The sequence below is a fragment of the Pseudomonas ficuserectae genome, assembly GCF_024584585.1.
Taxonomy (GTDB): domain Bacteria; phylum Pseudomonadota; class Gammaproteobacteria; order Pseudomonadales; family Pseudomonadaceae; genus Aquipseudomonas; species Aquipseudomonas amygdali.
This window is the reverse complement of record NZ_CP085684.1, coordinates 3830001-3945343: the sequence shown is the minus strand read 5'-3', so window position 1 is coordinate 3945343 and position 115343 is coordinate 3830001. Positions and strand designations below refer to the sequence as shown.

97 protein-coding genes and 3 pseudogenes (2 of these 100 cut by a window edge) are annotated in these 115343 nt (G+C 58.9%); 49 read left to right on the top strand and 51 right to left on the bottom strand.

Annotated elements, in window-relative coordinates; genetic code table 11:
• From LJU29_RS17280 to LJU29_RS17265, 4 genes and pseudogenes are all read right to left on the bottom strand, one after another.
• Positions 1 to 768: the 5' portion of an aldose 1-epimerase family protein gene (locus tag LJU29_RS17280; protein WP_057423434.1), read on the bottom strand. 450 nt of this gene lie to the left of the window's left edge; the window shows 768 of its 1218 coding nt (coding positions 1-768); the start codon lies at positions 766 to 768; its stop codon lies off the left edge, out of view.
• An 875-nt stretch (positions 769 to 1643) separates the two neighbouring features.
• Positions 1644 to 1970: a DUF7693 family protein gene (locus LJU29_RS17275; RefSeq protein WP_005754515.1), complete on the bottom strand. Its 327-nt coding sequence runs from the start codon at positions 1968 to 1970 to the stop codon at positions 1644 to 1646.
• 82 nt (positions 1971 to 2052) lie between these two features.
• The gene (locus LJU29_RS17270; protein WP_257110982.1) at positions 2053 to 2964 is read right to left on the bottom strand and encodes a hypothetical protein; all 912 of its coding nucleotides are present in this window, start codon (positions 2962 to 2964) and stop codon (positions 2053 to 2055) included.
• Positions 2965 to 3029: 65 nt separating this feature from the next.
• Positions 3030 to 4190 (bottom strand): annotated as a pseudogene (locus LJU29_RS17265) (TDT family transporter).
• 128 nt (positions 4191 to 4318) lie between these two features.
• On the opposite strand from LJU29_RS17265, the gene LJU29_RS17260 reads away from it, so the two are divergent.
• Positions 4319 to 5272 carry a LysR family transcriptional regulator gene (locus LJU29_RS17260; RefSeq protein ID WP_122322062.1) on the top strand — a complete coding sequence of 318 codons (954 nt, stop codon included), beginning with the start codon at positions 4319 to 4321 and terminating at the stop codon, positions 5270 to 5272.
• Here LJU29_RS17260 and LJU29_RS17255 read toward each other — a convergent pair.
• The 11 genes from LJU29_RS17255 to LJU29_RS17205 all read right to left on the bottom strand — a co-directional run bounded on the left by LJU29_RS17255 (position 5206) and on the right by LJU29_RS17205 (position 19475).
• Positions 5206 to 6621 carry a lipid II flippase MurJ gene (locus LJU29_RS17255; RefSeq protein ID WP_257110981.1) on the bottom strand — a complete coding sequence of 472 codons (1416 nt, stop codon included), beginning with the start codon at positions 6619 to 6621 and terminating at the stop codon, positions 5206 to 5208. The two genes, LJU29_RS17260 and LJU29_RS17255, sit on opposite strands and share 67 nt — an antisense overlap.
• Before the next feature lie 15 nt (positions 6622 to 6636).
• On the bottom strand, positions 6637 to 7458 hold the full coding sequence (locus LJU29_RS17250; protein WP_004665762.1) for an acyltransferase: 822 nt from the start codon (positions 7456 to 7458) through the stop codon (positions 6637 to 6639).
• Positions 7455 to 8870 (bottom strand): O-antigen ligase family protein, encoded by a 1416-nt coding sequence (locus LJU29_RS17245; RefSeq protein ID WP_054996146.1) that lies wholly within the window; start codon positions 8868 to 8870, stop codon positions 7455 to 7457. Before LJU29_RS17245 ends, LJU29_RS17250 begins: the two co-directional genes overlap by 4 nt.
• Positions 8870 to 9970 (bottom strand): glycosyltransferase family 4 protein, encoded by a 1101-nt coding sequence (locus LJU29_RS17240; RefSeq protein ID WP_257110980.1) that lies wholly within the window; start codon positions 9968 to 9970, stop codon positions 8870 to 8872. The genes LJU29_RS17245 and LJU29_RS17240 overlap by 1 nt, the downstream gene beginning before the upstream one ends.
• The gene (locus tag LJU29_RS17235; RefSeq protein ID WP_005780622.1) at positions 9961 to 11178 is read right to left on the bottom strand and encodes a glycosyltransferase family 4 protein; all 1218 of its coding nucleotides are present in this window, start codon (positions 11176 to 11178) and stop codon (positions 9961 to 9963) included. The genes LJU29_RS17240 and LJU29_RS17235 overlap by 10 nt, the downstream gene beginning before the upstream one ends.
• A 2-nt stretch (positions 11179 to 11180) precedes the next feature.
• Entirely contained in the window at positions 11181 to 12494 is a 1314-nt protein-coding gene (locus LJU29_RS17230; RefSeq protein WP_005780624.1) for a cellulase family glycosylhydrolase, read from the bottom strand.
• A 1-nt stretch (position 12495) separates the two neighbouring features.
• Entirely contained in the window at positions 12496 to 13674 is a 1179-nt protein-coding gene (locus tag LJU29_RS17225) for a glycosyltransferase (protein ID WP_004656925.1), read from the bottom strand.
• Positions 13674 to 15653: a GumC family protein gene (locus LJU29_RS17220; protein ID WP_257110979.1), complete on the bottom strand. Its 1980-nt coding sequence runs from the start codon at positions 15651 to 15653 to the stop codon at positions 13674 to 13676. The genes LJU29_RS17225 and LJU29_RS17220 overlap by 1 nt, the downstream gene beginning before the upstream one ends.
• A gap of 17 nt (positions 15654 to 15670) precedes the next feature.
• Positions 15671 to 16450 (bottom strand): polysaccharide biosynthesis/export family protein, encoded by a 780-nt coding sequence (locus tag LJU29_RS17215; RefSeq protein ID WP_004656922.1) that lies wholly within the window; start codon positions 16448 to 16450, stop codon positions 15671 to 15673.
• A 131-nt stretch (positions 16451 to 16581) separates the two neighbouring features.
• A complete protein-coding gene (locus LJU29_RS17210) occupies positions 16582 to 18039 on the bottom strand; it encodes a mannose-1-phosphate guanylyltransferase/mannose-6-phosphate isomerase (RefSeq protein WP_257110978.1) in 1458 nt (485 codons plus the stop codon).
• On the bottom strand, positions 18039 to 19475 hold the full coding sequence (locus LJU29_RS17205) for an undecaprenyl-phosphate glucose phosphotransferase (RefSeq protein ID WP_004665755.1): 1437 nt from the start codon (positions 19473 to 19475) through the stop codon (positions 18039 to 18041). Before LJU29_RS17205 ends, LJU29_RS17210 begins: the two co-directional genes overlap by 1 nt.
• 522 nt (positions 19476 to 19997) lie before the next feature.
• On the opposite strand from LJU29_RS17205, the gene yegS reads away from it, so the two are divergent.
• Entirely contained in the window at positions 19998 to 20915 is a 918-nt protein-coding gene (gene yegS, locus LJU29_RS17200; protein WP_002554118.1) for a lipid kinase YegS, read from the top strand.
• Here yegS and LJU29_RS17195 read toward each other — a convergent pair.
• Together LJU29_RS17195 and LJU29_RS17190 are read right to left on the bottom strand one after the other, a co-directional pair.
• Entirely contained in the window at positions 20899 to 21561 is a 663-nt protein-coding gene (locus LJU29_RS17195; protein WP_054996499.1) for a response regulator, read from the bottom strand. The two genes, yegS and LJU29_RS17195, sit on opposite strands and share 17 nt — an antisense overlap.
• A gap of 157 nt (positions 21562 to 21718) precedes the next feature.
• Entirely contained in the window at positions 21719 to 22150 is a 432-nt protein-coding gene (locus tag LJU29_RS17190) for a hypothetical protein (protein ID WP_002554116.1), read from the bottom strand.
• Positions 22151 to 22600: 450 nt separating this feature from the next.
• On the opposite strand from LJU29_RS17190, the gene LJU29_RS17185 reads away from it, so the two are divergent.
• Together LJU29_RS17185 and LJU29_RS17180 are read left to right on the top strand one after the other, a co-directional pair.
• The gene (locus LJU29_RS17185; protein WP_002554114.1) at positions 22601 to 23527 is read left to right on the top strand and encodes a chemotaxis protein CheV; all 927 of its coding nucleotides are present in this window, start codon (positions 22601 to 22603) and stop codon (positions 23525 to 23527) included.
• A 102-nt stretch (positions 23528 to 23629) separates the two neighbouring features.
• Complete coding sequence (locus LJU29_RS17180) at positions 23630 to 24439, top strand: MOSC domain-containing protein (RefSeq protein ID WP_054996500.1); 810 nt, start codon at positions 23630 to 23632, stop codon at positions 24437 to 24439.
• Positions 24440 to 24487: 48 nt separating this feature from the next.
• Here the strand turns inward: LJU29_RS17180 and LJU29_RS17175 are convergent, their stop codons facing one another.
• The gene (locus tag LJU29_RS17175) at positions 24488 to 26416 is read right to left on the bottom strand and encodes a transglycosylase SLT domain-containing protein (RefSeq protein ID WP_057424064.1); all 1929 of its coding nucleotides are present in this window, start codon (positions 26414 to 26416) and stop codon (positions 24488 to 24490) included.
• Positions 26417 to 26620: 204 nt separating this feature from the next.
• Between LJU29_RS17175 and LJU29_RS17170 the strand changes: the two genes are divergently transcribed.
• The gene (locus LJU29_RS17170) at positions 26621 to 28531 is read left to right on the top strand and encodes an ATP-binding cassette domain-containing protein (protein WP_002554111.1); all 1911 of its coding nucleotides are present in this window, start codon (positions 26621 to 26623) and stop codon (positions 28529 to 28531) included.
• A 66-nt stretch (positions 28532 to 28597) separates the two neighbouring features.
• Here the strand turns inward: LJU29_RS17170 and LJU29_RS17165 are convergent, their stop codons facing one another.
• Positions 28598 to 29038 carry a universal stress protein gene (locus LJU29_RS17165; protein ID WP_004665751.1) on the bottom strand — a complete coding sequence of 147 codons (441 nt, stop codon included), beginning with the start codon at positions 29036 to 29038 and terminating at the stop codon, positions 28598 to 28600.
• A gap of 131 nt (positions 29039 to 29169) precedes the next feature.
• Between LJU29_RS17165 and LJU29_RS17160 the strand changes: the two genes are divergently transcribed.
• The 7 genes from LJU29_RS17160 (at position 29170) to LJU29_RS17130 (ending at position 37611) form a co-directional block, all read left to right on the top strand.
• A complete protein-coding gene (locus LJU29_RS17160) occupies positions 29170 to 29607 on the top strand; it encodes a hypothetical protein (protein ID WP_004656900.1) in 438 nt (145 codons plus the stop codon).
• Between the two features lie 651 nt (positions 29608 to 30258).
• On the top strand, positions 30259 to 32424 hold the full coding sequence (fadB, locus tag LJU29_RS17155) for a fatty acid oxidation complex subunit alpha FadB (RefSeq protein ID WP_004665750.1): 2166 nt from the start codon (positions 30259 to 30261) through the stop codon (positions 32422 to 32424).
• 4 nt (positions 32425 to 32428) lie between these two features.
• Positions 32429 to 33604, top strand: coding sequence for an acetyl-CoA C-acyltransferase FadA (gene fadA / locus LJU29_RS17150; RefSeq protein WP_004656895.1), 1176 nt, complete (start codon positions 32429 to 32431; stop codon positions 33602 to 33604).
• 104 nt (positions 33605 to 33708) lie between these two features.
• The gene (locus LJU29_RS17145; protein ID WP_004656893.1) at positions 33709 to 33945 is read left to right on the top strand and encodes a DUF1653 domain-containing protein; all 237 of its coding nucleotides are present in this window, start codon (positions 33709 to 33711) and stop codon (positions 33943 to 33945) included.
• A 114-nt stretch (positions 33946 to 34059) separates the two neighbouring features.
• The gene (topA, locus tag LJU29_RS17140; RefSeq protein ID WP_058401590.1) at positions 34060 to 36672 is read left to right on the top strand and encodes a type I DNA topoisomerase; all 2613 of its coding nucleotides are present in this window, start codon (positions 34060 to 34062) and stop codon (positions 36670 to 36672) included.
• 122 nt (positions 36673 to 36794) lie between these two features.
• The gene (locus tag LJU29_RS17135; RefSeq protein ID WP_004665748.1) at positions 36795 to 37316 is read left to right on the top strand and encodes a DUF6586 family protein; all 522 of its coding nucleotides are present in this window, start codon (positions 36795 to 36797) and stop codon (positions 37314 to 37316) included.
• Between the two features lie 61 nt (positions 37317 to 37377).
• Positions 37378 to 37611 (top strand): hypothetical protein, encoded by a 234-nt coding sequence (locus tag LJU29_RS17130; protein ID WP_002554102.1) that lies wholly within the window; start codon positions 37378 to 37380, stop codon positions 37609 to 37611.
• A gap of 16 nt (positions 37612 to 37627) precedes the next feature.
• Here LJU29_RS17130 and sulA read toward each other — a convergent pair whose 3' ends face one another.
• A complete protein-coding gene (gene sulA / locus LJU29_RS17125) occupies positions 37628 to 38098 on the bottom strand; it encodes an SOS-induced cell division inhibitor SulA (protein WP_004656886.1) in 471 nt (156 codons plus the stop codon).
• Between the two features lie 9 nt (positions 38099 to 38107).
• The gene (lexA, locus tag LJU29_RS17120) at positions 38108 to 38716 is read right to left on the bottom strand and encodes a transcriptional repressor LexA (protein ID WP_002554100.1); all 609 of its coding nucleotides are present in this window, start codon (positions 38714 to 38716) and stop codon (positions 38108 to 38110) included.
• Positions 38717 to 38974: 258 nt separating this feature from the next.
• Between lexA and psrA the strand changes: the two genes are divergently transcribed.
• The 3 genes from psrA (at position 38975) to LJU29_RS17105 (ending at position 41555) form a co-directional block, all read left to right on the top strand.
• Entirely contained in the window at positions 38975 to 39691 is a 717-nt protein-coding gene (gene psrA, locus LJU29_RS17115) for a transcriptional regulator PsrA (RefSeq protein WP_005754461.1), read from the top strand.
• Between the two features lie 103 nt (positions 39692 to 39794).
• Entirely contained in the window at positions 39795 to 40805 is a 1011-nt protein-coding gene (gene nagZ, locus LJU29_RS17110) for a beta-N-acetylhexosaminidase (protein ID WP_257110977.1), read from the top strand.
• Between the two features lie 9 nt (positions 40806 to 40814).
• On the top strand, positions 40815 to 41555 hold the full coding sequence (locus LJU29_RS17105) for an S-methyl-5'-thioinosine phosphorylase (RefSeq protein WP_257110976.1): 741 nt from the start codon (positions 40815 to 40817) through the stop codon (positions 41553 to 41555).
• A gap of 1 nt (position 41556) precedes the next feature.
• Here LJU29_RS17105 and LJU29_RS17100 read toward each other — a convergent pair whose 3' ends face one another.
• Positions 41557 to 42096, bottom strand: a complete 540-nt coding sequence (locus LJU29_RS17100; protein WP_005754458.1) for a cytochrome b — start codon at positions 42094 to 42096, stop codon at positions 41557 to 41559.
• Between the two features lie 215 nt (positions 42097 to 42311).
• On the opposite strand from LJU29_RS17100, the gene LJU29_RS17095 reads away from it, so the two are divergent.
• From LJU29_RS17095 to LJU29_RS17085, 3 genes are read left to right on the top strand one after another with little or no spacing between them, the layout of a single operon-like run.
• Positions 42312 to 43097 (top strand): endonuclease/exonuclease/phosphatase family protein, encoded by a 786-nt coding sequence (locus LJU29_RS17095; RefSeq protein ID WP_005754456.1) that lies wholly within the window; start codon positions 42312 to 42314, stop codon positions 43095 to 43097.
• Positions 43094 to 44344 carry a cardiolipin synthase ClsB gene (gene clsB, locus LJU29_RS17090; RefSeq protein ID WP_057452956.1) on the top strand — a complete coding sequence of 417 codons (1251 nt, stop codon included), beginning with the start codon at positions 43094 to 43096 and terminating at the stop codon, positions 44342 to 44344. Before LJU29_RS17095 ends, clsB begins: the two co-directional genes overlap by 4 nt.
• The gene (locus LJU29_RS17085; protein ID WP_005744453.1) at positions 44341 to 45339 is read left to right on the top strand and encodes a lysylphosphatidylglycerol synthase domain-containing protein; all 999 of its coding nucleotides are present in this window, start codon (positions 44341 to 44343) and stop codon (positions 45337 to 45339) included. Before clsB ends, LJU29_RS17085 begins: the two co-directional genes overlap by 4 nt.
• 19 nt (positions 45340 to 45358) lie before the next feature.
• Here the strand turns inward: LJU29_RS17085 and LJU29_RS17080 are convergent, their stop codons facing one another.
• Positions 45359 to 46267: a MurR/RpiR family transcriptional regulator gene (locus tag LJU29_RS17080; RefSeq protein WP_002554092.1), complete on the bottom strand. Its 909-nt coding sequence runs from the start codon at positions 46265 to 46267 to the stop codon at positions 45359 to 45361.
• Between the two features lie 292 nt (positions 46268 to 46559).
• On the opposite strand from LJU29_RS17080, the gene LJU29_RS17075 reads away from it, so the two are divergent.
• The 17 genes from LJU29_RS17075 (at position 46560) to LJU29_RS16995 (ending at position 67318) form a co-directional block, all read left to right on the top strand.
• A complete protein-coding gene (locus tag LJU29_RS17075; RefSeq protein ID WP_257110975.1) occupies positions 46560 to 48497 on the top strand; it encodes a bifunctional 5-dehydro-2-deoxygluconokinase/5-dehydro-2-deoxyphosphogluconate aldolase in 1938 nt (645 codons plus the stop codon).
• Between the two features lie 46 nt (positions 48498 to 48543).
• Positions 48544 to 49449 (top strand): myo-inosose-2 dehydratase, encoded by a 906-nt coding sequence (iolE, locus tag LJU29_RS17070; RefSeq protein ID WP_005754445.1) that lies wholly within the window; start codon positions 48544 to 48546, stop codon positions 49447 to 49449.
• 13 nt (positions 49450 to 49462) lie between these two features.
• Complete coding sequence (gene iolB, locus LJU29_RS17065; RefSeq protein WP_057423557.1) at positions 49463 to 50272, top strand: 5-deoxy-glucuronate isomerase; 810 nt, start codon at positions 49463 to 49465, stop codon at positions 50270 to 50272.
• 28 nt (positions 50273 to 50300) lie between these two features.
• Complete coding sequence (locus LJU29_RS17060) at positions 50301 to 51803, top strand: CoA-acylating methylmalonate-semialdehyde dehydrogenase (RefSeq protein ID WP_257110974.1); 1503 nt, start codon at positions 50301 to 50303, stop codon at positions 51801 to 51803.
• Positions 51804 to 51838: 35 nt separating this feature from the next.
• On the top strand, positions 51839 to 52669 hold the full coding sequence (locus LJU29_RS17055) for a TIM barrel protein (RefSeq protein ID WP_005754442.1): 831 nt from the start codon (positions 51839 to 51841) through the stop codon (positions 52667 to 52669).
• Between the two features lie 58 nt (positions 52670 to 52727).
• Complete coding sequence (iolD, locus tag LJU29_RS17050) at positions 52728 to 54665, top strand: 3D-(3,5/4)-trihydroxycyclohexane-1,2-dione acylhydrolase (decyclizing) (RefSeq protein ID WP_257110973.1); 1938 nt, start codon at positions 52728 to 52730, stop codon at positions 54663 to 54665.
• Between the two features lie 67 nt (positions 54666 to 54732).
• Entirely contained in the window at positions 54733 to 55743 is a 1011-nt protein-coding gene (gene iolG, locus LJU29_RS17045) for a bifunctional inositol 2-dehydrogenase/D-chiro-inositol 1-dehydrogenase (RefSeq protein ID WP_257110972.1), read from the top strand.
• Positions 55744 to 55794: 51 nt separating this feature from the next.
• Positions 55795 to 56655, top strand: a complete 861-nt coding sequence (locus tag LJU29_RS17040) for a sugar phosphate isomerase/epimerase family protein (protein ID WP_257110971.1) — start codon at positions 55795 to 55797, stop codon at positions 56653 to 56655.
• Positions 56656 to 56721: 66 nt separating this feature from the next.
• A complete protein-coding gene (locus tag LJU29_RS17035) occupies positions 56722 to 57741 on the top strand; it encodes a Gfo/Idh/MocA family protein (RefSeq protein ID WP_005754438.1) in 1020 nt (339 codons plus the stop codon).
• Between the two features lie 252 nt (positions 57742 to 57993).
• Positions 57994 to 58164, top strand: a complete 171-nt coding sequence (locus tag LJU29_RS17030) for a hypothetical protein (protein ID WP_154618444.1) — start codon at positions 57994 to 57996, stop codon at positions 58162 to 58164.
• A 41-nt stretch (positions 58165 to 58205) separates the two neighbouring features.
• A complete protein-coding gene (locus LJU29_RS17025) occupies positions 58206 to 59147 on the top strand; it encodes a sugar ABC transporter substrate-binding protein (protein ID WP_005754436.1) in 942 nt (313 codons plus the stop codon).
• A gap of 63 nt (positions 59148 to 59210) precedes the next feature.
• Complete coding sequence (locus LJU29_RS17020; RefSeq protein ID WP_005754434.1) at positions 59211 to 60788, top strand: sugar ABC transporter ATP-binding protein; 1578 nt, start codon at positions 59211 to 59213, stop codon at positions 60786 to 60788.
• Between the two features lie 47 nt (positions 60789 to 60835).
• Positions 60836 to 61861 carry an ABC transporter permease gene (locus LJU29_RS17015; protein WP_002554079.1) on the top strand — a complete coding sequence of 342 codons (1026 nt, stop codon included), beginning with the start codon at positions 60836 to 60838 and terminating at the stop codon, positions 61859 to 61861.
• A 304-nt stretch (positions 61862 to 62165) separates the two neighbouring features.
• Entirely contained in the window at positions 62166 to 62570 is a 405-nt protein-coding gene (locus LJU29_RS17010; protein ID WP_002554078.1) for a TraR/DksA family transcriptional regulator, read from the top strand.
• 177 nt (positions 62571 to 62747) lie between these two features.
• A complete protein-coding gene (locus LJU29_RS17005) occupies positions 62748 to 64352 on the top strand; it encodes a methyl-accepting chemotaxis protein (protein WP_257110970.1) in 1605 nt (534 codons plus the stop codon).
• 94 nt (positions 64353 to 64446) lie between these two features.
• Positions 64447 to 65427 carry an IS5-like element ISPsy2 family transposase gene (locus tag LJU29_RS17000; RefSeq protein WP_054078085.1) on the top strand — a complete coding sequence of 327 codons (981 nt, stop codon included), beginning with the start codon at positions 64447 to 64449 and terminating at the stop codon, positions 65425 to 65427.
• 406 nt (positions 65428 to 65833) lie between these two features.
• Entirely contained in the window at positions 65834 to 67318 is a 1485-nt protein-coding gene (locus tag LJU29_RS16995; protein WP_005754426.1) for a T6SS phospholipase effector Tle1-like catalytic domain-containing protein, read from the top strand.
• Between the two features lie 28 nt (positions 67319 to 67346).
• Here LJU29_RS16995 and LJU29_RS16990 read toward each other — a convergent pair whose 3' ends face one another.
• Positions 67347 to 67577 (bottom strand): DUF2789 domain-containing protein, encoded by a 231-nt coding sequence (locus tag LJU29_RS16990; protein ID WP_004656835.1) that lies wholly within the window; start codon positions 67575 to 67577, stop codon positions 67347 to 67349.
• Between the two features lie 445 nt (positions 67578 to 68022).
• On the opposite strand from LJU29_RS16990, the gene LJU29_RS16985 reads away from it, so the two are divergent.
• On the top strand, positions 68023 to 68490 hold the full coding sequence (locus LJU29_RS16985; protein ID WP_002554073.1) for a hypothetical protein: 468 nt from the start codon (positions 68023 to 68025) through the stop codon (positions 68488 to 68490).
• A gap of 19 nt (positions 68491 to 68509) precedes the next feature.
• Here LJU29_RS16985 and LJU29_RS16980 read toward each other — a convergent pair whose 3' ends face one another.
• The 7 genes from LJU29_RS16980 to LJU29_RS16950 all read right to left on the bottom strand — a co-directional run bounded on the left by LJU29_RS16980 (position 68510) and on the right by LJU29_RS16950 (position 75675).
• Positions 68510 to 68890 carry a Na+/H+ antiporter subunit G gene (locus LJU29_RS16980; RefSeq protein ID WP_002554072.1) on the bottom strand — a complete coding sequence of 127 codons (381 nt, stop codon included), beginning with the start codon at positions 68888 to 68890 and terminating at the stop codon, positions 68510 to 68512.
• Positions 68887 to 69165: a K+/H+ antiporter subunit F gene (locus LJU29_RS16975; protein WP_002554071.1), complete on the bottom strand. Its 279-nt coding sequence runs from the start codon at positions 69163 to 69165 to the stop codon at positions 68887 to 68889. Before LJU29_RS16975 ends, LJU29_RS16980 begins: the two co-directional genes overlap by 4 nt.
• Complete coding sequence (locus tag LJU29_RS16970; protein ID WP_005732668.1) at positions 69162 to 69650, bottom strand: Na+/H+ antiporter subunit E; 489 nt, start codon at positions 69648 to 69650, stop codon at positions 69162 to 69164. Before LJU29_RS16970 ends, LJU29_RS16975 begins: the two co-directional genes overlap by 4 nt.
• A complete protein-coding gene (locus LJU29_RS16965) occupies positions 69647 to 71332 on the bottom strand; it encodes a monovalent cation/H+ antiporter subunit D (RefSeq protein ID WP_257110969.1) in 1686 nt (561 codons plus the stop codon). The genes LJU29_RS16970 and LJU29_RS16965 overlap by 4 nt, the downstream gene beginning before the upstream one ends.
• Positions 71329 to 71673, bottom strand: a complete 345-nt coding sequence (locus tag LJU29_RS16960) for a Na+/H+ antiporter subunit C (RefSeq protein WP_002554068.1) — start codon at positions 71671 to 71673, stop codon at positions 71329 to 71331. The genes LJU29_RS16965 and LJU29_RS16960 overlap by 4 nt, the downstream gene beginning before the upstream one ends.
• Entirely contained in the window at positions 71673 to 74591 is a 2919-nt protein-coding gene (locus tag LJU29_RS16955) for a monovalent cation/H+ antiporter subunit A (RefSeq protein ID WP_257110968.1), read from the bottom strand. The genes LJU29_RS16960 and LJU29_RS16955 overlap by 1 nt, the downstream gene beginning before the upstream one ends.
• A gap of 160 nt (positions 74592 to 74751) precedes the next feature.
• Positions 74752 to 75675 (bottom strand): DMT family transporter, encoded by a 924-nt coding sequence (locus LJU29_RS16950; protein WP_005754419.1) that lies wholly within the window; start codon positions 75673 to 75675, stop codon positions 74752 to 74754.
• Between the two features lie 121 nt (positions 75676 to 75796).
• Between LJU29_RS16950 and LJU29_RS16945 the strand changes: the two genes are divergently transcribed.
• Positions 75797 to 76366 (top strand): helix-turn-helix domain-containing protein, encoded by a 570-nt coding sequence (locus tag LJU29_RS16945; RefSeq protein ID WP_004665725.1) that lies wholly within the window; start codon positions 75797 to 75799, stop codon positions 76364 to 76366.
• A 41-nt stretch (positions 76367 to 76407) separates the two neighbouring features.
• Positions 76408 to 77811 (top strand): FAD/NAD(P)-binding protein, encoded by a 1404-nt coding sequence (locus LJU29_RS16940; RefSeq protein WP_054994793.1) that lies wholly within the window; start codon positions 76408 to 76410, stop codon positions 77809 to 77811.
• A 152-nt stretch (positions 77812 to 77963) separates the two neighbouring features.
• On the opposite strand, the gene LJU29_RS16935 is transcribed toward LJU29_RS16940, so the two are convergent.
• Positions 77964 to 79070, bottom strand: coding sequence for a sigma-54 interaction domain-containing protein (locus tag LJU29_RS16935; protein WP_005744433.1), 1107 nt, complete (start codon positions 79068 to 79070; stop codon positions 77964 to 77966).
• Complete coding sequence (ssuD, locus tag LJU29_RS16930) at positions 79070 to 80209, bottom strand: FMNH2-dependent alkanesulfonate monooxygenase (protein WP_002554062.1); 1140 nt, start codon at positions 80207 to 80209, stop codon at positions 79070 to 79072. The genes LJU29_RS16935 and ssuD overlap by 1 nt, the downstream gene beginning before the upstream one ends.
• A 389-nt stretch (positions 80210 to 80598) precedes the next feature.
• Here ssuD and ku point away from each other — a divergent pair, with 389 nt between their 5' ends.
• A complete protein-coding gene (ku, locus tag LJU29_RS16925) occupies positions 80599 to 81504 on the top strand; it encodes a non-homologous end joining protein Ku (RefSeq protein ID WP_005744432.1) in 906 nt (301 codons plus the stop codon).
• Positions 81505 to 81524: 20 nt separating this feature from the next.
• Entirely contained in the window at positions 81525 to 84125 is a 2601-nt protein-coding gene (ligD, locus tag LJU29_RS16920) for a DNA ligase D (protein WP_257110967.1), read from the top strand.
• Positions 84126 to 84187: 62 nt separating this feature from the next.
• Here ligD and pssA read toward each other — a convergent pair whose 3' ends face one another.
• Positions 84188 to 85531: a CDP-diacylglycerol--serine O-phosphatidyltransferase gene (gene pssA / locus LJU29_RS16915; protein WP_122322046.1), complete on the bottom strand. Its 1344-nt coding sequence runs from the start codon at positions 85529 to 85531 to the stop codon at positions 84188 to 84190.
• A 248-nt stretch (positions 85532 to 85779) separates the two neighbouring features.
• Between pssA and LJU29_RS16910 the strand changes: the two are divergent.
• A pseudogene (locus LJU29_RS16910) lies at positions 85780 to 87956 on the top strand (TonB-dependent receptor).
• 44 nt (positions 87957 to 88000) lie between these two features.
• Here the strand turns inward: LJU29_RS16910 and LJU29_RS16905 are convergent.
• The gene (locus tag LJU29_RS16905) at positions 88001 to 89158 is read right to left on the bottom strand and encodes a glycerophosphodiester phosphodiesterase (protein WP_005754407.1); all 1158 of its coding nucleotides are present in this window, start codon (positions 89156 to 89158) and stop codon (positions 88001 to 88003) included.
• Positions 89159 to 89416: 258 nt separating this feature from the next.
• Between LJU29_RS16905 and LJU29_RS16900 the strand changes: the two genes are divergently transcribed.
• The 3 genes from LJU29_RS16900 to LJU29_RS16890 all read left to right on the top strand — a co-directional run bounded on the left by LJU29_RS16900 (position 89417) and on the right by LJU29_RS16890 (position 91517).
• On the top strand, positions 89417 to 90349 hold the full coding sequence (locus tag LJU29_RS16900; protein ID WP_005754406.1) for a 2-hydroxyacid dehydrogenase: 933 nt from the start codon (positions 89417 to 89419) through the stop codon (positions 90347 to 90349).
• 110 nt (positions 90350 to 90459) lie between these two features.
• Positions 90460 to 91194 (top strand): CTP synthase C-terminal region-related (seleno)protein, encoded by a 735-nt coding sequence (locus LJU29_RS16895; RefSeq protein WP_257110966.1) that lies wholly within the window; start codon positions 90460 to 90462, stop codon positions 91192 to 91194.
• Complete coding sequence (locus LJU29_RS16890; RefSeq protein ID WP_005734325.1) at positions 91191 to 91517, top strand: antibiotic biosynthesis monooxygenase family protein; 327 nt, start codon at positions 91191 to 91193, stop codon at positions 91515 to 91517. The genes LJU29_RS16895 and LJU29_RS16890 overlap by 4 nt, the downstream gene beginning before the upstream one ends.
• Positions 91518 to 91520: 3 nt before the next feature.
• Here the strand turns inward: LJU29_RS16890 and LJU29_RS16885 are convergent, their stop codons facing one another.
• The 3 genes from LJU29_RS16885 to LJU29_RS16875 form a co-directional block, all read right to left on the bottom strand.
• On the bottom strand, positions 91521 to 92945 hold the full coding sequence (locus LJU29_RS16885; RefSeq protein ID WP_257110965.1) for a short-chain fatty acid transporter: 1425 nt from the start codon (positions 92943 to 92945) through the stop codon (positions 91521 to 91523).
• Between the two features lie 282 nt (positions 92946 to 93227).
• Entirely contained in the window at positions 93228 to 93884 is a 657-nt protein-coding gene (locus LJU29_RS16880; RefSeq protein WP_005754402.1) for a CoA transferase subunit B, read from the bottom strand.
• A 41-nt stretch (positions 93885 to 93925) separates the two neighbouring features.
• Complete coding sequence (locus LJU29_RS16875) at positions 93926 to 94627, bottom strand: CoA transferase subunit A (protein WP_011168985.1); 702 nt, start codon at positions 94625 to 94627, stop codon at positions 93926 to 93928.
• Positions 94628 to 94756: 129 nt separating this feature from the next.
• On the opposite strand from LJU29_RS16875, the gene LJU29_RS16870 reads away from it, so the two are divergent.
• From LJU29_RS16870 to LJU29_RS16860, 3 genes are all read left to right on the top strand, one after another.
• Complete coding sequence (locus LJU29_RS16870) at positions 94757 to 95647, top strand: LysR family transcriptional regulator (RefSeq protein ID WP_054996883.1); 891 nt, start codon at positions 94757 to 94759, stop codon at positions 95645 to 95647.
• Positions 95648 to 95736: 89 nt separating this feature from the next.
• Positions 95737 to 96018, top strand: coding sequence for a hypothetical protein (locus LJU29_RS16865; protein WP_002554048.1), 282 nt, complete (start codon positions 95737 to 95739; stop codon positions 96016 to 96018).
• 123 nt (positions 96019 to 96141) lie between these two features.
• Positions 96142 to 96750 (top strand): LysE family translocator, encoded by a 609-nt coding sequence (locus tag LJU29_RS16860; RefSeq protein WP_004661013.1) that lies wholly within the window; start codon positions 96142 to 96144, stop codon positions 96748 to 96750.
• A 7-nt stretch (positions 96751 to 96757) separates the two neighbouring features.
• Here LJU29_RS16860 and ssuE read toward each other — a convergent pair whose 3' ends face one another.
• From ssuE to LJU29_RS16795, 13 genes and pseudogenes are all read right to left on the bottom strand, one after another.
• A complete protein-coding gene (gene ssuE / locus LJU29_RS16855) occupies positions 96758 to 97339 on the bottom strand; it encodes an NADPH-dependent FMN reductase (protein ID WP_005744418.1) in 582 nt (193 codons plus the stop codon).
• Positions 97340 to 97587: 248 nt separating this feature from the next.
• Complete coding sequence (locus tag LJU29_RS16850; RefSeq protein ID WP_057453476.1) at positions 97588 to 98676, bottom strand: polysaccharide biosynthesis/export family protein; 1089 nt, start codon at positions 98674 to 98676, stop codon at positions 97588 to 97590.
• Positions 98677 to 98757: 81 nt separating this feature from the next.
• Entirely contained in the window at positions 98758 to 100167 is a 1410-nt protein-coding gene (locus LJU29_RS16845) for an undecaprenyl-phosphate glucose phosphotransferase (protein WP_057453475.1), read from the bottom strand.
• A 13-nt stretch (positions 100168 to 100180) separates the two neighbouring features.
• The gene (locus tag LJU29_RS16840; RefSeq protein ID WP_057453474.1) at positions 100181 to 101410 is read right to left on the bottom strand and encodes a glycosyltransferase family 4 protein; all 1230 of its coding nucleotides are present in this window, start codon (positions 101408 to 101410) and stop codon (positions 100181 to 100183) included.
• Between the two features lie 73 nt (positions 101411 to 101483).
• Complete coding sequence (locus LJU29_RS16835; protein WP_257110964.1) at positions 101484 to 102599, bottom strand: glycosyltransferase family 4 protein; 1116 nt, start codon at positions 102597 to 102599, stop codon at positions 101484 to 101486.
• Positions 102600 to 102682: 83 nt separating this feature from the next.
• Positions 102683 to 103900 (bottom strand): glycosyltransferase family 4 protein, encoded by a 1218-nt coding sequence (locus tag LJU29_RS16830; RefSeq protein ID WP_257110963.1) that lies wholly within the window; start codon positions 103898 to 103900, stop codon positions 102683 to 102685.
• Entirely contained in the window at positions 103897 to 104898 is a 1002-nt protein-coding gene (locus tag LJU29_RS16825) for a glycosyltransferase (RefSeq protein ID WP_057453472.1), read from the bottom strand. The genes LJU29_RS16830 and LJU29_RS16825 overlap by 4 nt, the downstream gene beginning before the upstream one ends.
• A gap of 85 nt (positions 104899 to 104983) precedes the next feature.
• Entirely contained in the window at positions 104984 to 105496 is a 513-nt protein-coding gene (gene rfaH / locus LJU29_RS16820; RefSeq protein ID WP_005754380.1) for a transcription/translation regulatory transformer protein RfaH, read from the bottom strand.
• Between the two features lie 53 nt (positions 105497 to 105549).
• Positions 105550 to 107757, bottom strand: a complete 2208-nt coding sequence (locus LJU29_RS16815; protein ID WP_257110962.1) for a polysaccharide biosynthesis tyrosine autokinase — start codon at positions 107755 to 107757, stop codon at positions 105550 to 105552.
• Positions 107758 to 108210: a low molecular weight protein-tyrosine-phosphatase gene (locus LJU29_RS16810; RefSeq protein ID WP_002554036.1), complete on the bottom strand. Its 453-nt coding sequence runs from the start codon at positions 108208 to 108210 to the stop codon at positions 107758 to 107760. It lies immediately after the preceding gene.
• Positions 108200 to 109135, bottom strand: coding sequence for a glycosyltransferase family 2 protein (locus LJU29_RS16805; protein WP_257110961.1), 936 nt, complete (start codon positions 109133 to 109135; stop codon positions 108200 to 108202). The genes LJU29_RS16810 and LJU29_RS16805 overlap by 11 nt, the downstream gene beginning before the upstream one ends.
• 3 nt (positions 109136 to 109138) lie before the next feature.
• Positions 109139 to 110671: pseudogene (locus LJU29_RS16800) on the bottom strand (lipopolysaccharide biosynthesis protein).
• 5 nt (positions 110672 to 110676) lie between these two features.
• Entirely contained in the window at positions 110677 to 111798 is a 1122-nt protein-coding gene (locus tag LJU29_RS16795; protein WP_057422158.1) for a DegT/DnrJ/EryC1/StrS family aminotransferase, read from the bottom strand.
• Between the two features lie 585 nt (positions 111799 to 112383).
• On the opposite strand from LJU29_RS16795, the gene LJU29_RS16790 reads away from it, so the two are divergent.
• A complete protein-coding gene (locus LJU29_RS16790) occupies positions 112384 to 113577 on the top strand; it encodes a cysteine desulfurase family protein (protein ID WP_005754369.1) in 1194 nt (397 codons plus the stop codon).
• 57 nt (positions 113578 to 113634) lie between these two features.
• Positions 113635 to 115343: the 5' portion of an aminopeptidase P family protein gene (locus tag LJU29_RS16785; RefSeq protein ID WP_257110960.1), read on the top strand. Its footprint extends 100 nt past the window's final position; 1709 of the gene's 1809 nt are visible here — the first part of the coding sequence; the start codon lies at positions 113635 to 113637; the stop codon falls past the right edge of the window.

Sequence of the window (115343 nt, the reverse complement as noted above, 5' to 3'; positions counted from 1 at the left end):
GGCTTTCTCGTTGAACGGTGAAACCTGCTTGACCGGTGCTTCGAAGCGCGCCCCTTGCTCGAGGAACGGTGTGCTGAAGTTACTGTGGTACAGCGCCTGGTATTCCTTCGGATAATCGCCATTGTTGGTCAGCGTATCGTTGAGCGAAAAGCTCGTGCTGCCTGGCTCGGTGACCAGTTCGGTCTGCACCGAAAAGTCGACCTTCTTGAACGCCTGCTCCTTCAATTCACCCTTGAGGCGGATCGCGTAAGGCGGCTTTTCGTCGATCTGCAGCGTCACTTTGCTGGCCGGAATGTTGGCAGCGCGACCGTGCAGGGTCAGCAGTTCGCCATTGTCCATGCCCGGATGGCCCACCCACTCGTAGCCGCAGCGGGTCACTAACTCGTTGAAACCTTCCAGCCAGCCCAGGCCGCCGCGGCCATTGAGTTCGATAAACGCCGGATTAACCACATCCTTGACTGGCGAATCCCAACCCATGCGTACATCACCCACCGATGCCTGCAGCACGTTCATGCCGCGGGTAGGCACCACTGAAATCTTCATTGTGCCGTTATCGATATCAATGATGCTCACGCCTTCCTGACGACCGCCGTGCAGGGTTCGCATCGTGACAGTGAACGGCTTGTCGGTCTTGACGCCCAGTTGCTGACTGGTGATCTGCTGATTCTGCGCAGCCTTGTCGGTATCGAGCAGCACGTAATCCCAGGCAAACACACTGGAAGCGGCTGTGAGGGCACCGAGGCCCACGAGCAGGGGAAGGGATTTCATGGTGGTGGTCCTTCTGTAATTATTGGAATTATGGTGCTGCATATCGTTTGAACAGCTATTTAACGCCTAGTTAATCGATTCAGCAATGGGCCGAGTCCAGGCAAAGCGCTTTTCAATCACCATGGCACTGAAGACACAGAGTGCGACGTTATCGAAGTAACTCGCCGAGGGGCGAAAAGGTGACCTGAGTCGAGCCCCAATTCACCTTACACCACAGAACCGGCGTGTGACGCGGAGCGTCACGAACTGCGTGCCGACGCGGAGCGTCGGCACGATAGTCATATCTGAATTGTGCCTTTAACCGGATTGCTCTAAGCGCTTTTCAATCACGATGGCACTGACGACGCAGAGTGCGACGTTAGTGACGGCTGAGTCCTGGCGCTGATCCGGGGGTAGCCTGGCAGGACGCCAGGCTAGCCGCACCGGGCCATGGATGGCCCGTTGCGGCGACCCCCGGATCAGTGACAGGGCGAAGGAACCCGACGAAGTCGGGCCGGAAACAGGAGCGAGGGGATTTGCCTACTTTGGCCCCATCAAAGTAGGTCGCCGAGGGGCGAAAAGGTAACCTGAGCCGGACACAAACATAACTGACATAGCAGAACCGCTGTGTGACGCAGAGCGTCACGAAAGGCATTACCACGCGGAGCGTGGGAACGAGAATCTGGGCCGAATGCTAATCCACCTGAAATAACAGAACCGCCGTGTGACGCAGAGCGTCACTAACTGCGTTCCTACGCGGAGCGTGAGAAACGAGAGGTGCCTCTGCCAAACGTGTAGTGACCCAAGCGCGCATTGGCACGTAACCTGGATTGCCCGACGCCCGTTTTCGAACCTGCGGTACTCAGCCATTAATAACGGATGCGTTGCAGGAACTGTCATTGAGGCTCAGGTGACTGCCCCCGGAACTGATCGGCCGCCTCACCCAACAACCGCTCGATCTGCGAATGCTCCCAGCCACTGAGCAAACTGACCGGGTCGGTGCGCAGCCAGCTTTCGAACGAGCCCTCCCGGCCTTGCGGACAGCAGCACGCCCGACAGCGCGTCGGGCTGCCATCGGTTATTTCCAGCGTCAGCAGCCAGCCGTCGATATCGACCTTTTGCAGTCCGGAGCCGGAGGTTGTGCCGATAAGCCTCAACGACCGTGTGCCCATCGCAGCATCCCGCAGTTGCTGATACACCTCACGAGTCGTCAGAGCTTCCACAGGCGTCACCCGATTCCATTTTTTTGAGTAAAGCACGATTTCGAAGCGTGCAGGATGAGATAACTGTCAGCTCAAAAGCCCTTCAGGGCGCCGCGCCAAACAGGCGCTCGATCTCGGGCCGGGTCTGATTGATCGCACCCAGTTGGCGGATCAGCTCGGCCTGTCTGCTGCCACGTATGCCTGCGGTGGTCATGACCGCGTCGCGCACGTAGGTATAGACACCGCTGACGCCAAACGGCGTGATGTAACGCACGTGCTCGCTGATACCTTGAGTGATGGCCTTGAAGTGCTCGCTGGCGTAATAGGTTCGACGGGCCCAGGCCGATTCGAACACCAGTTCCATCATGATGATGTTCAGGCGTGGCGCCTCGACCTTGTGATCAACGTCGGGCGCAGGCGGTGCCGGCTGCGCGTTGTCGTAGGGTTGCGCGAGGTGCAGGCGCAGTTTGAGTACGGCATCGGCACCGGCCATTTCATTCGCGAGCTTTTCAATGGCCTTGCGGGCGGCGGGCAGCTCATCGCTGGCGAGATGAAAATGCAGGTGCATTTTGTCCAGCGTCGCCGTTTCGTTGGGAATCGGATCGGGCAGTCGATCCACCAGTGTGCTGGAGCCATCCGGCACGTCGTAAGCAATGGTTTGCTCAAACATGTTCTGCTCGTCGGAGAACAGCAGAGCGCTGGCGTCCTTGAATTGTCGCTGACTTTCGGCGGATAGAAAGCCGATCTCCACACCGCCATCCAGCACGTAGCCCGGCAGTGGCGTGACGCCTTCGATCAGCGGCCATAAATGACCATCCTTTTCACGCGTCAGGTGATGCTGCACATACCAGCCAAGGCCCTCAAGCCTCGCGCACAGAGGGCCGTGAACATCGCGCCAGTAGGTGGCGAACAGGTCATGGGGAACGCCGTTCCTGCGCAACACCGTGGTATACGAATTGATAACGATGTTTTCATCGCGAGCGCCGTAGTTATCGGAAAATTCTGAGATATGCATGAGTGCTCTTTGTCCTGAAGATGTTTCTCTCAGGCGCTTCGTCCGCGAGGTAAGTTCAAGGGAAATTACCGGCGGACACATTGGCTCGAAGCGATGCAGGGCGAGACGAACAGATGTCCCCGGTAGGCGCCTGCCAGAGTACGTGCCGACACCACCGACCACATCAGTGCCAGCAGCGCGACGAGCCCGGTACCAAACACGTCGAAAAAGCTCAGGTGCAGGGTAGCGCCGAGTTTGAGCGTCGCCAGCGCATACACGCCGAGCGGGAAGGTAAATGCCCACCAGCCCAGATTGAATTCGATACCCTGCTTGAAGTAACGCGCCGTGATCAATACAGCCAGCGCCAACCACCACAGCCCCAGCCCCCAGAACAGCGTACCGACCATCACACCGATGCCAGCCACCACCGTGCCGAGCGACGCCAGGCCGTGGGCGGCAAAGATGACCGGGGCCTCGTTGCCCATCACCAGCATGCCCAATGCGCCTGTGCCGATAGGGCCAAGTGCCAGCCAGCTCGACGCCGCCATGCTTTCATGAGGCAGTTTGTGCAATGCCAGACGCAACAGCAGAATCACCAGAATGCTCAATGCCACCGGTACCGAGTAGGCTCACAACACGTAGCTGGTGATCAGCACGGTGAACTGCGAATCAGCGGCTGCGAGGTGCGGGGTCAGCAGTCCGCCGCAGGCTGCTGCAACTTCTGCTGCCACCACGGGCAACAGCCAGACAGCGGTCATCTTCTCGATACTGTGTTCTTGACGGGTAAACATCATGAACGGAATCAACACGCCACACGCCAGGGCCATTGCTACATCCAGCCACCACAATGCTTCGGCCAGCGGCACGATGGCAGTGCCCCAGCGCGCCGGACCATACACCAGCAGGCCGCTGATGACAGTCGCCAGCCCCATGGGAATGGTGCCGAAGAACATCGATACGGTGGAGTGCCCGAACACCTGACGCGCCTCGTCGAAAAACAGCAGCCAGCGGCTGGCATACATGAGGCTGAAGAGGGCGAACAGGCCTATGTTCAGGAACCATAACGCTTCACCCAGCGTGCGCAATGCAGCAATGTCCCCCGGCAGTTGCGCCAGCGCCAGTGACAAAATTCCGGTGCCCATGGTCACTGCGAACCAGTTGGGGGTGAATTGTCGAACGGCCTCCAGCGGGCTCGTCAGCTCTGCAAGAGGCGCGTTGACCTTGTTGATAATAGCGAACCTGCTCACGACCGTATCCTGCTGCTGAATGGGGAACAGGTTTCAGTCTACGCAGTCACAGAAAATCTTCTAAACGGGTAATCTATCTTCTTGTTACCTGATTTTCAGGTAGGTTTGCTCGGCTACGGAGTTCAGTCTTGAGACTCAACCTGCGTCAACTACAGATTTTTTGCGCAATCACCCGCTGTGGCAGTACCACCAGCGCGGGTCATGCCTTGTCTTTGTCCCAGTCGGCTACCAGTGCGGCATTGAACGAGCTGGAAAGTGCGCTGGGCACCCGGCTGTTCGACCGAGTGGGCAAGCGGCTGGTCCTCAACGATAACGGCCAGACATTGCTGCCACGTGCCAAGAAGATGCTGGAAAACGCCCAGCAGATCGAAGACAGCTTTCTATTGCCGGGCGCGACCTTGAATGCTCGCCTGCGAATCGGCAGTAGCAGCACCATTGGCAATTACGTCGTGCCGCAGATAGTCGGCGCACTGCGCAGTTCGACGCCTCTGCTGCGAGTCGATGTGGACATCGGCAACAGCACACTGATTGCTCGCAAGGTCGCGCAGTTTGAAATCGATATGGGCCTCATCGAGGCACCGTGCCATCTGCCAGAGCTGATCGCTGAGCCGTGGCTGGTCGATGAAATGGTCATTGTTGCCGGCAGCGCTCATCCGTTGGCGCGGCAACAGCAGGTTTCACTGGGGGAGCTGCAAAACGCTGAATGGCTGTTGCGTGAGCAGGGTTCGGGGACCCGGGAGGAGGTCGAGCACTTGTTGCTCAGGCATTTGCACGATCTGCAGGACATGCGCCAGGTAGGCAGTTCTGAAGCGATAATGCGCACCCTTGCTCAAGGCATTGGCATCAGTTGTCTGTCCCGGCGTATCGTCGCCGATCTGCTGGTGAGCGGGCAGTTGCGCACACTCGCCAGCCCGCTGCCGCCGCTCAATCGTCGGTTCTTCATGATCACTCACCGCGACAAGTTCGTCTCACCGAGCCTGGAGCGGTTCAGGGAGGCCTGTCGGCAGTCTGCCGATCAGGCAGGCACGTTGCGCCATGGTTTGAGCCACAACGCCAGCCCGAGCAGCAGCAAAGCGCCGTAAACACAGCTCAGGCCCAATTGCAGCCAGGTGTCGTGAAGCGGGTGCAGGAGCAGGGCGGCGAAGATCATCAGCAGGCTGGCCAGCAGCCAGTGACTGCGCCACGGCAAAACGCCGAGCAACGCCTGACGGCGCATCAGCAGCACGCCTGTGACCATCGCGCCGCCCAGCGCCGCGATGGCGATACCGGTCAGGCCGAAGGCAAAGGGCAGCGTCGCCAGCAGCAGCGCGTTACACAGACTGCCGATCAACTCGCAGTTGAGCGGCAGGCGAGTGTCACCGGCGGCGTAGGCGTAGCGCGCCAGCAAGGCGTTCCAGGCACCAAACATCAGCGGCACAGCAAACCAGGCCAACAGCTCCGGTAGCGGACCCTCATGGCTCTGATTGGGCAGCAACAGGGTCACCAGCGCACCGGCCGCACCGATCAGCCCGGCTACGGCCGGCAAGGTCAGTAATGTGGCGCTGCCCAGCCCGCGTCTGAGTAGCGACAAACGCTGCTCGCCCGCGCTGCCGCTCATCAGTCCGAGCAGTACCTGGTTCAGGCTCATCAATGCAATGAGCGGCAGGTTGATCAGTTTGCGCGCCAGATTGACCCAGGTTACCGCGCCTTCACCGAGCAACGACGCGACCATTCGCTCAAGCAAGGCAAGGCCCTGGCTGGCCAGGTTGCTGCTCAGCAGTGGACCGATGCGTTGCAGCAGTTCGCGCACGGCACCGGCTTCTGATTGCCACTGCCAGGGTCGCCATCCCGAACGATACAGGGCAGGCAACAACACGCCCGGCATCAGCACGCTGCCCAGTACGCACGCGCTGGCTAGCCCGGTCGATGTTGCGGCGTGGCTGAACGTGGCGAGGTAGATAACGGGCGGCAGGTTGAACAGCAGCGAGCCGAGCCCGGCCAGCACGAAGCGCGAACGGGCCTGCAAAGGTATGCAAAACAGCGCGTGGAGCATGAAACCGGGCGCGCACCAGGCCAGCCAGCGCAGGCCGCTGGCTGCCTGTGCATAGCCGTCGGCGTCCAGCCCTGGGCCGATAAGACGCACCAGAAACCCTGCACCGATCGCCAGCACTGAGCTCAATGCCACCCCGGTCAATAACAAACGCGGTGCCATGCAGCCCAGCCAGCGTTGTTGCCGGTCAGCCGGACGTTGCTGATAAAGGGGCAGGGCGGCAGCGCTGAGCAGCCCCGCGGCCAGTGACATGCGCAGCGCTTCGGGCAAAAACATCGAGACCAGAAAGGCATCGCTCTGACTGCCGGCACCCCAGGCTGCCACCAACAGCCATTCACGGGCAAAACCGGCTGCCAGGCCGGTGAGGGTGGCCAGTGTCAGCCAAAGTGTCGAGCCCAGCATCGCGCGCCCTGCCGATCAGTGAAACAGGGTGAACAGGCCTTTGCCGCCCACCTTGTACTTGAGGCCGCGGGCGCGCTCACCCTTGACCTCGGCATTCGGCCCGCTGACGATCGCATATGGCGCGACAGGTTTGGATACCACACTGTTGCCGCCCACTACCGCGCCTTCGCCGATGTCTGCACCGAACGAGAGCAGCGCGCGGCTGCAGATCCATGCGTAGTCGCCGATGAACACCGGCCCGCCGACCGCCCAGAATTCGGGCTCGGCAAGGTCGTGTCCACCCGCGATAATCAGCACGTGTGAAGCGATGGTGACGTGATCGCCAATCACCAGCCCGCCACGGGCGTCAAGCTGGCAGTGCCAGCCCACAGTGGTGTCGTTGCCGATGCGCAGGCTATCGACGCCCAGCACCTCGGTATTGCGCCACACCGTCGAACCCTTGCCGATTTTCGCTCCACCGATGCGCAACCACAGCAGGCGCAGGGTATGGCTGGGGATCTTGCAGATCAGGATGTTGTAAGCCTGTTCCCAGGTCCGCAACATGCGGTCACGCAGGGTCGGCCAGTTGATTCCGTACAAAGGAATCAGCGCGCCCAGGGTTTCGCTGGACAGCAGCTTGTAGAAGCGCCGCGCCAGCGGGTTTTCGATTCTTGGTTCGATATTCAGGTAGCAGATGAACGACAGGGTTCGATCCTTGATACGTGTTTCAAAACACACTTCGTTGTCCAGCATCCACTGGTAGGCGGCTTCCAGCTCTTCGAGCGGCACCGCCATCTTGCGCGCGTAGTCGGGCAGTGCCTCTCTGAGATTATGAGAATGCATCATGCGGTGTTTCATGAGGAGGCTCCCGGCTCGTGTGAGGCGTCAGGGTGTTGAGGAGTCGTTTCGGCCTTGGCGCGCAGGCGTCTGGTTTCGTGCAGGCTGATGCCGACAAATAGCCAGAACAAGGCAACCAGCACGCTGGTGAAACTGAAGTAGTGGTCAAACAGGCCGCTGAACAAAGCAGACAGCACGCCCGTGGTGCAGCCCAGCGCAATGGCGTTTTCCCGAGTCAGCACTACCCGGTCGCTGCCTGGGCGAACTTCTTTCCACCAACTGATGGTCACGGCGATGAACAGCAACATGCCCGGCAGGCCGATCTTGTAGATGAAGTTCAGCCACAGGTTGGAAATACCGAATTTTGTATAGCCCAGTACCGGCGGGTCGACCTTGAAGCCGATGCCGAACGGGAAGGTGGCGACTGCGTCGGGAAAATGACTGTATTCCAGGAAGCGAATCGCGGTACTGGCGTCGTCGGAGGTGAACAACCCCATCAGTCGGTCCTGCAGCGGCGGGTAGAATGCCAGCAGGAAAATACCGGCGACCAGCCCGCCCATCAACAGCCGTCCCAGATGCGGAATGCGTCGCCTGGCCATCAACAGCATCACGGCGATCAGGCTCAGCAGCGCGCCGCGTGAGCCGGTCAGCAACAGACCGATGGCACCCAGTGCCGCCACAGTCAGGCCCAGCCTGCGCGCCGAGCCGGTGCGCGTCATGCCGAAGCAGAACGCCAGCGGCAGCAACATGGCCAGGGCACCGCCTGCCACGTTGGGGTGCATCCACGGTGAGCCCATGCGGCTGGCAAGCGAAAGCAGGCTCTCGCTCAAGATGTCTGCACCGCTGTAGCCCAGGCTGCCGAGGATCGGAATGATGGCAGTTGCCGAGCCTTTGGTCACATACACCGAGATCGACAGCACCAAAAGCAGCAAAGTCCCGCCGAGCAGCGCCATGACCGCCTTTTCCAGGGTCTTGAGGTCAGTCAGCAAGCGCGGTACCAGAAACAGGATAGACAGGTTGAACAGCCAGCGAACCCAGTTGATCGGACCGTTGCCGTCGGCGACGACGGTCAACTGGCCGACCAGAAACGGGAACGCACTGAACAGCATCAATGCCACCAGCAATTTTTCGGTGCTCAGCATTTTGGGCACAGTGTTGCGTTCCTGAAAGACTGCATGCAGCAGGTAGCTGGCCCAGGTCAGCATGATCAGCGCTTCGGACACCGTGGTACGAACGCCAATCTGAATTGTAGAGTAGGGCAGGAAGGTCCCGATCAGGCAGAACAGCACGAGCCCACGGACCGGGCGGCGAATGATCGTGGCCGCCGCTGCCAGACCGATTGCTGCCGCCACGACGAACGGTGCAGGCAGCATGCAGATCATCACACCGAATATCAGGCTGAACATCAGCCCCAGGGGTAAGGCCAGTGGCATCAGCGCAATTCCTCCAGCGTCGCGTGCACGCGTTCGCAAAAGGCTTTCAACTGGTAGCGCTCTGTCCATTCCCTGGCAACTGCGGGGTCCTCTTCGGGCGCATGCGACAACGTGCCCATCAGTCTGATCAGGTTGCCACTGTCGACAGGTGAAAAGCGCGGGCTGTCGGGCGGAGCGATTTCATCCAGCGAAGAGCCGGTGGCCACGGCAACCGGCGTGCCTGTGTTCAGTGCTTCGATCACCGGTAGCCCGAAGCCTTCGCTTCTGGACGGCTGCCAGAGTCGCTCGGCACTTTGGTAGACCGCGTGCAGTTCTGCATCGCTCAGGCCGCTGAGCACGTGCAGGCCCGGTAACTGGCGCTGGGCTTCGGTCAGCGGATCGTCGCCACCGACCAGTACCAGTTCCGGGGTGTCGACAAATTGCATGCGTGCGGTCTGCCAGGCATCCACGAACCACTTGATGTTCTTGCGCGGTTCGCGTGTGCCCACGCATAGCCAGTAACGCAGGGGCATTCGCAGTTGGCTGATATCAGCCGGCTCACCCTTGAAACCTTCTACCAGCAACGGCACCACGCGCAGCTTGCCTTTGACCCTGGGAAACAGGCGCGCGACTTCGTTGGCAGTGAATTGCGACGGCACCCAGATCTGGTCGGCCACTTTCAGCGACCAGGCAATCGACAGGTAGTCGGTCAGCCGGTAAATCCTGGCTTTCAGTCGTGAGCCGTGACTGTTGTGCTGAGTGATCTGAAACAGATCGTGCAGCTGTAATACGTAGCGCATGTCAGCCGGTTTGCGCCCCAGCGGCAGGCCCATGTTGATGTTGGCGAAGTAGATCTGCACCCCGGCATCACGCAGGGCGCGCGGCAGGAACATGCCTTCGAAGCGCAAGCGATCCGGCAGGCGATGAACCGAGTCCAGTGGTGCCGCCCAGCGTGGGGTGTGCATCAAACGGCGTACCGGATGATCGTAGGGGGCCACGCCGAACAGCTGCAATTGCACGTCCGGATGTTCACGAAACGCCTGTTCCAGCGCGAAATTCTGGCGACCGATGCCGCTGATGGGGTAGCCGGCTGCCGCGCGGTAGTCGAGTCCTATACGCATGAGCGCGATCCTTGCTTGGGGAGCGAAAAGCGGGTGTAGATCACTTCCAGCTGGGCGGCCGAAACGGACCAGTCGTGCCGGGCACGCACATAAACGCGGCCGGCTTCGCCAATCTGGTCGAGCCGTAACGGTTTATCGGTGTATTCAACGATCAGGGTTGCCAGCCCGGACGCGTCTTCGCTGCCCAGGTAATGTTCGCCATTGGTGACCGACAACCCGGAAACGCCTTGCGCGGTAGTGACTACCGGCAGTCCGGCGGCCATGGCTTCCAGCGTCTTGAGCTTGGAGCCGCCGCCCTGGCGCAGGGGCGCGAAGAACATTGAGGCACTGGCCTGCAAGACGCGCAGGTCAGGTACGAAACCCAGCCATTCGATACGCGGGTCAGGCCAGCGTTCACGCCAGGCTTCAGGCAGCCCGAAGCCGCCGATGGCAAAGCGCACAGCAGGTGCCTGAGCCCAGACCAGCGGCATGATTTCGTCCAGCGCCCATTCGATGGCATCGATATTGGGGCCATATTCGTAGTTGCCGATGAACAGCAGGCGATGGCTGTTTCGGTCCGCATGAACGCTGGCGTAGTAAGCGCAGTCGACGCTGTTGACGACATAAGACGTGGCCCTGCCGCTCAAGCGCGACAGCACCTTGGCGTCGTCTTCGGTGACCGCGATCAACTCGCCGGTCTGGCGAAATACCCGGGTTTCCCAACGCCGGTAGCGCCAGCGGTCATACACGGCGAAGGCATTGGCCCAGCGTGGCAGGCGGTCGTAACTGGCAGCGCCAAGGTCTGATTCAACATTATGTTCGGTCAGCACGAACGGTTTGCCCGAACGCTTGAGTACGCGTTCAAATGGCTGAAAGAAATAGGTGTGCTGCAACTGGATGATGTCCCAGTCCTCTTCAAGCAATTGCTCGAAGACTTTTTCCAGTTTCGGGGCGTAGCCGTTGACGCTGGCGAGCATCGGCGCAGGTGCAAACGCCACGGCCAGCAACGTGCGCAGGCTTAACAGCGGGCGTCGATCGATCACGATCAAGCGCTCCAGCCAGGGTTCCAGTGCCGAACGAGCGCTGTCGTCCAGCGCGTTCTTGGACTGCACCAGCAGGGTGATGCGATGGCCGCGGGCTGCCAGATTGCGCAGCAAATGGTATTCCCGGGTTTTGCCGCCGCTGGTGGTAGGCCAGGGCAGGTAAGGGAGCGTCCATAGAATTCGCATACTCAGGGCTTCCATTCCAGAATTTGCAGAGTCGGCTTCAGCAGCAGAGTGACACCCTGGCTTGCGGACAATGGAGTGCGGCTGCCGCTCAGCGGGTCATGCACGACCGCGTCGGTGATGTTCGGGAAATTCAGCGAGGTGCCGGTCGCACTCCAGAACATCAGTAGATGAGTGCCATCGTCACGGGTCCACGGCACTGCGTACAGATCGTCCGGTACACGGCTCACTGCGGGCGGCTCGGCGGGTTGCAGGCGCGGGCCGGTGATCTTGAGAAAATTCTGCAGTGCGGTGTAGACCGGCTTGGGGCTGGCTTGCAGGTCAAGCAGGCCGTAACCCTGATCGCGGGCCGAGGCGCGCTCATCCAGATCACTGAGATTGAACAGGAAGATGCGCTGAAAATCCATCGCACTCATCAGTGCCAGACGGCGCAGGGTGTAGTCGGCCTGACCTGAAGTGCCAATCAAATGTTGCATCTCCACTGGGCCTGCATAGCTTGACCAGCCCCATTCAGTGGCCCACACCTGCTTGACGCCATTGCTGTGCAGCAACTGGTTCATGGCATTGGCGCGCACCAGAAAATCGCGGTCCGGTAGCGAATCGCCTTCGGGGTACTCGGAGTACGGATGGTATGCCGCCACGATGTTCTGCTGGCCCAGGCCATTATCGAGCAGGGCCTGCATCATGTAGCCAGAGGTACTGTGCATCTGACTGTAATAAGCCATGCCCGCAGTGACGATGGTCTTGTCCGGCAGGGCGGCGCGAATCGCGCTGGCAGTGGTGGTCAGCAGGCGTCCATAGGCGGTCGGGTCCTCCTTGGGCAGCCAGACAATGTTCGGCTCGTTCCAGACCTGCCAGTTGTTCACCTGTGGATAGCGCTGGGCCAGGGCGGTCATGCGTGCGGCAAATACGTTGAAATCCGTGGGCGGATACTGATCGCGGCTTTTAGCACCGGCCGGTGCGCTGCTGGCGAAAGGTGCCGCGCCCACCAGATAAGCCACCGTGTTGTAGCTGTGCGCCTTGATTGCGGCCATGGCGGCATCCAGCTCGGTCAGTGCGTAGTGATCCTTTTGCGGCTCGATCACCGGCCAGTGAATGGTCAGGCGCACCCAGTTGAGGCCCAGTTCGTCCAGGCGGCTCATCTGTTGTTGATAGATATCAGGCGCAAAGTACTGAAACTGCACATTGACGCCCAGAAAGTCCGCCCAGACCACCTCGCGAGGTGCCTTGAGGACCGTTGCCGCGTGGGCCGCGCCAGTCATTGCTGCGCTGAGCAGTGCGCTCGCGACGATTTGCCGGAATCTGGATGGACGCTGCATGTCACTTCTCCTCGCACGCCTGGCGGAATACATCCCGAAAATGCTCTGCGGTGTGGCTCCAGACTCTGGCCTTGCCCATGTGCGAGGCGTTTTCGGCCCATTTTTTGACCAGCTCCGGATCCGCGCAAGCTTGCGTCAGAGCCTTTGCCAGTCCGTCCACATCGCCTTGCGGATAAATCATGCCGTTGCCGTGCGAGACTTCTTCGGCAAACGAGCGTGCATCAGAAGTAATCACGCCCCTGCCACACGCCACCGCCCATGACAGCGCGCCGCTGGTGCCGCGCAGTTTGCCCAGAAGCTTCAGTTTGCTCGATTCGCGATAAGGCAGGACCATCACGTGATGGGCCTGGATTACCTGCGGGATCTGCTCGGCAGGCAGGTCCAGTTGCCAGTCGATCAGATCGACAAGGCCCAGTTGGCGGATACGCAGGCGCAGTTGCTCCAGGTAGCTGCCGGACGGGCCGAAGGCCATTTCCGGCTCGCTGCCGCCTGCCAGGGTCAGGCGTACGGTCGACCTCAACGCAGGCTGCGCGGTGAAAACGCTGGCCAGCGCATCAAGCAGGTCTTCGATTCCCTTGCCGCGATAAATGAAGCCGAAATACAGCAGGCGCAATGGCTTCAGAGGTGGTAGCGGGGCGGGAGCGATGGCGACGTTGCCGTGACTGATCACCGCCATCTGTGCGGTTTTCAGCCCCATGCGCTGACGCAGGCTCTGGCTGCCCGCCTGGGTCAGTGTCACCAGACGGGTCATGTGCTGCGCCAATTGCCGTTCTTCACGCAGGCACAGCGGGTCGGCCAGCACCGTCGCCATTTCCGGCAGCGGTGAGCGCATGCCGCTGGCGATCGATAAGGGCCATGGCAGTTTTTCGCGCCGCCACACCAGCCGCTCGGGATCGTGCACTGTCGCGGTCAACGGCAGCTTCGGGAAGCGTCGACGCAAGGCACGCAGGGCCTGAAACTCTGCCAGCCGTCCGCCGCCCAGTTCGGCATGGACCAGATCGATTTCGCTCCAGTCCGTTTCGGCCACGCGCCGTTCTGCGGCACGTGGATCGTTGCCGACACCCAGCAGCGGTGTACTGACCTGCAGGCCGAGGCTTTCGAGCGCATGCCGCAGGTGACCGGCATAATCGGCGATGCCGTTCTGCTCGGGTGGCAGCGGCGCAAGCAGGGCAATGCGCATCAGCCTCGGCTCCCGATCCGTTTGAGGAAGTTAAGTACCTGCTCCGGTACCTCGAAACGACGGCGGTTGATAATGATGCCGTCGACTTTCTTGAATGCGGTGTTGAGGTTATTCAAGGTGTCTTCCAGCATCGGCACGGTGGTGTCTTCGGCACGCACCACCAACACGATCAGGTCAGCCTTGCGTAGCAGCACAAAAGCATCCTGATTGGCGGAAAGTGCCGAAGCGTTGATCAACACGATTTCGCCAGGACTGGCCGGCCCGCGGCCTTCGGTGCGGACCTGATGACCCTGTTCGATCAGCAAGGTGCTGAGCCGCTCGATCACGAACGACACGCCCGCGCCTGACTTGACCGAGGTGAAGCCGATGGTCAGGCCGCGCTCGTCTACCTGATCGAGCGGCAGAATGCCGTATACCCGGTGCAAATTGGAGGTGAAGGCTGCACTGCGCTCCTGAGCACGTTCCAGGTCGGGCAGACTGGTCCAGACCGGGACGCCGAAGCTGCTCTCGATCTTGTCGCCGTCGTGGATGCGCTGGTCCAGCAGGTAGAAGAAGTAAAGCGCCACGGCACCGACCACAATACTCAGCGGGAATGCCAGAAACAGCATCAGCAGGCTTTTCGGGAACACCCGGCTGGGGTTGAAGGTGGCGTCTTCGATGGTCGCGATATTGCTGATCTGGCTGTTGTCCAGCTCACGGTCAATACGCGATTTTTCCAGGCTGTCCTTGTACAGCGCATAGCTTTTCTCGGCCGCATCCAGTTCGTTCTGCAGGCGCGAAAGCTCCGGCTCCAGATTCAGTGCCTGCTGGCGGTCGCTTTCCAGCTGCGCGATCTGCGCATTTTGCTGAACGAGCTGGGTTTGCAGGCGCGCGTAGCTGGTCTGCTGATCGGCGTACACGTTCTGCATGCGGTTGTAGATGGGGTTGGGAGTGATGCTTTCAGAGCGCTGGACGGTGGCTTCCTGTTCCTTGAGCAGCTTCTTGAGGTTGTTGACCTCCTCATTGATCGCCCGGATTGGCGGCGCCTCTTCCTTGAACGAGCGGAGCATTTCCTGACGCTCCACTTCCTTGCCATTGATGCGGTTCTGCAAGTCCTGGCGATTGGGGTTCAACGCCAGTTCGCGACCTGCCGAGACTGTCTTGGGCTGCTCTGCCAACTGCTTTTTCAGCAGGTCCAGGCCGGTCTTGGTAGACGCAATGGAACGGGTTGTGTTGTTGCGCTCGGTACGCAGATCGTTGAGCCCCTGCGAGGTATCCGCCAGGCGCTGGGAAATGCTCACTGCGCTCAACTGGTTCAGGTAATTCTGGATTTGCTTCTTGTACTCGATGATGTTCGCGCCGGTCGTTTTCACTTCCGATTCATAGAACGCGTACAGGCTGACCCGGCCCAGTGTCTTTGTGCGTTGCAACTGGTACTCGGTGATCCAGGTCCTGAGCACGGTCTGGGCGATGTCCGGGTCGTTCCAGGTAAATCTCAGCTCCATCACCGACGAGCCCGGTTCGTGGCTGACCTTGAAGTTTTTCTCCAGATCCTCGGCCAGGCGTTCGGCCTGCGAGCGATGCTCCACCAGACCGATAAATTGCAGAACGTTGCGTACGCCGTTGACGACTGCCTTGAGGCCGTTTTTCACCGACGCCAGAACGCCGGTTTCAGGCGGCACCATAGACAGCTCGGCGAGGTATTTTTCGGACACGGCACGCATGATCGGCCGCCCGCTGAGCATGCGCTCTTCGTCGAGCAGCGGATCACGCAGGCCGCTCGGTATAACGATAGCCTGACGGTCGGACAGCTCGATAGGTACAGTGCTGCTGTCACGGCCGGGCTTGACCAGCAGCAAAGCTGTGGACTCGTAGCGGTTGGGGAGCAGAAACGCGCCCAGAAGGATGATGACGAAGGTCGCCAGCACGGTGATCCTGACTTCGCGCTTGAAAATGAACAGCAGGCGCAGCAGGTCGCGGAATGAGCGGATGTTGATCATGTCTGTTTCCCTGACAATTAATTGTTGTTGCGCAGCTCGTAGTTCATGCCCAGTCCGATCGACTTCGCGAAGGGGATCAGCTGGTTGAAATACAGGGATACGCCGTCAACCTTGTTGCCGACCGATGATTTGGGAACGAACACGATATCGCCACGTTTCAGCAGTACCGGCGCTGTAGGGCCACCCGCACCGCCCGCCCAGAGAAACTTGCTGTAATCAAAGAAATAGGTCTTGTAGAGCCCGTTTTCTTCCTGACGCAGCAGCGCGACCTGACCGGCATCGGCATCCAGCGCCACACCGCCCGCGCCGACAATCGCCTGATCGAGATTGGTGGCGACATTGACCGGCAATGTCACCGAGTTGCGAACGGCACCGCCGACAAACACGGTATTGCCCGGTGACTGGGAAATGTTGATGGTCAGTGCAGTCTCGCGGTAGACATTCTGCAGCTTGCTTTCCAGCAGGTCATTCAACTGCTGGAGTGTCAGGCCCGCAGCCTTGACAGTGCCGATGTAAGGGTAGGAAAAGGTGCCGTCGTTGAGCACCTGAAACAGGGTCAGCTCGTAGATGGAGTTGGCGGTAAACGCCGAAATCGACGGTGCCTCGCCACTGTTGCGCACGATTCGCAGGGTATCGCCAGGACGGATTCTTTCCGGCGGCAGCGGTTTGCCCGCCAGTGCGCGACCTGCCGCCTGACCGGCTTCAATTTGCGCACGGTCATCCGGCAAGCCCACCCTGGACGGGGTGTTACATGCACTCAACAGCAATAAGCTTGCGATCAGCATCATGCTTTTCATTGGTCCTGAACTCCTGTCGAGCACAAATACGGCTCCCTTGCGGGTAATAAATTCATGTTGGCGGGTACTGCCTGTTCCGGTTGCTATCAATTGAAAACCGAGTGAATCAAGCGGCGTTTGCCGCTCGTGGATCAGCTCTTCACAGTCTTGTCGGGGACACGTCCGTAAATATCGGTGAAACGCACGATATCGTCTTCGCCCAGGTACTCACCGCTCTGCACCTCGATCATCACCAGGTCGATGACACCCGGATTGACCAGCCGGTGCGTGAACCCCGGTTTGATGAACGTCGACTCGTTGGTATCAAGCATGAATTCACGCTCGCCGTTGGTGACGGTGGCCATGCCGCTGACCACGATCCAGTGCTCGCTGCGGTGATGGTGCATCTGCAATGAGAGTGATGCCTGCGGGCGAACCACAATGCGCTTGATCTTGAAACGCTTACCTTCTTCGAGCACCGTGTAGGTGCCCCACGGACGCGTGACGGTGCGGTGCAGACGGTAGGCATCATGGCCCTGGCGCTTGAGCTCCTGAGCGATGACCTTGACGTCCTGACTGCGGCGTCCGTCTGCGATCAGCAAGGCGTCGGGGGTGTCGATGATGATCAGGTTGTCGAGGCCAATAGCGCCCACCAGACGTTTGGGTGAGTCGATGTAGCAATTGCTGACGTCATGCAGCACGGCTTCGCCATTGCAGTAATTGCCTTGAGCGTCGACGGGAGACAGCTCACGCACGGCCTGCCAGGAACCGATATCACTCCAGCCGAGCTGGCAGGGCACTACGGCGACCTTTTCGGAGCGCTCCATCAGCGCGTAGTCGATGGAAATGTCCGGGGTCAGGGCAAACGATTCGCTGTCCAGCTCGACTTGCAGTTCACGATTGCCTTCCTTGCGCGGGCTCGATGCCAGGCAACTGCTGACCGCATTCAGCACGTCAGGCGCGTGATTACGCAGCTCTTGAAGCACGGCATCGGCACGCATGCAGAACATCCCGGCATTCCAGAAATGCAGACCACCGTCCACATAGCCCTGGGCGGTGACTGCATCGGGTTTTTCGACAAAACGGGCGACCTGACAGGCATCGGCGTCAAGTGCCGGGCCTTTTTCGATATAGCCAAAACCGGTTTCCGCTGCGGTCGGCACGATGCCGAACGTCACCATCCAACCCTCAGTGGCCAGCTTCTGCGCGGCCGTCACTGCTCTGGAGAATTCCTCGACATTGGTAATCAGGTGATCAGCAGGCAAAACCAGCAACTGCGCGTCATCGCCATACAGCTGGCTGACATGCAGCGCAGCGGCAGCGACCGCCGCTGCGGTATTACGCCCGAAGGGCTCTAGGATGAAATCCAGACGCGCATTGCCTTTGTTCAACTGGCGGTAGTCGTCCACTGTGCGGAAGTACACCTCCCGGTTGGTAACCGTCAGCAGGCGGTCGACTCCGGGCAGGCCGCCCGCCCGCAGGAAGGTCTTCTGCAGCAGGCTCTGGCCGTCGGGAAGGCGCATGAACGGCTTGGGCATGGCTTCTCGCGAGACCGGCCACAGACGGGTGCCGGAGCCACCGGCGATGATGCAGGGAATAAGCGTGCTCATCAGTAAGCCTCGCGAGTGAATAGCACTGCAGGCACAGTGCGCATAAGGATGTACAGGTCGAACCAGACAGACCAGTTTTCGATGTACTCGAGATCGAACTCGACGCGTTTTTCGATTTTTTCCACGGTGTCGGTTTCACCACGATAGCCGTTAATCTGCGCCAGCCCGGTGATCCCCGGTTTGACGCGATGCCGCGACGTGTATTCTTTCACCGCCTGCTCGAATAAAATCCCTGCAGCCTTGGTGGCCGTCGCATGTGGGCGTGGCCCGACCATTGACATGCTGCCTGCCGCTACATTGAACAGCTGTGGCAGTTCATCCAGGCTGGTCTTGCGAATGAAGCGCCCTACCCGTGTGATTCTGGCATCTCCACGGGTGGTCTGGCGCTCGGCCGTTGCATCGGCCTGGTGCTGATGCATGGAGCGGAACTTGAATACTTCGATCAGGCGATTGTTGTAACCGTAGCGCTTCTGGCGGAAAAACACCGGGCCAGGGGAGTCGAGCTTGATCGCCAGCGCAACCAGCAGCATTACCGGTGACAACACCAGCAAAGCGAGCGACGACAGAACGATATCTTCGGCGCGCTTGATGAATGGAGACCAGCCACTGAGCGGCAGATCCGACGCATTGAACATCGGCAGCCGGGCCACTTCGGTAATGCGGTTGTGGGTATGCCGGAAGGCAATCATGTCCGGCACCAGCAACACGTTGACCGGTAGCCTGCGCAGTTCGCGAATGATGTAATCCATGCGGTTTTCCGCCGTCCAGGGCAGGGCGACCAGCACCTGGGTCACTTTCTCTTCGCGAATCAGCCGTTCCAGGTCGCTGGTATTGCCCAGCAGAGGCAGGTTGGCCACGGTCTTGGGCATGCGACCGATCCGGTCGTCGATAAAGCCGGTGACACCCGAACGGATGTCCTGATGCTCAAGCAGGTACTCGGCCAGGCGCAGGCCATTTTCCGTCGCGCCCAGAATCACAGCGTGTTGCAGGAATACACCCTTGCGCATCTGCCGCTTGAACAGCATCAACAGCAGCAGGCGAATGATGCCGAACAGCGCCAGGCTGGTCAGGTACCAGATCAGCGATTCTTCGGGAGAGAGATAGCCGAACAGCCCCATTGCCTGTTGCATGAACAGCAATAGCCCGAAGGCTGCGGTCCAGGCAACTGCCAGCGCGCCCATGCGCAGATCGTTGCTGAACAACGCTTCGGAATAGACGCCCATGGCCTGAAACACCAACACGCCGACAAAGCCGAAAAACAGCAGCATGGTCATATAACCCTGCTGTGTTTCCGGGCCGTCATGCTTGATAAGCATCATGATTGCAAGGCCGGGCAGAATGCAGGCAATGCCATGGGCCAGCCGAATACCGAAAAGAAAGTATTCGACCAGACTGGTGCGGGTGAGCGAAAGACTGTCGACCGGCTGCAACCTCATAGAACTCCCTTACTCCCTGTATGCGTCTGGATCCTGCTGATCCCAGGCGATTTGCAATGACGCGTTTGCAGCTTCAAATAGGCATCTGTTCACAGATAGTGTCCAAGCGTAGCCAGTTACGTGTCGAGGTCATGACGAATCCGGACTGTCTTTTGTGAATATCACTTTATATATGTCGTCCTGTTCCGAATTTTATTTAAGACTTTTCAACCATTTGTAGATGAAACTTCCCTCAAGTGAGGGGCCTGCTGTCAGTAAAGCTCATGAAACAAATAGCGTCAGTACAAAAGCGTGCCAACTCTGATGTAATCGTTGCTCCAGAGCTTCTGCTTCCGGGTTTTGCCCAGTATTGGCGGGGGTTGATCTGTTCTTGATGACGTGAAAAAAATTTCTGTGACGGGTGGGCCTTTTTGACATGTGCGGGGTCACAGTCATGCGTCGTGCGAAATGTATGCGGGCGCTGATTACAGAAAGAGCGTCGCTCGCAGGCTTCAATTCGTAGGGTTCGTCAGAGGAGGTGTCATGACACAACGCAGGGCAATGCTCATTCTTCACGGTAAACAGGCGCTCAACGAAGACGTACGTGATGCCGTTGCAGACAAGCGCAAGCAGGGCTGGGAGCTGGACGTGAGGCTCACCTGGGAAGCTGGCGATGCCCAGCGCCTGGTTGGCGAAGCGCTGGCCGCCGGGCATCGGCATATCGTGGCGGGCGGTGGTGACGGTACCTTGCGAGATATCGCCGAGGCCCTGGCGCTGGCTGAAACACAAGCCAGCCTGACTATTTTGCCGCTGGGCACTGCCAACGATTTTGCCCGCGCAGCCGGGGTGCCTCTTGAGGTCTCCAAGGCTCTGCAACTGATGGACGTAGCACCGCGTGCCGTCGATCTGGGTGAAGTCGGCGGCAAACTGTTCCTCAACATGGCTACCGGCGGCTTTGGCAGTCAGGTAACGGCCAACACATCCGAAGACCTGAAAAAGGTATTGGGCGGCGCGGCCTATCTGTTTACCGGCCTGACAAGGTTCAGCGAATTGCATGCTGCCCACGGCGAACTCACCGGGCCGGATTTCCACTGGCGCGGCGATCTTCTTGCCTTGGGTATCGGTAACGGCAGGCAGGCTGGCGGTGGACACGAGCTGTGTCCGACCGCGTTGGCTGATGATGGCCTGCTCGACATCAGTATCCTGCCAGCGCCTCAGGAAGTGGTCGGCACGCTGAGAAGTCTGCTGGAAGGCGGACTGGGCATCGACAACATGTTCATCCGCGCGCGTCTGCCCTGGGTAGAACTCAAGTCGGCTCAGGGGCTGGATATCAACCTCGATGGCGAGCCGTTATCTGGCGAGGACCTGCGCTTTGAGGCACGACCGGGCGCGCTACAGGTGCATTTGCCGGCCGATTCACCGGTGCTGAGCCGTGCACCGATGCTCAATCGTCCAGACTGATAATCCGTTCTCGAACGCAAAACAGGACCAGCCCGGCGACATCGAATATCTGCAGCCGCTTCATGACCTGGGAGCGGTGGGTCTCGATAGTCTTGATGCTCAGCCCCAGGCCGTCGGCGATCTCACGCGTGGACTTGCCACGCACGATCAGGCGCAGGATTTCCAGTTGGCGAGCGGTCAGGTGATATCGCTCCTTGGCCGCCTGGGCCCTGTCCGAGCGTGTTCCGCGCAGGGCGCGCTCGATAACGGTATGAGCGATGGCCGGGCTCAGATAGCGTTCGTTGTTGCGCAGCGCTTCCAGTGCCTGTTCCAGTTCGGTAGCTGTGGTGTCCTTGAGCAGATAGCCGCGAGCCCCGATGTCGAGCGCACGCATGATCATGTCCGGGTCGGTGTGCATCGACAGGATCAATACCTTGCAATGTGGCTGTACTTTCAACAAGTGTTGGAGCGCCTCAAGGCCGTCAACGCTCTTCATCCAGATATCGAGCAGGATGATGTCGGGCTTGAGTCGCTGCGCCAGGCTCGACAACTGCGCGCCGTCCGCCGTTTCACCGATAATGGCGTAGCCCGGCATTTCTGCAACCAGCGCTCGCACGCCGGCTCTGATCAGGGAGTGGTCGTCGACCAGTAACAGATTGCAGGTCATTGTGGCTTCTTGTGTAAATGGGACCGCCGAGGCGTGCTTTCAGTCCCTGGTCAACTTTTAAGACGATTTGAAAGCAGTGAAGACAATAGGACGGAAAACCCTGACGTGACAACATCACTTCAATGACATTGCGTGTGTGATGCTCGACAGTCGAGCGTTATCGTTGGGTTGCATCCTTCACCGCTGCCGATTGCGAGGAAGCGCTGGCCAGCTTTTCCAACAGTTCCAACTGTTCGTTGTTGTCCATCGTCAACTCACCCGTTTGCGGATCGAGAAGCTCGACCTGCCAGGACATAAGCATCAGGCAGTTTTTGACGGTCAGCAGGGTTTCCTGTGAGAGTTCGTTGGCCTGGTCGCCGCTTTTCAATAATTGACACAGCTGGCGTGAAAACTCGGCAATACAAGGCACAGGCGCGGCTTCCGCCTCCTGGGCCAGCGTGCGCAGGGTGGTCAGAAGGCAGCCGGTGGCGTCCTCGTCGTTGGGGATCAACTCCAGGTGCGAAAGACATTCTTCCGACTTGTACAGAAGTGCCTGAGAGGTGCTCAGGAACTGGTCGTGCTTATGCTGCCAATCGTTGTTGCTCAGCATCCTTTGTCTCCACTGATCATGGATAGCGAACTTCCGCCCGCGGCGAATGGCTGACAGTTAATGTCGATTTCAAACAAAAGTATGTAGGGCATTTCTGAATGTTGCCAGCGCCGCTTGATTACAAGGTTTGAAAAGCGGACACGAACCTGACGCCATTCTTGTATTGAGAATGGCGTCACAATAGTGGCAATTAGATGTCGATCATATCAGGTTATCCCCGATTGACTTTTTGTGCTTCTTTGATTTTTACCTTGGGCGACTGGGTATGTTCAGGCTTTTCCAGAACGCGCTCATCGTCGTATTTGTCTGGCAGGAAAGCGACACCAGTAAATCATGATGGTAAAGTGACATCAATGCTGAGAATGGCCTTTCATCGCCATTAAGGTCCGGCTGGTTTCAGCCGATACAGGCTCAACAGACTCATCGTGACCATTGCTTCAGGAGCTAATAATGGCAGGCATTCTCGACACAGTAGATCAGCGCACACAACTGGTGGGCGAGAATCGCCTGGAAATCCTCATGTTTCGCCTTGCCGGTCGGCAATTGTTTGCGATCAACGTGTTCAAGGTCCAGGAAGTATTGCAGCTACCCAAGCTGACCCTCATGCCGCAACGTCACTCGTTCGTCTGTGGCGTGGTCAACCTGCGTGGCCAGACCCTGCCGGTGATCGACCTTTCCCAGGCTATCGGTATGCGGCCGCTGGTGCCGGGGCCTGGCAGCACGATCATCGTCACCGAGTACAATCGCTCGGTTCAGGCCTTCCTGGTCGGTGGTGTGGATCGCATCGTCAACATGAACTGGGACGCGATCATGCCGCCGCCGGCCAGCGCCGGTCGTCAGCATTACCTGACGGCGATCAGCAAGGTCGATGACCAACTGGTAGAAATCATCGACGTCGAAAAAGTACTTGCCGAGATCGTGCCGTACAACGCCAAGGTGTCCCGCGAGAAGCTCGAAGACCCGGTACTGGAAAATGCCCGTGGTCGTGAGGTGTTGCTGGTCGATGACTCCAAGGTGGCACTGGCGCAGTTGCGCGACACGCTGTCTCAATTGGGCCTCAAGCTGCACGTGGCAAGTGATGGTCTCAAGGCGTTGAACATGCTCAAGGGGTGGGCGGACGCGGGCGAGAACGTCCATGAAAAGCTGCTGATGGTATTCACCGATGCCGAAATGCCGGAAATGGACGGTTATCGCCTGACCACCGAGATTCGCAACGATCCGCGTTTGCGCAGTCTGTACATCGTTCTGCACACCTCGTTGTCCGGCAGCTTCAACGAATCGATGGTCAAGAAGGTCGGTTGCGACAACTTCCTCTCCAAATTCCAGCCCGACAAGCTGGTCGAAGTAGTGCGCGAACGTCTTTTGATGATTGGCTGATACCTTGCGCGATTGTTGATCGCGGATGCCTGCCGCTCCGGCTTCGGATAAGCTTCGATGTCTTCGTCAAAGCTTATCCCGCCATCAAAGGAACCGGCTCTCATGTTGCGTCTCAGCTCTCTCTATCGTTTCCCTCTCAAATCCTGCAAGGCGGAGACGCTGCAACGCGCGTCGTTCGACCAGTTGGGGTTGGCGGGGGACCGACGCTGGATGCTGGTCGACGAAAGCAACGGTCGGTTCTTCACCCAGCGCGCCCTGTCGCACATGTCCCAACTGACGGTGTTGTGGAATGCCCGCGGCGGTGTAACCCTTTCGGCACCCGGTTTCGAGCCTCTGGACGTCGCGGTTCCGCTGGATATCGAGTCAAACCTGCGCGGTGTGACAGTCTGGCGTGATTCGTTGCAGGTGCCGGACGCTGGCGATGTGGCTGCCGAATGGGTCAGCCGGTTTATTGGCAAGCCCACCCGCATGGTCTATCTGCCGGTGGAGCGTGCGCGCTGGCTGCCCGGGGGCTATCAGACGATTAACGACCGGGTGAGTTTTGCCGATGGCTTCCCGTTGCTGCTGATTGGTCAGGGCTCGCTCGATGACCTGTCGGCCCGCCTGGGCAGGCCATTGGAAATGCTGCGCTTCAGGCCCAATCTGGTGGTTGAAGGGGCTGAGGCCTTTGCCGAGGATGGCTGGAAGCGCATCCGTATCGGCGACATCGAATTCCAGCTGCTCAAGCCTTGCGCGCGCTGCATTCTCACCACTATCGACCCCGCTACCGGCGAGCGCAGCGCGGATCGCGAGCCCTTCGCCACGCTCAAGACCTATCGGGAGGTGGAGGGTAACGTGCTGTTTGGCCAGAACGTCGTCAACGAGGGGCTGGGCGAGCTTGAAGTGGGTATGCCGGTCGAAGTGCTGGAATAGGTGTTGCGTGGCGGCAGGAGTGCTCTGAGAAGCACTCCTGCCGACCGGTCACTGATCGTCGAAAAACCGCTCGTGCCAGTCAACCAGCGGCTGAGGCGAGTTGAGCTTCTGGCCGTAGATCACCGAATAGGACAACACGTTCTGTACGTACTGGCGGGTTTCATCGAACGGTATGCTCTCTACCCAGACATCGAAGGCCAGGTGATTGGCACCTTTCAGCCATTGGCGTACGCGGCCTGGCCCGGCGTTGTAGGCGGCTGAAGCAAGCACGCGGTTGCCGTTGAACTGGGCATGCACCGAACTCAGGTAGGCAGCGCCCAGCTGAATGTTGGTGTCCGGGTCCAGCACCTGCTGCGGCGAGGCCAGCGGGATGCTGAACTTGCGGGCAGTTTCCTTGGCGGTGGCAGGCATCAACTGCATCAGCCCGCTGGCACCGACGCCCGAGCGAGCGTCATCCATGAAGGCGCTCTCCTGGCGCGTAATGGCGAATACCCAGCTTGAGTGCAGCCCACGCACCTTGGCTTCGCGTACCAGTGTGTCGCGATGGGCCATCGGGAAGCGGATGTCCAGATCATCCCAGTATTGCGCCTGGCTGATCGTGCGAATGGCCGGGAAATACCATTTCAGGTCGTAGGCCAGTTTGGCCTGGGCAACCATTTCGTCACGGTTGAACTGGCGGCTGACGTGATACCACTCGCGTCGTCCATCGACGATTTCGCCGCGATCATGAAACTCCAGCGCACGACGCACTCCAGGGGTATTGCGTACCTTGTTGATCAGCGCCTGGCTGAGCACCAGGGGCTTGTTGTTGAGCTGATAGGGGCTTTGTGTGCGGTCGGCCGCCAGAAAACCGTAGAAGTCGCGCTCTTTGGCCACGTCCTTGTACAGAGCGGCAATCAGCGGGCTGTTGGGCTGCGCCAGTTCCAGAGAGCGGGCTTCCCAGTAACGCCAGCGATTGGTTGCAGCAAGGTCCTTGGGCAGTCGACGTGCCAGTTCGTAGGCGTCTTCCCAGCGACCCAGCCGCAGCAGCAGACGCATACGCCACTCGGTAACCGTATTGTCGCGCAGCTCCGGGTCGTACCGGGTCATGACCTCCAGGGCGCGGTCGTCGTAGCGACGTGCCAGGGTCAGGCCGATTTCCTTGGCAATTTCCACCTGCTCTTCACGGGAGAAGTGCATGGTTGCCGCGTAGCCATCGAGCATCGACAGGGCTTTCTGCGGATCCTCCTTGGCCAGTCTGCGCAGGCCAAGGCCGACCACATCGGACATGGCTTCATCCACCGGCGCGAACTGCGCGGGGTTGTTGATCATTTCCGGCTTCTGGGCGACGGCCAGCAGCAGGCGTCCTTGCGGGGCCAGGGAGTTGAGACTGTTGACCAGGGTGTTGGCCAGGCTGTAATTGCGTTCCTGAGCGGCAAGTTTGGCCCGTTGCCAGCGTTTCTGCTCTGTCAACTGGCCTGCGGCTGCCCATTGCGCGAAAAAGCCGTCACAGGCGGCTGGCAGTGTCTTGCCGGTCATCCACAGTTTTTGTGCACTGGCATAGCCTTCGGCACGCTTGTTGTTGCTCAACTGGTATTGGCCGTACAGGCAATCCAGTTCGACGAAATTCATTTTCGGGTCGTAGTACTTGACGAACGGTTGCCAGTCACCGCGTTCCGCCAGCCAGCGCAACCAGCGCAACTTCATCCAGTTGGCCTGCGGCAGGTCTCCATGCTCGGCAAGAAACTTCTCGATTTCCGCGTTGCTGGCAGTCTTCAGGCGCGCCGTCAGCTCGTCGTATTCGAGGTAGGGCTCCAGCGGATAATCGGCCAGCGCCGTGCTGTACATCTGATACGGGCCTGAATCGCCCTTGGCCAGCGCACGCTTGGCTTCGTCGTAATACTTGCGTTGTTGGTTGAGGTCTACCGCATGAGCAGTCTGGATGGCGGTGGTGGAGAGGAGCAGGCACGATAAAAAGCTGAACAAACGACTGCGCATGAGACTTCCGAGCAGATGAGTCGTGAAAAGTATTGCTAGCTTAGCCTTTTGCCAGCTCATGGTGAAAGCATTGCCGACGAGCTTGTCTCATATGGAAATAATTGTCGGTTATGAAGGGGATGTGGAAGTTGTCACGGGTGCCACGATTCCCGACATCCGCCGGTTATCTCAGGTAGAATGCGCGCCCGGTTTTTGGAGAAGCTCATGACCCTGCTCAAATTCAGCGATGTGTCCCTTGCTTTCGGCGCCATGCCGTTATTGGACAAGGTGTCCTGGCAGATCGCCCGTGGTGAGCGGGTGTGCATCATCGGCCGTAACGGCACAGGCAAATCCAGCATGTTGAAGCTTGTAAAAGGCGTTCAGAAGCCTGATGACGGGGCTGTCTGGCGTGCGCCCGGCCTCAAGATCGGCGAATTGCCCCAGGAATTGCCGGTAGCCGATGGACGGACTGTCTTCGACGTGGTGGCCGAAGGTCTGGATGGCGTCGGTGCGTTGCTGGCCGAATACCACCATCTGGCGCAGAACTGCGTCACCGAGGAAGACCTGAACAAGCTGATGCATGTTCAGCAAGACCTCGAAGCCCGTGATGGCTGGCGCCTGCAGCAACTGGTCGAGAGCACTCTCAGCCGCTTGCAGTTGCCTGCCGACAAGACCCTGGCCGAGTTGTCCGGTGGCTGGCGTCGCCGTGTTCTGCTGGCTCAGGCGCTGGTTTCCGAGCCGGATCTGCTGTTGCTCGACGAGCCGACCAACCACCTGGATATCGGCGCTATCGCCTGGCTTGAAGAAGCCCTCAAGGATTTCCAGGGTGCGGTGCTGTTCATCACGCACGACCGGGCATTCCTGCAAAACCTTGCGACCCGTATTCTTGAGCTGGACCGCGGTGGCCTGATCGACTGGGACGGCGATTACGCCAGTTTCCTGGTCCACAAGGAAGCCGCACTGGCAGCCGAAGAGACTGCCAACGCACTGTTCGACAAGCGTCTGGCTCAGGAAGAGGTCTGGATCCGGCAGGGCATCAAGGCTCGTCGTACCCGTAACGAAGGCCGCGTGCGTGCTCTGAAGGAGCTGCGTGTAGAGCGTAGCGAGCGCCGTGAGCGTACCGGCAAGGCCAATATCCAGCTCGATACTGCCGAAAAGTCCGGCAAGCAGGTCATGGTTCTCGACAACGTCAGCTTTGCCCATCCGGGTGGCCCGATGTTGATCAAGGATTTCTCCATGGTTCTGCAGCGCGAAGACCGTATCGGTCTGCTCGGCGCGAACGGCACCGGCAAGACCACATTGCTCAAGCTGATGCTCGACAACCTGCAGCCGACCGGTGGCAAGGTTGAAGTCGGTACGCGTCTCGATGTGGCCTATTTCGACCAGTTGCGTCACCAGCTCGACCTGGAAAAGACCGTGATCGACAACGTTGCCGAGGGGCGTGACTTCATCGACATCGATGGCCAGAGCCGTCATGTCCTGAGTTACCTGGGTGACTTCCTGTTCAGCCCGCAACGTGCCCGCACGCCAGTCAAGGCGCTGTCCGGTGGCGAGCGTGCCCGTCTGTTGCTGGCCAAATTGTTCAGCAAGCCTGCCAACCTGCTGGTGCTCGACGAACCGACCAACGACCTGGACGTCGAAACTCTGGAGCTGCTCGAAGAGGTTCTGCTGACCTTCAAGGGCACCGTATTGATGGTCAGCCACGACCGGGCATTCCTCGACAACGTCGTCACCAGCACGCTGGTGTTCGAAGGTGAAGGCAAGGTTCGCGAATACGTCGGTGGTTATCAGGACTGGCTGCGTCAGGGCGGTTCGCCGCGTCTTCTGGGTGTTGCCGACACCAAGTCGGGCAAGGCCGAACTGGCCAGCGCTGTGGTGCAGGCCGCACCGGTTGCCGCGCAGGACATGCCGGTCGCAAAGAAGAAGCTTAGCTACAAACTTCAGCGCGAGCTGGAGGCGCTGCCTGCGCAGATCGATGAGGTTGAAGGCAAGATGGCCGTCCTGACTGCAGAAATGGCCGAGCCGGGCTTTTACCAGCGTTCTGCGGAACAGACTGCTGCCGTGCTGGCGCAGCTGGAAAACCTGCAGGCCGAGCTGGACAAGCTGCTGGAGCGCTGGGCCGAACTGGACGAGTGATCGCTGACGCGTTCGTGTGATGCAAAAAAGCCCGGGTAACCGGGCTTTTCGCTGTAGCAGGCCAGATTACTCGGGCTTTTTAAGGCTCACTGCCAGCACGTCACATGGTGCGCCGTGCAGGACGTCGTTGGCAGTGGAGCCAAGCAACAAGGCCAGGCCGTGGCGGCCATGGCTGCCGACGACGATCATGTCACAAGCCTTGCTCTTGGCGAGTTTGTGGATTTCCTGCCGTGGCTGACCAATCACTATGTGGTTTTCGCTGGTTTTCAGCTGCGGGTACTTGAGTTTGAGCTTTTCGAGCTTCTCCTGGGCCTGATCCATCTGTTGCTGTTGCAATTGCGAAAGGTCCATCGGGACGTCACCGCCGAACGCCATGGCGATTGGTTCGACGATGTGCACTACCGACAGTTTTGCTTCGCTGGCCTTGGCCAGCAAGCTGGCGCGACGGATGACCGGGTCACACTCATCGGTGAGGTCAATAGCAACCAGAATGTGTTCGTATGGCATGAGGGTGTCCTCCGGGAACATTGCGATGGTGGGAGTATGGCTCTTTCGTTCGCATCTGGGCAGACCCTTGTGCAAGCCATTGTTTTCAAAAATGTTGTGAGAAGTCCGAGATCGGGTGGGGGGCAAGAAATATGACGGTCTGGATAGTCCTGTCAATCATTGGTGTGATGCTGAGCCCGCTTGTGTGGTTGCGCCCGTCGCGTCATCAGAGCGGCAGGATGGCATTGCGCATGGAGGCGCGCCGTCTGGGAATGGGTATGCAGCTTGCCCCGCAAGAGTGGCCGCACTGGCTGACGAAAGAGCCGCCAAGCCCTTGCGCACAGTACCATCGCCCGCGGCTGAGCTCGCATGCAGATGCCTGGGTTTACTGGCAGAGCGAGCCGGGCGTCTGGCGCAACCGCTGGCGTGAGGTCTGCGAAGATCCAAAGCTGCTGCCTCATTTGCAGACGTTACCCGCAGATGCCTACAAGGTCGAGGCTGACGGGCAGATGGTTGCCGTGTACTGGGCGGAGCGGGGCGAGGCAGAAGTGTTGCAGCGTATTGATAAGCTGCTCAGGGAATTGGCCTGAGCCTGACTCAAAGGCATTAAATCGCAGGCATTAAAAAGCCCGATAACAACATCGGGCCGGGGTTGGCCAGGCAGGCCGATAATTCGTCGCGTGCCGACAGGCTTTCGCCGCCATGTCGGCCTTCGCTGTTGCGCACCCGCAAATCAGCTGCATTGCGAGCCTCTTGTGGCGCAGTGTTGCGACTCTAGCCCTTTTGCTCCATTTTGTCGCGATTCCTGCAAATATTTTTTGTATGTGCCCTCAGGCGGTGCGTCCGCGCCTGATTTTCCTGGCCTACAACTGTCTCGTGTCACGCTCTCTAGGTCAGGCTACAGCACCTGAGTTCGGCTACTATCACGCTGGCGAATGATGGCGGATCGCACACAGGCGTGGGCATTATGGAGTGCCTGCATATTCCCGCGAAAACGAATATTTTCGAGTGTTTAGTCGAATTGACAATCTCTCGGTTATGCCTGATGGTGTGCGTACCCAAATCAAACGGGCGTATGAAATGATCGTTTGGTCGTCAGAAGGCTCTGACAGAATCCTGGCTACCACGTCGCGGCGGGTAAACGTGTGATTTGGCGAGTTCATCGACGGCGACGTCGTAGCCCCGTCGGACATTAATGTCCGGCGGGTATTGTTCAGCTTCCATATTGTGGAGATCAGTTGATGATTTACGAAGGTAAAGCCATCACGGTTAAGGCTCTTGAAAGTGGCATCGTCGAATTGAATTTCGATCTCAAGGGTGAGTCCGTCAACAAGTTCAACCGCCTCACCCTCAATGAATTGCGTCAGGCAGTCGATGCAATCAAGGCCGATGCCTCGGTCAAGGGCGTGATCGTCAGCAGTGGCAAGGACGTGTTCATCGTCGGTGCCGACATCACCGAGTTCGTCGACAACTTCAAGTTGCCGGAAGCCGAACTGGTTGCGGGCAATCTGCAAGCCAACAGGATTTTCAGCGATTTCGAAGATCTGGGCGTCCCCACCGTTGTCGCTATTAACGGCATTGCGCTGGGCGGCGGTCTGGAAATGTGCCTGGCCGCAGACTATCGGGTCATCTCCAGCAGTGCTCGCATCGGTCTGCCCGAAGTCAAGCTGGGCCTATACCCTGGTTTCGGCGGTACTGTGCGTTTGCCGCGCATCATCGGTGCTGACAACGCAATCGAATGGATCGCGTCAGGCAAGGAAAGCTCCGCAGAGGATGCTCTGAAGGTTGGTGCCGTTGATGCTGTAGTTGCACCCGAGAAGCTTCAGGCCGCAGCGCTTGACCTGATTCAGCGCGCCATTTCCGGCGAGTTCGACTACAAGGCCAAGCGCCAGCCCAAGCTGGACAAGCTCAAGCTCAATGCCATCGAGCAAATGATGGCATTCGAAACCGCCAAAGGTTTTGTCGCAGGTCAGGCCGGACCGAACTATCCGGCACCGGTCGAGGCGATCAAGACCATCCAGAAAGCCGCCAATTTCGGTCGTGACAAGGCGCTGGAAATCGAAGCCGCCGGTTTCGTGAAAATGGCCAAGACATCTGCTGCGCAGAGCCTTATCGGCCTGTTTCTGAACGATCAGGAACTGAAAAAGAAAGCCAAGGGCTACGACGCAGTCGCCAAGGACGTGAAACAGGCCGCCGTACTGGGCGCCGGGATCATGGGCGGCGGCATTGCCTATCAGTCGGCAGTCAAGGGCACGCCGATCCTGATGAAGGACATCCGCGAAGAAGCCATTCAGCTGGGTCTGAACGAAGCCTCCAAACTGCTTGGCGGCCGTCTGGAAAAAGGCCGTCTGACTGCGGCGAAGATGGCCGAAGCGCTTAACGCGATTCGTCCTACGCTTTCCTACGGCGATTTCGGCAACGTCGACCTGGTGGTCGAAGCGGTTGTCGAAAACCCGAAGGTCAAGCAGGCGGTACTGGCGGAAGTCGAAGCCAACGTGGGTGAGCACACCATTCTGGCGTCCAACACTTCGACCATCTCGATCAGCTTGCTGGCCAAGGCCCTCAAGCGTCCGGAAAACTTCGTCGGCATGCACTTCTTCAACCCGGTGCACATGATGCCACTGGTGGAAGTGATCCGTGGCGAGAAGTCCAGCGAAGAAGCGGTCGCCACGACCGTTGCCTACGCCAGGAAAATGGGCAAGAACCCGATTGTGGTCAACGACTGTCCGGGCTTTCTGGTCAACCGCGTACTGTTTCCGTACTTCGGCGGTTTTGCCAGGCTGGTCAGCGCAGGCGTGGATTTCGTGCGCATCGACAAGGTCATGGAGAAATTCGGCTGGCCGATGGGGCCTGCCTACCTGATGGACGTTGTCGGTATCGACACCGGCCACCATGGCCGTGATGTCATGGCCGAAGGTTTCCCTGACCGGATGAAGGATGATCGCCGCTCTGTGGTCGACGCGCTTTATGAAGCCAAACGTCTGGGACAGAAGAACGGCAAGGGCTTCTACGCCTACGAGACCGACAAGAAGGGCAAGCCCAAGAAGGTCAATGACCCGGCTGTGCTGGATGTGCTCAAGCCGATCGTCTACGAACAGCGTGAAGTGAGCGATGAAGACATCATCAACTGGATGATGATCCCGTTGTGCCTGGAAACGGTTCGCTGCCTGGAAGACGGCATCGTCGAAACCGCTGCCGAAGCCGACATGGGCCTGATCTACGGTATTGGTTTCCCTCCATTCCGTGGCGGTGCGCTGCGCTATATCGACTCCATCGGTGTTGCCGAATTCGTAGCCCTGGCTGACCAATACGCCGAGCTGGGTGCCCTGTATCAACCGACCGCGAAGCTGCGTGAAATGGCCAGTAAAGGCCAGAGCTTCTTCGGTCAAGCGTCTTCCGAGGAATGAACGAATGAGCCTTAATCCAAGAGACGTCGTGATTGTCGACTTCGGTCGTACCCCGATGGGTCGCTCCAAGGGCGGCATGCACCGCAACACCCGCGCTGAAGACATGTCCGCGCATTTGATCAGCAAATTGCTCGAGCGCAACAACAAGGTTGATCCGGCTGAAGTCGAGGACGTGATCTGGGGCTGTGTCAACCAGACCCTGGAGCAGGGCTGGAACATCGCGCGCATGGCGTCATTGCTGACCCAGATCCCGCACACTTCGGCTGCGCAGACAGTAAGTCGTCTGTGTGGTTCGTCCATGAGCGCGCTGCACACCGCTGCGCAGGCGATCATGACCAACAACGGTGACGTGTTCGTCATCGGTGGTGTGGAGCACATGGGCCACGTCAGCATGATGCATGGCGTGGACCCGAACCCGCACATGTCCCTGCACGCTGCCAAAGCCTCCGGAATGATGGGCCTGACCGCTGAAATGCTCGGCAAAATGCATGGCATCACCCGCGAGCAGCAGGATGCCTTCGGCCTGCGTTCCCACCAGTTGGCCCACAAGGCGACGCTGGAAGGCAAGTTCAAGGATGAGATCATCCCGATGCAGGGGTATGACGAGAACGGCTTCCTCAAGGTCTTTGACTACGATGAGACCATTCGTCCGGACACCACCCTGGAAAGTCTCGCCGCGCTCAAGCCGGCGTTCAATCCAAAAGGTGGCACCGTGACTGCCGGTACGTCCTCGCAGATCACTGACGGTGCGTCGTGCATGATTGTCATGTCGGCGCAGCGCGCCCAGGACCTCGGTATCCAGCCTCTGGCGGTGATTCGCTCGATGGCCGTGGCCGGTGTCGACCCAGCGATCATGGGCTATGGTCCGGTTCCGGCAACTCAGAAAGCGCTCAAGCGTGCAGGTCTGACGATCGCCGATATCGACTTCATCGAGCTCAACGAAGCCTTCGCTGCACAGGCCTTGCCGGTGTTGAAAGATTTGAAAGTGCTCGACAAGATGAACGAGAAGGTTAACCTGCACGGCGGCGCCATCGCTCTGGGTCATCCGTTTGGGTGTTCCGGCGCGCGCATCTCCGGCACCTTGCTCAATGTCATGAAGCAAAATGGCGGCACCTTCGGTGTGTCTACCATGTGTATTGGTCTGGGGCAGGGCATCGCGACCGTTTTCGAACGCGTCTGATTCCTGTGTGTGATGCGAGCCGGGGCTTGGTGCCCCGGCTTTTGTTTTTTGAAAAAAGGTTTCTTCAGCCAAATTTTTTGAACGTGTTACAAGAGGACCGCAGCATGCAACTGCAACCAGGGCTCTATCGCCATTACAAAGGCCCGCAGTACCGGGTTTTCAGTGTTGCCAGGCATTCCGAAACCGAAGAGGAAGTCGTGTTCTATCAGGCTCTGTACGGCGATTTCGGGATGTGGGTGCGTCCCTTGAGCATGTTTCTGGAGTCGGTCGAGGTTGACGGCGAGCACGTCCCGCGCTTTGCTCTGGTTGAGGCTGAACCCAGCCTGTTTTCACCAACGTGAGAAGGAATTGCACAACAGGCTGTGCTTGACCTCACCTTGTAGCCACTATATATAGCGTGGCCTTTACAAGCTCCTCACTGTCTTTCATCTAGTTATTCAGGAATTTTCTGATCCATGGGCAAATCGCTGGTCATCGTGGAATCCCCGGCTAAGGCCAAGACCATCAACAAGTATTTGGGCAACCAGTACGTGGTGAAGTCGAGTATCGGCCATATCCGAGACCTGCCCACCAGCGGTTCCGCTAGTGCCGCCAAAGACCCTGCCGCCAAGCGTGGCAAGGCTGCTGCGGGCGAGGGCCCGGTACTGACGCCTAAAGAAAAGGCGCAGCGCCAGTTGGTCTCGCGCATGGGAGTCGATCCGGAACATGGCTGGAAGGCCAAGTACGAGATCCTTCCTGGCAAGGAAAAGGTCATTGAAGAGCTGCGCAAGCTCGCCAAGGATGCCGACACCATCTATCTCGCGACGGACTTGGACCGCGAAGGGGAAGCCATTGCCTGGCACCTGCGCGAAGCCATCGGCGGGGATGACAGCCGCTACAAGCGCGTGGTGTTCAACGAGATCACCAAGAAAGCCATTCAGGAAGCGTTTTCCAAGCCAGGCGAGCTGGACATTGCCCGTGTCAACGCTCAGCAAGCGCGTCGTTTCCTTGACCGCGTCGTAGGCTACATGGTCTCGCCGCTGCTCTGGCAGAAAGTGGCCCGTGGTTTGTCTGCCGGTCGTGTGCAGTCGGTTGCGGTGAAGCTGGTGGTGGAGCGTGAGCGTGAAATTCGCGCGTTCAACCCTGAAGAATACTGGGAAATCCACGCCGATCTGGGCACCGCCAAAGGCGCCAATGTGCGGTTCGAAGTGGCGCGTGAAAACGGCGAAGCGTTCAAACCGCTGAACGAAACCCAGGCCATGGCAGCCCTTGAAAAGCTCAAGGCGTCCAGCTACAGCATCGTCAAGCGTGAAGACAAGCCGACCAGCAGCAAGCCCTCGGCGCCGTTCATCACCTCGACCCTGCAGCAGGCGGCGAGCAATCGCCTGGGCTTCGGCGTCAAGAAGACCATGATGATGGCACAGCGCTTGTATGAGGCTGGCTATATCACTTATATGCGTACCGACTCGACCAACCTGTCGGCCGACGCGGTAAGCATGGCGCGTGACTACATTGAAACCGAGTTCGGCAAGAAGTACCTGCCGGAATCGCCTAACGTCTACAGCAGCAAGGAAGGCGCGCAAGAGGCTCACGAAGCGATTCGACCTTCCGACGTCAACACCCACCCGACCAAGCTTGCCGGGATGGAGCGTGACGCCGAGCGCCTTTACGAGTTGATCTGGCGCCAGTTCGTGGCTTGCCAGATGCTGCCTGCACAATACCTGTCGACCACCGTCACGGTCGCCGCCAGCGACTTCGAGCTGCGCGCCAAGGGCCGCATCCTCAAGTTCGACGGCTATACCCGTGCGTTGCCACAGATGGCCAAGCCGGGCGATGACGACGTTTTGCCGGACATGGCGCAGGGCGAAGCGCTGAAGCTGAACAAGCTCGACCCCAGCCAGCACTTCACCAAGCCGCCAGCGCGTTATTCCGAAGCCAGTCTGGTCAAGGAAATGGAAAAGCGCGGTATCGGTCGCCCGTCGACCTACGCCGCGATCATTTCGACCATTCAGGACCGTGGCTACGTGGCGCTGCACAATCGCCGCTTCTACTCGGAAAAAATGGGTGACATCGTCACCGGACGTCTGTCCGAAAGCTTTTCCAACCTGATGGACTATGGCTTTACCGCCGGGATGGAAGAAAACCTCGACGACGTGGCTCAGGGTGAGCGCGACTGGAAAAACGTCCTGGACGAGTTCTACGGTGATTTCCGTAAAAAGCTCGACGTGGCCGAGGCCGCTGATGGCGGCATGCGTGCCAACCAGCCGGTGATGACCGATATCCCGTGCAAGGTATGCGGCCGCCCGATGCAGATTCGCACGGCCTCGACGGGTGTGTTTCTGGGGTGCTCCGGCTACAGCCTGCCGCCCAAGGAACGCTGCAAGGCGACTGTCAATCTGACCCCCGGTGACGAAATTGCCGACGATGACGAGGGCGAGTCCGAGTCGCGGGTTCTGCGCGGCAAACATCGCTGCCCGATCTGTAGCACGGCGATGGACGCGTATCTGCTCGACGAAAAGCACAAACTGCACATTTGCGGCAACAACCCCGATTGCACAGGTTACGAGATCGAGGAAGGTACTTACCGGATCAAAGGCTACGAAGGCCCGAGTCTGGAATGCGACAAGTGCGGCAGCGAAATGCAGCTCAAGACCGGTCGTTTCGGCAAGTTCTTCGGCTGTACCAATCCGGAGTGCAAGAACACCCGCAAACTGCTGAAAAGCGGCGACGCAGCACCACCGAAGATGGACCCGGTGAAGATGCCGGAGCTCAAGTGCGACAAGGTCGACGACACCTACATTCTGCGTGACGGCGCTTCGGGCCTGTTCCTGGCTGCCAGCCAGTTCCCGAAAAACCGTGAAACCCGTGCCCCGCTTGTTATCGAGATCGCGCCGCACAAGGACGAAATCGATCCCAAGTACCACTTCCTTTGCGAAGCGCCGAAGAAGGATCCGGACGGTCGTCCAACAGTGATCCGTTACAGTCGCAAGACCAAAGAGCAGTATGTCCAGACCGAAGTAGAGGGCAAGCCTACGGGCTGGCGTGCGTTCTACGACGGCAGCGCCTGGAAGGTTGAAGACAAGCGTTGATCGCAAGCGCCCGACGCAAACGTGTCGGGCGCTGTTTTCGACAGGCACGGCCTGCGGTGCCAGACTGATCCGACGCCACAGGCTATGCTGTTCTCTATCCCATTGTTATGGAGAGTCTCGCCATGGCTCATGAGCTCTATACCCGTACCAACCAGAAGATCTATTTTGCAGGGCTTGCGCTCGAAGCGTTGGGGAAGGCGGAGAAGGGGCAGGCGGTGAACGCGCCTGCATTGTTGCAGGCCGAGCGTGAGTCCGCCTTGTTTCATCTGTATGGCGCGCTGCTCGGCTTGTGCCACGAGATCGCGGGGTTCTACCGACTGCCGCAGGCCGGCTCGCGTCGTGCGGAGGACTTGTTGACTCAGGAAGTGCTGAACGCCATAGCAATTCCCGAAATGGCCGAGTTGGTTGAGCTTGCCCAGAACCGCCAGACATGGCTGGCTCAGTTGCTGACGGCCTATAACGCGTTGTATGAGCCGCCGCGTGCACCGAAAAAGCTCAAGGGTGACGTCACACAGCCGATGATACAGGCTGTGAACCTGGACGCTGAGCCGGAGTCTGAACTGACACGTGAAGAGCTCGAAAACTGGCGTCAGCAACTCAAAGGGTTGGCCATCCGTTTTCGTGAAGGCCTGAGCGAGTGCTGAAAACCAATGAAGTGCAGGCTGGCAGGCTGTTACAATGCCCGCCTCTTGCGGAGTAACTGTAATGCCTACCTCTTTCCTGGAAATTGTCGAACTGCCTGACGGACGTATTGAACTGCGTCGTGCCGATGACGAGGGTTCTCTGGTGACGCTTGATTTCTCTGCGGATGCCAAAGCGTTCATGCAAGGTCAGCATGTTGAAGTCGCCAAGGCCATGTTGAGTGTGGGCGTACAGATGGCTGGCCGTCTGGCTGAGGGCGAAGTCGAGAAGGATGACGTGCCCCACGTCCTGCACTGATCGACGACCGGGCTTTTTAGCCCAGCCGGATGTTCAGGCTCTGTGCTTCCCCGATTTTTGCAGCACTGATCAATTGCTGACGCGCTGCGGTGCCAAGTGGATTGATCCAGCTCACAACCGTATGGCTACGACCGAGTCTCAGTGCTTCGCGAGTCAGCTCCAGTACACTTTGTGTGCCGCGCGGCTGCAGTAGCAGAATCCGTTCCCTGTTGAGTCCTGCATCGCGCAACCAGGTCTGGGTCAGGCTTGAGGGTGGCGCAATCAGCGTCAGCCAGCGTGCGTCGATTTCTTCGCTCAGTTCCCGAAGGATAGGGGCCAGAAGGTTCAGGCAGTTCCCGGCGGCGCCGCGCAAAGACAGTTCACTGAAGAGTTCTGGCTCGTTGCCCCAGGGTGTTTCGACTGCATCGGCAAGCAGCGGGGCGATGGGCTGAGCCAGAAACGCCTCGAACAGTGGCAATTGTGAATGCGGTGCTTGATGGAACTGCATAACGCCTCCTTAGCGGCGAATGACGCCGACGCTCAAACCTTCGATCACCAGCTCCTGATCCTTGAGATCGACCTCGATAGGGGCAAAATCAGGGTTTTCAGCCAGCAGCCAGACTTTGCTGCCTTCACGCTTGAAACGCTTGACGGTGACTTCGTCGCCAATCCGGGCAACTACGATCTGGCCGTTACGTGCTTCGCGAGTGGTGTGCACCGCCAACAGGTCGCCATCCAGAATTCCGACGTCCTTCATACTCATGCCGTGAACGCGCAGCAGGTAGTTGGCGCTGGGATGGAAAAAGGAAGGGTTGATGTTGCAGGACTCTTCGATATGTTGCTGAGCCAGAATCGGCGCGCCAGCTGCTACGCGACCAATGACCGGCAGGCTGCTTTCATCCGGCCGTGCTTCAAAGCCGGGAATGCGGATGCCGCGTGAGGCACCAGGGGTCATTTCGATGGCGCCTTTGCGAGCCAATGCCTTAAGGTGTTCTTCCGCTGCGTTGGGCGATTTGAAACCCAGCTCCTGGGCGATTTCCGCACGTGTAGGTGGAAAGCCGTTGTCTTCCAGGCAGCGTTTGATGAAGCCCAGGATTTCAGCCTGGCGTGGCGTCAGTTTGATCATGATGGGCGCTCTGGCTTTTTATACAGTGACTGGGATTATATACAGTGAACCCGCGTTGGCAATCATCCTTTTTACTTTCGCCGCCAGGCGGTGCGGTGGGGGGTTGCGAAGCCTTGCGTCAAAAAGCGCTGTATAAGCTGTCTATTGTCATTTAACATCCAGTTTCGTGACTGTTCAGCCACAAAATGAACGGGTCCGCTTGACAAACGGGGCGCCTGATACGTATGTTTCAAACGTTCGTTTGTTAGGCAGAGAGCCATGGCCCAGTCGGAAACCGTTGAACGCATTCTTGATGCTGCCGAGCAGTTATTCGCAGAAAAGGGGTTTGCTGAAACCTCCTTGCGTCTCATCACCAGCAAGGCTTCGGTCAATCTGGCTGCGGTGAACTATCACTTCGGTTCGAAAAAGGCGCTGATTCAGGCGGTGTTCTCACGTTTTCTCGGCCCGTTCTGCATCAGTCTCGATCGCGAGCTGGAGCGTCGCCAGGCAAAACCCGAACACAAGCCGAGCCTGGAAGAACTGCTGGAGATCCTCGTCGAGCAGGCGCTTGTCGTGCAACCGCGAAGCGGTAACGACCTCTCGATCTTCATGCGTCTTTTAGGGCTTGCCTTCAGTCAGAGTCAGGGCCACCTGCGCCGTTATCTTGAAGACATGTACGGTAAGGTGTTCCGTCGTTACATGATGCTGGTCAACGAAGCCGCCCCCCGTATTCCGCCTATCGAGCTGTTCTGGCGCGTGCACTTCATGCTCGGTGCCGCCGCATTCAGCATGTCCGGCATCAAGGCCTTGCGTGCGATTGCCGAAACCGATTTTGGCGTCAATACCTCCATCGAGCAGGTCATGCGCCTGATGGTGCCGTTTCTGGCCGCAGGCATGCGTGCCGACACCGGCGTCAGTGACCCGACTATGATCGCCGCTCAACTCAGGCCGCGTAGCAAGAGCAGCACCGGCACGCCTGCGGTCGCCAAGGCCTGACGCTCCAAGCCTTAATGTACCGGCGCATCGCATTGCGTCAGGCTTCAGGATCAAGCACCATGCCCGGATTGCAAATGGGCACTGGTGTGTAAGGGTTTTTTCTATGAGTTCTGGCCTGCAAGGCTCCCTGATGGTCGATGTCGCCGGCACCTGGCTGACCAGCGAAGACCGTCAGTTTCTGCGTCAGCCCGAAGTGGGCGGTTTGATTATCTTTGCCCGAAACATCGAGCATCCCCGTCAGGTTCGTGAACTGAGTGCGGCGATTCGCGCCGTTCGCCCGGACTTGCTGCTGGCAGTGGATCAGGAGGGCGGCAGGGTCCAGCGCCTGCGGCAGGGGTTCGTGCGTCTACCGCCGATGCGCGCTATTGCCGACAAGCCAGATGCTGTACTGCTGGCCGAGCATTGCGGCTGGCTGATGGCCACCGAAGTATTGGCTGTCGGCCTGGACCTGAGTTTTGCTCCGGTGCTGGACCTGGACTACCAGCGCAGCGCGGTCGTCGGGACGCGTTCGTTTGAGGGCGACCCGGAGCGTGCGGCGCTGCTGGCAGGGGCGTTTATTCGTGGCATGAACGCGGCTGGCATGGCTGCGACCGGCAAGCATTTCCCTGGCCACGGCTGGGCCGAAGCCGACTCTCACGTGGCTATCCCGAATGACGAGCGCAGTCTGGAACAGATTCGCGCCAGCGATCTGGTGGCGTTCGCACGCCTGAGCCGACAGCTCGCTGCAGTGATGCCTGCTCATGTCATTTACCCGAAAGTCGATTCGCAGCCTGCCGGTTTCTCCAAGCGCTGGCTGCAAGACATCCTGCGCGACGAACTGAAATTTGACGGTGTTATTTTCAGCGATGATCTGTCGATGGCCGGTGCCCATGTGGTCGGTGATGTCGCCAGCCGTATCGAGGCTGCGCTGACGGCGGGTTGCGACATGGGGCTGGTATGTAATGACCGCGCTGCGGCAGAGCTGGCCCTCGGTGCGGCCCAGCGCCTGAAAGTCAGGCCTTCGCCGCGCATCGCGCGTATGCGCGGTCAGGCATCAGCCAGTACTGATTATCGGCAACACCCGCGCTGGCAGGCCGCGCTTCAGGCCCTGCGCGCTGCTCAACTGATCGATTAAGGATTTGCGATGACTGTTTACGCGATTATTGGTGGGACTGGCCTGACCCAGCTGGAAGGCCTGAACATTCGGCAGTCCTTGCCGATGAACACGCCTTATGGCGCACCTTCCGGCGAAATCCAGATCGGCGATTATGCCGGTCGCGAAGTGATGTTTTTGGCGCGGCATGGTCATCCGCACCGTTTGCCACCGCATCAGGTCAACTACCGGGCCAACATCTGGGCCTTGAAGCAGGCTGGTGCCGAAGCGATTCTGGCGGTCAATGCGGTAGGTGGCATACATCCTGCGATGGGCACCGGGCACTTTTGCGTGCCGCATGATCTGGTCGACTACACCAGCGGTCGCCAGCACACGTTCTTTGCCGATGATCTGGAAGAGGTCACGCACATCGACTTCAGCTATCCCTACGGCGAAGCGTTACGGGCGCGGCTGGTTGCAGCACTGGCCGCTGAAGGGTGCGAGTTCTCTGATCGGGGTGTCTATGCCTGTACTCAGGGGCCGCGCCTGGAGACGGTCGCCGAAATCATCCGCCTTGAGCGTGATGGCTGCGACATCGTCGGCATGACTGGTATGCCCGAGGCCGCTCTGGCCCGTGAGCTGGAGCTGGAATACGCCTGCCTGGCGCTGGTGGTCAATCCGGCAGCGGGCAAGTCGACCACTGTCATAACCATGGCAGAAATCGAACAGGCCCTGCGCGATGGTATGGGCAAGGTAAAAGCCACGCTCGCCCGGGTTCTGTCAGCCTCCTGACTTACAGCATGCGCTTGAGGGTGTTGTCCTTGCGCACAAGGTGATGCCAGAGCGCGGCGACTACGTGCAGGGCGATGACGTAATAGAAGATCGAGCCCAGCAGCTTGTGCACATCTTCGAACGTTTCGGCCCTGCGATCCGAGGTCGGCAGGGGCCAGGGTATCTGCAGGTCGGTGAGGGGAATGGGTAACGCGCCTTTTTCCACCATCACCGTCAGCAGGCCCAATAAAGGCTGAGCGAACAGGAACGCATACAGCACGTAATGCGTAAGTGTCGCGGCTAAGCGCAACGCGCCTTCAAGCGGCGGCGTTATGCCGGGCGGACGATGCCGTCGACGTTCGGCGACGCGGAAAAACGCCATGGCCAGAATCACAATCCCCACCCAGAAATGGCTCTGCACGACCAGTGTGCGGTATTCAGAACCCTTGCCAAACTGACTGCGGCTCAGAATCAGGGTATACGCCAGCACAATCAGTATGGCCATGACCCAGTGCAGCCATCTGGCTCGTGCGGTGTAGCGTTGAGAAGTCGGTGCATCCACGGTTGGATTCCTTGTCGCTTTTTACAGGTCCGGTAAGCAGTTTAGGCAGTTGCCGGGATCCTGCGTTTCATTTGTACGCGTTTTTTTCAGCGTCAGATCTGTGCCATTGAATATGCCCGACTGAATATGGCAAATACGCAGCACAGGCGACACGGGACGGAACCTGTGCCGATGGGTGGCTTCATATGACGTGAATATTCACCCGGGAGCGAGTCTTGACCAGTGCCAATCCGCCTGTCGGCCCAGCAACGCCAGTGTCCGCCAGTGTTTCATTGAATGTACTGACCATGAACATGCACATGGGCTTTGGCATTTTCAATCGCCGCTTCATTTTGCCGGAGTTGCGTGAGGCTGTGCGTACTGTATCGGCCGATATCGTGTTTCTTCAGGAAGTGCACGGCGAGCACCAGAGCCATGCGCGCAGCGTCAAGGACTGGCCGAAGATTTCCCAGTACGAGTTCCTCGCCGACAGCATGTGGAACGACTTTGCCTATGGTCGTAATGCGGTGTACCCGGATGGCGATCACGGTAACGCGCTGCTGTCCAAGTACCCGATCATCCAGCACGAGAACCTCGACATTTCCATTCATGGCACCGAGCAGCGCGGTTTGCTGCACTGCATCCTGGAGATGCCATACACCGGTCGGGTGCATGCGGTGTGTGTTCACTTGGGCTTGCGTGAAAGTCATCGGCGTCAGCAGCTCAACCTGCTCGCCGAGCTGATGGAGCGTCTTCCCGAGGGTGAGCCGGTGATCGTTGCCGGTGATTTCAATGACTGGCGTCAGCGCGCCGATGCTTTGCTGGAGGGCACCGGGCTGCACGAGGTTTTTGTCGAGCGCTTCGGCGCGCCGGCCAAAAGCTTTCCGGCCCGCTGGCCGTTGCTCCGGCTGGACCGGATTTATATCCGCAACGCGACTTCCCACAGGCCGAAAGTATTGTCCAGCCGCCCGTGGTCTCATCTTTCCGATCATGCACCGCTGGCGGTGGAGTTGACCTTATGAGTAATACGACAGGGCAGTGGTGTGATGGTAACTCGGTAGAGCTGCTGATCAACGGTGAAGACTTCTACGCCCGGGTGTTTGAGTGCATACGGGCCGCGCGCAAAGAGGTGTTGATCGAGACTTTCATCATCTTTGAAGACCGGATTGGCGAGGGCTTGCAACAGGCATTGCTCCAAGCTGCGGCCAACGGCGCGAAAGTGGTTGTCACGGTAGATGACTACGGGACATCGGACCTGAGTTCGGTGTTTGTCAAAACCATGATCGATGCCGGTATTCAGATTCAGCTGTTCGACCCGCGTCCGCGATTCATGGGTATGCGCACCAACCTGTTCCGCCGTCTGCACCGCAAGGTGGTCGTCATTGACGGCGAACTGGGCTTTATCGGCGGCATCAACTACAGCGTTGATCACATGACTGACACGGGGGTGACGGCCAAACAGGACTATGCCGTTCTGGTCTGTGGCCCGATTGTTGGCGATATTCACCACAGCGCGTTGAATATGCTCAGCAAGGTCGTTCGTGACAAATTGCCGCCCATTGCACTGAAGCTGGACCGTGCCGGTGACGCCAGCATGCTGCTCGCCGAGCGCGACAATGACGAGCACAGTACCGATATCGAAGAGCAGTACCTTGAGGCGATTCGCACTGCGAAGCAACGGATCACCCTGGCCAACGCGTATTTTTATCCCAGCTACCGTTTTCTGCGTGAGCTGCGCAATGCGTCACGGCGGGGCGTCAAGGTCACCCTTATTTTGCAAGGTCAGCCCGACATGCCGTTCGTGCGGGTCTGCTCGCGGCTGACCTACACTTACCTGCTGCGCGACGGCGTGGTCATTCACGAGTACAAGCAACGTGCATTGCACGGCAAGGTCGCGCTGATCGATCAGGACTGGTCCACCGTGGGCTCCAGCAATCTCGACCCGCTGAGCTTGGCGCTGAACCTGGAGGCCAATCTGTTCATTCGTGATCGCGGGCTCAATGAGCATCTGCAAAACCATCTGATGGAGCTTGCCGCTGCGCACAGTAAGCAGATGAGCCTCAAGGGCGCGGCGCGTGGTCAGTGGTGGCGTGCGCCGATGATCGTTTTAAGCTTCTTTTTTCTGCGGCGTTTTCCGGCCATTGCCGGCCTGTTCCCGGTTCACGGTGTGCGCCTCAAGCCGTTACGGGCCGGTGACGTGGTGCCGGAAGCGAAAGTCATCGAACAGCAACAGAACAACCACGAGATGGACCAGGAGAAAACTTCATGACTCAGGCCGCAAATGCAGCGCCGCGAAGTGCGCAGGGAGCCAAATGGAAATGGGCAAAGCGGATATTCAATCTGTTTTTCTTCATTGCTGTCCCGGTCCTGTTGTTTCTGCTGGTCAAGAACCTTGACTGGCAAGAGGTCAAGCAGGCGCTTTCGTCCTACAAGGCCAGCACTCTGGCCATTGCCGCTGTTGTGGCCTTTGCCAGTTACGCAACCTATTGCGGTTTTGACATACTGGCGCGGTATTACACCCGCCACACATTGTCGATCAAGCAGATCGTGCCTGTGACCTTTGTCTGCTACGCATTCAACCTTAATCTCAGTTCATGGGTTGGCGGCATCGCCTTGCGTTACCGGTTGTATTCCCGGTTGGGGCTGGACGTGTCGACCATCACCCGGATTCTGAGCCTCAGCCTGATTACCAACTGGCTGGGTTACATGCTGCTGGCTGGTTTCGTGTTTTCGATGCGTTTTCTGGAGTTGCCAGAGGAATGGTCGATCGGCACCACGACCCTGCAATTGATCGGTTTCGGACTGTTGGCCGTGTGTTTTGCCTACCTGTTGGCCTGCCGGTTTTCCAAAAAGCGCTCATGGACCGTTCGTGATCAGGAATTCAATCTACCGTCGATGAAGCAGGCCTTGATGCAGGCCAGCCTGGGGGCTCTGAACTGGTCGCTGATGGCTGCGGTGATTTACACGCTGCTGCCCGACAAGGCGTTTTACCCGGCGATTCTCGGTGTGTTGCTGATCAGCAGCATCGCGGGTGTCATTACTCACATTCCAGCCGGGCTGGGCGTGCTTGAGACTGTATTCATTACCTTGCTGGCTCACCAGTTCTCCAAGGGCAGTCTGCTGGCAGCTCTGATCGGCTACCGCGCCATTTACTTCCTGCTGCCGCTGTTGATTGCATTGGTGGTGTATCTGGTGCTGGAAAAACGCGCGAAGAAAATGGGCCAGAAGAACCAGCAGCGAATGGGGCAGGAAGCGAAGACCTGAGGGCCGGGAATCTCAGCCCTCAATCATCAAACCCGACCTGCTCGTGGATCTCGTCCACTTTCAGCTCCAGCCGATACGCCACTGCAATGAACAGTGCCTGGCACAGGCACAGGGTGGCGCTCAGCGAGCGGAAGGCGAACGAGCTGCCTTCATTGACCAGCAACACCGAGTTAGCACGCTTGGCCAGCGGCGACAGATTGCTGTCGGTGATGATCAGCGTCTTGGCCTGATGATGCTGGGCGATGCGCAGGCAATGCTGGGTTTCCTTGCCGTAGGGCGTGAAGCTGATGGCAATCACCAGATCGTTGGCACGCACGCTGCGCATCTGCTCTCGATAGCTGCCCCCCAGGCCCGATATCAAGTGAATACGCTTGTTGGTGTGTTGCAGGTTGTAGACCAGATAATCCGCCACGGCAAATGAGCGGCGCACACCCACCACGTAGATATTGTCGGCGTTGACCACCAGATCTACAGCCTTTTCGAACTCATCGTCGTCCAGCTCTGCACTCAAACGCTCCAGCCCGGAGAGCGTTGCGCTCACGCATTCGCGTGCCAGATCACCCGAGTGGGCCTTCTGAGACTTATTGGCGATCATGCTGCGGATGCGTTGCTGGTAGTTCTGCACCGGCGTGGTCTTGTGCGTGTAAGCCTCGCGAAACAACGCCTGCATCTCACTGAAGCCGCTAAACCCGAAACGCTGGGAAAAGCGCACAATGGCCGACGGGTGGACTTCGCACTCGCGGGCAATGTCACTGATCCGGTCAACCATGATCCGGTCGCTCTGCTGGCTCATATAGCTGGCGATGCGCTTGAGCTGACGCGGTAAACCGTCGTACTCATCAGTGATCAGCCTTAGCAGGCCTTCGGCATTGGTCGGCGGCATGTCGACGCTCGTCTCGGGCAGAGTGGGCTGATCGGCGCGGGTCATATTCAAATCCTTTCTACCTGTTCTTTCAGGGCAATTTCTTACAGAGCAACATCTTTCAAGGTAACGCAGTTGTGTGCCCGACGATGGAGGCTGCCTTGGGCCGGGACGACTATAGCTTACCCGTCTGTGCATTGTGCCAGCACTTGAATAGCGGTATGGAAAAAATATTCCACTAAAAATAATTATAGAATAAATATTGATTGATGAGGCTCGACGTTTTACGCTGCATTCACAAAGCAGCGTGTACACATGATGCAGGCGCTGCAGGCTGATAAAAATAACAGGAGCCACCATGGGCCAGACATGCTTTGCCACTGGGCGTCAGTTGGATCTGATCTGCCTCGGACGCCTGGGCGTCGATCTTTATGCGCAACAAGTAGGTGCGCGGCTGGAAGACGTTTCCAGTTTCGCCAAATACCTGGGCGGCTCATCGGCCAATATCGCATTCGGTACTGCCAGGCTGGGGCTCAGGTCGGCCATGCTGAGCAGGGTAGGTGATGACCATATGGGTCGCTTCCTGGTCGAGTCGCTGGCCCGCGAAGGCTGTGATGTCAGCGCTATCAAGCGCGATCCCGAGCGCCTGACCGCCATGGTGCTGCTGGGGCTGAAAGACCGTGAAACGTTCCCCCTGGTGTTCTACCGCGAAAATTGCGCCGACATGGCTTTGCGCGCCGAGGACATCGACGAACAGCAGATCGCGTCGAGCAAGGCGCTGCTGATCACCGGCACGCATTTTTCTACCGATCAAGTGTTCAAGGCCAGCAGCCAGGCGCTCGACTACGCCGAAAAGCACGACGTCAAACGCGTGCTGGATATTGATTATCGCCCGGTGCTCTGGGGCCTGGCGGCCAAGGCTGATGGCGAGACACGTTTTGTTGCCGATCAGAAGGTCAGTCAGCATGTGCAGCGCATCCTGCCGCGTTTTGACCTGATTGTCGGTACTGAAGAAGAATTTCAGATTGCCGGCGGCTCTACCGATTTGCTCACTGCCCTGCGTACCGTGCGCGAACTGACGGCCGCGACGCTTGTGGTCAAGCTCGGCCCGCAAGGTTGCACAGTGATTCACGGTGCGATTCCTGCGCGGCTTGAAGACGGCGCAATCTACCCCTGCGTGCGGGTTGAAGTGCTCAACGTGCTGGGCGCTGGCGATGCGTTCATGTCCGGTTTTCTCAGCGGCTGGCTCAAGGATGCCAGCGACGAGCGCTGCTGCCAGCTGGCCAATGCCTGTGGCGGGCTGGTGGTATCGCGCCATGCCTGCGCGCCTGCGATGCCGACGCCTGCCGAACTGGATTACCTGTTCAGCAGCCCGTACCCCATTACCCGGCCTGATCAGGATGTTGTCCTGCAACGGCTGCATCAGGTCAGCGTGCCGCGCAAGCAGTGGCGGCAGTTGTTCATCTTCGCCTTCGATCATCGCGGCCAACTGGTCGAGCTGGCCCAACAGGCCGGGCGCGGCCTGAGCAGCATCAGCCAGCTCAAGCAACTATTCGTGCAGGCGGTTGAGCGGGTCGAAGCCGGCCTGCGCCAGCGTGGCATCGAAGCCGATGTCGGGCTGCTTGCCGATCAGCGCTTCGGTCAGGATTCACTTAACGCTGCGACCGGTCGCGGTTGGTGGGTGGCGCGTCCGGTGGAAGTGCAGGGTTCAAGACCCCTGGCGTTCGAGCATGGCCGCTCCATCGGCAGCAATCTGCTCGCCTGGCCGCAAGAGCAGATCATCAAGTGCCTGGTGCAATATCACCCCGATGACGAGCCCATGCTGCGTCTGGAACAGGAAGCGCAGATCAAGGCGCTCTACGACGCGTCGAAAGTCAGTGGTCACGAACTGCTGCTGGAAATCATTCCACCCAAGGATCACCCCTCGTCTCATCCTGACGTGATGGTCCGGTCGCTGAAGCGTTTGTACAACCTGGGCATCTACCCGGCGTGGTGGAAGATCGAGGCGCAGAGCGCGCAGGTCTGGCAGCAGCTGGACGAATTGATCCAGCAGCGCGATCCGTATTGCCGTGGCGTGGTACTGCTCGGGCTCAATGCGCCTGTAGAAGACCTCGCTGCCGGTTTTGCCGAAGCACGACACAGCCGCGTTTGCCAGGGTTTTGCCGTGGGCCGGACCATATTTCGCGAGCCAAGCCGGGCCTGGATGGCCGGGGAAATAGACGATGCGGCGCTGGTCAGTCGGGTGCAGAGCACCTTCAACTGGTTGATCGAGTCCTGGCGCGAAAGCCGCGCCTGACTCTTTCTTGATCTGACGTCGCGATAACAACAAAAAAGGTGCAGCCATGCCCGTTTCCATTTCCACACCCAGGATCCGCATCGGCATCAACCCGATCTCCTGGAGCAACGATGACTTGCCGGCCCTCGGCGGAGAGACGCCTCTGAGCACAGCCTTGAGCGAGGGCAAAGCCATTGGTTACGAGGGCTTTGAGCTCAACGGCAAATTTCCGAAAGATGCCAAGGGTGTCGGCGATGTGCTGCGGCCCTATGATCTGGCGCTGGTTTCCGGCTGGTATTCAAGCCGTCTGGCGCAGCGCTCGGTGGCCGAAGAAATCGAAGCCATTACCCCGCATGTGCAATTGCTCGCCGAGAATGGCGCTTCGGTACTGGTGTACGGTGAAGTGGCTGACTCGATTCAGGGGCAGCGCATTCCGTTGGTTGAACGACCGCGTTTTCACACCGATGCAGCCTGGCTTGAATATGCCGAAAAACTCACCGAACTGGCGCGTTTCACCCTGTCCCGAGGGGTACGCCTGGCGTATCACCACCACATGGGCGCTTACGTCGAGTCGCCACAGGATATTGATCGGCTGATGACACTGACCGGCAAGGAAGTCGGACTGCTGTTCGATTCAGGGCATTGTTACATGGGCGGCGGCGAGCCTTTGCAGGTGCTGAGCAAGCACATCGAGCGTGTCTGCCATGTGCATTTCAAGGATGTGCGCAAACCTGTGGTGCAACTGGCGCGCAACAATCTCTGGAGCTTTCCGGACTGCATCATCAATGGCACGTTCACGGTGCCAGGCGACGGCGATATCGACTTTTCTGCGCTGCTCAAGGTGTTGTTGCAAGCCAGCTACAGCGGCTGGCTGGTGGTCGAGGCCGAACAGGACCCAGCGGTAGCGCCGAGTTATGTGTATGCCAAAAAGGGCTATGACACCTTGCGCCAACTGCTGGCCGATGCGCAATAAGGAGGATTGAACCATGAATCTGCTGACCAAGAGCAAACCCCAGGGCCGTGACATCGTGGCGCTGGCGCCCGGCTCGCTCGAGTACGTGAACTTTGCCGCCTACCGACTGGAGGGCGGAGAGCGCCTGCCTCTCGCTGCAGAAGAAAACGAACTGTGCGTGGTCTTGCTGGCCGGGTACGCCAGCGTGAATGGCGAAGCACCGGGGCAGGGCGCTTTCAGTTGGGAAAACATCGGCGATCGGCAATCGGTGTTCGAGGAAAAATCGCCGTTTGCGGTCTACCTGCCACCGCATAGTCAGGCAGAGTTCGTTGCGCGTGGTCCGCTGCATCTGGCCGTATGCACGGCGCCGGGCGATGCGGGCAAACAGCTTGCGGCGCGGCTGATCATGCCGGGCAGCATGAAACGCAGCGTACGTGGCAAAGGGGCCAACACCCGTTACGTGTGCGACATTCTGCCGGACAGTGAACCGGCGCATTCGCTGCTGGTGGTCGAGGTACGGACTCCTTCGGGACATTCGTCCAGCTACCCGCCGCACAAGCACGACCGGGACAATCTGCCCCACGAGAGCTTTCTCGAAGAGACCTACTACCACCAGGTCAACCCGCCGCAGGGTTTCGTTTTCCAGCGGGTTTACACCGACGACCGCAGTATCGATCAGGCCATGGCCGTGGAAAACAATGATCTGGTGACAGTGCCCAAAGGCTATCACCCGGTGTCTGTGCCCTACGGTTACGAATCGTATTACCTGAACGTGATGGCCGGTCCGACACGCGCCTGGCAGTTCCACAACGACCCGCAGCACAGCTGGCTGCTGGATCTTTGATTTCCCCTTTTTACTCTGGAGGCATGAGATGAACGAGTCACCGGTAATCGGCCATTACATCAACGGACACCTGAATGACGGCGATGGTGAGCGTTACAGCGATGTCTTCAACCCGGCAATCGGCACTGTTCAAGCGCGCGTTGCGCTGGCCAGCGTGAAAACCGTGGATGAAGCGGTCGCTTCGGCCAAGGCTGCTTTTCCCGGCTGGGCCGATCAGTCCTCGCTGCGCCGGGCGCGGGTCATGTTCAAGTTCAAGGAATTGCTGGACCGGCACCACGACGAGCTGGCGCAGATCATTTGCCGCGAGCACGGCAAGGTGCTGTCCGATGCGCGTGGTGAAGTGGTGCGCGGTATCGAGATTGTCGAATTTGCCTGCGGTGCGCCCAGCCTGCTGAAAAGTGATTTCAGCGACAACATTGGCGGTGGTATCGATAACTGGAACCTGCGCCAGCCTCTGGGCGTCTGCGCCGGGGTCACGCCGTTCAACTTTCCGGTCATGGCGCCACTGTGGATGATCCCTATGGCATTGGTGACCGGCAACTGCTTTATCCTCAAACCTTCCGAGCGCGATCCGTCGGCCAGCCTGCTGATGGCGCGCCTGCTCAAGGAGGCCGGTCTGCCTGATGGCGTATTCAACGTGGTGCAGGGCGACAAGGTCGCGGTCGATGCCTTGCTGCAGCACCCTGACATCGAGGCCATTTCGTTCGTCGGTTCGACGCCGATTGCCGAGTACATCCACCAGCAGGGCACGGCCCACGGCAAGCGCGTGCAGGCGCTGGGCGGGGCCAAGAATCACATGATCGTGATGCCCGATGCGGACCTGGATCAAGCCGCCGATGCCTTGATCGGGGCGGCGTATGGTTCGGCGGGTGAGCGCTGCATGGCGATTTCCATTGCAGTGGTGGTAGGCGATGTCGGCCAGCAACTGATCGACAAGCTGCTGCCGCGCATCGATCAGCTCAAGGTCGGCAATGGCATGCAGGCCGATTCGGACATGGGGCCGTTGGTCACCGCCGTGCACAAAGCCAAGGTAGAGGGTTTCATCGATCAGGGCGTCAAAGAGGGGGCGAAGCTGATTGTCGATGGTCGCCACTTCAAGGTGCCGGGTGCCGAGCAGGGCTTTTTCGTCGGGGCGACGCTGTTCGACCACGTCACGCCGCAGATGCAGATCTACAAGGAAGAAATCTTCGGCCCGGTGCTGGGCATCGTCCACGTCGCGGATTTCGCCAGTGCCGTCGAGCTGATCAACGCACACGAATTCGGAAACGGTGTGTCGTGCTTTACCAGCGATGGTGGTGTGGCCCGTGCGTTTGCGCGGACCATCAAGGTCGGCATGGTCGGTATCAACGTGCCTATCCCGGTGCCCATGGCCTGGCATTCGTTTGGCGGCTGGAAACGTTCACTGTTTGGCGATCACCACGCGTATGGCGAAGAAGGCCTGCGCTTTTACAGTCGCTACAAGAGTGTCATGCAGCGCTGGCCGGACAGCATCGCCAAAGGCCCCGAGTTCAGTATGCCGACTGCCAAATAGTCTTCATCAATGGAATGTTGCGGAGAACAAGAACAATGAACCAACCTCTGCGTTTCGCCCTTAATCGAATGGTCGCGCCGCGCCTGTCTCTGGAAGGTTTCGTCGATCTGGCGGTGAAGCTGGGTGCCGATGCCATCGAGATTCGCAACGACCTCAAGGGTATCGAGATCGAGGACGGCACTGCACCCCAGGTCGTTCGTGACCTTTGCGCTGCCCGAGGGGTAAAGGTGCTGTCCATCAACGCCCTGTACCCATTCGATGTCTGGAATGAAGAGCGCGCAGCCCAGGCGACGAAGCTGGCGCAGTACGCTCGCGACTGCGGTGCGCGCGGTCTGGTGCTATGTCCGCTCAATGACCGTGCAGATCCGCGTAACGGCGCGCAGCGCGCTTCGGGGGTGCGCACCGCGTTGACTGCGTTGGCACCGATTCTTCGTGAGCACGGCATTCTCGGCTTCGTCGAACCGCTGGGCTTCGAGGAGTGCTCGTTGCGCCTCAAACGTCAGGCGGTGGACGCAATCAGGGCGGTGGGTGGGCTGGACGTTTATCGGCTGGTTCATGACACCTTTCACCACCACTTGGCCGGTGAGGTCGAGCTGTTTCCAGAGTTGACCGGGCTGGTGCATATCTCCGGTGTCGAGGATGCGCAGGCACCGCTCAACAGCATTCGCGATGGCCATCGCGTGCTGGTCGGCGAGGCTGACATTCTGGGTAATGCATCGCAGATCGAGCGTCTGCTGGACAGCGGCTATGAGGGCCATCTGTCGTTCGAACCATTCGCCGAAAGCGTCCATGCGCTGGCCGACATCCCTCAGGCGATAGCGGCGAGCATGACGCACTTGTCACGAGCCGTTTCGCAGCGTCACTGACGTCAGCCGTCAGGCCACCTCAAACCCTGGCCACCTCAAACAACAACAAGGTGTGAACATGAGTACAACCCGACTGACCACGGCCCAGGCCCTGGTGAAGTTTCTCGATAATCAGTACGTCGAAGTCGACGGCGTGCAGAGCAAATTCGTCGCTGGCATCTTCACCATTTTCGGGCATGGCAACGTGCTGGGTCTTGGGCAAGCGCTGGAACAGGACAGCGGCGACCTGGTGGTTCATCAAGGCCGTAACGAGCAGGGCATGTGCCACGCCGCCATCGGTTTTGCCAAGCAGCATCTGCGGCGCAAGATCTACGCGTGCAGCTCTTCGGTCGGGCCAGGCGCGGCGAACATGATCACCGCCGCCGCAACCGCCTCGGCCAACCGCATTCCGTTGCTGCTGTTGCCGGGGGACGTCTACGCCAGCCGCCAGCCTGACCCGGTGCTGCAACAGATCGAGCAGTTTCACGACCTGAGCATCAGCACCAACGATGCGTTCAAGGCGGTGAGCAAATACTGGGACCGTATCAACCGTCCCGAGCAGTTGATGAGCGCAGCGCTCAATGCCATGCGCGTACTGACCGACCCGGCTGATACCGGTGCCGTCACGCTGGCGCTGCCTCAGGATGTGCAGGCCGAGGCCTACGATTATCCGGACAGCTTCCTGCAAAAACGTGTGCACCGTATCGACCGCCGCCCGCCCAGCAAGGCCATGCTTGACGACGCGTTGAAGCTGCTGGCCGGCACGCGCAAACCGCTGCTGATCTGCGGTGGTGGCGTGCGTTATTCCGGCGCAGCCGATGCCTTGCAAGCCTTTGCCGAGCGCTTCGATATCCCGTTCGCCGAAACCCAGGCAGGCAAGAGTGCCATCGTTTCGGCGCACCCGCTGAACATGGGCGGCATCGGCGAAACCGGCACGGTGGCGGCCAATCGGTTGGCGAAAGAGGCGGACTTGATCATCGGCATCGGCACCCGCTACAGCGATTTCACCACCGCGTCGAAATGGCTGTTCCAAAACCCGGACGTGCAGTTTCTCAACCTCAATGTCGGTGCCTTCGATGTGCAGAAGCTGGATGGCGTGCAGGTCCTGGCTGATGCGCAGGTGGCATTGCAGGCACTGACCGAAAGCCTGCAAGCCAGCGGTTACCGTGCTGCCTGGGGCGATGCGCCGCAGACAGCCCGTGCGCAGCTGGATGCCGAGGTTGATCGCCTGTATGCGGTCGAGTACCAGAGCGAGGATTTCGTCCCGGAAATCAACGATCACCTGGATCCGGCCGTGCTGCGCGAGTTCATCGAGCTGACCGGCTCGTGTCTGACCCAGAGCGGCGTACTGGGCATCCTTAACCAGAACCTGCCTTCTGACGCAGTGATCGTTGCGGCGGCGGGCAGTTTGCCGGGCGACCTGCAGCGTGCATGGCGCAGCACCGGGGTCGACACCTATCACGTCGAATACGGCTATTCATGCATGGGCTATGAGGTCAATGCCGCACTGGGCGTCAAGCTCGCTGCGCCGCACCGCGAGGTTTTCGCGCTGGTCGGTGATGGCTCTTACATGATGCTTCATTCAGAGCTGGCGACCTCGATTCAGGAGCGGCGCAAGATCAACGTGGTGTTGCTGGACAACATGACCTTCGGCTGCATCAACAACCTGCAGATGGAGCACGGCATGGACAGTTTCGGCACCGAGTTCCGCTTTCGCAATCCCGACACAGGCAAGCTCGACGGCGACTTTGTACCGGTGGATTTCGCCATGAGCGCTGCCGCCTATGGCTGCAAGACCTATAAGGTCAGCACCGCCGAACAACTGCGTCAGGCGCTCGTCGATGCGCAACGTCAGACGGTCTCGACGCTGATCGACATCAAGGTCCTGCCCAAGACCATGATCCACAAATACCTGTCGTGGTGGCGTGTCGGCGTTGCCGAAGTATCAACGACCGGCACCACGGCCCAGGTTTACGAAAAACTCAACCGCGAACTGGCCAAGGCTCGACAGTACTGATCACTGTTTATCGTTCAGCACCCGTGACCCGTTCACGGCAACATCCAATAAAAAAAGGAACATGAAAATGGCATTGAAACTCGGCGTGATCGGTACAGGCGCAATCGGTCAGGATCATATCCGGCGTTGCAGCAAAACGCTGGTTGGCAGTCAGGTGGTAGCGGTCACCGACATCAACCTGGAGCAGGCAGCCAAAGTGGTGCGCGAGCTGGACATCGGCGCCGAAGTGTATGCCGATGGCCACGCGCTGATTGCCGCGCCCGACGTCGAGGCGGTGCTGGTCTGTTCCTGGGGCCCCAGCCATGAAGAGTACGTGCTGGCGGCCATTGCCGCAGGCAAGCCGGTGTTCTGCGAGAAGCCTTTGGCCGTTACCGCCCAGGGTTGCCGGCACATTGTCGAGGCCGAGATCGCCAGCGGCAGGCGTCTGGTTCAAGTGGGCTTCATGCGCCCCTATGATCAGGGCTATCGCACCCTGAAATCGGTGATCGACAGCGGCCGTATCGGCGAACCGCTGATGCTTCACTGTGCGCACCGCAACCCTCGGGTCGGCGAGAACTACAAGACCGACATGGCGATCACCGACACGCTGATTCATGAGCTCAATGTGCTGCGCTGGCTGCTCAACGATGACTATGTGTCGGTACAGGTGGTGTTCCCGCGCAAGACCAGCAAGGCCCTTGCGCACATGAAAGATCCGCAGATCGTGATGCTGGAAACGGCCAGAGGCACGCGCATCGACGTCGAAGTGTTCGTCAACTGCCAGTACGGCTACGACATCCAGTGTGAAGTGGTCGGCGAGAGCGGCATTGCCAAACTGCCTGAGCCTTCTCAGGTGCAGTTGCGTAGCGAAGCGAAATTGTCCAACGCGATCCTGATGGACTGGAAAGACCGGTTCATTGCCGCCTATGACGTCGAGTTGCAGGACTTCATCGATGGCGTTAACGCGGGCACGATTTACGGACCTTCTGCCTGGGATGGCTATGCCGCTGCGGTGGCCGCCGATGCCTGTGTGCAGGCGCAGAACAGTGGAGCGGTCGTGCCGATTGCCCTGGAGATGCGTCCCGCGTTTTATGACTGACAGAGGTATCTGGAATCGGGCTGTCTTTCAAACAGTAAAAGGGAGGGCATCATGCGCATCGCACTGGATCCTTATATGTATCGCCACCTGTCGCTGGGTGCGATGGTCGATAAGACGGCGGAACTGGGCTACGACTACATAGAGCTTTCACCGCGCGAAGATTTCATGCCGTTCTACAAGTACCCGCGCGTGGATCGTGCGCGAATCAGGGAGTTTCGCAAAGCCCTGAGCGATGCTGGTGTGAAACTCTCCTCGCTGTTGCCGCTGTACCATTGGGCTGCGCCGGATGAGGACTTGCGTATTGCAGCGGTGCGCAACTGGAAGCGCGCCATTCAGGTGGCCGTGGAAATGGACTGCGACCTTATGAATACCGAGTTCAGCGGACAATCCGATCATGCACTGGTGTGCGAAAACCAGTTCATGAAATCCATGGATGAACTGATGCCGTACTTCGAGCGAGAAGGCATCCGGCTCGATATCCAGGCGCATCCTTATGACTTCTGCGAACGTAACAACGAGTCAGTCGACATCATTCGCGGCCTGGACCGGGACTGGATCAATTACCTGTATGCCGCGCCACACACCTTTTTCTACGATGATGGCGTGGGGGACATTGCCTCCATGCTGCGGTACGCAGGTGACAAGCTCACCCACCTGATCATTGCCGACACCTATAATCACCGGGGTTCGTCCAACCTGCGCTACATCGTCAACCCGCCTGGCGTCACGGCAACTGTGCATCAGCATCTGGACATCGGGCAGGGCGAGGTGGACTGGGACGCGTTCTTCTCGACATTGCGGGACATTGATTTCGACGGTATTGCCACAGTGGCTGTATTTGCCTGGGAGGAGCGTGCAGATGAATCGAGCCGATTCATGCTGGAGCGGGTCAAAAGCGAGCTGCTTCGTTGAAACGGTGGCATCCAATACACGACCGATGGCTGCGGCCATGAGGTTCATGGACTACAGGAGATATCCATGCGAGCAGGGCTGGTGGGCTACGGCAAAGGCGGGCGTTACTTTCATGCAACGCTGATTTCGAGTTTGCCCGGTGCCACATTTGCAGGCGTTGTCACCCGTTCACCCGAGCGAAAACAGGAAGTGGTCAACGATCATCCCGGCGTGGCAACCTTCGACACGCTGGCCGAGCTGGTCGCTGCCGGGGTAGATGTGGTGGTGATTTCCACGCCCCTGGCTTCACGCCGAGCGTTGATCCTTGAAGCGATAGAGCTGGGCGTCGGGGTGGTCAGCGACAAGCCCTTTGCCAGCGACGCCGCCCAGGCGCGCGAGCTGGTGGAAGCGGCCAAACGGCGGGGCGTGCTGCTTAGCGTTTATCAGAATCGGCGCTGGGATTCCGACTTCCTCACCGTACGCAAGTTGATCGACAACAAGACGCTGGGGCAGATCAGCCGTTTCGAGTCCAGCATCGAGCGCTATTCGCCACGCTCGGTAGGCAAGGCCAGCGGTGGTGGCATGCTGCGTGATCTGGGCAGTCATCTGGTGGATCAGGCACTGGTACTGTTCGGGCCGGTCGAGCGGGTGTATGCAGAATTGCAGTTCGCTACGCCGCAAGACGAACTGGACCACACGTTCTTCGTGTCCTTGAGGCATGCCAGCGGTGTGACTTCGCACCTGTCAGGCAGTTGTCTGCAAAATACCCCCAAGCCGCGTTTCAGGGTCAGTGGATCAAAGGGCTGTTACAGCGTCGAAGGACTGGACGGTCAGGAGGAGGCTGCGTTTGCCGGCCTCACGCCACGGTCCGAGGGCGAGCGCTGGGGTGTCGAAGAGCATCGGCGCTGGGGCTGGTTCGAGCAGGGTGACCATCGCGAGCGTGTGCCTTCGGAGCGCGGTTGCTGGCTTGAGTTCTACCGCCTGTTGCAGAGCGCCGTTGACGAGCAGGGCGGTAATCCGGTTGATCCTCATGATGCCATCGCATCGGCACAGGTCATGGATGCAGCTCGCTTGAGCGCCAGTGAAGGGCGGGTTGTGGTGTTGTAATCATCGCGTGCCACGCTGCACATTCAAGCCTGCCATCGGACAAAGCCCGACGCCTGACAAGCGTCGGGCTTTGTCGTATGTGCAGCCGAATAAAAATGAAATGGAATAAAATTCTAAAATCAGTTGAATTGGAAAATATTTTCCAATAGAGTCTTTTTCAGGTTACCGACTATCGAATCACTCGGGCTTTGAAGGTCTTTCAAGTCACGAGATGCACACCAACAAAAACAAAACAAAAGATAGGTACTGTCGATGAAAACCCCTACCTCTGGCCTCACCGCCAAGCGTTCTGCCACCTCTTCATTCTGGATTCGGACCATGGAGCGATTTCTCACAATCGTTGCCCGTGGCATGTGCGTGCAACACAAGGACGCGCAACTGTTCTGCATTCCTGGAGCGACCGGGATCCGCCTGTCACGCTGATTCGCTGCATCCGAACAACAATAATTTGGAGACAGATCCTCATGAAGACCAAGATTGCTTTGACCTCATTGGCCATGGCGCTGATGTTGGGCAGCGGTGCAGCTTTGGCCGATATCAAGATCGGTGTGGCCATGTCGCAGTTCGATGACACCTGGCTGACCTACCTGCGTGACGACATGAATGCCAAGGCCAAAGCCATGTCCACGACCGAGAAAGTGGACCTGCAGTTCGTCGATGCCCGCGCGGACGTCAACAAACAGCTCGACCAGGTCAAGGACCTGATCAACAAGAAAGTCGACGCCCTGATCGTCAATCCTGTCGACACCGCTGCCACTGCACGGATCACCAAGGACGCGGTCGCCGCCGGCATCCCGCTGGTCTACGTCAACCGCCGCCCTGACGATCCGAAACTGCCAGCAGGCGTCGCCACCGTTACGTCGGATGACATGGAGGCAGGTCGACTTCAGGCGCAATACATCGCCGACAAACTGAAAGGCAAGGGCAGTGTCATGATTCTTCTGGGTGACCTGGCCAACAACTCCACGCAAAACCGCACCAAGGGCATCAAGGAGGTGTTGGCCAAGTACCCGGACATCAAGATAGATCAGGAGCAGACCGGCATCTGGCTACGCCAGAAGGGCATGGACCTGACCAACGACTGGCTTACCCAGGGCCGTAAATTCAACGCGGTGCTGGCCAACAACGATGAAATGGCCATTGGCGCGGCGATGGCGCTGAAGCAGCCAGGCGTGGATGTGGATAAAGGCAGCGTGTTAGTCGCCGGTGTCGACGGTACGCCAGACGGGCTCAGCGCCGTTACCAAGGGCGACCTCGCAGTCTCCGTTTTTCAGGACGCCAAGGGCCAGGCCGACGGGGCGATTGATGCCGCCGTGAAAATGGCGAAAAAGGAAAAGGTCGAGCCCCAGGCGATCATCATCCCTTATCGCCTGATTACGCCTGAAAACGTCGCCACCTTCAAATAACAGCAATCGGCAGGCCAGGGAGGATCGTTCCTCCCGCAGCCTGCCGCTTGAGGAGTTGTGATCATGTTCGGTTCAGCTACTGCCAACCCGCCCGCACAACGCGATCTGCCGTCCAGTGACAGCGATAGCCCGACGCCGGATGCCCAGCCGCCTTATCTGCTTGAAATCAGCCATATCAGCAAGGGCTTCCCCGGTGTCATCGCGCTCAACGACGTCCAACTGCGTGTGCGCCCCGGCAGCGTGCTGGCGCTGATGGGCGAGAACGGTGCCGGAAAGTCAACGCTGATGAAAATCATCGCTGGCATCTACCAGCCGGACTCGGGCGAAATCCGTTTGCGTGGCAAGCCGATTCGCTTCGAGACGCCACTTTCGGCCCTTCAAGCCGGCATTGCGATGATCCATCAGGAGCTGAACCTGATGCCGTTCATGAGCATCGCCGAGAACATCTGGATCGGTCGCGAACAGCTCAACGGTCTGCACATTGTCGATCACCGGGAAATGCACCGCTGCACTGCCGAACTGCTGGAGCGCCTGCGCATCAGGCTCGATCCCGAAGACCTGGTGGGCAACCTGAGTATCGCCGAGCGGCAGATGGTCGAGATCGCCAAAGCTGTGTCATATAACTCGGACGTGCTGATCATGGATGAGCCGACTTCGGCCATCACCGAAACCGAAGTCGCTCACCTGTTTTCGATCATCAACGACCTGCGCGCTCAGGGTAAAGGCATCATCTACATCACCCACAAGATGAACGAAGTCTTCGAGATTGCCGACGAAGTAGCGGTTTTTCGCGACGGCGCCTATATCGGCCTGCAGCGCGCCGAAAGTATGGACGGCGACAGCCTGATCACCATGATGGTGGGGCGTGAGTTGACCCAACTGTTTCCCGAGCGGGAAAAGCCGCCAGGCGAAGTGCTGCTTTCAGTCAGCAACCTGAGCCTGAACGGCATTTTCAAGGACGTGAGTTTCGATTTGCGTGCCGGAGAGATTCTTGGCATTGCCGGATTGATGGGGTCGGGCCGGACCAATGTGGCCGAGACCCTGTTCGGCATAACCCCCAGCGACAGCGGCGAGGTACGCTTTGATGGCACTACGGTACACATTGCCGACCCGCATCAGGCCATTGAACTGGGTTTTGCGCTGTTGACGGAAGACCGCAAGTTGACTGGGCTGTTTCCATGCCTGTCGGTGATGGAAAACATGGAAATGGCCGTGCTCGCCAACTATGCCGGCAACGGTTTCGTGCAACAGAAGGCACTGCGTGCGCTGTGCGAGGACATGTGCAAAAAACTTCGGGTCAAGACCCCGTCACTGGAGCAGTGCATCGACACCTTGTCGGGCGGTAACCAGCAGAAGGCGTTGCTGGCACGCTGGCTGATGACCAATCCCCGGGTACTGATTCTGGATGAGCCCACCCGCGGCATCGACGTAGGGGCCAAGGCGGAAATCTATCGCCTGATCTCCCTGCTCGCCAGTGAAGGCATGGCCGTCATCATGATCTCTTCAGAGCTGCCGGAAGTCCTCGGTATGAGCGACCGGGTGATGGTCATGCACGAAGGCGAAATGATGGGCATCCTCGATCGAGGCGAAGCGACCCAGGAAAAAGTCATGCATCTGGCCTCCGGCCACAAGGTTCATTGAGTTCGCACTACAGGGCTCGGTAGAAGAAGAACAAAAGGGGAACGAACATGAGCAACGCGATTTCGCAAAACAAACCGGCCTTGGCACCGACCAGGAACAAACGGCGGCTGCCAACCGAACTGAGTATTTTTCTGGTGCTGATCGGTATCGGCCTGATCTTTGAGCTGTTTGGCTGGATCGTCCGTGATCAGAGCTTTCTGCTCAACTCCCAGCGTCTGGTACTGATGATCCTTCAGGTGTCGATCATCGGCTTGCTGGCCATCGGCGTGACTCAGGTGATCATTACCACAGGCATCGACCTGTCGTCCGGTTCGGTGCTGGCACTGTCAGCGATGATTGCCGCGAGCCTGGCGCAAACCTCGGACTTTTCCCGGGCGGTATTTCCTTCCTTGACCGACCTGCCCGTGTGGATTCCGATCGTGGTCGGGCTCGGAGTCGGGCTGCTGGCGGGTGCCATCAACGGCAGCATCATTGCCATAACCGGTATTCCGCCATTCATTGCCACGCTGGGCATGATGGTCTCCGCGCGTGGCCTGGCGCGCTTCTACACCGAAGGTCAGCCGGTGAGCATGCTCTCTGACTCCTACACGGCTATCGGACAGGGCGCGATGCCGGTGATCATCTTTCTGGTGGTGGCGGTGATCTTCCACATTGCCCTGCGTTACACCAAGTACGGCAAATACACCTACGCCATAGGCGGCAACATGCAGGCTGCGCGTACTTCCGGGATCAACGTCAAGCGCCACCTGGTTATCGTCTATAGCATCGCCGGGCTGCTGGCCGGGCTGGCAGGGGTGGTTGCCTCGGCACGTGCCGCAACCGGGCAGGCCGGAATGGGCATGTCCTATGAACTGGACGCTATCGCTGCCGCAGTCATCGGCGGCACCAGCCTGTCCGGTGGAGTAGGGCGAATCACCGGCACTGTGATCGGTGCGCTGATTCTCGGCGTAATGGCCAGTGGTTTCACCTTTGTCGGCGTAGACGCTTATGTTCAGGACATTATCAAAGGCCTGATCATTGTAGTGGCGGTGGTAATCGATCAATATCGCAACAAGCGCAAGACCAAGCGCTGATATTCAATAATCTGCATCAAAGGGCCTTTTCAGGCCCTTTTGTGCGTTGAATGTTGCAGGAACCGATTAGCTGTCAGCAGGTCAGAGCCTCATCAAGCAGCATGCTGGCCGTGTCTTTCGCCCGCATTTCAAGGGTTTTACGGCAATTGTTGTACAAAAATCCTTCAATTGTGTTGCCGAGCCCGCTAGCCGGCCTTAGACTGCCGCCCCTCGTAAATTGAGTGCCAGGTGGCGCTTGGAGATTATTGGTTTGCACGGCAACGTCAAGCCGCTCCTCAATGCACGTTTTTTTATAGAGAAATAAATGACAAAGGAAAAGTTGCTGGCCATGCCGGCCGATGACTACATGAACGCCGAGCAGCACGCTTTCTTCGTCGAGCTGTTGCAGGGCATGAAGGTCGAGATCCACGAGCGAATCGAGCAGAGCCGTATTGCGATCGAGAGCCTGGACACGCCTGCCGACCCTGCAGACGCCGCTTCGGTTGAAGAGGAGCGTCACTGGCTGGTCAATGTGATCGACCGCGACCAGCGCATGCTGCCCCAGTTGGAAATGGCCCTCTCGCGTATTGCCGACGATACCTTCGGCTGGTGCGATGACAGCGGTGAGCCAATCGGCCTGAAGCGTCTGCTGATCAGCCCGACCACCAAATATTGCATCGAGGCGCAAGAGCGCCACGAGCAGATCGACAAGCACCAGCGCCAGGCCTGATACGCAGGCAGCAGCTGAGTGACCGAACCGGGAGGCAAGCGATTGCCTCCCGGTTTTGTTGTGCCCGGAATTTGTCCAAAACGTATTGCTCGCTACGACCAACGGGGCATGGCATAAGGCCGTTATCTAGCGTTTAATAAACGTAATAATGATAAATACAGATGGGGGTGACGCAGCATGGCCGAGAACCTATCCATGGCAGCCGGATTACCACTGGCCGATGCTCGCGGCGCTGCGTCGAAGTGGTGGGTGCCAGCGGTGCAAAGTGTCGTGTTGTGCCTGCTCTTCGCCGCCATGAGCGTTATCGGTTTGTCTCTTTATATCGTCATTCCCGCAGCGCTGCTGGTCGCCTGGCTGCCGCTTTTGTTGCGCAGAAGGCAGCCTGGCTTGCAAGTCGAGGCAAGTGACAGTGATATCGCGCTGCTGACCCGCGACCTGTCGCGCACCACTAGCCACAACGCACTGTCGGCCGCTCAGGTGGCATTTTCTGTCGGGCAACTGGCGGGCAAGGTGCAGTCGCAGCTGGGTGCTGCCGGACAGATAGTCAACAGCGCCGAACAGATGATTGCGACCGAGCAGCAGACTGCCCAGTTGAGTCAACAGGCATTGGTTGCAGCCAGTGAGGCGCGCCAGCGCAGCGAATCGGGAAGCGGCGTTCTGAATGAGACCATCGAGCGCATGCACCTCTTGAGCAAGCGTGCTGTCGGCAGTCGTGAGTTGATCGAGGCGTTGAGCCAGCGCAGTGAAGAAATCCAGCGTGTGACGCTGGTCATTCAATCTATCGCCAGCCAGACCAACCTGCTGGCGCTCAATGCGGCCATCGAAGCTGCCCGGGCAGGTGAGCACGGGCGCGGTTTTGCGGTGGTCGCTGACGAAGTACGCGGGCTTGCGGGCCGTACTGCCAGTGCTACCGGGGAAGTCGGGCAGATGGTGGCCGATATCCAGCAACGCACCGCACAGGTGGTGGAGCAGATTCGCGAGCTGTCTTCTGATCTCGATGCGGGGGTCGAGCAGGTCGAGCTGACCGGACAGCATCTGGGCAATATCGCCCGGCTTGCGATCGAGGTGGAAAGCCAGGTCAGCGAAATTGCTCAAGGCGCGAGGAGCAACCAGGACCAGTTGGCCAGCCTGTTCGATGCTGTCGAGCACATGCGCAGTGATCTTGCCGTCAGTGATGAACAAACCCGGCAACTGGCCAAAGCATCAGTACAGATGGAGGGGCAGGCCGAGACCATCAGCCAGCGGCTGGCTCAGGTCGGTCTGGATGACTATCACCAGCGTATCTACGACCTGGCCCGCGAAGGTGCGCGGCTGATCGCGGAAAAATTCGAGGCTGACATTGTGCAGGGGCGCGTCAGCCTGGATGACTTGTTTGATCGCAACTACAAACCCGTCCCCAATACCTCACCCACCCGCTTTACCACGCGTTTTGATCGCTACACCGATCAAGTATTGCCGGCATTGCAAGAACCGTTGCTTTCGCGCCATGAAGGTCTGGTATTCGCTATTGCCTGCACGCAGCAAGGGTATGTGCCGACGCACAACAACGCTTTCAGTCAGCCTTTGACCGGCGATGCGACGGTGGACAATGCGCGTAATCGAAGCAAGCGCAAGTTTGATGATCGTACCGGCATTCGCTGCGGCAGCCATCAACAGCCTGTTCTGTTGCAAACCTACACCCGGGACACCGGCGAACTGATGCATGACCTGTCTGTGCCTATTGTGGTCAACGGGCGACATTGGGGTGGTCTGCGCCTTGGGTACAAACCGCAAAGCCGCTGATTCTTTAAAACAGGCGGCTCAGGTTAGGGAAACTCTGAAAAAGACTTCCTAATTTGGCAAAATCTCCGGACACCAGTCGCCGAGCTTTTCGAGGATGAAACAGATGACCTTCGCCGACGCCGAGTATGCCGGCAAGCGCAAGCAGACCCGTAAGGAATTGTTCCTGATCGAGATGGATCAGGTGGTGCCCTGGAAAGGTTTGATTGCCCTGATTGAGCCCTATTATCCAAAAGGAGAAGGTGGCCGGCCCGCCTACCCACTGATGGCGATGCTGCGTGTTCATCTGATGCAGAACTGGTTCGGCTACAGCGATCCGGCGATGGAAGAAGCGCTGTATGAGACGACCATCCTGCGTCAGTTTTCAGGCCTGAGCCTGGAGCGAATTCCAGACGAAACCACCATTCTCAACTTCCGTCGTCTGCTGGAAAAGCACGAGTTGGCGACCGGGATTCTCGGCGTAATTAATGGTTATCTGGGCGACCGTGGCTTGTCGTTGCGTCAAGGCACCATCGTCGATGCCACGCTGATTCACGCGCCCAGTTCGACCAAGAACAAGGATGGCAAACGCGATCCTGAGATGCATCAAACCAAGAAAGGTAACCAGTACTATTTCGGCGCCAAGGCTCACATCGGCGCCGACGACGAGTCAGGCCTGGTGCACAGCGTGGTAGTAACAGCGGCCAATGTGGCAGACGTCACGCAGGTTGCCAAACTGCTGCACGGCGAGGAAAACGTAGTCTGTGCCGACGCAGGTTACACCGGGGTCGAGAAGCGCGAAGAACACGCTGGGCGCAAGGTCATTTGGCAGATTGCCGCCCGCCGCAGCACTTACAAAAAGCACGGAAAACGCAGTATTTTGTACAAGGCGATCCGCAAAATCGAGAAGGCCAAGGCCCAGGTTCGCGCCAAGGTCGAGCATCCGTTTCGGGTCATCAAACGCCAGTTTGGCTATGAAAAAGTGCGCTTTCGGGGCTTGGCCAAGAACACCGCGCAGATGGTGACGTTGTTCGCCCTGTCAAACCTGTGGATGGCCCGCCGACATTTGTTGGCGAGCGCAGGAGAGGTGCGCGTGTAATGCAGGAAATGGTTACCGCAAAAGGCTTTGCAGCGGCCGAAAGAGCTGAAAAGCGAAGATAATTGAGCAAATTTCGACATGCATCGTTTTTTGAAAAGTGCTGAGGACTCGGTAGCCGGAAAACATCCGGCTACTTCAGACCTTCCTTAGATCAAGTATTAAATAACCTGCCCGGTTGGTTTTTCTGTTTGGTGAAATTGCGGGTTCTGAAACCCGTTTGCACAAACGTGTAGGTGTTTGTTTATAAATAATAAATACCTGACGACAGAAGTTGTAGGAATACTCTGAATGCACGCTGCATGACTTGACTGATCACCGTCTTTAAGCAAGCTGTTTAAATCAACGTTATTTACGTTTTGATTTAAGTGCGGCCTTTTCTTGGCCTGCCTCTAAGGATGGAAAAGATATGAACGATAAATGGAGTGTCGAACAAACAGCAGCAATCTCGGATGTGGTAACGCGGCGTGTTACCGCACGGATCGGAATTTTCTTCGACGGCACGGGAAATAATCGCGTCAACAGCCAGATCGGGGCTGACTGTCAGGCATTGATTGAAATGAATGGTGGTCAGCACATTAAAGAGTGTGCGGGTCGTCATGTTCATCCTGGCAGTAGTTATAGTAATGATCTGAGTAATATAGCCAGGCTGGTTGATCTTTATCGGCTGCAACGTGTCGCCGAAAATGACAGTGCAGGCTTGAAGGTGTACTACCCGATCTATGTAAGCGGGGCGGGTACTACCTCCGGCGGGCGTGATTCGGTATGGCCGGGACAGAGTTTCGGCCGTGGCACCACTGGTGTGATATGCAAAGTGGAAAATGCATTCAGAAAGCTTGAAACGGTATTGAAGGCATTTCCACACGACAACCCGGATTGTGTACTGGAAGCGCTTGAACTGGACATATTCGGCTTCAGTCGAGGGGCTGCGTCGGCCAGGCACCTGGCCAACGAAATCCTGAAACAGCGGGCAGGAATGCTTGAGCCGATACTTCAAAGCCGCAAAGTCAGGCTGAGTGAGCATTTCAGCTGGCGCAACGGCAGTGTACAGCTCAAGGTTATCGGCCTGTTCGACACGGTCGCCGCCATCGGCAGTTTCAGGGATATGGGCAATACCCGGGACGCGAGCAACAGGAGGGTCAATCTGTACCTGCCGCCGGGTTGTGCCCAACAGGTGCTGCATCTGGTTGCTCGTGATGAATCACGGCGCAACTTCGCGCTTAACAGCGTCCTGCCGGAATGGCCGAAAGAAATCGTTTTACCCGGTGCCCATTCCGATATCGGCGGTGGTTATCCTCCTCAGATGGAAGAAAGCGTGTTGCTCACGCGTCCGCAAAGCAGCCTGGTCAACCGTGACAGCCCATGTGAGGCGGCGCCTTGCTGGAAGAACGCCCAGGCCCTGTTAAGTGCCATGAGCCGGGATGACTGGATCGACCCGCTGGACAGACAGGCATTTCTGAGGGTTCAGACCTGCGAAAGCAAATGTTACCCGTGCAGAAAAAACCTGAGTGGCATGAAAACGATCGTTGCTGCAGTGGGTATGAACCGCCAGGTCTTTGGTCACTTGTCGAGGGTGTCGTTACAGGTCATGCATGCACTGGCCTGTGATGAGGGGGTACCTTTCGACCCGGTGCCGAACAGCCCTGAATTTCAGCTTCCTCCCGAGCTCGAAGGCATTTCAGCCCGCCTGATCGATTATGCGCGAGGCGGGCCTTACTCACTGGACAGTCATGAAGAGCAGCTATTGCGCTGGCGCTATATCCATCAGTCTGCGCACTGGAACGCAGTGGTGGGCAGAATGGGCACCTTTAGTGACGCTGTTTTTGTGCATGCCCCGCAACCGGGTGGCAGGACATTGCACCCCAATGTCGGCCAGCCCGGTTATCCGCAATAGGAATCAACGCCCGAGTGGTTCACTCGGGCTATTTGTGAAGGCGCACATTCAGTTCGTCGACCACCATCGCCCATTCGGCATCCTCATGCAGCTGTTCCTTTAGAAAGTCAGCCTGCTGCGGCGTCCAGAAGTCGGCATCAATCAGCTTCACGTCGTCAGGCAGTGGGTGCTTGGCGATGAACGCTTCGATGCTCTCATCGTCCGATTCCAGTCCCAATTGGGTGAACAGGTCGTTGATGGTCGTTGTAGTCTGTTCCATGTCATCTCCTCGCCGGGGGATATCCCCGTCTTCATCAGTTCTTATGGGAGTGGCCGACGTATGCAAGAGTTCGATGCATTTGGCCGTGTGAGAAGATGGCCTTTTGTGCTCTGCCTGCAAGTGATATGTTTCCAGTATCGCCGAATGCACATTGATCGCCTGGCTGGAACCCGTCCAGCCTTTAAGTCGTGGTCAAGCTGGCCGCCGGTTTCAGGGCTCCAGCGCTTTTGCGACACTGCAGTGTACAAAAGGTATATATCCCGTAGCTGCCATGAGCCGGTAGAATCCGCCACCCGCCTGCACAAGGTTTGCGGTGGCGCTTTCAGCGCTTCCGCGTGCAGCGTGCCGGAAAAAATCCGGTCGCTTGACGCGGTCTATGGATTAACCACTTTCTTGACTGCCCTGACATCAGGCAGCCTCATTTTTATGTTTGAGGGTTTGTACTTTGGCTGTAAGTAATCTGGATACCCATGCCTTGTTCGTGCTCGGCGATCTCCGCGCACAGTTGGTCAAGCAGTTTCAGTCCCGTTTTGTCTACATCACCGAGCAGTCAGCCGAAGGTATCTATATCGCTGAAATCGACACCGAAACCGCTCTGGTCGTCGACGACAAGCCGCGCCTGGAGCTCAAGGTGGGCGATCATTTCCGCGCGTCGGTATTGCCAAGCCGTGAAGGCGGCAAGCTCGAATTGAAATTCCGTGAAATCAAAATGACTGTGTATGGATTGGGCGAATATGCATTCGTCGATATCCCTGAAGGCCACGGCATTGTGTTCAAGGAAGGTCAGGCTGTGGTCATGGTGTTTGCCGCAAAAGAGCAGCTGCAGACCGGTATGAGCAAGGTTCTCAAAGGCGCAGTCGGCAAGGCCGCCAAATGGCGCAAGGGCGAGCTGACCTTCAAGGCCAGCGAGTAACGCTGGCCAGGCTGAAGATTCAGCCGCCTGCCGATTCTCCATTGCCAGTGCCGCTACTGACTTCTGCGGGCACATCGTCACCGGCCATGCGCTTGCGGAACAGCGCCGTACGTGCCAGCAGCAGCGTGGTCACAGGCACGGTGATTGCCAGCAGCACCGGAATCAGCCAGGCGTGAATCACCGGCTCTGCCTTCAGTGCAGAGAAATAGATGATCGACGCCAGCGCAACGCACCAGGCGCCCAGCGTCGACGCGAGGGCTGGCGGGTGCATGCGCTGGAAGAAGTCCTTAAGGCGCAGCAGCCCGAGGGCACCGGTCAAGGCAAACAGACTGCTGGCGATCAGTAGCCCGGCGGTCAGTATCTCAGCCCAGAAGGGCACGGTGTTCGGCAGTCCGGTCATTCGATCACTTCTCCGCGCAGCAGGAATTTGGCCAGAGCGAAGGAGCCTACAAAGCCGAACAGGGCAATCAGCATGGCGGCTTCGAAGTACGTGTCACTGGCGTAACGGATGCCGAGCACCAGCATCATCAGCATGGCAATGATGTACAGGTAGTCCAGCGCCAGCACCCGGTCCTGGGCTGACGGACCCTTGAGCAGGCGCAGCAGGGTGATCACCATCGCCAGGGCGAAGATCAGCAGGCTGATCAGGATCGCGTTGTCGAGCAATGCACTCATTGAAAGATCTCCATCAACGGTCGCTCATAGGTGGTCTTGAAGTGTTCGATGAATTGCGCTTCATCCTCCAGATCAAAAACATGCATCAGCAGCACACTGCGATCCAGCGCCAGTTCCGACCATACCGTTCCGGGTACGACCGTGGTGACCATCGCCAGCGCGGCGAGGCCATGGGCATCGTGCAGGTCCAGCGGGATACGCACGAAAGCCGAGCGTGGCGGACGACTTTCGAGCCGCCATACGCTCAAACCGACCTGAAGATTGGACACCACCACATCCCACCCGACCAGGCATAGAAACTTCAGGATTGTGCCAGGTTTGCGGATGCGCACCGGCAGCGGGCGCAGCGGTGCCATCAGCAAGGGCGCGAGCAAGCCCAGCACCGCACCCAGTAGCAGGTGGCCGGGGCTGATCGACAGGTTCAGCACCAGCCACAACAGCCACAGTGCCAGAGAAAGCAGAGGAGCCGGAAACAGGCGCTTCATGGCTGCCCCTCCGAACTGATTTCCTGGCTGGTAGGGCCGGGTATCTGACGTGTGGCAAGGACCGACTGCACATACTGCTTGGGCTCATGCAGCGCGGCGGCGGTGTCCTGGGTATAGCGCAACAAGGGCTCGGCCTTGAACGTCAGCGCAACGCAGAGGCCCAGCAGGATGATGATCGGCAAGCATTCATTGCGTCGCAGCAACGGCGAAGGGCGCTCGTGTGGTGTCCAGAAGCGCTGTGTGCCAAGCCTGGAAAAAGCGATCAGCGACGCCAGCCCGGAGAAGATCAGCAGGCCGATCAGCATCCATGCCGGGGTCGAGAGCGCTTCGTCCTGCGCGACGTCCAGCCCCAGCGGGTTCATCAACGCGCTGAGCAGCGTGAGTTTGCCGATGAACCCCGATAGCGGTGGCATGCCGATAATCAGCAACGCGCAGGCGATAAAGCTCAGGCCCAGAAATGCCATGGTCATGGGTATGACCTGACCGACTACGACTTTCTGCTCGTCGTCCAGGTTGGTGCCGGGTGGCGGATGCAGCGACTCAAGGGTGCGGGGCAGTTGATCCACGTCGTACTCCAGAGGGATCTCGTTGGCCGAGCGGGAACGCTCGACCAATTCGCCCAGCAGGAACATTGCGCTCAGCGCCAGCGTCGAGCTGACCATGTAGAACAGCGCACCCGAAGTCAGGCTCGGCTGGGCAAAACCGACCGCTGACAGCAGAATGCCCGCTGATACCAGTATGCTCAGGCTGGCGAGGCGCTCCAGGCGCTGGGCAGCGATGATTGCAATAGCAGCGGTGAAAATCGTCGCCATGCCGCCGTAGATCAACCAGTCGCCGCCGAAGAATGCCGAGGCCCCGGCCTGACCGGAAAACAGCAGTGTCCACAGGCGTAGCAGGGTGTAAACGCCCACTTTGGTCATGATCGCAAACATGGCCGCTACCGGCGCGCTGGCTGCCGAATAGGCCGGGACCAGCCAGAAGTTCAGCGGCCACATACCTGCCTTGGCCAGAAATGCCGTGGCCAGAATGGCAGCGCCTGCATGCAGCAGGCCCAGATCGGACTCTGCCACTTGCGGGATCTTGATCGCCAGATCGGCGAAGTTAAGCGTGCCGGTTACGCCGTAGATCAGCGCAGCGCCGATCAGGAACAGCGATGAAGCCAGCAGGTTGATCGAAATGTAATGCAGGCCGGTCGACACCCGCGCCCGGCCGGAGCCATGCAGCATCAAGCCGTATGACGCTGCCAGCAGCACTTCAAAGAATACGAACAGGTTGAACAGGTCGGCGGTCAGGAATGCGCCATATAGCCCCATAAGCTGAATCTGGAACAGTGCGTGGAAACTGGCACCGGCCCGGTCCCAGCCCGCCAGTGCGAACAACAGGGCGCAGACACCGATTATGCCGGTCAGCACCAGCATCAGTGCCGACAGGTGATCTACCACCAGCACGATACCGAACGGCACACCCCAGTTGCCTGGCAGGTAGACACCGATCGAACCACTGCTGCCGCTGTGCTGCACCCAGAGAAACAGCACCACGGAAATGCCTAGCCCGAGGATGCTGGAAAACAGATTGATACGTCCCTTGAGCGGCCGATGCTTTTCGCCCAGCCAGAGCATCAGCCCAGCGGTCAGCAAAGGCAGCAGGATCGGCGCAATGATCAGTTGATTCATCCAGCTCATGCCTTGGGCTCCCGGCCATCTACATGGTCGGTGCCGGTCAGGCCTCTGGAGGCGAGCAATACCACCAGAAACAGCGCGGTCATGGCGAAGCTGATGACAATGGCGGTCAGTACCAGCGCCTGCGGCAATGGATCAGTGTAATTGAGCAGGTCTTGGGGAATGCCGTCCTTGATGATCGGTTCTCTGCCGATGAACAGGCTGCCCATGCTGAAAATGAACAGGTTGACCCCGTAGGACAGCAGGCACAGCCCCATGACCACCTGAAAGGTGCGTGGGCGCAGGATCAGCCAGACGCCCGAGGCGGCCAGCACGCCGATGGCGATTGCAATGACTTCTTCCATCAGAGGATTCCTTGCGGGTTGGCAACGGGCTTGGGCAGTTGCGTCGGACGGTGGCTGCGCACCGACTGGTGAGCCAGTGCGGTGAGGATCAGCAGCGTCGAGCCAACGACCACGGCGTACACGCCGACATCAAAGAACAGCGCACTGGCAATGTGAATATCGCCCAGAACCGGCAAATCGATGTGCGCGGTGTGCGTGGTCATGAACGGATAACCCAGCACCATGGAACCGGCTCCGGTCAGAACCGCGCACAACAGGCCTGTGCCCATCCAGCGTAACGGGCGCAGGCTCATTTGCGCCTCGACCCATTGGGTACCTGCCACCATGTATTGCAGAAGGAACGCCACCGACATCACCAGACCGGCCACAAACCCGCCACCTGGCTGGTTATGACCACGAACGAACAGGTACATCGAGATGATGAAGGCAATCGGCAACAGTAATCGCACCAGCGCTGCCGGAACCATCATGAAACCGAGTGCGGTATCGCTGGCACTGCGCGGGTTAACCAGATCAGTCACCACGTCACGGGCCAGCAGGCGTTGCTGTGTGGGCAGCAGAATGCTTTCCTTCGGCGGGCGGAAGCGTCGCAACAGGGCAAACACTGTCAGCGCTACCGCCGCCAGCACGGTGATTTCGCCAAACGTATCGAAGCCGCGGAAATCCACCAGCATCACGTTGACCACGTTGGTACCACCGCCCTGAGGCAGCGCGCGGCTCAGGTAAAAGGACGAAATAGCGTTGGGTGTCTGACGGGTCAGCATGGCGTAGGACAATATCGCCATACCCAGGCCGACAAGAACCGCCAGCCCGAAGTCGCGTATTCGCCGGGTACGAGCGCGCAGGCGCGCGCTCAATGGGGCGACGTCTTCATTGCGTCGCGGCAGCCAGCGCAGACCGAGCAGGATCAGTACCGTCGTCACTACCTCCACGACCAGTTGAGTCAGCGCCAGATCAGGTGCCGAGAACCAGACGAAGGTGATGCAGGTCATCAGGCCGCAGACGCTGACCATGACCAGTGCTGCCAGACGGTGATACTTGCCTTGCCAGGCTGCACCTATTGCGCAGGCAATTGCGATAAGCCAAAGCGTGACAAAAACCCCGGAGCCCGGAATCTTCGGGCGGTCGCCCCAGGTCAGGCCACTGAAATAAATCGGTATGAAGCCGCCCAGTACGGCTGCCAGTACCAGCAGAAACAGTTGCGGCTGCAAGCGACGAGTGCTGACCTTGCGCTCGAAACGCCGCGCCCAGTGCATCATCACCACCTGACTGCGTTCGAAAAAGCGCTTGCCGTTGAGTCTGCCCACCAGCGGCGGGGCAGTAATGCGCTCGTGCTTGAGAGGTTTGCGGAGCAATAGATACAGGATGATACCGCCAGCCATCGCCACCAGGCTCATAACCATCGGCAGGTTCCAGCCGTGCCAGATCGCCAGGCTGTATTCGGGCAATGTTCCGCCGACTACCGGGCGCGCAGCGGCGGCGAGCAGGGGAGCGACCGATTGCGCCGGGAAAATCCCCACGATCAGGCACGTCAGCACCAGCAGTTCTACCGGCGCACGCATCCAGCGCGGCGGCTCATGCGGCAAGTGCGGCAGGTCCTTGGCCGCCGGACCGAAAAACACATCGACCGTGAAGCGCAGCGAATAGGCAACGCTGAATATCCCGGCGATGGTCGCGATCACTGGCAAGGCAATTTCGACCCAGGCAGTGGCGGAAATGAACACGGTTTCGGCAAAGAACATTTCCTTGGACAGAAACCCGTTGAGCAGCGGCACGCCTGCCATCGATGCACTGGCGACCATCGCCAGTGTTGCGGTGTAGGGGAGCAGCTTCACCAGCCCACTGAGACGCCGGATATCTCGCGTTCCGCTCTCGTGGTCGATAATCCCGGCGGCCATGAACAGCGAGGCCTTGAAGGTAGCGTGGTTGAGAATGTGAAAGACCGCAGCTACCGCAGCCAGCGGGCTGTTGAGGCCCAGCAACAGCGTGATCAGGCCCAGATGACTGATGGTCGAGTAGGCCAGCAGGCCCTTCAGATCATTCTGGAAGATGGCCGCGTAGGCACCCAGAATCAGCGTGCAGGCACCTGCGCCGCTGACGATCCAGAACCATTGCTCAGTGCCGGACAACGCAGGCCACATTCGTGCCATGAGAAACACCCCGGCCTTGACCATGGTCGCCGAGTGCAGATACGCCGACACGGGTGTAGGGGCGGCCATTGCGTGGGGCAGCCAGAAATGGAACGGGAACTGGGCGCTTTTGGTCAGCGCGCCGATCAGAATCAGGGTCAGTAACACCGGGTACAGGGCATGCGCACGAATCGCGTCGCCGGAGGCCAGGACACGGTCCAGGTCGTAACTGCCGGCCACATGGCCGAGGATCATCATGCCGGCCAGCAGCGCCAGACCGCCTGCGCCGGTGACCATCAGCGCCATGTACGCGCCGCGCCGTGCATCGGCGCGGTGGTGCCAGTAGCCGATCAGCAAGAACGAGAACAGGCTGGTCAGCTCCCAGAAAAACACGATCTGAATCAGATTGCCGGACATCACCAGGCCGAGCATGGCGCCCATGAAAGCCAGGAAAAACGCGAAGAAACGCGGTACCGGATCATCCGGCGACATGTAGTAGCGGGCGTAGAGCGAGACCAGCGCACCAATGCCCAGCACCAGCATCGAAAACAGCCAGGCGAAGCCGTCGATACGCAGAACGAAGTTCATCCCAAGGCTCGGCAGCCAGAAGTACTCTTCGCGAATAACGCCGCCGTCGGCGATCTGCGGGAACCACAATGCCATCTGGATAGCGCCGATGAGGGCGACCAGACCGGCCAGAAACGATTCTGCGTTACGCGCGTTGTGCGGCAAAAAGGCCGCCAGACAGCTGCCGATGAAAGGCAGAAGCAGTAGAACTATCAGGGACATAGGCTTCTAATCTGCAGGGGAATGTCAAGCATCATACGTGCCAGACACCCCGATACCAAAGGGACTGTTTCCGAAATTTCCTACAAAAAGTGTCTGCTGTTTTTAAGACAGCAAAAAGTTGTCACGGGACATGTGTTTCACGGCGCACAATAGCCGCCGTTCACTCGGCTTTGCGTATGCCATCTTCTTCAGCAAGGCTCTGTTCACCGGGGGCAGAACGCCGCTTCATTTCGCTGACGATCACCCCGGCCACAATCAGTGCTGCGCCCAGCAGGGCGATACCCGGCAAGCGCTCCCCGGCAAGTCTTCCGACAATCCCGGCCCAGACCGGTTCACCGGCATAAATCACGGTGGCGCGTGTAGGCGAAACACTTTTCTGTGCCCAATTCATCGCGATCTGGATAATCGCACTCATCGCGCCAAGTCCCACCGCGCTGAGCACCAGCAGCCAGGAGAAATCCGGCAAGCGTTCCTGAGTCGGCACAATCATCAGAAAGGCCAGGGCGGAGGCGGTTGCCAGCTGCACCACGGTGACCCGCCGCACATCGACCTTGCCGGCATAGGCGCTGATCATGATGATCTCGGCGGCGATGGCCACCGCGCTGATCAGCGTGACGATCTCGCCGGAGTTGAGTTGCAGGGAAGCACCTTGCGGCCCTGATACCAGCATCAGCCCGGTAAAGGCGAGGAGGATGCCCAGTGTCGGCATCAGGCCCGGTCGACGGCCAAGCACCAACCATTGCAATAAAGGCACGCAGGGTACGTAGAGCGCTGTGATGAAGGCGGACTGGCTGCTTGGGATGGTTTGCAGTCCAATGGTCTGCAAGCCATAACCAAGCATGATCGCGGTGCCGATGAATACGCCGGCCTTGAGTTCAAGAAAGGTCAGTCCGCGCAGCACCTTCATTGAAAACAGCGCTACGATAAGCGCCGCTGCGGCGAAACGCACACCGACGAAGAGCATAGGGCCGCTGACGGTCAGCGCATGCTGTACCAGTAAAAAAGTGCCTCCCCAGAGCATGGTAATCAGAATCAGAACGGCTTCTGCCTTGCTGATGCGGGGTAATCGGCTGATAGACTTCATGTCAGCTCCAGATTCCTGTGAACGGCTATAAATGACGATGCGCCTGATGAGAGGCTGAGCACCCTGAAAATGGTCTCGAATTGGGCAGTATAATGCGCAACGGTTTGATGTGAGCACCACCATGCACAAAGAAAATTCCCCGCGCCCAGCCGTGTTGCAGCACGTCAGCCAGAACGTACGGCGCTTGCGCAACTGCGCTGACCTCAGCCAGACCGCCCTGGCAGAAAAGTCCGGGGTCAGCCGCCGCATGCTGGTCGCTATCGAGGCGGGAGAGAAAAACGTCAGTCTGGCGACGCTGGACCGGGTAGCAGAAGCATTGGAGGTGGCGTTCAGCGATCTGATCCAGGCCCCCGAAAATCGCGATTACAGCCGTATCAACGAACTGGCCTGGGCGGGTACGATTTCTGGCAGCAAGGCCGTGCTGCTGGCCCGAGCGATTGCCCGCCGGGAAGTCGAGCTGTGGGAGTTCTGCCTGGAGCCCGGCGATGCCTATGTCTCGGAAGCCGATCCGGACGGCTGGAGTGAGCAGGTGTATATCGTAGAAGGGTATCTGACTCTGCGCCTCTCCGATCCTGCGGCCGTGCAACAGATAGGTCCAGGCGAGTTTTTCATGTTCCCCAGCAATCAGCCGCACCGCTATTGCAATGAGGCTGACGTGCCCTTGCGCTTTGTGCGCAACGTCGTGCTCTGACCTTCCTGTTCTATTATCGCAACTGACCGAGGCGCTGTTCGATGAGCGAAGACCCTAACCAGACAGCTGACATTCTGATCATCGGCGGCGGTCTGAGCGGCACCATGCTGGCGGCGCAGTTGCTACGCAGGCCTGGCCAGCGCCGGATCCTGATCATCGAAACCCGCAGCGAGCTTGGCCGGGGCGAGGCCTACAGCGCAACAGAGCCGGGCCATACGCTCAATGGCAATGCGGCGCGCATGAGCGTCGACCCCGATGCCCCGGACGACCTCACGCGCTGGCTGACGGCCTATCTGGCCGAGGGCGGCTGGCCTGAAGCGGCCGGGCAGAAGGTCCCGGTCGCCGAGCTGTTCCCGCCGCGCGGTGTGTTCGGGCTTTATGTCCAGCAGCGGTTGCGTGAAGCCCGTGGCGCTGGCGAGGTGTTTGGCTCGACGGCAACGCATGTGCCCGGCGAAGCGGTTGATGTACAGATCGATGAACACGGCGTGAGCGTGACGCTGGCCGACGGTCGTCTATTGCGTGGCAGTCGGGCCGTGCTGGCGACCGGTATGTACGCCGCTTCACGCACACCGCAGCGTGAGTCGAACGCACTGAACGCGGCAGCGCTGGACCCTTGGAATGTACAGGCAATGCAACAGCTCGATGCACAGTCCAGGGTGTTGATCATTGGCTCGGGGCTGACCATGGTCGATGCGCTGGTCTCGCTGGAAAAGGCCGGGCACCGCGGGCCGATTCAGATCTATTCCCGGCATGGCCTGCTGCCCCATGTGCGACGCCAGCCCCCGGAATGGTCTGATTTTCTGGCGCAGGACCCGAGTATCCGCAGCACTCGCCAACTGGTACGCAAGGTGCGCGAGCAGTGCGAGCTGGCCATCGAAAGCGGCATTGACTGGCAGGCCCCGCTGGACACTGTGCGCGCCAACATCGGCAGGCTATGGAATCAGGCCAGTGACAGGCAGCGCCGTCAGTTTGTCCGTCATGTACGACCATGGTGGGAGAGTCATCACCATCGCTCGCCGCCGCCCAGCGCCGCACTGCTGGCGCGGCTGATCAGGCAAGGTCGGCTGAGCATTGACGCCGCTTCATTGCAAACTGTTGCGAGCCTGCCGTCAGGCCAGGTGCAGATCAGCGTGCGTCGGCGCGGTGATAGCGAACCGACGCAGATCGTTGGCGATGCCTTGATCAACTCCACCGGCATCGAGTACGACTGGCGACGCGTGGATCGCCCGTTGCCTCGGCAGTTGCTGCTGCGAGGTTTGATTCAGCCCGGACCGCTTGCGCTGGGCATTGCTGCCGACGCCGGTGGCGCGGTGCTCGACGCGCAAGGTCACTGCTCGTCACGCCTGTTCGCCATGGGCCCGCCACTGCGCGGCATGTGGTGGGAAAGCACCGCAGTGACCGACGTGGCGATTCAGGCCAAGGCGCTGGCGATGCGTTTGTCGTGAAGCGCCGCGTGATCAGGAGAGGACGCAGAGCGTCCAGAAAGACATACGCACGCGTAGCATGGGCACGATAGCGTTCTTGCGGACAGCGCTCGTTCCTCACGCTCCAGCGTGGGAATGCCGTTCATGACGCTCCGCGTCATCGGTCTGGATCTTCACACCGACAAATGCAGCATCCGGTCGCCCTGTATATTTTCACCCGGCCTGCGTTTGTTGACCGCCAGCTCACCGATCTTGATCAGACGAGTGCGCGTCACGTTGCGGGTCAGGCCCAGCAGGCTGGCGGTGTGTACCTGGTTGTGATGGCAGTAGCGATACGCGGTCCTGAGCAACGTGTCTTCGACCTTCTCGTGCAAGGCACCTGCCTGTTCTTCAAACAGCTTTTGGAACGCCCGATTGAGCAACTGTTCGGCTGACTCGTCAGCCGGATTCTGCTCGTCCTGACGCTCGATCCTCAGGTTCGACAGGCGCAGGTCGTCACGCTGAATGACTCCTTCGCGGCAGACCAGCAAGGTGTGATGAATAACGTTTTCCAGCTCGCGAATATTGCCCGGCCAGCTGTAGGTCTTGAGCTTGTGCTCGGCTTCGGCGCTAATGCGCACCGGGCCATGGCGCAGACGCTGGCTGTAGACCTCTATGAAATGCCGGGCCAGCGGCAGGATATCGCCGGGCCGGTCGCGCAGCGGGCTCAATTCCAGATTGACCACGTCCAGCCGGTAGTAAAGGTCCTCGCGAAAATGCCCGGCATTGATGGCTTTTTCCAGTTGTACGTTGGTGGCTGCGAGCACCCGCACGTCAATCGGCACGCTCTTGCGCGAGCCTAGGCGGACCACTTCACGTTCTTGAAGTACGCGCAGCAGCTTGACCTGGAGAGTCATGGGCAGGTCGCCGATTTCATCGAGAAACAGCGTGCCGCCATTGGCCTCTTCGAACCAGCCGGCCTTCGCGCTGATCGCGCCGGTGAAGGCGCCTTTCTCGTGGCCGAACAACTCGGCCTCGATCAGGTTCTCGGAGAACGCGCCGCAGTTGACCGCCACGAACGGTTTGTCGCGACGGGCACTCAGTTCGTGGACGTGCCGTGCCACCAGTTCCTTGCCAGTGCCGGTTTCACCAATGATCAGTACGCTGGCATCGCTGGGCGCCACCTGGCGTACGTGAGCGAGCAAATCCTTGGATTTGGGGTCCTCGAACACCTGCGCAGTGGCTCTGATCGAGGTCGCCAGCGCAGGCGAGTGCGGTAAGGTCAGCAGTTGCCCTGACATCACTTGGCCTGCGGGGGCAGATCGTTGGCGATCATTTCGCCGAACGGGCCCGTCAAATTGGTGATGCCGCGCCCGGCGAGGCTGGCGTACGGCTCAGGCAGCAGCGGGAAGACCAGTTCGGCAAAGCGGTACGCTTCTTCCAGGTGCGGGTAGCCCGAGAAAATGAAGCTCTCGATGCCCAGGTCTGCGTATTCCTTGATGCGTGCCGCGACTTCCTGAGGGTTGCCGACCAGTGCCGTGCCAGCACCGCCACGAACCAGACCCACGCCCGCCCACAGGTTAGGCGCGATTTCCAGGTTGTCGCGGCGTCCGTCATGCAGCGCAGCCATACGGCGTTGACCTTCGGAATCAAAGCGCGAGAAAGATTTCTGGGCCGCAGCGATGGTTTCGTCGCTGATGTGTTCGATCAATGTGCTGGCGGCTTTCCAGGCTTCTTCACTGGTTTCGCGCACGATGACGTGCAAGCGAATGCCGAACTTTACGGTACGACCTTTGCGGGCTGCCCGTTCACGCACATCGGCCAGCTTTTGGGCCACAGCTGCCGGAGGTTCGCCCCAGGTCAGGTAAACGTCCACCTGATCGGCCGCAAGGTCATGCGCGGCATCGGAAGAGCCACCAAAGTACAGCGGCGGATAGGGCTTTTGAATCGGTGGATACAGCGCTTTGGCATTCTGCACGCGCAGGTGCTTGCCTTCGAAGTCGACTGCTTCGCCCTGTAATACGCGACGCCAGATCTTCAGGAATTCGTCGGTGACTTCATAGCGTTCGCTGTGATCGAGGAAGCTGCCGTCGCCGCGGTTCTCGTCCGGGTCGCCACCAGTCACCACGTTGATCAGCAGTCGGCCGCCGGATAAACGATCCAGCGTGGCCGCCATGCGTGCCGAGACGGTAGGGGAGATGATTCCCGGACGGATCGCCACCAGGTACTTCAGACGCTCGGTCAATGGCACCAGTGCCGAGGCGATGACCCACGAGTCTTCGCAAGAGCGACCGGTCGGAATCAATACCCCGTAATAGCCCAGGTCATCGGCGGCCTGCGCCACCTGTTTCAGGTAATTGAGGGTGACGGGACGTGCGCCCTTTGTCGTGCCCAGATAATGGCCGTCGCCGTGAGTCGGAAGAAACCAGAAAACGTTCATGACAAATCCTTGGGAGTGATCAGCTGAGTGAAAGCTGACGGGACCAACTGTTGATTCGCAGACAGTTCGCCAACAGCGTTCGGGGTGGGGCCATTTATAGAACGTCTGATTTATTCCGCAAAAGAACGTTAAACCATATTTTTAGATCTTAAACGCATATGTGACTTGAAAAATCCTGCTTCTCTTTGCGCGAACCCCTCTACTACAAGGCTTTGACGGCTGTAAGCATCCCGTTAATACAGTTCGCACCAAAAGCCAAAACGTTGACAGTCAGATTGCCAAGATGAAAAACGGGCTGCGCCTGCGCGGATTTTCCGGCACTCGTCAGGCTGTCGAAACTTTTGTTCGACCGGTCCAGTCACTTTTTCAGGATCAACAGGAGTCAGACCATGGCAAGGGCAATCTGGAAGGGCGCAATCAGCTTCGGGCTGGTGCATATACCGGTCGCATTGGTGTCGGCGACAACGTCGACCAGTGTCGACTTTGACTGGCTCGACAAGCGCAGCATGGACCCGGTTGGCTACAAGCGAATCAACAAGGTCACCGGCAAGGAGGTCACCAGCGAAAATATCGTCAAGGGCGTGGAGTACGAAAAGGATCGTTATGTCGTACTCAGCGAAGAGGAAATTCGCTCCGCGCACCCCAAATCGACGCAGACCATCGACATATTCGCCTTTGTCGACAGCCAGCAGATTCCTTTGCAAAACATCGACACGCCTTATTTTCTGACCCCGGATAAACGCGGCGAAAAAGTCTACGCGCTGCTGCGCGAAACCCTTGTCGACACCAAAAAGGTGGCGCTGGCCAATGTCGTGCTGCATACCCGCGAACACCTGGCGGCGGTGATGCCGCTGGAGTCGGCGCTGGTCATGGTGATCCTGCGCTGGCCTGCCGACGTGCGTGAGCTGGACACACTGGAACTGAGCGACGCAGTGACGGACGTACAGTTGAACAAAAGTGAACGCGACATGGCCAAGCGTCTGGTCAAGGACATGAGCGCCGACTGGCAGCCTGAGCAGTACCGCGACACTTTTCAGGAAAAGATCATGCACCTGGTCAAAACCAAGGCAGACGAAGGCGAGATCGAGGATGTCGAGACGGATCCGGCCGAGGAAGAGCGCAAAAGTGCCGATGTCATTGACCTCACCGACTTGCTGCGACGCAGTCTGGCGGGCAAGGGGGGCGCCAGTAAAGGCAAAGCGAGCAAGCCCGCAGCAAAAGAAAAACCTGCTGACAAGGCCGCGGCCAAGCCCAAGCGGCCCGCAGCCCGCAAGAAAACCAGCAAAGCCTCTTGAGCCAGACGGAGACACCGGACATGGCCAAGCCCGCCAGTGAATACACGCGCAAGCGCAATTTCGCCATCACCTCCGAGCCTGCCGAAAGCACGCGCAAAGGCAAGTCTTCGTCCAAGGCCAAGGCGCTGGGTTTCGTGATTCAGAAGCATGACGCACGCAACCTGCACTATGACTTTCGACTGGAGCTGGAGGGCACGCTCAAGAGCTGGGCGGTACCCAAAGGACCGAGTCTGGACCCGAAGCAAAAACGTCTGGCGGTGCATGTTGAAGACCATCCGCTGGACTATGCCGATTTTGAGGGCAGCATCCCGAAAGGGCAGTATGGCGGCGGTGATGTGATTGTCTGGGACCGTGGCGTCTGGCAGCCGCACGGTGATCCGCAAAAAACCTATGAGGAAGGCAAACTCAAATTTACCCTGGTCGGCGAGAAGCTCAGCGGCGACTGGGCGCTGGTGCGCACGCGGCTCACTGGCAGTGGTAGCAAGGAGCAATGGCTGCTGATCAAAGAAAAGGACGCCATTGCACGGCCTGCTGCCGAATATGACATCACTCTGGAGCAACCGCAGAGCGTGATCAGCGGCGCGCACGTAGGGGCAGGGCGTGCAGCGCCAGCGAAGTCAAAAGCCAGCGCCGCGAACGAAAAAGCCAAAGCCGGTGCAGCGAAGCCTGCGCGCAAGCCCGCGCAAAAGAAGTCGAAAACGGTTTTCCCGGAAACCCTTTCTCCGCAATTGGCCACGCTGGTAGATGCACCGCCAGCGGGTGACTGGCTGTATGAGATCAAGTTCGATGGCTATCGCATTCTGACCCGCATTCAGGGCGACGAAGTGAGCCTGTTCACCCGTAACGGCCACGACTGGACCGAACGGCTGCCCGAGCTGGTCAAGGCGCTCAAGGGCCTGAAATTGCAAAACAGTTGGTTCGACGGCGAAGTAGTGGTTCTCGACGAGCAAGGGTTGCCCGACTTTCAGGGGTTGCAGAATGCCTTTGACGCAGGGAACAGCAAAAACATCCTGTATTACCTATTCGATATGCCGTTCCTGAGTGCGGAGGATCTGCGTGAAGTACCCCTTGAACAGCGCCGCGACGCCTTGAAACAAGTGCTCGACGCCCAGCGCAGTCGCCTGCTGCGTTATTCGGATGCGTTTCAGGCCGGGCATCAGGATATCGTGAAAAGCGCTGCGGCAATGGGCCTGGAAGGGGTCATCGGCAAGCGGGCCGGCAGTGTTTATATCGGCAAGCGCAATGCCGACTGGATCAAACTCAAATGCCGGTTGCGTCAGGAACTGGTGATCGTCGGCTACACCGCCCCACAAGGCAGCCGCTCCGCATTCGGGGCCTTGTTGCTGGCGGTCAATGAAGGCGATAACGGGCTGGTCTATGCCGGGCGGGTGGGCACCGGCTTCAGTGAGGTGACGCTTGAACAGCTTTATCAACAACTCAAACCGCTGCAGCGCAAGGATTCGCCCCTGGCGAAAAAACTGACCTCGGCTCAGGCCTGCGGCGTGCAGTGGGTAGAGCCGCAGCTGGTCTGTGAGGCGGAATTCGCCCAGTGGACCCGCGAAGGCATTGTGCGACAAGCCGCATTTGTTGGGTTGCGCAGTGACAAGCCTGCCAGTGAGGTGGTGCGCGAAGACGCTCAGCCCGCCAGGGTTGCCAGCCAGACCCGGACGCAATCGACATCGGCAGCGCCGCGTTCAGGCAAGAAAACCGCTGCCGGCAAAGGCAAAGTGGACGTGGCGGGCACGGGCATCAGCCATCCGGATCGGGTGATCGACAGCAAGACCGGCACCAGCAAGGTCGAACTTGCGCAGTTCTACGCGTCTATTGCCGAATGGATTCTGCCGTATCTGAACAAGCGTCCTGTGGCATTGTTGCGTTGCCCGGAAGGCATCGACGGCGAGCAGTTCTTCCAGAAGCACGCCGAGCATCTTGCGATTCCACACATCAAACAGCTGGATCGTGCTCTGGACCCCGGGCATGCCGCGCTGATGGAGATCGATTCATTGCAGGCGCTGGTCGGTGCCGCGCAAATGGGGGCCATCGAGTTGCACACCTGGGGCGCTACGCGTGACAGGATCGAAACGCCGGATCATTTTGTACTGGACCTCGATCCCGACCCGGCGCTGCCCTGGCGCAGCATGATCGAAGCCACGCAAATTGTGCTCGCCGTGTTGGAGGAACTTGGGCTGGAAGCTTTTCTCAAGACCAGCGGCGGCAAGGGCATGCACATCATCGTGCCATTGGCGCGGCAGGCTGACTGGGACACGGTTAAAGCCTTCGCCAAGGCTATCGCCGAATTCGTCAGCCGTCAATTGCCCGAACGCTTCACCGCGACCATGGGGCCGAAAAACCGGGTAGGGAAAATTTTCATTGATTACCTGCGCAACAGCCGTGGCGGCAGCACCGTGACTGCGTATTCGGTGCGCGCCCGGCCAGGTTTGCCGGTCTCGGTGCCGATTGCTCTGGATGAACTGGCAGGCCTGAAATCCTCGGCGCAGTGGGACATCACCAACCTTGAGCAGCGTTTAAAGAAACTCAAGGCCGACCCGTGGGCAGGCTACAGCAACCGCCGCAAAATCACGCAGAAGATGTGGAAGCAGTTGGGGGCGAAACGGCCCTGACACACCCTGTTTCTTTGGTTGTATGGCCGACATGCCAGGCATGTCGGCCTCAGGCTTGAGGGTCAGAGTATCCGGTACAACAATCGCTCGACCCGCACACGGCTGACGCGCTTGAGGAATTTGCGTACCCCTTCGGGATAATTGGCCAGTGTGTCGAGTTCGTCATACTGGTTGACGCGTTGGGTGTTGCGCATCAAATGGGCGATTTCCGCCTCGCGCGTTTCGCTCCACTGGCCCTGCGGATCATCGATCAGCAAGGCGTTTTCCAGATCAAGATTGAAGGCGCGAGGGTTCAGGTTGTTGCCTGTCAGCAGCGTATAGCGCTGATCGACCCAGATGCCTTTGAGGTGGAACGTATTATCGCCGTGTTTCCACAGGTGCACGTTGAGGCGGTTCTGCGCGATTGCCTTCTGATGCTTGTGGGCAAAGCGTCGCAGGCTGATTTCATACAGATAGGGCAGGGCCGAGATCACCTTAAACGGCTCGTCCGGGTCGATGAAGAAGTCGTTGGCGGTTTTGTCACCAATGATGATATCGACCTGCACACCGCGCTTGAGCGCCCGATTGATTTCGCGGGTGACCGCCACCGGCAGGTTGAAATACGGCGTGCAGATGGTCAGCTGGATCTTGCTCGAGGCGATCAGGTCGCAGATGACACGATTCAGATTGTTACGCGGCCCGACGCCCAGCAGCGGAATCACCCGCAGCTCGCCGTTTTCCTTTTCGCCTGCTGAAGTGTCGTACGCAGCGCGTTTCAGATCCGCACGAAAAGCGCGAATCTCGCTGCGAATGCTGCGCGAGCCAGGTGGCGATTGCAGGTCGAGGCGGTGCACCGCCGGTGAAGGGAGTATTTCGCGCTGCACCAGGTTCTGGAAGGCGTCGGCCAGTGGCGCACTTTCGATCAGGTGGTAACGGTCCAGACGGTATTTGTCGAGCTTGTGCAGGTAGACGTTATTGATGCTTGCGCCACTGTAGATCACACAATCGTCGATCACGCTGCCCTTGAGGTGCAGCACGCCGAATAGCTCACGGGTTTGCACCGGCACGCCGTAGATCGGCACTTCTTCATCGTATTCAAGGTTCTGCGCCTGATACCAGGTCGAGTTGCCCGGTTGCCGCCCGGCACCGATCAGGCCCCGCTGCGCGCGGAACCAGTCAACCAGCACCACGACATCCAGCTCAGGCCGTGCAGCCTTGGCCGCGTACAGTGCGTCGAGGATCTCCTGACCAGCTTCATCCTGTTGCAGATACAACGCGATGATATAGATGCGCCGGGTGGCCGAAGCGATCCTTTCCAGCAGACAGCGCCGATAGTCGGCGGCAGAAGGAACAATGGAGATTGCACCGCTTGGCAAGGCAAAACCACGAAGTGCTGCCAGTGTCGAGCGTCGGAAAGTGGATTGCATAGGCCTCTCGATGGGAAAACCAATAGCGTACGAGCTTACACGAGAGTCGCACTCAGGTGGCTGTCCCCTACCTGTTTCAAAGCATTGCTGTGTGAGACGTAGCGATGAGCGTTGGTTATGTGACGCCCCACACATAAATTAATGATAAGCATTCCCAGTAACATATGGTAGCATTTCGCATCCACTGAGTCGGTCATCTCCAGGAAGGTTTCTTCCGATCTCGCTCATCTCGTCAGCAGGACCTTTTCATGCACACCCCATCGATCCCGATGCGCCTCACGTTGCTCGCATTTTGCTGTTCCATTGGTTCTCCGGCCTGGGCCGCTACTGCTGCCGCCAGTCAGCAGGAAGGCCCGATGGTTCTCGGAGAGACCGATATCAGTGCCGACAAGGCCGACCCGCACGCGCTACCGCCCGTGTACGCAGGAGGGCAAGTGGCTCGCGGCGGGCAGTTGGGTGTTCTGGGCAATGCCGACGTCATGGACGTGCCGTTCACCATGACCAGCTACACCGAACAATTGATCGAGGACCAGCAGGCTGAAGACATCGGCGATGTGCTGCTCAATGATGCATCGGTTCGCCAGTCAAGCGGCTATGCCAACGCCTCGAAGATCTTCGTCATTCGTGGCCTCAAACTGACCACCGATGATATTTCCTACAACGGCATTTACGGCGTGCTGCCACGCCAGATCATCTCCACCGATGCGCTGGAACGGGTTGAGGTTTTCAAAGGCCCCAATGCCTTCATCAACGGCGTAACACCGACCGGCTCCGCGGCGTAAACCTGCAACCCAAGCGCGCTCAGGACACGCCGACACGGCGTTTTACCACCGACATCAGCAGCGACGGTCGGGTCGGCGAGCACCTGGACCTCGGCCAGCGCTTTGGCGAAGGCAATCGATTCGGCGCACGCCTCAACCTGTCTCAGCGCGAAGGCGAGACCGGCGTTGAAGACGAAGAGCATCGCAGCAAGCTGTTCGCGCTGGGGCTTGATTATCAGGGTGACAACTTCCGTCTTTCCGGCGATTTTGCCTACCAGAAGCAGCGCATCAATCAGAATCGCAACATGGTGTTCGTTGGCAGTGGCCTGACCCGTGTGCCGCATGCACCGGATGCCGACACCAATTACGCGCCGAACTGGACCTGGACCGAAACCGAAGACACCTTCGGCATGAGCCGGGCCGAATACGACCTCAACGATGACTGGACGCTGTACGCTGCAGCCGGTGCCAAGCACACCCGTGAAAACGGTATCTATGGCTCGCCGACTATCAATGACGCCGCAGGCAACATCACGGCGTCACCGTCTTCCATTCCGCATGACGAAGACAACAAGACAGCCATGGCCGGCATCAACGGCAAGCTGCAGACCGGCGCGGTCAGTCACAAGGTCAACTTCGGTCTGTCCGGCATCTGGACCGAGCAGCGCAGTGCCTACCTGTTCGGCAGTCCGGCTGGCAGCAACCTGTACAGCCCAGTGGAAACAACACGTCCTGCGCTGGACAGCTTCTCGGGTGGCGATCTCAGTGATCCCGGTATCATCGGCAAGAGTCGTATGCGCAGCGTAGCGTTCTCCGACACGCTGGGCTTTTTCGATGATCGCTTGCTGCTGACCGCAGGCCTGCGTCGCCAGCAACTGCGCGTCCAGGGCTACGACTATGGCAGCGGCCCGCGCAACGCACTGTATGACGAGGCAATCACCACGCCGGTCTACGGGCTGGTGTTCAAGCCTTGGCGCTATGTGTCGTTCTATGCAAACCGCATTGAAGGCCTTGCGCAGGGGCCGACGGCGCCGAGCACCGTGACAATCAACCCTGGCGAGGTGTTCGCGCCGGCGCGTTCCAAACAGATTGAAGCGGGCGTGAAGCTGGACATGGGCACCTTCGGTGCAAGCCTGGGTGTATACCGCATCGAACAACCGACTGATGGCTACCAGATTCAGGATGGCAGCGGAACGCGCTACGTCCGTGATGGCGAGCAGCGCAACCGTGGCGTGGAAATGAACGTGTTCGGAGAGCCTGTCAGCGGCCTGCGTCTGCTGGCCGGTCTTACTCTGATGGACACCGAGGTGAGCGGCACGTCGGGTGGCAGCAACGATGGCAACAGAGCCATTGGTGTGCCGACCTTCCAGTTCAACGCGGGTGCCGACTGGGATGTGCCAGGCATCGCAGGCGCAGCCATCAACGCGCGCATGCTGCGCACCGGCGGGCAATATGTCGACGCTGCCAACAATCTGAGCATTCCGACCTGGAACCGTTTCGATCTTGGCGCGCGCTATACCTTCAACGTAGCGCAAAAGGACGTCACGCTGCGTGCCAACGTCGAAAACCTGATGAACAAGGATTATTGGGCATCGGCCAATGGTGGCTATCTGACTCAAGGCGAGCCACGCACCTTGAAGCTGTCCGGCACCATCGATTTCTGATCAATCGGCGCTGGCCGCATCGCAGGATGCGGCCAGCCAGTCGATCAGTAGCCGTTACGCTTCAGAATCGTCTCGATGCTCTCTTTCGCTGGCCGCCCGTAGAACTTCAACAGTTCGGCAGTGCGGTTGGTGAAGAAACCGTCAACTCCATCATTGCTGATCCGCTTGAAGTCCTCTGCGTCGTCCACCGTGTAAGGGTGGATCACCATGCCTTTCTCGTGGGTCAGGTTGTTCATCCAGGGTTTGACCAGGTCCATGTAGCTCTGATCGCCACCCTTGGCCAGTTGCGAAGAAGGGCCGGTGCCGATCGCACCATGAGCCTTGGCCCAGTCAATCCACTTCTGGAATTCCTCCGGCGATTTGACTTCCTGCGCTGCGTAGTAGCTGGCCTTGTCCTTGGCCCCCGAGTCTTTGAACGCGACGCTGGATTTAGGCTCTATCGAGCCTTCGCCAATCCACAGCAGCATGACCTTGGGCACTTTCGGCATTTCTTTTTGCAGGAGTTCCAGGCTCTGCTTCTCGAACGTCTGCAATACCACTCGCCCCGGCATGTGCGCGACGTTCACATGACCGGCCGCAGCAGCAGGTCGCTGAGCCAGCCAGCCACGTTTGGTCAGCACCTTTTTAAGATCGGCTTCGACACCGGGAAACTTGTTCGGCACCTTGGTCTCGATATACAGCCCAGGCTTGTTCGCGCCGCCTTCGGCGATGTCGATGACCTCATCCAGCGTCAGGATCTGCAACCCGCTGTAGCTTGCGCGCGCCCGGTCGGGGTAAGCCTTGTTGAACCATGAGCCGGCGTCCAGTTGCTTGAGCTCCGCCAGGGTGAAGGTGCTGACCGGGTCCTTGACCCGTGTCGGGAACACTTCGGCAATATTGGTCGAGCGTTCCAGTACGTCATCGTGCAGCGCTATCAGCACGCCATCTTTAGTGCGCTGGATGTCCATCTCCAGATAGTCCGCGCCCAAGTCGCGTGCCAGGGTATAGGCCGGAATGGTCTCCTCCGGAGCGTCGAACGAAGCTCCGCGATGGGCGATCACGGCTGGCCAGGGCAGACCGTATTTTTCGCTCAGCACCTTGCCCGGTGCATCCGCCGCCGCTGCCATACCGGATGACAGCATCAGGCCCGACATGACCGCTGCGGCCAGGAAGGTCTTTTTCAACAGGGTTGTGGTCGACAGAGTGACGGAAAATCCTTGCATGGGCGGTTGGTTCCTTATGGTTGGAAGGTGTTCGACTGCACCAGCCAATACCGTTACTGGTCACAGCGTTGCACGCAACGATAGCGCACTATCGCGTTGGCGAGGTTGCTTGTAACGCAGTCTGTCCGGCAAATGCGTCCACTTCATGAACACCTGGCGTTATCGCGAAAGGTTTTTTTCCAACGAGCGCCATTGGCTCTGCACAAGCGCACGAAGTCGCGTTACTGTCAGCGTTTTGCTGACCGAACGGGAGTGCGCATGACAACGGTATTGGTGCTGGTGGAAAATCTGGACATGTATTTGCCGATTCTGGAAAGCAGCGGTTATCAGTTGATTCGTGCGCCGACGGCCGAACTGCGCGCCGAGGCAATTGCTGCACACGGGAAGAGCATCAGCGCCGTGATGACGCGTGGGCCACTGGGTTTTTTCGCCGAGGAAATGGATGCACTGCCGAACCTGCGCATCATTTGCGTGAGCGGTGCCGGCTACGAGAAGGTTGATTTGCCCGCCGCGCAGGCACGCGGCATCACCGTGACCAATGGTGCAGGCGTCAACGCCGCCACAGTGGCTGACCATACGCTGGCGCTGTTGCTGTCGCTGGTGCGCGACATCCCGCAGGCCGATGCGTCGGTACGCCTTAGCGAGTGGCGCAAGGTGGTTCGACCGTCGCTGGCAGGCAAGCGCCTGGGAATCGTCGGACTGGGAGCGGTTGGGCTGGCGATTGCCAGGCGTGCAGCCGCGTTCGACATCGCCATCGGCTATCACAATCGCAAACCGCGCACCGACTGCGATTACACCTGGCACGCCACCGCACAGGCGCTGGCTGCGGCGTCGGATTTCCTGATCATTGCCACACCCGGTGGCAGTGGCACGCAGCACCTGATCGATGCCGGTGTGCTTGAAGCGCTGGGCCCTGACGGCTTTCTGGTCAACATTGCGCGTGCCAGTGTGGTGGATACCCATGCGCTGGTCAGTGCACTTCAGAACGAGCAGATTGCCGGGGCTGCGCTGGATGTGTTCGACGATGAGCCCGCTGTGCCGGACGTACTCAAAACGCTGGGCAATGTTGTGCTTACGCCCCATGTCGCAGGCCTGTCGCCCGAGGCTTCCAGAGACAGTGTGCAAATGGTCAACGATAACCTGCTGGCGTTCTTTTCCGGGCAGCCGGTGCTGACGCCGGTAACTGGCTGAAGAAACGTGCAGCGCTGCACGCCAGGCATTGCTGCAATGCCCATTCTGCTGGTTTTGCTGCCTGTTTATAGTCCGCCCGGGTTATACGAAAATCGAACAGGGGGCAGGGCATGGGCACAATCAATAACGTACGCAACACTTTGCAGATCGGGCTGGTGGGCGATTTCAACGCCGATGTGCCAGCCCATCAGGCCATTCCGCTGGCGTTGGCGATGGCGGCTGAGACCGTTCACGTGCCGGTCAGTTTTGAATGGCTACCGACGCCACAGATCGGCAGCGGCGCACGGCCTGGCGAATTCGATGGTCTGTGGTGTGTACCGGCCAGCCCGTACCTGGACATGCAGGGCGCGTTGACGGCCATCCGTTTCGCACGCGAGCGTCTCGTACCGTTTCTGGGGACGTGCGGCGGCTTTCAGCACGCACTGGTGGAGTACGCCCGCAATCAACTGGGCTGGGCAGATGCCGAGCACGGCGAAACTGCGCCGCAGGCGGCAAACGTCATCATCGAACCATTGAGCTGCTCGCTGGTTGAATCCGTGGCGGCGATTCACCTGCAACCCGAGACTTTGATTGCCCAAGCCTACGGCACGCTGAATATCGAGGAACGTTATCACTGCCGCTACGGTCTGCGTCGTGAGCTTGAGCCAGCGCTGTTCGGCGATGCATTGAAAGTCAGCGGCCGCGGCCCTGAAGGCGAAGTGCGCAGTATCGAATTGCAGGGCCACCCGTTCTTCGTCGCCACACTGTTCCAGCCGGAGCGGGCTGCGTTGCAGGGCAAGGTATCTCCTGTGGTTGCTGCGTTCGTCCGCGCGTGCAGCCAGGCCGCGCAGAGGAATCGATCATGATGGCAGCGCGCTTTCCCACACCCTACTTTGCGGTGGTGTTCACCTCACTGCGTACGTCTGAAGAGGGTCAGGCGTACGCAGACGCGGCGCAGCGGATGGTAGAACTGGCCAGGCAGCAGCCCGGCTTTCTGGGCGTGGAATCGGCTCGCGACGAACACGGACTGGGCATCACCGTGTCCTACTGGAGCGACGAAACCGCGATTCTGGCCTGGAAACAGCAGGCCGATCACGCCCAGGTCCGCGAACAGGGACGCGCGCGCTGGTATCAGGCGTTCACCACGCGAATCTGCAAGGTCGAGCGTGATTACTCGTTCAACGGCTGACGATCAGGGCATTACCGGTGGCGTATAGACCAGCGTAGTGCCCAATGCCCAGAGCAGAAACAGCACCAGCGGCGTGTGGACCAGCAACTGCACGAACGAGAAACCGATCAGGTCACGCGCCTTGAGGCCAAGTACGCCCAGCAGCGGCAGCATGTAGAACGGATTGATCAGGTTGGGCAGCGCTTCGACTGCATTGTAGATCTGCACCGCCCAACCGAGGTGATACTGCAGGTCGTTGGCGACTTGCATCACGTAAGGCGCTTCAATGATCCACTTGCCGCCGCCCGACGGAATGAAGAAGCCCAGAATGGCCGAATAGACGCCCATCAGAATCGCGTAGGTGTCGTGGGAGGCAATGCTGGTAAAGAATGTCGAGATGTAGTGCGCCAGGGTCTGCGCATCAGCGCCTTTGACTGTGGTCAGTAACGCAGCGATCGAGCCGTAAAGCGGGAATTGAATCAACACGCCGGTGGTGGTGGGCACGGCCCGCGCTACGGCATCGAGAAAGCTGCGTGGTCGCCAGTGCAGCAACGCACCGAGCATGATGAACAGAAAATTGTAGGTGTTGAGTCCGGAAATTGCGGTGATCGCCGGTTTGCTCGAAAACTCGCTGAACAGCCAGCCGACCCCCAGCAGCACCATCAGGATGATCAAAAGCGGGCTGTATTCCAGCCATTCGCCGGGCCGTGTGCGAGGTGCCAGTGGCGGCAGGCTGAATGCCGGGTCGACACCGCAGGCTTTGGCGTCCCGGGCGCTGTTCGAGCCAGGGGCGGTGGCATAGGCCACGATCAACGATATGACTACCAGCGCGGCGAGCATGACCCCGGATTGCCAGAGAAAGATGGTTTCAGTGAAAGGGATCACGCCGGTTATCGCCAAGATCGAAGGCGGCAGACTGGCCGGGTTGGCCTGCAACTGTGCCGCCGAAGACGACAGCCCCAGCGCCCAGACTGCGCCCAGCCCCAGATACGCGGCAGCACCGGCTGCGCGATAATCCATGCGCAGGTCGGTATGGCGGGCGAGGGCGCGCACCAGCAGGCCGCCGAACACCAGTGACAGCCCCCAGTTAAGCAGCGAAGCCAGCATGGAAATCAGCGCCACCCATGCCACTGCCGAACGACCGTTACGCGGCACCAGGGCCAAGCGGTCGATCAGGCGCACTGCGGGCGGCGAACTGGCCACGACGTAACCGCCGATGACCACGAAGGCCATTTGCATGGTGAACGGAATCAGGCTCCAGAACCCGTCACCGAACGCTTTGGCAGCCTCGGCCGGACGTGCGCCAATGGCCAGTGTTGCCAGTGTGACGATGATCACCGCCAGCGCGGCAAATACCCATGAATCGGGAAACCAGCGTTCAGCCCATGCGGCGCAGCGCAAGGCGAATCGGGCAGAGCGGCTTTCTTCTATGTTGGCGTTGGCGGCCATTAGGGGCACCTCTTTTTGTAATTATTATCGGGGAGTTACTTGAACAGCCGACTATTGCGGACGCAGAGCGTCCAGAACGACAAATCCTGTGGGAGCGAAGAGGCCAGTACAGTCCCTGGATATCGAGTGTTTGAACCAACGTCTTCGTGAGCAAGCTCACTCCCACAACTGTCCGGAATCTGTGGGACGGGACTTGTCCGCGAACTGCCGGGAACCGGCAGCAAAACGAAATCATAGAATCTTCCACAGAGATGTATCCATCCTGCTCGAAGATGCCCGCGTTCAGAAACTCATCTCGATCACATTATCCGGCACAATCAGCCTGCCCGCGGTTTTTGCCACGATTTCTTCCACGCTGACCCCCGGCGCACGTTCGCGGAGGATGAAGGCACCGTTGTCGATTTCCAGATACGCCAGGTCAGTCAGAACCTTGCGGATGCAGGCCGCGCCGGTCAGTGGCAGGCTGCAGCGGGGCAGCAGTTTGGATTCGCCATCCTTCGAGGCATGGGTCATGGTCACGATGATGTTGTCGGCACCTGCCACCAGGTCCATCGCTCCGCCCATGCCTTTGACCAGCTTGCCGGGGATCATCCACGACGCGATATTGCCCTCGACATCCACCTCGAAAGCGCCGAGCACAGTCAGGTCTACATGACCGCCGCGGATCATGGCGAAGGATTCGGCCGACGAGAAAATCGACGCGCCGATACGCGCCGTAACCGTCTGTTTGCCGGCATTGATCATGTCAGCGTCTATGGTGTCTTCGGTCGGAAATGCGCCCATGCCCAGCAGACCGTTTTCCGACTGCAACATGACGTCGATGTCGTCCGGTACATAGTTGGCCACCAGGGTCGGAATGCCAATGCCCAGGTTTACGTAATAACCGTCCTTGAGTTCACGGGCGACGCGTTGAGCCATTTGTTCGCGAGAAAGTGCCATGGTCTGAAATCTCTTTGTTGTTGTATGGCCGAGCTGCTCTGTCAGGATTTTCTGACGGTGCGCTGTTCAATGCGCTTTTCGAACGTGCCCTGAATCACACGGTCGACGTAAATGCCAGGCGTGTGGATCTGCGTCGGCAAAAGCACACCTGGCTCGACGATTTCCTCGACCTCAACCACCGTGATTCGTCCAGCAGTGGCTACTACCGGGTTGAAGTTCTGCGCGGTGTGACGATAGATCACGTTGCCGAAGTGGTCGGCTTTCCAGCCCTTGACCAAGGCGAAGTCGCCGGTGATGGCCTCTTCCAGGATCACATTGCGGCCATTGAACTGCCGGGTTTCCTTGCCTTCAGCCACTGGCGTGCCATAGCCGGTCGCGGTGTAGAACGCAGGGATGCCCGCGCCGCCTGCGCGCAGTTTTTCTGCCAGGGTGCCTTGCGGGGTGAGTTCAACTTCCAGCTCGCCGCTGAGCAACTGCTTTTCGAACAAGGCGTTCTCGCCCACGTAGGACGAAATCATTTTCCGGATCTGCCGGTCCTCAAGCAGGATGCCTAGGCCGAAGCCGTCAACGCCACAGTTGTTGGAGACGACGGTGAGGCCCTTGATGCCCATACGCTTGATCTGCGCGATGAGGTTTTCCGGAATGCCGCACAGACCGAAGCCGCCGCAGAGTACCGTCATGTCGTCGGTCAGCCCGGCAAGGGCTTCTTCGTAGGTCATTACTCGTTTATCGAGTCCAGCCATGATGATCCGCCTTTTATAGTTGTTGACCGACAGTCGCACTGTCGGAGGATCGGGTGACTTGCATCTTCTCTCGCAGCGACTGATTTGTTAATTTTGTTTTTCTGATCAATTGATAAGAAAAACAAATATATGAACATCAAGCAGCTTCGGGCTTTTCTAGCGGTGGCGCAGTACCTGAGCTTCGCCCAGGCCGGGGAACGACTGAACATCTCGCAACCGGCGTTGAGCCTGACCATCAAAAGCCTGGAGGAGGACCTTGGCGGGCAATTGCTGACACGCACCACTCGCAACGTCGGCCTGACACCCGAGGGCGAGACCCTGTTGCCGCTGGCGCGCCAGTTGCTGGCTGACTGGGACAACACCGAAGAGCTGCTGCGACAGCGGTTTACCTTGCAGACGGGCCGGGTTTCGGTCGCCGCCATGCCGTCGTTTGCCGGCAATCGATTACCGGCAGCGCTGAAGGTGTTTCGCGGGCGCTACCCACGGGTCAATGTCGCGGTGCATGACGTGATCAATGAACAGGTGCTGGAGATGGTGCGTCACCGCCGTGTCGAGCTGGGCATCGGCTTTGAGCCCGAGTCGAACAACGCGTTGTCGTTCACTCCGTTTTATATGGATCGCTTCGTGGCTGTGGTCTCGAAGGATTCGCCGCTGGCCGGGCTTGGCGAAGTGTCCTGGGCCGAGCTGTTGGGCGAAGACTTCATTGCCCTGCAAAGGCCTTCGGCTGTGCGTTTGCTACTGGAGCAGGCCATCGAGCCGATGCACGGCAAACTGGCGGTGGCGTTTGAAAGCCATCAGCTGTCCACCATCGGGCGCATGGTTGCCAATGGCTTGGGTGTCAGCGCGGTGCCGTCGCTGTGCATCGGGCAGATGCAGGAACTGGGTGCTTGCTGCATCGCGCTGGTAGGGCCGCGTATCGAGCGTCGTATCGGCCTGATGATGCTGGCCGATCACAAGCTTTCCGCTGCGGCTCAGGCGTTGCGCGAGGTATTGATCGAGGATGCTCGCAATAGTCGATAGCGACTATCACGGCGGATGATTTTTGCTGCGTCGGGGGCGGGCGTAACCTTGCGTCATTCCTGAAATGAAGCCTGCCCCGGAGGCACCAGATGAACCGTATACTTGCCCTTGCGCTTGTCCTCACATTCACCGTTGCATTGCTCTCCGGCTGCTCCACCCACCATGCTGTCGAGCAGCGTCCCTTCAGCGCCGAAGAAAGCCATCAACTGGCGCTTGAAGACCTTAACCGGCGCGGCCTGTCGTTTGATGAATACCAGGCACGCAAGGCGCAATTGATGGCTGATCCGCAGGCACAGCAGGCGCGCGAATTCGATGATAAAGGCGAAGCAAGCGTTGACCTGAATGTGACTGGCCAGCAGCCACAAGGTTAACAGTCCGCTTTAAAAGAGTTTTTTATCAAACTGTACGGTAATAATTACCGGTCAACTGTCCGTGTGTTTCTTGCAGCGCCTTCTATAGGGTAAATGCCTGACTCACTGATCTGGACAGGCTGTATGGTGCTCTCTTTCGATTTGCTTCTTGCCTTCACACTCTTCGCGTTCGTCACCTCTATTACCCCTGGGCCGAACAACATGATGCTGCTGGCCTCGGGCGTCAATTTCGGTTTCAGCCGTACGTTGCCGCACATGCTGGGTATCAGCATCGGTTTTTTTGTCCTGGTGCTGGCCGTCGGTTTCGGGCTGGGCAGTGTGTTCAAGGCATGGCCGCTTCTCTACACCATCCTGCGCTATGTCGGCGCCGCTTATCTGTTGTATCTGGCGTGGAAAATCGCCACGTCAGGTCCTGCCTCCGATAACGTCGACAGTCAGGGCAAGCCGCTGAGTTTCATGAGTGCAGCGCTGTTTCAATGGGTCAATCCCAAGGCCTGGATCATGGCGATTGGTGCCATTAGCACCTACACGCCGATGCAGGGCTATTTCTACAATGTGGTGGTGATCTCGGCGGTGTTTGCGCTGATCAACCTGCCCAGTGTCGGCATCTGGGCAGGCTTTGGCAGTTTGTTGCGCAATGTTCTGCGTGACCCGCTGGGGTTGCGCATCTTCAACGGCGTGATGGCCGTGCTGTTGGTGGCCTCGTTGTATCCGCTGTTTGTCGAGCATTGATGCCGAGCTATAAAGCCAGTTGCAAATGCCCGCCGGCCTGCTTGTGACGTGCTTGCAAACGACGTTGCAGGCCGTGATGGAAGTGCTCCAGCCCCTCATGCAGGCGCTCGGTGAGGATTTCGTCCAGGGTGCCGCCTTCTTCGTTGTCGTCGTAGCTGATCTGGGTATCGATGGCGAAGATGCCGTGTAGCACTTCCTGCGATTTGAGCGCCGACAGTACCGGTTTGAGCGCGTAATCCACGGCCAACATGTGCGCGATACTGCCGCCGGTGGCCAGCGGCAAGACCACTTTGCCATGCAGTGCGCGCTCGGGCAGTAAGTCGAGCAGGGTTTTAAGTGCGCCTGAAAATGACGCCTTGTAGACCGGCGTACCAATCAGCAGGCCATCGGCTTGCCTGACCGCTTCGATAAATTCCAGCACTTGTGGGCTGTCGAAGCGGGCAAAAAGCAGGTCCTCGGCATTGAAGTCGCGTATGCGCAGCGTGGTGACTTCAACCCCGCGGCTTTGTAACCAGCGGCTGGCATGAGCCAGCACTACGCCGGAACGGGATTTGGGCGAAGGGCTGCCGGAAAGTGAAACAACGAGCATATGGGATTTCCTTGCGATAAGCGTGTGTCTGTAAAGCAGCTTGTGTGCCAGCCTTCGCAAGGTCCGGCGATGGCTCGCAGACATTGGGTTTGCGCGCTTTTCATACCGATGGTGCGGCGTTGCCATGCTGACGAAAAGCCAGCCAACTGTTGAACCACTGTTGCTCAGGCAACAGTTTTGCGTTGTTCGGCGGGCCAAAAAAATCCCGCAAAACTGCTTGCAGGAAGATTTTCAAAGCTTCGTCAGCGTCAGTGGCGGAACGCTGCGCCGGTCTGCACCACACTGGCCGAACCGAGCAACTGGCTGATGAATCGGCTCCAGCGGGTGATATCGGCCGTGCCGACAAATACCACGTCCTGCGCCTTGAGCTCGAACTGCCCCGCCAGCAGGTAGGCGGTGGGCTTCCTGGCATTGAGGTGGTAAACGGTAGACGTCGCTTCGGCAAAGTTTTCCGCACCGCGTATCACATACACCGCATCGCCATCTGCGCTGTCCGGGCTGAGGCCGCCGGAGTTGCCCAGTGCCTCCAGCAATGTCAGGCGGGTGGTGCCGAAGGAGATCACTTGCGGGTTACGTACTTCGCCCAGCACGTAGATCTTGTTTCGCGAATTGCTGTTCAGGTGCAGGTAATCGCCATCCTTCAGGAAGATTCTGCTCAGTTGCGAGTCTCTGCGGTTCAGCGAATCGATGTCGATCAGGTAATCGCGGCCATCGCGGCGCAGGGTCAGACCGGCCAGATTGGCATCGGTCAGGTCAACGCCCGCGACACTTACGGCCTGCACCAGGCTCAACGGAATATTGGTAATAGGTTGCGGGCCGGGCACTTTGAAGGAGCCGGACAGGAGTATTCGCTGACTGTTGTAGCGCAGCACTTTGATGTCGACCTTGACCTCGGTGTATTGCGGCGCCAGCCCCATGCGCAATTGCTCGCGCACCTCGTTCACCGTTCTGCCGCTCGCGCGGATGCGTCCGACGTAGGGGAAGTAGAGCGTGCCATCGTTCAGTACTTCCCGGGTGTTGGCATCCAGCTGGTCTTGCGAGCCTGGCGCGGTCAGTTCCGGGTGTTCGAACACGGTGACCAGCAAGGTATCGCCAGCGCCGATCACGTATTCCGGAGTCTTGTAGTCAAGCAGCGCCTGCGGCAGTGCCTTGGCATCTGCGGTGGCGCGTTGTTGCTGTTGCTGAAGGCTTTTCGGTGTGACCTCGACCAGTTGCGCCCGGGGCTCGTCCGGTTTGCCAGTGCTAACGTCGTCCGGCGTCATGTGCTGCCCCGGGGCGAATGCGCAGCCATGCAGCGCCAGGCTGGTGAGCAGTAAAGCAACTAACCTTGGATTCATTGCGTTTTTCCTTTCATGGCATTGCTCCTTTCTTTCGGCGTACCGACGAATTTCGGCGCGTTCGTTCACTCAGGGGAAGCGTCAGAAGGCGTTCTTGTTGACGAAGCCTTTGAACAGCGTAAGCAGAATGATTTTGAGGTCGAGCCAGATCGACCAGTGCTCGATGTATTCCAGGTCGAATTCCACGCGCATGCGCATCTTGTCGAGTGTGTCGGTTTCACCGCGCCAGCCATTGATCTGCGCCCAGCCGGTGATGCCGGGTTTGACCTTGTGGCGCAACATGTAGCCGCTGACCTGCTTGCGGTACTGCTCGTTATGGGCGATGGCGTGAGGGCGCGGGCCGACGATGGACATATCGCCGTGCAGCACATTGAAAAACTGCGGCAGTTCATCCAGCGAAGTGCGCCGCAAAAATGCCCCCAGCGGCGTTACCCGCGCGTCATTGCGCGTTGCCTGAAGCACCACATTGGCGTTTTCCTGGACGCTCATGCTGCGAAATTTCCAGACCATGATGGAACGGCCGTCCAGCCCATAGCGGCGCTGGCGAAACAGCACCGGGCCCGCAGAGGTGAGCTTGATGGCCGCCGCGATGGCCAGCAGTGGCAGGGCGATCAGCAGCAGAATCAGACTGGACAGGACGATGTCTTCGGCGCGCTTTACCAGGCTCCAGGCACCGTCCATGGGCGAATCGAAAATGCTGATACTGGCCAGGCCATTGATGCTTTCACTGCGGGCATGCAGCAGGTCGAACATGAACACGTCGGGAATCAGGTACACCGAGGCGGTGGTGTCGCTCAAACCGGTAATCAGCTCGCGCAATTGCGGCTCGGCGCTGAACGCGAGGGTGATGTACACCTTGTCTAAACGGCCTGCACGGGCATCCTCTATCAACTGGTCCAGATCACCCAGCACTGGCAGACGACGTTTTTCAGCCTGCAGATTCATCTGCTGCGGGTGCGAGTCGTAAAACCCCAGCAGGTTCAGTCCCATCCACGGCGCGAGGGAGATGGAGCGGGCCAGTCGCTCGCCGACCTGACCGGTCCCGACAATTGCCACCCGGCGCGTATTGAAGCCGTGCCGACGCAGAGTGTGCAGGGCCAGGCGGATCAGCAGTCGATAGCCGCACAGCACCGCAAGCGTCAGGGCGAACCAGCTCATCTGGCCGTTATCGGGCAATTGCGTCTGGTTGAGCAGCAGGCTGTTCAGTGACAGCAGGGTAATGAAGGTCATCGCCCAGTAACTGAAGACCTTGGTCAGTTCGCGCAGGATGCGCTCGCCACGCCATGAACCATATAGCTGGTGATATTCGCTGACCCAATGAAATACCAGTACCGCGAGGATAATGTGCGACCAGGCCTCGGTGCTGTCGGTGACCTGCAGCCCGGTTTGCCAGTAACCGATCAATACGATGATGATCAGGTCCAGCAGACGATGGGCGAGCGACAGCGCTGACTGATGGGCATGCAGAATGCCGCGGACGGAAGTGCGCATTGGAGGGGCTCGCTCAGACGGTTTTTATGGGGACGACACGGCCTGGCAGTTCGCTGCCCGGGACCGGCGCTGGTTGAGCGACGCGGTGCGGGTGGGGCAGGCGAGCCAGATGCACAAGATGCGAGGTGGCCAGACGGTTCTCGACGAAGGCTTTGATCTCCTGCTCGAAACGCGCCACCGAAAACCGTTCGGCGTTGGCCCGGCAGGCCTGCGGCGAGATGCGTGATTGCGCAGCTTCAAACTCGCCGATGGCGGCGCTCAGCGCTGCCACGGTTTGCTGCCGGTAGAGCACGCCGGTCGGTTGCGGTTGATCCAGGCCGTGCACGGTCTCCATGATGCCGCCCTTGCCGAACGCGATTACCGGCGTGCCGCAGGCTTGGGCTTCAACCGGGCTGATGCCGAAATCCTCCTCGGCGGCGAAGACGAACGCCTTGGCGCTGCGCATATGTTCCAGCAGTACCGCGCTAGGCTGGAAACCCAGCAGCGTTATGTTAGGCGCCTGCCTGGCAATGGCCTGCGCCTTGGCCAGGTCCGGTCCGTCACCGATCATGATCAGGCGTTTGTCCGGCATGGCGGCGAAGGCTTCGACGATCATTGGCATGCGCTTGTAGGGCACCATCCGCGATGCACACAGGTAGAAGTCCCCACGCGCGCCTTGGGGGGTGAAACCGAGCGTGTCCACTGGCGGATAGATGACGGTGGAGTCACGTCGATATGCCTTGGAGATGCGTGCGCCGATAAAGCCCGAATTGGCAATGAATGCGTCCACACCGGTCGACGTACGTTGGTCCCACAGGCGCATGTAATGCAGGACCAGGCGCGCCAGACTGCCCTTGATTCCCTTGCCCAGCCCTGATTCCTGCAAGTACTGGTGCTGCAAGTCCCAGGCGTAGCGAATTGGCGAATGCACATAGCTGATGTGCAGTTGGTCCGGGCCGCAAAGCACGCCCTTGGCCACTGCGTGGCTGCTGCTGATGATCAGGTCGTAGCCGGAGAGGTCCAGTTGCTCGATGGCCAGCGGCATTAGCGGCAGGTAGCGTGAATAATGTTTGCGCGCGCCGGGCAGCTTCTGGATGAACGTTGTTCTGGCTACCTTGCCGCGCAGCTGCGCGCGGTCCTTATCGCTGAGAAAGTCGATGACTGCAAACAGATCCGCATCGGGCCAGACGTTGATCAGTGAAGCAAGCACGCGCTCGGCACCGGCGTAACTCACCAGCCAGTCGTGGACAATAGCAATTCTCATGGGCGTTCCTTGCTGTAATGGCCCGCGCTAATGCGGATGCGACAGGGCGCATCCTGGCGTTACTGTTGTGGGGTCAGGGTTTGCCGGCGGACGACTCGGGTACGACGTGCTGCTTGCTTGGCGACGCAGGAGCAGACTCCAGCAGCGCATCGATACGCTGGGAAAGGCGCTGCGCGGAAAGGTCCCAGGAAAAACGCTGCACGTTATGCAACCCCTGAGCACGCAGCGCATTGCGCAACGGCGCATCCACCAGCACGCGCTGCATTGCTGCGGCCATGTGGCTGACGTCAAGCGGGTCGAAATACAATGCGCTGCCTTGCAGGACTTCTGGGATCGAAGCGGCATTGGCGGCCAGCACCGGGCAACCGCAGGCCTGGGCTTCAAGCGGCGGAATGCCGAACCCCTCGTAAAGCGAAGGAAATACGAACGCGACGGCACCCTGATATTGGCTGATCAGCTCGGCATCGCTGAGTCGCCCCAGAAAACGGATGCGCGGGTCACGGCAGGCGAGGTTTTGCAGATCAGGGTCGGCGAACAATGCGCTGGCTGCGCCGACAATATGCAGTTGCAGGTCGGTGTGGCCACGCAAACTCAGAAATGCCTGAATCATCCGGTTGAAATTCTTGTGTACGGCGGGTGAGGACACTGCAAGCAAGTATTTCGGCTGATCGACAGGTGTCGGCCTCGGCGTGAATTCGCCACTGACCGCAGCGGGCACGACCAGCACCTTGTCCTCGGCGTAGCCATAGAACGAGGTTATTTCCCTTCGCGAGAAGTTGCTGCCGGTAATCAGCGTTCTGGCGCGTGACAGCAGAATCGGGGTGATGGTCCGATAGGCCAGGCGGAATAGCCGGGTGTAGCTTTGCGGATAGCGCACATAGGTGATGTCGTGGTGAGTCGCTATCTGGTTGCCATAGAACATTGGCCCTGTGTTGCTGACTGAAATCAGCAGCGGGCTGCCCTGACGTTTCAGGTGAAGCGGCAGGTCGATCTGCTCCCACATATGCCCGGTGGAATGACCGATGCACTGGGCCTCCAGTGCGCTGGCACAGTCATGCAGCCTGATGGTGCGCGGAGCGACGAATACCAGATCGTCGCGCAGCCGCTTCAGGGCTCTGCACATATGCTCTGCGTAACGCTGTACACCACTGACATCCTGGGTGAGGAACCGTGAATTGATGACAATCATCTCGAGCATCCTGCTGATGAGGGTGATCTGGCTGGTGCCAGATCCTGTCCTTGAACGGGCTTGATGGGGCAGATTGCGCCCCTTCACTGTGTGACGTACGTGCGGCGGTCCTGCAGGGTCTGGGCAAAGATGCTTTCGTACTGGTCCAGCATGAGGTCCAGGTTCATCAACGAGGCGACGCTGTTGCGCGCCTGGCTGCCGAGGCGCTTAAGCAATTCGGGTTGCTGGTGCAGTTTGAGCATTGCCAGCCCCAACGAGTCCGGGTCATCGGGGCTGCACAGCAGGCCGTTGAGCGGTTCCTGAATGATTTCCGTCAACCCGCCCATGCGGCTGGCGATGATTGGCAGAGCATGCGCGCAGGCCTCGACGGCCACCATGCCGAACGGCTCATTCCACAGGGAGGGGACGATTGCCACGTCGATCTGGCGGTAGAAGTCTTCGGGCTTCTGGACGCCGACAAAGCTGATGTCCGGTGATGTGGCCATGGTCCTGAAGTGCTTTTCATCAGATGCCTGCCCACGCCCGGCAATCTGCAGGGTGGCTTTGAACGGCAGATGCTGAAACTGATCAATCAACCATCCCAGCCCCTTGTTTGTGGACAGCGTGCCCAGGTAACCGAAGCGCAACGGTGCATCATCGGCGGGTGCCTTGGGCTGCCCCGAAATCGGTGGAGTGAACGGGCTGGCGTTATGCACTACGTAACCCCGCGCGCCTTTGAAATAGCCCTGCGCCTGCAAGGTGTCGAGCATGAAGCGGCTGACACCCACGACCGTGTCGACCTGTTCTGACTGCTGTGCATGATTGCTGCGCAACTGCGTGCACATCGTGCATTGGCGCTGGCAGTTATGACCCTTCTTGAACATGGTGCTGGCCGGGCAGAGCAAGTAAAAGTCATGCAGGACCTGCACGATCGGGCGATTGGCCCCGGTTATTTCGTCCCACGCCGACACCGACCAGCCGGTCAGGTTATGGCACACCACCAGCTCCGGTTGCTCCAGTTCCATCACCCGCCCTACGTATTCGCGCATGCCGGCGTTGTAGCGATCACGCCAGTGCCAGGCAAGCCGCGCCAGACGGCCCGGACGCTGGGCCATGAAGTGCCAGTACCGGTTAAGCAGGCCTGCGCGATAGACCTTGACCCGATTGACCTCTGCCAACTGCAAACCGGGCCGGTCGGTGGTGGCCAGCACGGCGACGCTGTGCCCGCGTTGCTGCAAGCCCTCGACAGTACGTTGCAGAATGATCTCTGCGCCGCCGCCGATATCGGGCGCATAAAGGCTGCTGATAAACAGAATTTTCATAACGAGTAGGCCTTGTTCAGGCCCAGCACGCTGGCTTCCCCATCGTGAATGGCGTCGTTGAGCAGGTTCAGGCGCGCATCGGCGTCATAGCGCCAGGCATACAGGCTCAACAGGCAGAGAAATACCAGGCGATTGACTTGATAGAGCAGTGGGGAGGACGCCCAGATATGCCTGTCGAACCACGCCTGGTTACGCGCGGCGTAATAAGCGCGCAGGTCCGATCCGCCCGACAAGTAGCTTTCATAGACGTTGCGGGTGCGCGCCTTGATGTTCCATGAATCCTCGAGATCCTCCAGCAGCGCTTCGGGGACCAGAAATACCTTCCCGCCACCGTCGGTAATGCGCCAGGTGTATTCGGTGTCATCGCTGTACAGCTTGAGCGCGTCCAGTGGCAGACCGATTTTCTTGTACAGGCTGCGATGGGCCAGTAACCCCCCGTAGGTGGCGAAAGGGAGCTGCACCCGTTCCGGCATGGGCACGCTGGCACCGGGCTTTCCGAAGGGCAGGCGTCGCCAGATCTTGTATGGCAACTGGGCGATGTGAAAGCCGAAGAAGCTTGAGCGCCGCTGAATTGCGTAACGCAGCGGTACACCCGCGGCGATGTCCGCTTGATGCGTGGGGCGAAAGCCGAGCACTGCGCAATTGTCCCTGCCGTCGATCGTTTCACGTTCATGAAGAGACCGGTGTAACACCTCAATGGCATGGGTGGTCGGCGCGTTATCGTCGTCCATCAACCAGATGTAATCGTCGCCGGTTTCCAGCGCGGCCTTGATGCCTGTCGAATAGCCGTTGGCCGAGCCGGTGTTGTCAGGCAGCCAGAGCACCTGAACCCGGTCGGGCCACTCATCGCACAGCGCCTGCAATGGTGCAACGGAAGCGTTGCTGACAATGATCACACGGCCGATCAGCGGGCTCTCCAGCGAGCGGCTGATCAATGTGTGCAGATAGCTGAAACGGTCACCATAGGTGAGCGTCACCAAGGTGGTCTGGTGGGGCATGGTGTGGTTCCGGGGCTGGTTAAGCAGGCTGAGAGGCATGTTTCAGGCACACGCCTTGGGCAGTTTCCTACAGGTGCGGCAGGCCTTACGCGCGGGCTTCGACCCTTGACAGGCTGCTGATGGGCAACACCATTTTTTGTTGGCGTTGCAGCATGTTGAGCAGAATCACCGCACGCTCGGTACCGTCTTCGCTCAGAAAGATGGCTTCCACATCACTCCAGCTGCCCGTCGTGATCATTACCGGATCACCTTGAATAAATCGTGCTTTGGGCGCAGGTGTGGAGAGTCGCTGGCGGATCTGCTCGATCAGATGATCGCGGACCGGCACCGGGTGCCCGCCGAACGTCACAATGCGCGAGACGCCGCGTGTGGAGCGAATCGGGTACCAGTTGTCCTGTACCTGATCCATCTGAATGAACAGGTAACCGGGAAACAAAGGCTCGTCGGCCTGAACCCTGGCAGCGGTTTTTTTCACATCGACCTGCAGCGGTCGGTAGCAATGGAAATGCTGGCGTCGCAAATGCTCTTCGGCGCGGGCCTCCTGACGCGGTTTGGTCTGGATCAGATACCAGCGAGCTTCCTGGGCGGAGAGGGCCATGATTAATTCCTTTTAAATGAAACAGCTCAGTGAACGGCAGGCGTCAATACGGGTTATCGGGGCGCAGGGTGGTAGTTGTAGCCATAGGCCGCGTAGTCGTAATCGGACGTCGTGGCCTTGCGCACTACCGCGTTGAAAATGGCACCCTTGATCAGAATTCCGTTCTGGCCCAGGCGGCGCTTGCAGGCTTCGATTTCCTGGGCGGTGGTCATGCCGAAACGAGCAACCAGCAGACAGGTGCCTGCCTGGCGACCCACCAGCGTCGCGTCGGTCACAGCGAGGATGGGTGGCGTGTCAATCAGGATCAGGTCATACAGCGGCGACAATTCGGCCAGCATCTTGTTGAAGTTGTCATGCATCAGCAGTTCCGAGGGGTTGGGTGCAGCGAAACCACAGGACATAAAATCCAGATGCCGGACCCGCGTCTGATGGATGACTTCGGTGCACCGCAAGCGGGCGGCCAGCGTGTCGGACAGACCGTGTTTGGGCTGCAGGCCAAAGAGCCGATGCAGGTAGCCTTTGCGCATATCGGCATCGATCAGCAGAACCCGCCTGCCGGTCTGGGCAATGATGGTTGCCAGATTGCTCGATACAAACGATTTGCCGGCGCCTGGTGTCGGGCTCGATATCATCAGTACGTTGTTACGCGCCTCCAGCATGGCGAAGTGCAAGCTGGTACGCAGGCTGCGCAGCGATTCGATGGCCAGCTCGCCGGGTGCGGCAATGCTCAGCAGTCTTGAATCCTTGCTGTCCTGATCGCGCTTTTCCAGGCGTTCCTGCTGACGCGAGTGGGGCAGTGATGCGTAGACCGGCATGCCCAGACTTTCGATGACTTCGGCGCTCTCGATGCCCCGATAGAACGCCTGGCGCACGAATACGATGGTCATCGCGACCAGTGCGCCGATCAGCGTGGCGATCAGCACAATCAGCGTCTTCATCGGTTTGACGGGTTTCTCGACATTGGTGTCGGCGTTGTCGATGACCCGCACATTACCAATGCTGCCAGCACGCAGAATGTCCTGCTCCTGACTCTTGTTGAGCATCAATGTGTAGGTCTGGCTGATGACCTGCATATCGCGGGTCAGACGCAGCAACTCCTGCTGGGTCATGGGCAGCGCGTCGATTTTCTTCAACAGGCCTTGTTTCTGTTGTTCCAGCTGGTTCATCTGGCTCATCAGGCTGCGATAGGTCGGGTGCTCACGGGTGTACAGCCGTTCCAGCTCTACGCGCCTGAGTTTCAGTTCGGAAAGCATCGAGTCGAGGCTGACCACCTGATCAAGCACGCCTTTGGTTTCGATGCTCAGGTCCACCGACCTGGCGCTGGTCTGGAAGGTGTTCAGCGCAGTCTCCGCGTCCTCCAGCTGTTTGCGCACGGCAGGCAACTGCGAGCGTAGAAACTGCAGCCGTTGCGCGGCCTCGGCCGAACTGCGCTCCACGTTCTGGCGTACATAAAGATGGCTGACTTCGTCGAGAATCTGGTTGGCCCGCTGTGCGTCCTGGTCCTCGATGGACAGGTAGATGATGCCCGAGTCCCGGCCGGCTTCGGCGATTTTCAACCGGTTCTGATAAACCAGCGCGGTGCTGAGCGTGCGCTGTCTGGAGACACTGAAATCGGTACCGGGACGCGCCCGCAGCGCAGCGACCTGAATCTTCACCCCGTTGCCTTCGACAATGCGGTTGATGGTGCCGCCAAGCAGCAGATTGTGCTCGTTGTCGTAGAGCGAGAACTGGCCAGGCTTGCCTGCGATGAGGGTGAGTTTTTCGCCCAGCAGGTGCTCCGGCACCTCCAGCTGGAATACCTCGATTTTCTCGCCACCCCACGCGTATTGCGTCAGGCCGAATAACGGCTTAGCCAATTCACCGTCGCGCACTGGCTTGAAGGTACGGTATAGGTAAGGGCCGATTACCGGAAAGAAATCAGGTGTCTGCAGCGTATTGAGCTTCAGATCGTCGACGACCTTGCCCAACAATGCGCGCGACTTGATCAGCTCGATCTCGGTGGTCGCCTGCGACACTGACAATGGCTTGGCGCTGACCTCCGGGGTGCCCTCGATGCCGATTTTTCGGGGCTCTATCTGGATCATGGCGGTGGCCTGATACACCGGCGTGGCCAGAATGGCATAGCCCAGACCGATCAGAAAAAACAGGCTGACGGTCCACAGGATCAGCGCTTTGTGATCGAACAGCATGCGCAGGACCGCTGCCAGATCAATCCGGGAGTCCTGGTGGATATCCAGCGAAGGACGGTTCATGACGGTCATTTATCCTGTTGCTCCTGACTGAAAATGAGGAAGCCAGTCGTCAATGCAGCGTGAGAGCTGCGTGTAGGTCTGTTCAAAGGCTGATGCGGGACGTCGGTAAGGGTCGGCGATGTCGAGCGGGTGCTGCCATTTACCGATCAGAAAGGCTTTGCCGCGTACTTCGGGTGCGAGTTTGAGGACGTCGGCAAAATGTGCCTGCTCCATCAGCAGAATCAGGTCGGCCTGGCGTAGCAGATCACGGCTCATCTGCCGAGCTGCATGGCGCTGTGGCTGTACCCGGTGCGTTTGCAGAACCTGCCGAGCCGCCGGGTCGATGGACGAACCTGACAGCGCGGCGATGCCTGCTGACTGAACGCGCACCTGCGTGGCCTCCAGGCGTTGATGCAGTATCGCGACGGCCATCGGGCTGCGGCAGATGTTGCCGACGCACAACACCAGTACGTTACTGAACATGTGCTTTGCCACTGGTCTGGAACAGGCGTCTGCTCAGGTTGACGACAACATTGCCGGCCACTTTCCACAACGTCTGCAGTTTGTGGCGGGGGGCGAGCGCGGCCAGCGAGAGGCACACCGTCTGCATCAGGAAGTGTTCGTACAGGGGCTGATTGCCCAGACGATTGTAATAGTTGGCCAGGCTTGAACAGGTCTGCAGGTTCATATGCAATTTGCGTTTGTCGCTGCGCATGGAAAACACGCCGCCGGGGTGCAGCCGATAGGCAGCCGGCTTGATCTGCGCCATGAACTTGCCTTTGCCGTAGGCCCCCAGCAATGACCACCAGCACATATCGTTCAACGGTGCACCGCACATGCTCAATTCGGGCGGCATTGTGCTGAACACATTGCGAAAGCAGACGGTCAGGGTCGACAGGCGTCTGGCCTGTTGCAGCTCCAGCGCCGTAGCATCGTTGCGCAACAGGCCTTGCAGTTGCACGCCGTACTGGCCGTATTCGTCGAAGGCGAACGCGTCGTGATAGGTGATGACGTAATCGGCATGGCTCTCGAGAAAGTCCACTTGCAGCTGCAGCTTTCGCGGATCAGTCCAGTAATCGTCGGCTTCGCAGTAGGCGATGTAACGGCCGCGGGCTTCGGCGAACAGGCCCGGAACGCAAGGTGCGCCCTGACTGTACTGGTTGACCTGTTGATAGAAGGGCCGAATGATTGTCGGATACCGCTCGGCGTAGTGCGCAATGATGCGTGCAGTGCTGTCCGTGGATGCATCTTCGTTGATCAGGATTTCAAACCTGAAATCGGTCTGCTGTGACAGAAACCCTTCCAGTGCCTGAGCAATGAAGGCCTCCTGGTTGTAGGCGGGGCATATGATGCTCAGCAACGGCGATGCCACGCAGGGTTCGCCGGTATTTTTTGCAGTGTCGTCCATGGCTCAGGTACTCGGTTTGCTGAACAAAACATAGATTTTTGACGCTAGCGGCCCATGGCTTGCCGCCACCAGTGCCAGAGTGACAAGGCCGCTGGCGGCGAGCGCCAACAGCAGGCTGCCACGGCTTTCATCGGCAATCAGATGGAACACAGGCGCGCTGATCGCCAGGCCCGCAGCGGTCATCGCACTGATACGCAGAATGTCGCTCAACCATTGCCGATGAAGACCCGGTGCCAAGTGCTGATGGACGATGACGGGCCATATGGCGAAGGACGTCGCACGCAGGAAAAACCACGCCAGCGCTGCGCCGTAAACGCCTTGATAATGGATAGCCACGAACATTACAGGCACGCTGATCAGTGTCGAAATCACGCTGTACCACAGGTGCAAGTGCATTCGGCCATAGGCGTATTGCAGGTAGAACTGGAAAGCAGTGGCAGCCATGATTGCGCTGCCCAGCGCGTACCAGCCCAGCACCGGTCCACTCCAGCGCGCAGCGGCGTCATCACCCGTCCAGGCGATAATCAGCGGCTCGGCATACAGAGCAATTACGCCTGCCAGAGGGAACAGAAAGGTACAGGCAAGGCGATTGGCTGCCAGAAACAACGTGTGCATGTCGTCGCGCCTACCTTCGGCCACCAACACAGTCAGGCGCGGCAAGAGCGTCTGAACCAGCGGGTTGCTCAGCATCACGATGCCCGTGGCGATCAACGCAACCAGTGAGAAGTAGCCGTACTGGTCCAGTGGCAGCAGATTCGACAGCAGCACCTTGTCCACCTGAGTCAGCACAATCCACAGCACTGCGCTCAACGACAGACTGGCGGCGAACGGCAGTAGCGGCTTGATCAGTTGCCAGTCCAGGCCGGTCAGGCAGCGCGGCGCAGGCATCTGCCTGCGGGCTTTGCTGGCAAAAAGCAGGGCTTCGAGCAGCCCGACCACGAGCTGAAATACAAAAAAGTCTTGTGGGTCTCGGGAGAACTGACTGACCAGCAGCAAGCCGCCGAAGTAGCGCAGCGTTGCAATCGACACATTGGCAGCGTTCAGCTAGGCGTGCTGCTCAAGGCCCTGAATGGCGCTTTTATAGAGTGTCGAATACAGGCGCAAGGCGATGATGATGCCCATCAAGGTGATGCACTGCGCCAGAGTGTCGGGTTGCAGCGTATTGGCGTTCAACCATTGTGCTGCGATCCAGGGACTGGCGACATGGACAAGCAGGCCGCAGAGCATCGTGATCGGTAGAAATATCAGTTCAAATGAGCGCAGTAGACGGCCCAGGCTTTTCTCGCTCACGGGAGTGCCTTGCTGATGTGCCACTGCGCGCACCAGGCTGGGAGACAGTCCCGCGTCCAGCAGTTGCAGCCAGGCTTGCAGCAGGGTGAAGAAACCGATCAAGCCGTAGGCCTCGGCACCCAGATGGCCCAGATAAAACGGCATGATCAGAATCCCGACCAACATTACATAGGCCTGTCCGCTGTAGTTCAGGACGGTGTTGCGAATGATCGAACGGCTGCGAATGACCGGGCTTGTGTCACGCATGATAGTCAGCAGACCCTGGCAGCGGAGCAAGCCGGGTAGTCCATATCTGTCACAGCACAGGTTTCGATCAGCGTGCGTATGACCAGGTCCTGCTCGCTTTTCAGCAGGCCGGGATAGATCGGCAGGCACAGCACTCGTTCGCTCAATGCTCTGGACACAGGCTGGCCGGGCTGTGGCTGCAGGTATTCAAGGGTGTCCAGTGAGGGGTAAAAATAGCGGCGAGGGTTGATCTTGCGCAGGTTGAGCGCAGTGCGCACCGTCAACAGCTGTTGCTCGTTACGCAGCGCCACCGGGTAATAGCTGTTATTGAGTTCGCTGTCGGCCTGGGGTTTTTGCAGATCCAGGTAGCTTTCCAGCGCTGACGTATAGAGGTGAGCGATTTGCGCGCGCTCTTCAAGGATGTTGCCTATGTTGTCGAGAATGCACAGCCCCATGGCTGCGGAGAATTCGTTGAGCTTGGCATTGATGCCGATGCCGTCGATTCGGTCTACTCCCGATATGCCAAAGTTGCACATCAGGTGGGCGCTTCTGGCCAGTTCGTCATCGTTGGTGATGATCGCGCCGCCTTCAATCGTGTGGAACAGTTTGGTGGCATGAAAGCTTAAGGTGCTGATATCGCCATGATTGAGCACCGACTGGCCGGCATGACGCACGGCAAATGCATGTGCGCCGTCATAGATCACCTTGAGCTTATGTTCGCGGGCAATCTGCTGAATGGCTTCTACGTCGCAAGGATTGCCGAACACATGGGTGCCCACGATTGCCGTAGTGTCTTCGGCGATGCTGCGTTTGATGTGCTGTGGCGAGATATTCCAGGTGTCCGGATCAATATCGGCAAAGACCGGGCGAATACCTTCCCATTGCAGCGAGCTGCTGGTGGCGACGAAACTGAATGGCGTTGTAACAGCGCTGCCACTCAAGCCCAGAGCCCGATAGGCAATCTGCAGCGCAAGAGTGCCATTATTGGTCAGAATAATGTGTTTGACGCCCAGATAGTCCTTGAGCCGGTCCGTCAGATCCTTGGCCAGCGGGCCGTGATTGGTCAGCCAGCCGCGGGCGTAGATACCTTCAACGTAGCGTTTGAACTGGTCGATATCACCCAGATACGTCTTGGTCACATTAATCATCGAAGCCTCCATGTTTCTCTGAATCGGGGTATTGCCGAGTGAGTGACCAGACATCTTTTTCGCGTACGGGCGCTGCATTGCTTCAGGCAACGCTACCGCCACACCGAACGTGTTCAGTACTTTAAAAATAGAATGGAGAGTCAACAGACATCCGCCGGCACCTGCTGAGCACCGTGGAAATAACTGAAAGCGTGGGACGGAACAGCGGTCAACTTCGGCTTGATTATCCCGACGCCATGCTCTGCGGCATGTGCGTGACAACGGAATGCGCCTGACGGTCCTATATATCGGTCGCGGCAGGGTATCTGTCAAATTATTTCGTCATCTTTCTGTTATATTTTTCATAAATGGTAAAGCAGATTTCATAACTAACTGATTTATAAGGGTGTCAAAAAAATATCATCTTGCAGGTGTATTTAAATGACACGCTGAACGTGCTTTGCAGGACGTCAATAAGTCGCTGGATTTTACAATTTGCGCCTCTTTATATTTCCAATTGATCTATTTAAATATCAATTAATAATTTTTGGTTCTATGCGGTTTGGTGCATGATCGTGTTCATGGACTGCAGGCAGGAGAACGAACATGAAAGAGCCAGTGCTGTATTTTGATTACGCCGCCACTACGCCTGTGGACGAGCGTGTTATCAGGGTCATGGTCGATTGTCTGGGTGTGTCAGGCAATTTTGGCAACCCTGCATCCAGCGCTCATTCATTCGGACAAAAGGCCCGCGTTGCGGTAGAGATTGCCCGTGAGCAGGTTGCCCGTCTGGTAGGTGCTCAGGCCTCGCAGATCATCTGGACCTCCGGTGCCACCGAATCCAGCAATCTGGCGCTCAAGGGTGTGGCTCAAGAACGCGCGAAGAGGCAGGCAGCATTCGCCGGAGGCAGATCCGGTCATATCATCACCAGTCAGATCGAACACAAGGCAACCCTTGATACTGCGCGGCAACTTGAGGAAGAGGGCGTCGAGGTTACCTGGCTGGCACCGGACAGCGATGGCCTGATCAGCGCCGACGCGGTCAGTGCCGCTTTGCGCGATGATACGTTTCTGGTCTCGCTGATGCTGGTCAACAACGAACTGGGTACGGTCAACGACATCGCGGAAATCGGCAGGCGGGTAAGGGCTCACGGCGCATTGTTGCATGTCGACGCTGCGCAGGGCGCTGGCAAGTTGCCGATTGACTTGAGTCAGCTCGCGGTAGACCTGATGTCGCTTTCTGCACACAAAATCTATGGGCCCAAAGGGATTGGCGCGCTGTATGTCGGCCCGCGCGCGCAGCAACGGGTTCTCGCCCAGATTCACGGAGGCGGGCATGAATGTGGTCTGCGCTCCGGCACCCTGGCGACGCATCAGATTGCCGGGATGGGTGCGGCCTTTGCCCTGGCGGCCGAAGTGCTTGAAGAAGAAGTTGTTGAAATACAGCGGCTCAACAGTCTTCTCTGTGAGCGACTGGCCGATATTCCGGGTGTGTGTATCAACGGCAGTCCCACCCAGCGGATTGCCCACACCCTCAGTTTTACATTCACCCACAATGATCTCGACGTTGCAGCGCTGGGTGACAAACTTGCCTTCTCTTCTACCTCGGCCTGTAACTCGGCGAAGAACCTGCCTTCACACGTCCTGCTGGCTCTGGGGCTGAGCCCGCAGGCTGCCGGTCAGACCATACGTCTGAGCCTGGGGCGCTTCACTCGTGATCAGGATATCGAGCGTGCGGCCGAGTCGATTCATGCCTGTCTGATTCAGCCAGCGTTCTGGGCGGTTGCTCAGTCTCGATGAGTGCTCCATTATCTGAACCGGTGAAAGCAGTCAATTTCCGGGTCAGCAGGAGAGTCAATGAGCACGCAATCCAATGCCAGTTCAGAAGTGGCAGAACGTTTGGCGCAAACCCGCGCCTTGATGAGCAGGGAGCGCATCGATGCCTATCTGGTGCCGTCAGCGGATCCGCATCTCTCCGAATACCTGCCCGGCTATTGGCAGGGGCGCCAGTGGCTGTCGGGTTTTCACGGTTCGGTCGGTACACTGATCATTACCCAGGACTTTGCAGGCATATGGGCTGACAGTCGCTATTGGGAGCAGGCAACCAAGGAACTGGCAGGTAGCGGTATCGAGCTGGTGAAACTGTTGCCGGGCCAGCAGGGGCCGCTTGAATGGCTGGCGGACGAAGCCAAAGCCGAAAGTGTAGTTGCCGTAGACGGTGCGGTCCTGGCCGTTGCCTCTTCGCGCACTCTTGCAAGCAGGCTTTACGCGCGTGGTGCTCGCCTGCGCACGGATATCGATCTGCTCACCGAGCTGTGGCAGGACCGTCCTGCCTTGCCGTCTCACCCAATCTACGAACACTTGCCCCCTCAGGCATCTCTGGACCGTGCTGAAAAACTGGCTCGTGTTCGCCAGATCGTTGCCGAGCGAAACGCTGACTGGCACTTCATCGCAACACTGGATGACATAGCCTGGCTGTTCAATCTGCGTGGCGCTGACGTTTCCTACAATCCGGTTTTCATCGCCTTCGCCTTGATCGGCCCGCATAGCGTCACGCTGTTCGTGGACTCAAGGAAAGTGCCTGACCCGGTGCGCTCGCGTCTGGAGCGCGACGGCATCAATCTCATGGAATACACGCAGATTGGCGCAGCCTTGCGCGAGCTGCCGAAAGACGCACGATTGCTGGTTGATCCGGCGCGTGTAACCTGCGGCTTGTTCGATTACCTGGACAGTGAAGTCACCCTGGTTGAAGGGCTTAATCCGAGTACGCTGCTGAAATCGCAAAAAACCGAGACCGATACAGGTCACATCCGTCAGGCAATGGAGCAGGATGGTGCGGCGCTCTGCGAGTTCTTCGCCTGGCTGGACAGTGCACTGGGACGTGAGCCCATCAGCGAAGTGACGATTGATGAAAAGCTTACTCAGGCACGGGAGCGACGTCCTGGATATGTTTCACCCAGCTTTGCAACCATTGCAGGGTTCAATGCCAACGGCGCGATGCCGCATTACCGAGCGACTGAGGCGGAGCATGCGCAGATAGAAGGTGATGGCTTGCTGTTGATCGACTCGGGCGGTCAATACCTTGGTGGCACCACCGATATCACGCGCATGGTTGCGATCGGAACGCCGAGTGCCGAGCAGAAGCAGGACTGTACGCGGGTTCTCAAAGGCGTTATTGCGTTATCGCGCACGCATTTTCCCAAGGGCATTCTTTCGCCGTTGCTGGATGCCATTGCCCGAGCGCCAATCTGGAGTGAGGGCGTCAACTACGGTCATGGCACCGGGCATGGTGTCGGGTATTTTCTGAACGTCCACGAAGGGCCACAAGTTATTGCCTATCAGGCACCTGCAACGCCGCAGACAGCAATGCTCCCAGGCATGATCACGTCTATTGAACCTGGTACTTACCGGCCCGGGCGCTGGGGTGTGCGCATCGAAAACCTGGTGATTAATCAGGAAGCGGGCACTACCGAGTTCGGCGAGTTCCTGCGTTTTGAAACCCTGACACTTTGCCCGATCGATACGCGTTGCATCGAGGTCTCGATGTTGAACGAGGAAGAGCGCAC

What these genes read in the sequence shown, in the direction of transcription:
- LJU29_RS17270 (WP_257110982.1), bottom strand. Translation starts at nt 2,964, where the DNA reads ATGCATATCTCAGAATTTTCCGATAACTACGGCGCTCGCGATGAAAAC.
- LJU29_RS17255 (WP_257110981.1), bottom strand. Translation starts at nt 6,621, where the DNA reads ATGCTGGGCTCGACACTTTGGCTGACACTGGCCACCCTCACCGGCCTG.
- LJU29_RS17250 (WP_004665762.1), bottom strand. Translation starts at nt 7,458, where the DNA reads ATGAAACACCGCATGATGCATTCTCATAATCTCAGAGAGGCACTGCCC.
- LJU29_RS17245 (WP_054996146.1), bottom strand. Translation starts at nt 8,870, where the DNA reads ATGCCACTGGCCTTACCCCTGGGGCTGATGTTCAGCCTGATATTCGGT.
- LJU29_RS17240 (WP_257110980.1), bottom strand. Translation starts at nt 9,970, where the DNA reads ATGCGTATAGGACTCGACTACCGCGCGGCAGCCGGCTACCCCATCAGC.
- LJU29_RS17235 (WP_005780622.1), bottom strand. Translation starts at nt 11,178, where the DNA reads ATGCGAATTCTATGGACGCTCCCTTACCTGCCCTGGCCTACCACCAGC.
- LJU29_RS17230 (WP_005780624.1), bottom strand. Translation starts at nt 12,494, where the DNA reads ATGCAGCGTCCATCCAGATTCCGGCAAATCGTCGCGAGCGCACTGCTC.
- LJU29_RS17225 (WP_004656925.1), bottom strand. Translation starts at nt 13,674, where the DNA reads ATGCGCATTGCCCTGCTTGCGCCGCTGCCACCCGAGCAGAACGGCATC.
- LJU29_RS17220 (WP_257110979.1), bottom strand. Translation starts at nt 15,653, where the DNA reads ATGATCAACATCCGCTCATTCCGCGACCTGCTGCGCCTGCTGTTCATT.
- LJU29_RS17215 (WP_004656922.1), bottom strand. Translation starts at nt 16,450, where the DNA reads ATGAAAAGCATGATGCTGATCGCAAGCTTATTGCTGTTGAGTGCATGT.
- LJU29_RS17210 (WP_257110978.1), bottom strand. Translation starts at nt 18,039, where the DNA reads ATGAGCACGCTTATTCCCTGCATCATCGCCGGTGGCTCCGGCACCCGT.
- LJU29_RS17205 (WP_004665755.1), bottom strand. Translation starts at nt 19,475, where the DNA reads ATGAGGTTGCAGCCGGTCGACAGTCTTTCGCTCACCCGCACCAGTCTG.
- yegS (WP_002554118.1), top strand. Translation starts at nt 19,998, where the DNA reads ATGACACAACGCAGGGCAATGCTCATTCTTCACGGTAAACAGGCGCTC.
- LJU29_RS17195 (WP_054996499.1), bottom strand. Translation starts at nt 21,561, where the DNA reads ATGACCTGCAATCTGTTACTGGTCGACGACCACTCCCTGATCAGAGCC.
- LJU29_RS17190 (WP_002554116.1), bottom strand. Translation starts at nt 22,150, where the DNA reads ATGCTGAGCAACAACGATTGGCAGCATAAGCACGACCAGTTCCTGAGC.
- LJU29_RS17185 (WP_002554114.1), top strand. Translation starts at nt 22,601, where the DNA reads ATGGCAGGCATTCTCGACACAGTAGATCAGCGCACACAACTGGTGGGC.
- LJU29_RS17180 (WP_054996500.1), top strand. Translation starts at nt 23,630, where the DNA reads ATGTTGCGTCTCAGCTCTCTCTATCGTTTCCCTCTCAAATCCTGCAAG.
- LJU29_RS17175 (WP_057424064.1), bottom strand. Translation starts at nt 26,416, where the DNA reads ATGCGCAGTCGTTTGTTCAGCTTTTTATCGTGCCTGCTCCTCTCCACC.
- LJU29_RS17170 (WP_002554111.1), top strand. Translation starts at nt 26,621, where the DNA reads ATGACCCTGCTCAAATTCAGCGATGTGTCCCTTGCTTTCGGCGCCATG.
- LJU29_RS17165 (WP_004665751.1), bottom strand. Translation starts at nt 29,038, where the DNA reads ATGCCATACGAACACATTCTGGTTGCTATTGACCTCACCGATGAGTGT.
- LJU29_RS17160 (WP_004656900.1), top strand. Translation starts at nt 29,170, where the DNA reads ATGACGGTCTGGATAGTCCTGTCAATCATTGGTGTGATGCTGAGCCCG.
- fadB (WP_004665750.1), top strand. Translation starts at nt 30,259, where the DNA reads ATGATTTACGAAGGTAAAGCCATCACGGTTAAGGCTCTTGAAAGTGGC.
- fadA (WP_004656895.1), top strand. Translation starts at nt 32,429, where the DNA reads ATGAGCCTTAATCCAAGAGACGTCGTGATTGTCGACTTCGGTCGTACC.
- LJU29_RS17145 (WP_004656893.1), top strand. Translation starts at nt 33,709, where the DNA reads ATGCAACTGCAACCAGGGCTCTATCGCCATTACAAAGGCCCGCAGTAC.
- topA (WP_058401590.1), top strand. Translation starts at nt 34,060, where the DNA reads ATGGGCAAATCGCTGGTCATCGTGGAATCCCCGGCTAAGGCCAAGACC.
- LJU29_RS17135 (WP_004665748.1), top strand. Translation starts at nt 36,795, where the DNA reads ATGGCTCATGAGCTCTATACCCGTACCAACCAGAAGATCTATTTTGCA.
- LJU29_RS17130 (WP_002554102.1), top strand. Translation starts at nt 37,378, where the DNA reads ATGCCTACCTCTTTCCTGGAAATTGTCGAACTGCCTGACGGACGTATT.
- sulA (WP_004656886.1), bottom strand. Translation starts at nt 38,098, where the DNA reads ATGCAGTTCCATCAAGCACCGCATTCACAATTGCCACTGTTCGAGGCG.
- lexA (WP_002554100.1), bottom strand. Translation starts at nt 38,716, where the DNA reads ATGATCAAACTGACGCCACGCCAGGCTGAAATCCTGGGCTTCATCAAA.
- psrA (WP_005754461.1), top strand. Translation starts at nt 38,975, where the DNA reads ATGGCCCAGTCGGAAACCGTTGAACGCATTCTTGATGCTGCCGAGCAG.
- nagZ (WP_257110977.1), top strand. Translation starts at nt 39,795, where the DNA reads ATGAGTTCTGGCCTGCAAGGCTCCCTGATGGTCGATGTCGCCGGCACC.
- LJU29_RS17105 (WP_257110976.1), top strand. Translation starts at nt 40,815, where the DNA reads ATGACTGTTTACGCGATTATTGGTGGGACTGGCCTGACCCAGCTGGAA.
- clsB (WP_057452956.1), top strand. Translation starts at nt 43,094, where the DNA reads ATGAGTAATACGACAGGGCAGTGGTGTGATGGTAACTCGGTAGAGCTG.
- LJU29_RS17085 (WP_005744453.1), top strand. Translation starts at nt 44,341, where the DNA reads ATGACTCAGGCCGCAAATGCAGCGCCGCGAAGTGCGCAGGGAGCCAAA.
- LJU29_RS17080 (WP_002554092.1), bottom strand. Translation starts at nt 46,267, where the DNA reads ATGACCCGCGCCGATCAGCCCACTCTGCCCGAGACGAGCGTCGACATG.
- LJU29_RS17075 (WP_257110975.1), top strand. Translation starts at nt 46,560, where the DNA reads ATGGGCCAGACATGCTTTGCCACTGGGCGTCAGTTGGATCTGATCTGC.
- iolE (WP_005754445.1), top strand. Translation starts at nt 48,544, where the DNA reads ATGCCCGTTTCCATTTCCACACCCAGGATCCGCATCGGCATCAACCCG.
- iolB (WP_057423557.1), top strand. Translation starts at nt 49,463, where the DNA reads ATGAATCTGCTGACCAAGAGCAAACCCCAGGGCCGTGACATCGTGGCG.
- LJU29_RS17060 (WP_257110974.1), top strand. Translation starts at nt 50,301, where the DNA reads ATGAACGAGTCACCGGTAATCGGCCATTACATCAACGGACACCTGAAT.
- LJU29_RS17055 (WP_005754442.1), top strand. Translation starts at nt 51,839, where the DNA reads ATGAACCAACCTCTGCGTTTCGCCCTTAATCGAATGGTCGCGCCGCGC.
- iolD (WP_257110973.1), top strand. Translation starts at nt 52,728, where the DNA reads ATGAGTACAACCCGACTGACCACGGCCCAGGCCCTGGTGAAGTTTCTC.
- iolG (WP_257110972.1), top strand. Translation starts at nt 54,733, where the DNA reads ATGGCATTGAAACTCGGCGTGATCGGTACAGGCGCAATCGGTCAGGAT.
- LJU29_RS17040 (WP_257110971.1), top strand. Translation starts at nt 55,795, where the DNA reads ATGCGCATCGCACTGGATCCTTATATGTATCGCCACCTGTCGCTGGGT.
- LJU29_RS17035 (WP_005754438.1), top strand. Translation starts at nt 56,722, where the DNA reads ATGCGAGCAGGGCTGGTGGGCTACGGCAAAGGCGGGCGTTACTTTCAT.
- LJU29_RS17030 (WP_154618444.1), top strand. Translation starts at nt 57,994, where the DNA reads ATGAAAACCCCTACCTCTGGCCTCACCGCCAAGCGTTCTGCCACCTCT.
- LJU29_RS17025 (WP_005754436.1), top strand. Translation starts at nt 58,206, where the DNA reads ATGAAGACCAAGATTGCTTTGACCTCATTGGCCATGGCGCTGATGTTG.
- LJU29_RS17020 (WP_005754434.1), top strand. Translation starts at nt 59,211, where the DNA reads ATGTTCGGTTCAGCTACTGCCAACCCGCCCGCACAACGCGATCTGCCG.
- LJU29_RS17015 (WP_002554079.1), top strand. Translation starts at nt 60,836, where the DNA reads ATGAGCAACGCGATTTCGCAAAACAAACCGGCCTTGGCACCGACCAGG.
- LJU29_RS17010 (WP_002554078.1), top strand. Translation starts at nt 62,166, where the DNA reads ATGACAAAGGAAAAGTTGCTGGCCATGCCGGCCGATGACTACATGAAC.
- LJU29_RS17005 (WP_257110970.1), top strand. Translation starts at nt 62,748, where the DNA reads ATGGCCGAGAACCTATCCATGGCAGCCGGATTACCACTGGCCGATGCT.
- LJU29_RS17000 (WP_054078085.1), top strand. Translation starts at nt 64,447, where the DNA reads ATGAAACAGATGACCTTCGCCGACGCCGAGTATGCCGGCAAGCGCAAG.
- LJU29_RS16995 (WP_005754426.1), top strand. Translation starts at nt 65,834, where the DNA reads ATGAACGATAAATGGAGTGTCGAACAAACAGCAGCAATCTCGGATGTG.
- LJU29_RS16990 (WP_004656835.1), bottom strand. Translation starts at nt 67,577, where the DNA reads ATGGAACAGACTACAACGACCATCAACGACCTGTTCACCCAATTGGGA.
- LJU29_RS16980 (WP_002554072.1), bottom strand. Translation starts at nt 68,890, where the DNA reads ATGACCGGACTGCCGAACACCGTGCCCTTCTGGGCTGAGATACTGACC.
- LJU29_RS16975 (WP_002554071.1), bottom strand. Translation starts at nt 69,165, where the DNA reads ATGAGTGCATTGCTCGACAACGCGATCCTGATCAGCCTGCTGATCTTC.
- LJU29_RS16970 (WP_005732668.1), bottom strand. Translation starts at nt 69,650, where the DNA reads ATGAAGCGCCTGTTTCCGGCTCCTCTGCTTTCTCTGGCACTGTGGCTG.
- LJU29_RS16965 (WP_257110969.1), bottom strand. Translation starts at nt 71,332, where the DNA reads ATGAGCTGGATGAATCAACTGATCATTGCGCCGATCCTGCTGCCTTTG.
- LJU29_RS16960 (WP_002554068.1), bottom strand. Translation starts at nt 71,673, where the DNA reads ATGGAAGAAGTCATTGCAATCGCCATCGGCGTGCTGGCCGCCTCGGGC.
- LJU29_RS16955 (WP_257110968.1), bottom strand. Translation starts at nt 74,591, where the DNA reads ATGTCCCTGATAGTTCTACTGCTTCTGCCTTTCATCGGCAGCTGTCTG.
- LJU29_RS16950 (WP_005754419.1), bottom strand. Translation starts at nt 75,675, where the DNA reads ATGAAGTCTATCAGCCGATTACCCCGCATCAGCAAGGCAGAAGCCGTT.
- LJU29_RS16945 (WP_004665725.1), top strand. Translation starts at nt 75,797, where the DNA reads ATGCACAAAGAAAATTCCCCGCGCCCAGCCGTGTTGCAGCACGTCAGC.
- LJU29_RS16940 (WP_054994793.1), top strand. Translation starts at nt 76,408, where the DNA reads ATGAGCGAAGACCCTAACCAGACAGCTGACATTCTGATCATCGGCGGC.
- LJU29_RS16935 (WP_005744433.1), bottom strand. Translation starts at nt 79,070, where the DNA reads ATGTCAGGGCAACTGCTGACCTTACCGCACTCGCCTGCGCTGGCGACC.
- ssuD (WP_002554062.1), bottom strand. Translation starts at nt 80,209, where the DNA reads ATGAACGTTTTCTGGTTTCTTCCGACTCACGGCGACGGCCATTATCTG.
- ku (WP_005744432.1), top strand. Translation starts at nt 80,599, where the DNA reads ATGGCAAGGGCAATCTGGAAGGGCGCAATCAGCTTCGGGCTGGTGCAT.
- ligD (WP_257110967.1), top strand. Translation starts at nt 81,525, where the DNA reads ATGGCCAAGCCCGCCAGTGAATACACGCGCAAGCGCAATTTCGCCATC.
- pssA (WP_122322046.1), bottom strand. Translation starts at nt 85,531, where the DNA reads ATGCAATCCACTTTCCGACGCTCGACACTGGCAGCACTTCGTGGTTTT.
- LJU29_RS16905 (WP_005754407.1), bottom strand. Translation starts at nt 89,158, where the DNA reads ATGCAAGGATTTTCCGTCACTCTGTCGACCACAACCCTGTTGAAAAAG.
- LJU29_RS16900 (WP_005754406.1), top strand. Translation starts at nt 89,417, where the DNA reads ATGACAACGGTATTGGTGCTGGTGGAAAATCTGGACATGTATTTGCCG.
- LJU29_RS16895 (WP_257110966.1), top strand. Translation starts at nt 90,460, where the DNA reads ATGGGCACAATCAATAACGTACGCAACACTTTGCAGATCGGGCTGGTG.
- LJU29_RS16890 (WP_005734325.1), top strand. Translation starts at nt 91,191, where the DNA reads ATGATGGCAGCGCGCTTTCCCACACCCTACTTTGCGGTGGTGTTCACC.
- LJU29_RS16885 (WP_257110965.1), bottom strand. Translation starts at nt 92,945, where the DNA reads ATGGCCGCCAACGCCAACATAGAAGAAAGCCGCTCTGCCCGATTCGCC.
- LJU29_RS16880 (WP_005754402.1), bottom strand. Translation starts at nt 93,884, where the DNA reads ATGGCACTTTCTCGCGAACAAATGGCTCAACGCGTCGCCCGTGAACTC.
- LJU29_RS16875 (WP_011168985.1), bottom strand. Translation starts at nt 94,627, where the DNA reads ATGGCTGGACTCGATAAACGAGTAATGACCTACGAAGAAGCCCTTGCC.
- LJU29_RS16870 (WP_054996883.1), top strand. Translation starts at nt 94,757, where the DNA reads ATGAACATCAAGCAGCTTCGGGCTTTTCTAGCGGTGGCGCAGTACCTG.
- LJU29_RS16865 (WP_002554048.1), top strand. Translation starts at nt 95,737, where the DNA reads ATGAACCGTATACTTGCCCTTGCGCTTGTCCTCACATTCACCGTTGCA.
- LJU29_RS16860 (WP_004661013.1), top strand. Translation starts at nt 96,142, where the DNA reads ATGGTGCTCTCTTTCGATTTGCTTCTTGCCTTCACACTCTTCGCGTTC.
- ssuE (WP_005744418.1), bottom strand. Translation starts at nt 97,339, where the DNA reads ATGCTCGTTGTTTCACTTTCCGGCAGCCCTTCGCCCAAATCCCGTTCC.
- LJU29_RS16850 (WP_057453476.1), bottom strand. Translation starts at nt 98,676, where the DNA reads ATGAATCCAAGGTTAGTTGCTTTACTGCTCACCAGCCTGGCGCTGCAT.
- LJU29_RS16845 (WP_057453475.1), bottom strand. Translation starts at nt 100,167, where the DNA reads ATGCGCACTTCCGTCCGCGGCATTCTGCATGCCCATCAGTCAGCGCTG.
- LJU29_RS16840 (WP_057453474.1), bottom strand. Translation starts at nt 101,410, where the DNA reads ATGAGAATTGCTATTGTCCACGACTGGCTGGTGAGTTACGCCGGTGCC.
- LJU29_RS16835 (WP_257110964.1), bottom strand. Translation starts at nt 102,599, where the DNA reads ATGATTGTCATCAATTCACGGTTCCTCACCCAGGATGTCAGTGGTGTA.
- LJU29_RS16830 (WP_257110963.1), bottom strand. Translation starts at nt 103,900, where the DNA reads ATGAAAATTCTGTTTATCAGCAGCCTTTATGCGCCCGATATCGGCGGC.
- LJU29_RS16825 (WP_057453472.1), bottom strand. Translation starts at nt 104,898, where the DNA reads ATGCCCCACCAGACCACCTTGGTGACGCTCACCTATGGTGACCGTTTC.
- rfaH (WP_005754380.1), bottom strand. Translation starts at nt 105,496, where the DNA reads ATGGCCCTCTCCGCCCAGGAAGCTCGCTGGTATCTGATCCAGACCAAA.
- LJU29_RS16815 (WP_257110962.1), bottom strand. Translation starts at nt 107,757, where the DNA reads ATGACCGTCATGAACCGTCCTTCGCTGGATATCCACCAGGACTCCCGG.
- LJU29_RS16810 (WP_002554036.1), bottom strand. Translation starts at nt 108,210, where the DNA reads ATGTTCAGTAACGTACTGGTGTTGTGCGTCGGCAACATCTGCCGCAGC.
- LJU29_RS16805 (WP_257110961.1), bottom strand. Translation starts at nt 109,135, where the DNA reads ATGGACGACACTGCAAAAAATACCGGCGAACCCTGCGTGGCATCGCCG.
- LJU29_RS16795 (WP_057422158.1), bottom strand. Translation starts at nt 111,798, where the DNA reads ATGATTAATGTGACCAAGACGTATCTGGGTGATATCGACCAGTTCAAA.
- LJU29_RS16790 (WP_005754369.1), top strand. Translation starts at nt 112,384, where the DNA reads ATGAAAGAGCCAGTGCTGTATTTTGATTACGCCGCCACTACGCCTGTG.